110 protein-coding genes and 6 tRNA genes (2 of these 116 running past the window's edge) are annotated in these 110,502 nt (G+C 69.4%); 85 read left to right on the top strand and 31 right to left on the bottom strand.

Annotated elements, in window-relative coordinates:
* The 7 genes from ACFQPS_RS03500 to ACFQPS_RS03470 all read right to left on the bottom strand — a co-directional run.
* Positions 1 to 178, bottom strand: the 5' portion of a protein-coding gene (locus tag ACFQPS_RS03500) for a c-type cytochrome (protein ID WP_377356471.1). It extends 173 nt beyond the left edge of the window; only the first 178 of its 351 coding nucleotides appear in the window; the start codon lies at positions 176 to 178; the stop codon falls past the left edge of the window.
* A gap of 76 nt (positions 179 to 254) precedes the next feature.
* Complete coding sequence (locus ACFQPS_RS03495) at positions 255 to 1,382, bottom strand: TRAP transporter substrate-binding protein (protein WP_377356469.1); 1,128 nt, start codon at positions 1,380 to 1,382, stop codon at positions 255 to 257.
* Between the two features lie 48 nt (positions 1,383 to 1,430).
* Positions 1,431 to 2,210 (bottom strand): hypothetical protein, encoded by a 780-nt coding sequence (locus ACFQPS_RS03490; RefSeq protein WP_377356467.1) that lies wholly within the window; start codon positions 2,208 to 2,210, stop codon positions 1,431 to 1,433.
* Positions 2,211 to 2,262: 52 nt separating this feature from the next.
* On the bottom strand, positions 2,263 to 3,012 hold the full coding sequence (locus tag ACFQPS_RS03485; RefSeq protein WP_377356465.1) for an arginyltransferase: 750 nt from the start codon (positions 3,010 to 3,012) through the stop codon (positions 2,263 to 2,265).
* A 78-nt stretch (positions 3,013 to 3,090) separates the two neighbouring features.
* Positions 3,091 to 4,056, bottom strand: coding sequence for an alpha-E domain-containing protein (locus ACFQPS_RS03480; RefSeq protein WP_377356463.1), 966 nt, complete (start codon positions 4,054 to 4,056; stop codon positions 3,091 to 3,093).
* A complete protein-coding gene (locus ACFQPS_RS03475) occupies positions 4,053 to 5,606 on the bottom strand; it encodes a circularly permuted type 2 ATP-grasp protein (RefSeq protein ID WP_377356461.1) in 1,554 nt (517 codons plus the stop codon). The genes ACFQPS_RS03480 and ACFQPS_RS03475 overlap by 4 nt, the downstream gene beginning before the upstream one ends.
* 181 nt (positions 5,607 to 5,787) lie before the next feature.
* Complete coding sequence (locus tag ACFQPS_RS03470; protein ID WP_377356459.1) at positions 5,788 to 6,885, bottom strand: flagellar motor protein MotB; 1,098 nt, start codon at positions 6,883 to 6,885, stop codon at positions 5,788 to 5,790.
* A gap of 142 nt (positions 6,886 to 7,027) precedes the next feature.
* Here ACFQPS_RS03470 and ACFQPS_RS03465 point away from each other — a divergent pair, with 142 nt between their 5' ends.
* A complete protein-coding gene (locus tag ACFQPS_RS03465; protein ID WP_377356457.1) occupies positions 7,028 to 7,510 on the top strand; it encodes a flavin reductase family protein in 483 nt (160 codons plus the stop codon).
* On the opposite strand, the gene ACFQPS_RS03460 is transcribed toward ACFQPS_RS03465, so the two are convergent.
* Together ACFQPS_RS03460 and ACFQPS_RS03455 are read right to left on the bottom strand one after the other, a co-directional pair.
* Positions 7,507 to 9,837 carry a penicillin acylase family protein gene (locus ACFQPS_RS03460; RefSeq protein WP_377356456.1) on the bottom strand — a complete coding sequence of 777 codons (2,331 nt, stop codon included), beginning with the start codon at positions 9,835 to 9,837 and terminating at the stop codon, positions 7,507 to 7,509. The genes ACFQPS_RS03465 and ACFQPS_RS03460 overlap by 4 nt on opposite strands.
* Positions 9,838 to 9,868: 31 nt before the next feature.
* Positions 9,869 to 11,368: an aldehyde dehydrogenase family protein gene (locus tag ACFQPS_RS03455; protein WP_377356454.1), complete on the bottom strand. Its 1,500-nt coding sequence runs from the start codon at positions 11,366 to 11,368 to the stop codon at positions 9,869 to 9,871.
* Positions 11,369 to 11,719: 351 nt separating this feature from the next.
* Here ACFQPS_RS03455 and ACFQPS_RS03450 point away from each other — a divergent pair, with 351 nt between their 5' ends.
* The 3 genes from ACFQPS_RS03450 to ACFQPS_RS03440 all read left to right on the top strand — a co-directional run bounded on the left by ACFQPS_RS03450 (position 11,720) and on the right by ACFQPS_RS03440 (position 14,831).
* Positions 11,720 to 12,907: a type III PLP-dependent enzyme gene (locus ACFQPS_RS03450; protein WP_377356452.1), complete on the top strand. Its 1,188-nt coding sequence runs from the start codon at positions 11,720 to 11,722 to the stop codon at positions 12,905 to 12,907.
* A gap of 65 nt (positions 12,908 to 12,972) precedes the next feature.
* Positions 12,973 to 13,818 (top strand): alpha/beta fold hydrolase, encoded by an 846-nt coding sequence (locus ACFQPS_RS03445; RefSeq protein WP_377356451.1) that lies wholly within the window; start codon positions 12,973 to 12,975, stop codon positions 13,816 to 13,818.
* A 26-nt stretch (positions 13,819 to 13,844) separates the two neighbouring features.
* Positions 13,845 to 14,831, top strand: a complete 987-nt coding sequence (locus ACFQPS_RS03440) for a YheT family hydrolase (protein ID WP_377356449.1) — start codon at positions 13,845 to 13,847, stop codon at positions 14,829 to 14,831.
* Between the two features lie 7 nt (positions 14,832 to 14,838).
* On the opposite strand, the gene ACFQPS_RS03435 is transcribed toward ACFQPS_RS03440, so the two are convergent.
* The 4 genes from ACFQPS_RS03435 to ACFQPS_RS03420 all read right to left on the bottom strand — a co-directional run bounded on the left by ACFQPS_RS03435 (position 14,839) and on the right by ACFQPS_RS03420 (position 18,998).
* On the bottom strand, positions 14,839 to 15,333 hold the full coding sequence (locus tag ACFQPS_RS03435) for a DUF6647 family protein (RefSeq protein ID WP_377356447.1): 495 nt from the start codon (positions 15,331 to 15,333) through the stop codon (positions 14,839 to 14,841).
* Between the two features lie 708 nt (positions 15,334 to 16,041).
* Positions 16,042 to 17,100: a porphobilinogen synthase gene (hemB, locus tag ACFQPS_RS03430; protein WP_377356446.1), complete on the bottom strand. Its 1,059-nt coding sequence runs from the start codon at positions 17,098 to 17,100 to the stop codon at positions 16,042 to 16,044.
* A 95-nt stretch (positions 17,101 to 17,195) separates the two neighbouring features.
* Entirely contained in the window at positions 17,196 to 18,056 is an 861-nt protein-coding gene (locus ACFQPS_RS03425) for a metallophosphoesterase family protein (RefSeq protein WP_377356444.1), read from the bottom strand.
* A gap of 9 nt (positions 18,057 to 18,065) precedes the next feature.
* Positions 18,066 to 18,998 carry a diacylglycerol/lipid kinase family protein gene (locus ACFQPS_RS03420; RefSeq protein ID WP_377356443.1) on the bottom strand — a complete coding sequence of 311 codons (933 nt, stop codon included), beginning with the start codon at positions 18,996 to 18,998 and terminating at the stop codon, positions 18,066 to 18,068.
* A 352-nt stretch (positions 18,999 to 19,350) separates the two neighbouring features.
* Between ACFQPS_RS03420 and ACFQPS_RS03415 the strand changes: the two genes are divergently transcribed.
* The 5 genes from ACFQPS_RS03415 (at position 19,351) to ACFQPS_RS03395 (ending at position 23,422) form a co-directional block, all read left to right on the top strand.
* A complete protein-coding gene (locus ACFQPS_RS03415) occupies positions 19,351 to 20,493 on the top strand; it encodes an isobutyryl-CoA dehydrogenase (protein ID WP_377356441.1) in 1,143 nt (380 codons plus the stop codon).
* Between the two features lie 82 nt (positions 20,494 to 20,575).
* Complete coding sequence (locus ACFQPS_RS03410) at positions 20,576 to 21,670, top strand: enoyl-CoA hydratase/isomerase family protein (RefSeq protein ID WP_377356439.1); 1,095 nt, start codon at positions 20,576 to 20,578, stop codon at positions 21,668 to 21,670.
* Positions 21,671 to 21,746: 76 nt separating this feature from the next.
* Entirely contained in the window at positions 21,747 to 22,634 is an 888-nt protein-coding gene (gene mmsB / locus ACFQPS_RS03405) for a 3-hydroxyisobutyrate dehydrogenase (RefSeq protein ID WP_377356437.1), read from the top strand.
* A gap of 67 nt (positions 22,635 to 22,701) precedes the next feature.
* On the top strand, positions 22,702 to 23,187 hold the full coding sequence (locus tag ACFQPS_RS03400) for a MarR family winged helix-turn-helix transcriptional regulator (RefSeq protein ID WP_377356435.1): 486 nt from the start codon (positions 22,702 to 22,704) through the stop codon (positions 23,185 to 23,187).
* 19 nt (positions 23,188 to 23,206) lie between these two features.
* Positions 23,207 to 23,422 carry a DUF6898 family protein gene (locus tag ACFQPS_RS03395; RefSeq protein ID WP_377356434.1) on the top strand — a complete coding sequence of 72 codons (216 nt, stop codon included), beginning with the start codon at positions 23,207 to 23,209 and terminating at the stop codon, positions 23,420 to 23,422.
* Between the two features lie 217 nt (positions 23,423 to 23,639).
* Here the strand turns inward: ACFQPS_RS03395 and ACFQPS_RS03390 are convergent, their stop codons facing one another.
* Positions 23,640 to 24,083: a Ros/MucR family transcriptional regulator gene (locus tag ACFQPS_RS03390; protein WP_012566535.1), complete on the bottom strand. Its 444-nt coding sequence runs from the start codon at positions 24,081 to 24,083 to the stop codon at positions 23,640 to 23,642.
* Between the two features lie 431 nt (positions 24,084 to 24,514).
* Here ACFQPS_RS03390 and rpiB point away from each other — a divergent pair, with 431 nt between their 5' ends.
* From rpiB to ACFQPS_RS03335, 11 genes are all read left to right on the top strand, one after another.
* On the top strand, positions 24,515 to 24,949 hold the full coding sequence (gene rpiB / locus ACFQPS_RS03385; RefSeq protein WP_377356432.1) for a ribose 5-phosphate isomerase B: 435 nt from the start codon (positions 24,515 to 24,517) through the stop codon (positions 24,947 to 24,949).
* A 34-nt stretch (positions 24,950 to 24,983) separates the two neighbouring features.
* Positions 24,984 to 26,273, top strand: coding sequence for a serine hydroxymethyltransferase (glyA, locus tag ACFQPS_RS03380; RefSeq protein WP_377356431.1), 1,290 nt, complete (start codon positions 24,984 to 24,986; stop codon positions 26,271 to 26,273).
* Positions 26,274 to 26,301: 28 nt separating this feature from the next.
* On the top strand, positions 26,302 to 26,766 hold the full coding sequence (gene nrdR / locus ACFQPS_RS03375) for a transcriptional regulator NrdR (protein ID WP_377356430.1): 465 nt from the start codon (positions 26,302 to 26,304) through the stop codon (positions 26,764 to 26,766).
* A 10-nt stretch (positions 26,767 to 26,776) separates the two neighbouring features.
* On the top strand, positions 26,777 to 27,916 hold the full coding sequence (gene ribD, locus ACFQPS_RS03370; protein WP_377356428.1) for a bifunctional diaminohydroxyphosphoribosylaminopyrimidine deaminase/5-amino-6-(5-phosphoribosylamino)uracil reductase RibD: 1,140 nt from the start codon (positions 26,777 to 26,779) through the stop codon (positions 27,914 to 27,916).
* 81 nt (positions 27,917 to 27,997) lie between these two features.
* A complete protein-coding gene (locus tag ACFQPS_RS03365) occupies positions 27,998 to 28,588 on the top strand; it encodes a riboflavin synthase (protein ID WP_377356426.1) in 591 nt (196 codons plus the stop codon).
* Positions 28,585 to 29,733: a 3,4-dihydroxy-2-butanone-4-phosphate synthase gene (ribB, locus tag ACFQPS_RS03360; RefSeq protein ID WP_377356425.1), complete on the top strand. Its 1,149-nt coding sequence runs from the start codon at positions 28,585 to 28,587 to the stop codon at positions 29,731 to 29,733. The genes ACFQPS_RS03365 and ribB overlap by 4 nt, the downstream gene beginning before the upstream one ends.
* Before the next feature lie 29 nt (positions 29,734 to 29,762).
* On the top strand, positions 29,763 to 30,227 hold the full coding sequence (locus tag ACFQPS_RS03355) for a 6,7-dimethyl-8-ribityllumazine synthase (protein ID WP_377356424.1): 465 nt from the start codon (positions 29,763 to 29,765) through the stop codon (positions 30,225 to 30,227).
* 22 nt (positions 30,228 to 30,249) lie between these two features.
* A complete protein-coding gene (nusB, locus tag ACFQPS_RS03350) occupies positions 30,250 to 30,789 on the top strand; it encodes a transcription antitermination factor NusB (protein ID WP_377356422.1) in 540 nt (179 codons plus the stop codon).
* Positions 30,790 to 30,819: 30 nt separating this feature from the next.
* Positions 30,820 to 31,854: a thiamine-phosphate kinase gene (gene thiL / locus ACFQPS_RS03345; RefSeq protein ID WP_377356421.1), complete on the top strand. Its 1,035-nt coding sequence runs from the start codon at positions 30,820 to 30,822 to the stop codon at positions 31,852 to 31,854.
* Between the two features lie 181 nt (positions 31,855 to 32,035).
* Positions 32,036 to 32,488: a flagellar basal body-associated FliL family protein gene (locus ACFQPS_RS03340; protein ID WP_377356419.1), complete on the top strand. Its 453-nt coding sequence runs from the start codon at positions 32,036 to 32,038 to the stop codon at positions 32,486 to 32,488.
* A gap of 265 nt (positions 32,489 to 32,753) precedes the next feature.
* Positions 32,754 to 34,883: a sodium-translocating pyrophosphatase gene (locus ACFQPS_RS03335; protein ID WP_377356417.1), complete on the top strand. Its 2,130-nt coding sequence runs from the start codon at positions 32,754 to 32,756 to the stop codon at positions 34,881 to 34,883.
* 119 nt (positions 34,884 to 35,002) lie between these two features.
* Here the strand turns inward: ACFQPS_RS03335 and ACFQPS_RS03330 are convergent, their stop codons facing one another.
* Positions 35,003 to 35,473, bottom strand: a complete 471-nt coding sequence (locus ACFQPS_RS03330; protein WP_377356415.1) for an outer membrane protein assembly factor BamE — start codon at positions 35,471 to 35,473, stop codon at positions 35,003 to 35,005.
* Between the two features lie 187 nt (positions 35,474 to 35,660).
* Here ACFQPS_RS03330 and ACFQPS_RS03325 point away from each other — a divergent pair, with 187 nt between their 5' ends.
* From ACFQPS_RS03325 to ACFQPS_RS03295, 7 genes are all read left to right on the top strand, one after another.
* Positions 35,661 to 36,203, top strand: a complete 543-nt coding sequence (locus ACFQPS_RS03325; RefSeq protein WP_377356413.1) for a ubiquinol-cytochrome C chaperone family protein — start codon at positions 35,661 to 35,663, stop codon at positions 36,201 to 36,203.
* Between the two features lie 5 nt (positions 36,204 to 36,208).
* Positions 36,209 to 36,781 (top strand): YceD family protein, encoded by a 573-nt coding sequence (locus ACFQPS_RS03320; RefSeq protein WP_377356411.1) that lies wholly within the window; start codon positions 36,209 to 36,211, stop codon positions 36,779 to 36,781.
* A gap of 101 nt (positions 36,782 to 36,882) precedes the next feature.
* Positions 36,883 to 37,065, top strand: coding sequence for a 50S ribosomal protein L32 (gene rpmF / locus ACFQPS_RS03315; RefSeq protein ID WP_012566520.1), 183 nt, complete (start codon positions 36,883 to 36,885; stop codon positions 37,063 to 37,065).
* 61 nt (positions 37,066 to 37,126) lie between these two features.
* Positions 37,127 to 38,194: a phosphate acyltransferase PlsX gene (gene plsX, locus ACFQPS_RS03310; RefSeq protein ID WP_377356409.1), complete on the top strand. Its 1,068-nt coding sequence runs from the start codon at positions 37,127 to 37,129 to the stop codon at positions 38,192 to 38,194.
* A complete protein-coding gene (locus ACFQPS_RS03305) occupies positions 38,194 to 39,168 on the top strand; it encodes a beta-ketoacyl-ACP synthase III (RefSeq protein WP_377356407.1) in 975 nt (324 codons plus the stop codon). The genes plsX and ACFQPS_RS03305 overlap by 1 nt, the downstream gene beginning before the upstream one ends.
* A 145-nt stretch (positions 39,169 to 39,313) precedes the next feature.
* Positions 39,314 to 39,634, top strand: coding sequence for an integration host factor subunit alpha (locus ACFQPS_RS03300; RefSeq protein ID WP_012566517.1), 321 nt, complete (start codon positions 39,314 to 39,316; stop codon positions 39,632 to 39,634).
* Positions 39,609 to 40,220 (top strand): MerR family transcriptional regulator, encoded by a 612-nt coding sequence (locus ACFQPS_RS03295; protein WP_417715159.1) that lies wholly within the window; start codon positions 39,609 to 39,611, stop codon positions 40,218 to 40,220. Before ACFQPS_RS03300 ends, ACFQPS_RS03295 begins: the two co-directional genes overlap by 26 nt.
* A 127-nt stretch (positions 40,221 to 40,347) precedes the next feature.
* Here ACFQPS_RS03295 and ACFQPS_RS03290 read toward each other — a convergent pair.
* A tRNA-Pro gene (locus ACFQPS_RS03290) sits at positions 40,348 to 40,424 on the bottom strand.
* Positions 40,425 to 40,556: 132 nt separating this feature from the next.
* Positions 40,557 to 40,835, bottom strand: a complete 279-nt coding sequence (locus tag ACFQPS_RS03285; RefSeq protein ID WP_377356405.1) for a hypothetical protein — start codon at positions 40,833 to 40,835, stop codon at positions 40,557 to 40,559.
* 128 nt (positions 40,836 to 40,963) lie between these two features.
* Between ACFQPS_RS03285 and cutA the strand changes: the two genes are divergently transcribed.
* Together cutA and ACFQPS_RS03275 are read left to right on the top strand one after the other, a co-directional pair.
* Positions 40,964 to 41,314: a divalent-cation tolerance protein CutA gene (gene cutA / locus ACFQPS_RS03280; protein WP_377356404.1), complete on the top strand. Its 351-nt coding sequence runs from the start codon at positions 40,964 to 40,966 to the stop codon at positions 41,312 to 41,314.
* Positions 41,311 to 42,549 (top strand): MFS transporter, encoded by a 1,239-nt coding sequence (locus ACFQPS_RS03275; RefSeq protein WP_377356402.1) that lies wholly within the window; start codon positions 41,311 to 41,313, stop codon positions 42,547 to 42,549. The genes cutA and ACFQPS_RS03275 overlap by 4 nt, the downstream gene beginning before the upstream one ends.
* A 49-nt stretch (positions 42,550 to 42,598) precedes the next feature.
* Here the strand turns inward: ACFQPS_RS03275 and ACFQPS_RS03270 are convergent, their stop codons facing one another.
* From ACFQPS_RS03270 to ACFQPS_RS03260, 3 genes are read right to left on the bottom strand one after another with little or no spacing between them, the layout of a single operon-like run.
* Complete coding sequence (locus ACFQPS_RS03270; RefSeq protein ID WP_377356399.1) at positions 42,599 to 43,912, bottom strand: O-acetylhomoserine aminocarboxypropyltransferase; 1,314 nt, start codon at positions 43,910 to 43,912, stop codon at positions 42,599 to 42,601.
* Positions 43,909 to 44,406 (bottom strand): CoA-binding protein, encoded by a 498-nt coding sequence (locus ACFQPS_RS03265; RefSeq protein WP_377356397.1) that lies wholly within the window; start codon positions 44,404 to 44,406, stop codon positions 43,909 to 43,911. The genes ACFQPS_RS03270 and ACFQPS_RS03265 overlap by 4 nt, the downstream gene beginning before the upstream one ends.
* Before the next feature lie 10 nt (positions 44,407 to 44,416).
* Positions 44,417 to 45,226 (bottom strand): enoyl-CoA hydratase, encoded by an 810-nt coding sequence (locus ACFQPS_RS03260; protein WP_377356396.1) that lies wholly within the window; start codon positions 45,224 to 45,226, stop codon positions 44,417 to 44,419.
* 232 nt (positions 45,227 to 45,458) lie between these two features.
* Here ACFQPS_RS03260 and ACFQPS_RS03255 point away from each other — a divergent pair, with 232 nt between their 5' ends.
* The gene (locus ACFQPS_RS03255; RefSeq protein ID WP_377356394.1) at positions 45,459 to 45,923 is read left to right on the top strand and encodes a PaaI family thioesterase; all 465 of its coding nucleotides are present in this window, start codon (positions 45,459 to 45,461) and stop codon (positions 45,921 to 45,923) included.
* 19 nt (positions 45,924 to 45,942) lie between these two features.
* Here ACFQPS_RS03255 and ACFQPS_RS03250 read toward each other — a convergent pair whose 3' ends face one another.
* Positions 45,943 to 46,191, bottom strand: a complete 249-nt coding sequence (locus ACFQPS_RS03250) for a YMGG-like glycine zipper-containing protein (protein ID WP_377356391.1) — start codon at positions 46,189 to 46,191, stop codon at positions 45,943 to 45,945.
* 246 nt (positions 46,192 to 46,437) lie between these two features.
* Between ACFQPS_RS03250 and rplM the strand changes: the two genes are divergently transcribed.
* From rplM to ACFQPS_RS03220, 6 genes are all read left to right on the top strand, one after another.
* Positions 46,438 to 46,902, top strand: coding sequence for a 50S ribosomal protein L13 (gene rplM, locus ACFQPS_RS03245; protein WP_377356390.1), 465 nt, complete (start codon positions 46,438 to 46,440; stop codon positions 46,900 to 46,902).
* Positions 46,903 to 46,906: 4 nt separating this feature from the next.
* On the top strand, positions 46,907 to 47,392 hold the full coding sequence (gene rpsI, locus ACFQPS_RS03240; protein ID WP_377356388.1) for a 30S ribosomal protein S9: 486 nt from the start codon (positions 46,907 to 46,909) through the stop codon (positions 47,390 to 47,392).
* A gap of 104 nt (positions 47,393 to 47,496) precedes the next feature.
* The gene (locus ACFQPS_RS03235) at positions 47,497 to 47,991 is read left to right on the top strand and encodes a GNAT family N-acetyltransferase (RefSeq protein ID WP_377356387.1); all 495 of its coding nucleotides are present in this window, start codon (positions 47,497 to 47,499) and stop codon (positions 47,989 to 47,991) included.
* A 51-nt stretch (positions 47,992 to 48,042) separates the two neighbouring features.
* Positions 48,043 to 49,095, top strand: a complete 1,053-nt coding sequence (gene argC / locus ACFQPS_RS03230; RefSeq protein ID WP_377356385.1) for an N-acetyl-gamma-glutamyl-phosphate reductase — start codon at positions 48,043 to 48,045, stop codon at positions 49,093 to 49,095.
* A gap of 41 nt (positions 49,096 to 49,136) precedes the next feature.
* A complete protein-coding gene (locus tag ACFQPS_RS03225) occupies positions 49,137 to 49,619 on the top strand; it encodes a DUF29 domain-containing protein (protein WP_377356384.1) in 483 nt (160 codons plus the stop codon).
* On the top strand, positions 49,616 to 50,182 hold the full coding sequence (locus tag ACFQPS_RS03220) for a gamma carbonic anhydrase family protein (RefSeq protein WP_377356382.1): 567 nt from the start codon (positions 49,616 to 49,618) through the stop codon (positions 50,180 to 50,182). The genes ACFQPS_RS03225 and ACFQPS_RS03220 overlap by 4 nt, the downstream gene beginning before the upstream one ends.
* A 31-nt stretch (positions 50,183 to 50,213) precedes the next feature.
* On the opposite strand, the gene ACFQPS_RS03215 is transcribed toward ACFQPS_RS03220, so the two are convergent.
* Positions 50,214 to 52,007 carry a PHA/PHB synthase family protein gene (locus ACFQPS_RS03215; RefSeq protein WP_377356380.1) on the bottom strand — a complete coding sequence of 598 codons (1,794 nt, stop codon included), beginning with the start codon at positions 52,005 to 52,007 and terminating at the stop codon, positions 50,214 to 50,216.
* Positions 52,008 to 52,199: 192 nt separating this feature from the next.
* Here ACFQPS_RS03215 and ACFQPS_RS03210 point away from each other — a divergent pair, with 192 nt between their 5' ends.
* From ACFQPS_RS03210 to ACFQPS_RS03180, 7 genes are all read left to right on the top strand, one after another.
* Complete coding sequence (locus ACFQPS_RS03210; protein ID WP_377356378.1) at positions 52,200 to 52,646, top strand: hypothetical protein; 447 nt, start codon at positions 52,200 to 52,202, stop codon at positions 52,644 to 52,646.
* A 90-nt stretch (positions 52,647 to 52,736) separates the two neighbouring features.
* Positions 52,737 to 53,960 (top strand): LL-diaminopimelate aminotransferase, encoded by a 1,224-nt coding sequence (locus tag ACFQPS_RS03205; protein ID WP_377356377.1) that lies wholly within the window; start codon positions 52,737 to 52,739, stop codon positions 53,958 to 53,960.
* A gap of 11 nt (positions 53,961 to 53,971) precedes the next feature.
* Positions 53,972 to 55,264: a homoserine dehydrogenase gene (locus ACFQPS_RS03200; RefSeq protein ID WP_377356375.1), complete on the top strand. Its 1,293-nt coding sequence runs from the start codon at positions 53,972 to 53,974 to the stop codon at positions 55,262 to 55,264.
* Between the two features lie 118 nt (positions 55,265 to 55,382).
* On the top strand, positions 55,383 to 56,357 hold the full coding sequence (glpX, locus tag ACFQPS_RS03195; protein ID WP_377356630.1) for a class II fructose-bisphosphatase: 975 nt from the start codon (positions 55,383 to 55,385) through the stop codon (positions 56,355 to 56,357).
* A gap of 70 nt (positions 56,358 to 56,427) precedes the next feature.
* Entirely contained in the window at positions 56,428 to 58,233 is a 1,806-nt protein-coding gene (gene recJ, locus ACFQPS_RS03190) for a single-stranded-DNA-specific exonuclease RecJ (RefSeq protein WP_377356374.1), read from the top strand.
* A 96-nt stretch (positions 58,234 to 58,329) separates the two neighbouring features.
* A tRNA-Glu gene (locus ACFQPS_RS03185) sits at positions 58,330 to 58,405 on the top strand.
* 554 nt (positions 58,406 to 58,959) lie between these two features.
* Positions 58,960 to 59,772: a sulfite exporter TauE/SafE family protein gene (locus ACFQPS_RS03180; RefSeq protein WP_377356371.1), complete on the top strand. Its 813-nt coding sequence runs from the start codon at positions 58,960 to 58,962 to the stop codon at positions 59,770 to 59,772.
* A gap of 30 nt (positions 59,773 to 59,802) precedes the next feature.
* Here ACFQPS_RS03180 and ACFQPS_RS03175 read toward each other — a convergent pair whose 3' ends face one another.
* Positions 59,803 to 60,585, bottom strand: a complete 783-nt coding sequence (locus tag ACFQPS_RS03175) for a DUF2189 domain-containing protein (RefSeq protein ID WP_377356369.1) — start codon at positions 60,583 to 60,585, stop codon at positions 59,803 to 59,805.
* A gap of 236 nt (positions 60,586 to 60,821) precedes the next feature.
* Here ACFQPS_RS03175 and ccoN point away from each other — a divergent pair, with 236 nt between their 5' ends.
* The 10 genes from ccoN (at position 60,822) to fliN (ending at position 69,756) form a co-directional block, all read left to right on the top strand.
* Entirely contained in the window at positions 60,822 to 62,306 is a 1,485-nt protein-coding gene (ccoN, locus tag ACFQPS_RS03170; protein ID WP_377356367.1) for a cytochrome-c oxidase, cbb3-type subunit I, read from the top strand.
* Positions 62,307 to 62,319: 13 nt separating this feature from the next.
* Entirely contained in the window at positions 62,320 to 63,051 is a 732-nt protein-coding gene (gene ccoO / locus ACFQPS_RS03165) for a cytochrome-c oxidase, cbb3-type subunit II (RefSeq protein WP_377356366.1), read from the top strand.
* Between the two features lie 9 nt (positions 63,052 to 63,060).
* Positions 63,061 to 63,234 carry a CcoQ/FixQ family Cbb3-type cytochrome c oxidase assembly chaperone gene (locus ACFQPS_RS03160; protein WP_012566472.1) on the top strand — a complete coding sequence of 58 codons (174 nt, stop codon included), beginning with the start codon at positions 63,061 to 63,063 and terminating at the stop codon, positions 63,232 to 63,234.
* A 7-nt stretch (positions 63,235 to 63,241) separates the two neighbouring features.
* On the top strand, positions 63,242 to 64,111 hold the full coding sequence (ccoP, locus tag ACFQPS_RS03155; protein WP_377356364.1) for a cytochrome-c oxidase, cbb3-type subunit III: 870 nt from the start codon (positions 63,242 to 63,244) through the stop codon (positions 64,109 to 64,111).
* Positions 64,112 to 64,314: 203 nt separating this feature from the next.
* Positions 64,315 to 65,826: a cytochrome c oxidase accessory protein CcoG gene (gene ccoG, locus ACFQPS_RS03150; protein WP_377356362.1), complete on the top strand. Its 1,512-nt coding sequence runs from the start codon at positions 64,315 to 64,317 to the stop codon at positions 65,824 to 65,826.
* A 25-nt stretch (positions 65,827 to 65,851) separates the two neighbouring features.
* On the top strand, positions 65,852 to 66,352 hold the full coding sequence (locus ACFQPS_RS03145) for a FixH family protein (RefSeq protein WP_377356361.1): 501 nt from the start codon (positions 65,852 to 65,854) through the stop codon (positions 66,350 to 66,352).
* A complete protein-coding gene (locus ACFQPS_RS03140; RefSeq protein WP_377356360.1) occupies positions 66,349 to 68,808 on the top strand; it encodes a heavy metal translocating P-type ATPase in 2,460 nt (819 codons plus the stop codon). The genes ACFQPS_RS03145 and ACFQPS_RS03140 overlap by 4 nt, the downstream gene beginning before the upstream one ends.
* On the top strand, positions 68,805 to 68,993 hold the full coding sequence (gene ccoS / locus ACFQPS_RS03135; RefSeq protein ID WP_377356359.1) for a cbb3-type cytochrome oxidase assembly protein CcoS: 189 nt from the start codon (positions 68,805 to 68,807) through the stop codon (positions 68,991 to 68,993). The genes ACFQPS_RS03140 and ccoS overlap by 4 nt, the downstream gene beginning before the upstream one ends.
* Before the next feature lie 42 nt (positions 68,994 to 69,035).
* Positions 69,036 to 69,236 carry a hypothetical protein gene (locus ACFQPS_RS03130; RefSeq protein WP_377356357.1) on the top strand — a complete coding sequence of 67 codons (201 nt, stop codon included), beginning with the start codon at positions 69,036 to 69,038 and terminating at the stop codon, positions 69,234 to 69,236.
* A 208-nt stretch (positions 69,237 to 69,444) separates the two neighbouring features.
* Positions 69,445 to 69,756, top strand: a complete 312-nt coding sequence (gene fliN / locus ACFQPS_RS03125; RefSeq protein WP_377356356.1) for a flagellar motor switch protein FliN — start codon at positions 69,445 to 69,447, stop codon at positions 69,754 to 69,756.
* Positions 69,757 to 69,982: 226 nt separating this feature from the next.
* Here the strand turns inward: fliN and ACFQPS_RS03120 are convergent, their stop codons facing one another.
* From ACFQPS_RS03120 to ACFQPS_RS03110, 3 genes are all read right to left on the bottom strand, one after another.
* Positions 69,983 to 70,681 (bottom strand): Crp/Fnr family transcriptional regulator, encoded by a 699-nt coding sequence (locus ACFQPS_RS03120; protein WP_012566464.1) that lies wholly within the window; start codon positions 70,679 to 70,681, stop codon positions 69,983 to 69,985.
* 100 nt (positions 70,682 to 70,781) lie between these two features.
* Entirely contained in the window at positions 70,782 to 71,312 is a 531-nt protein-coding gene (locus ACFQPS_RS03115; RefSeq protein ID WP_377356355.1) for an isoprenylcysteine carboxyl methyltransferase family protein, read from the bottom strand.
* A 3-nt stretch (positions 71,313 to 71,315) separates the two neighbouring features.
* The gene (locus ACFQPS_RS03110) at positions 71,316 to 72,401 is read right to left on the bottom strand and encodes a type III polyketide synthase (protein ID WP_377356354.1); all 1,086 of its coding nucleotides are present in this window, start codon (positions 72,399 to 72,401) and stop codon (positions 71,316 to 71,318) included.
* A 212-nt stretch (positions 72,402 to 72,613) separates the two neighbouring features.
* On the opposite strand from ACFQPS_RS03110, the gene ACFQPS_RS03105 reads away from it, so the two are divergent.
* Complete coding sequence (locus ACFQPS_RS03105) at positions 72,614 to 73,369, top strand: DUF502 domain-containing protein (protein ID WP_377356352.1); 756 nt, start codon at positions 72,614 to 72,616, stop codon at positions 73,367 to 73,369.
* Between the two features lie 18 nt (positions 73,370 to 73,387).
* Here ACFQPS_RS03105 and recG read toward each other — a convergent pair whose 3' ends face one another.
* Complete coding sequence (gene recG / locus ACFQPS_RS03100; RefSeq protein ID WP_377356350.1) at positions 73,388 to 75,469, bottom strand: ATP-dependent DNA helicase RecG; 2,082 nt, start codon at positions 75,467 to 75,469, stop codon at positions 73,388 to 73,390.
* Positions 75,470 to 75,653: 184 nt separating this feature from the next.
* On the opposite strand from recG, the gene ACFQPS_RS03095 reads away from it, so the two are divergent.
* Both ACFQPS_RS03095 and mfd read left to right on the top strand, forming a co-directional pair.
* Positions 75,654 to 75,971 carry an FAD assembly factor SdhE gene (locus tag ACFQPS_RS03095; protein WP_377356349.1) on the top strand — a complete coding sequence of 106 codons (318 nt, stop codon included), beginning with the start codon at positions 75,654 to 75,656 and terminating at the stop codon, positions 75,969 to 75,971.
* Between the two features lie 40 nt (positions 75,972 to 76,011).
* Positions 76,012 to 79,638, top strand: coding sequence for a transcription-repair coupling factor (gene mfd, locus ACFQPS_RS03090; protein WP_377356347.1), 3,627 nt, complete (start codon positions 76,012 to 76,014; stop codon positions 79,636 to 79,638).
* Positions 79,639 to 79,642: 4 nt separating this feature from the next.
* Here mfd and ACFQPS_RS03085 read toward each other — a convergent pair whose 3' ends face one another.
* Entirely contained in the window at positions 79,643 to 80,386 is a 744-nt protein-coding gene (locus tag ACFQPS_RS03085; protein ID WP_377356346.1) for a DsbA family oxidoreductase, read from the bottom strand.
* Positions 80,387 to 80,602: 216 nt separating this feature from the next.
* On the opposite strand from ACFQPS_RS03085, the gene ACFQPS_RS03080 reads away from it, so the two are divergent.
* Positions 80,603 to 81,046, top strand: coding sequence for a hypothetical protein (locus tag ACFQPS_RS03080; RefSeq protein ID WP_377356344.1), 444 nt, complete (start codon positions 80,603 to 80,605; stop codon positions 81,044 to 81,046).
* Positions 81,047 to 81,112: 66 nt separating this feature from the next.
* Here the strand turns inward: ACFQPS_RS03080 and ACFQPS_RS03075 are convergent, their stop codons facing one another.
* The 3 genes from ACFQPS_RS03075 to ACFQPS_RS03065 form a co-directional block, all read right to left on the bottom strand.
* A complete protein-coding gene (locus ACFQPS_RS03075) occupies positions 81,113 to 81,373 on the bottom strand; it encodes a hypothetical protein (RefSeq protein ID WP_377356342.1) in 261 nt (86 codons plus the stop codon).
* A gap of 151 nt (positions 81,374 to 81,524) precedes the next feature.
* Complete coding sequence (glnA, locus tag ACFQPS_RS03070) at positions 81,525 to 82,934, bottom strand: type I glutamate--ammonia ligase (RefSeq protein ID WP_377356340.1); 1,410 nt, start codon at positions 82,932 to 82,934, stop codon at positions 81,525 to 81,527.
* 134 nt (positions 82,935 to 83,068) lie between these two features.
* A complete protein-coding gene (locus ACFQPS_RS03065; protein ID WP_012566453.1) occupies positions 83,069 to 83,407 on the bottom strand; it encodes a P-II family nitrogen regulator in 339 nt (112 codons plus the stop codon).
* A 285-nt stretch (positions 83,408 to 83,692) separates the two neighbouring features.
* Between ACFQPS_RS03065 and ACFQPS_RS03060 the strand changes: the two genes are divergently transcribed.
* The 28 genes from ACFQPS_RS03060 to ACFQPS_RS02925 all read left to right on the top strand — a co-directional run.
* Positions 83,693 to 83,768, top strand: a tRNA-His gene (locus tag ACFQPS_RS03060).
* An 87-nt stretch (positions 83,769 to 83,855) separates the two neighbouring features.
* Complete coding sequence (locus tag ACFQPS_RS03055; protein WP_377356339.1) at positions 83,856 to 84,869, top strand: sodium-dependent bicarbonate transport family permease; 1,014 nt, start codon at positions 83,856 to 83,858, stop codon at positions 84,867 to 84,869.
* Positions 84,870 to 84,879: 10 nt separating this feature from the next.
* Positions 84,880 to 85,188 (top strand): P-II family nitrogen regulator, encoded by a 309-nt coding sequence (locus ACFQPS_RS03050; protein WP_377356338.1) that lies wholly within the window; start codon positions 84,880 to 84,882, stop codon positions 85,186 to 85,188.
* 34 nt (positions 85,189 to 85,222) lie between these two features.
* Positions 85,223 to 86,704 (top strand): NAD(P)H-hydrate dehydratase, encoded by a 1,482-nt coding sequence (locus ACFQPS_RS03045; RefSeq protein WP_377356336.1) that lies wholly within the window; start codon positions 85,223 to 85,225, stop codon positions 86,702 to 86,704.
* A gap of 256 nt (positions 86,705 to 86,960) precedes the next feature.
* Positions 86,961 to 87,278: a hypothetical protein gene (locus ACFQPS_RS03040; protein ID WP_377356335.1), complete on the top strand. Its 318-nt coding sequence runs from the start codon at positions 86,961 to 86,963 to the stop codon at positions 87,276 to 87,278.
* A 164-nt stretch (positions 87,279 to 87,442) separates the two neighbouring features.
* Entirely contained in the window at positions 87,443 to 89,812 is a 2,370-nt protein-coding gene (locus ACFQPS_RS03035) for a 1-deoxy-D-xylulose-5-phosphate synthase N-terminal domain-containing protein (protein WP_417715158.1), read from the top strand.
* Positions 89,813 to 89,928: 116 nt separating this feature from the next.
* Positions 89,929 to 90,013: transfer RNA gene (locus ACFQPS_RS03030), tRNA-Leu, on the top strand.
* 98 nt (positions 90,014 to 90,111) lie between these two features.
* Positions 90,112 to 91,458 carry a trigger factor gene (tig, locus tag ACFQPS_RS03025; protein WP_377356333.1) on the top strand — a complete coding sequence of 449 codons (1,347 nt, stop codon included), beginning with the start codon at positions 90,112 to 90,114 and terminating at the stop codon, positions 91,456 to 91,458.
* A 73-nt stretch (positions 91,459 to 91,531) separates the two neighbouring features.
* Positions 91,532 to 92,161 carry an ATP-dependent Clp endopeptidase proteolytic subunit ClpP gene (gene clpP, locus ACFQPS_RS03020; protein WP_012566446.1) on the top strand — a complete coding sequence of 210 codons (630 nt, stop codon included), beginning with the start codon at positions 91,532 to 91,534 and terminating at the stop codon, positions 92,159 to 92,161.
* Positions 92,162 to 92,415: 254 nt separating this feature from the next.
* Positions 92,416 to 93,681, top strand: coding sequence for an ATP-dependent Clp protease ATP-binding subunit ClpX (clpX, locus tag ACFQPS_RS03015; protein ID WP_377356330.1), 1,266 nt, complete (start codon positions 92,416 to 92,418; stop codon positions 93,679 to 93,681).
* A 362-nt stretch (positions 93,682 to 94,043) separates the two neighbouring features.
* Positions 94,044 to 96,452: an endopeptidase La gene (gene lon, locus ACFQPS_RS03010; RefSeq protein ID WP_377356328.1), complete on the top strand. Its 2,409-nt coding sequence runs from the start codon at positions 94,044 to 94,046 to the stop codon at positions 96,450 to 96,452.
* Positions 96,453 to 96,594: 142 nt separating this feature from the next.
* Positions 96,595 to 96,867 (top strand): HU family DNA-binding protein, encoded by a 273-nt coding sequence (locus ACFQPS_RS03005; protein ID WP_377356326.1) that lies wholly within the window; start codon positions 96,595 to 96,597, stop codon positions 96,865 to 96,867.
* Between the two features lie 165 nt (positions 96,868 to 97,032).
* Positions 97,033 to 97,107 (top strand) — tRNA-Val (locus ACFQPS_RS03000).
* Between the two features lie 171 nt (positions 97,108 to 97,278).
* On the top strand, positions 97,279 to 97,500 hold the full coding sequence (locus ACFQPS_RS02995; protein ID WP_377356324.1) for a hypothetical protein: 222 nt from the start codon (positions 97,279 to 97,281) through the stop codon (positions 97,498 to 97,500).
* Positions 97,501 to 97,633: 133 nt separating this feature from the next.
* A tRNA-Asp gene (locus ACFQPS_RS02990) sits at positions 97,634 to 97,710 on the top strand.
* A gap of 500 nt (positions 97,711 to 98,210) precedes the next feature.
* Positions 98,211 to 98,579: an NADH-quinone oxidoreductase subunit A gene (locus ACFQPS_RS02985; protein ID WP_377356323.1), complete on the top strand. Its 369-nt coding sequence runs from the start codon at positions 98,211 to 98,213 to the stop codon at positions 98,577 to 98,579.
* A complete protein-coding gene (locus ACFQPS_RS02980) occupies positions 98,570 to 99,154 on the top strand; it encodes a NuoB/complex I 20 kDa subunit family protein (RefSeq protein ID WP_377356320.1) in 585 nt (194 codons plus the stop codon). The genes ACFQPS_RS02985 and ACFQPS_RS02980 overlap by 10 nt, the downstream gene beginning before the upstream one ends.
* 27 nt (positions 99,155 to 99,181) lie before the next feature.
* Positions 99,182 to 99,892: an NADH-quinone oxidoreductase subunit C gene (locus ACFQPS_RS02975; RefSeq protein ID WP_377356319.1), complete on the top strand. Its 711-nt coding sequence runs from the start codon at positions 99,182 to 99,184 to the stop codon at positions 99,890 to 99,892.
* 7 nt (positions 99,893 to 99,899) lie between these two features.
* Positions 99,900 to 101,096 carry an NADH-quinone oxidoreductase subunit D gene (locus ACFQPS_RS02970; RefSeq protein ID WP_377356317.1) on the top strand — a complete coding sequence of 399 codons (1,197 nt, stop codon included), beginning with the start codon at positions 99,900 to 99,902 and terminating at the stop codon, positions 101,094 to 101,096.
* Positions 101,093 to 101,725: an NADH-quinone oxidoreductase subunit NuoE gene (nuoE, locus tag ACFQPS_RS02965; protein WP_377356315.1), complete on the top strand. Its 633-nt coding sequence runs from the start codon at positions 101,093 to 101,095 to the stop codon at positions 101,723 to 101,725. The genes ACFQPS_RS02970 and nuoE overlap by 4 nt, the downstream gene beginning before the upstream one ends.
* A 13-nt stretch (positions 101,726 to 101,738) precedes the next feature.
* On the top strand, positions 101,739 to 103,040 hold the full coding sequence (gene nuoF, locus ACFQPS_RS02960; RefSeq protein WP_377356313.1) for an NADH-quinone oxidoreductase subunit NuoF: 1,302 nt from the start codon (positions 101,739 to 101,741) through the stop codon (positions 103,038 to 103,040).
* A gap of 95 nt (positions 103,041 to 103,135) precedes the next feature.
* On the top strand, positions 103,136 to 105,202 hold the full coding sequence (nuoG, locus tag ACFQPS_RS02955) for an NADH-quinone oxidoreductase subunit NuoG (RefSeq protein WP_377356312.1): 2,067 nt from the start codon (positions 103,136 to 103,138) through the stop codon (positions 105,200 to 105,202).
* 7 nt (positions 105,203 to 105,209) lie between these two features.
* On the top strand, positions 105,210 to 106,220 hold the full coding sequence (gene nuoH, locus ACFQPS_RS02950) for an NADH-quinone oxidoreductase subunit NuoH (RefSeq protein ID WP_377356311.1): 1,011 nt from the start codon (positions 105,210 to 105,212) through the stop codon (positions 106,218 to 106,220).
* An 86-nt stretch (positions 106,221 to 106,306) separates the two neighbouring features.
* The gene (gene nuoI / locus ACFQPS_RS02945) at positions 106,307 to 106,795 is read left to right on the top strand and encodes an NADH-quinone oxidoreductase subunit NuoI (RefSeq protein ID WP_377356309.1); all 489 of its coding nucleotides are present in this window, start codon (positions 106,307 to 106,309) and stop codon (positions 106,793 to 106,795) included.
* A gap of 121 nt (positions 106,796 to 106,916) precedes the next feature.
* The gene (locus ACFQPS_RS02940; RefSeq protein ID WP_377356307.1) at positions 106,917 to 107,531 is read left to right on the top strand and encodes an NADH-quinone oxidoreductase subunit J; all 615 of its coding nucleotides are present in this window, start codon (positions 106,917 to 106,919) and stop codon (positions 107,529 to 107,531) included.
* 1 nt (position 107,532) lies between these two features.
* Positions 107,533 to 107,841 carry an NADH-quinone oxidoreductase subunit NuoK gene (gene nuoK, locus ACFQPS_RS02935; RefSeq protein WP_377356305.1) on the top strand — a complete coding sequence of 103 codons (309 nt, stop codon included), beginning with the start codon at positions 107,533 to 107,535 and terminating at the stop codon, positions 107,839 to 107,841.
* A 4-nt stretch (positions 107,842 to 107,845) separates the two neighbouring features.
* Positions 107,846 to 109,786: an NADH-quinone oxidoreductase subunit L gene (nuoL, locus tag ACFQPS_RS02930; protein WP_377356303.1), complete on the top strand. Its 1,941-nt coding sequence runs from the start codon at positions 107,846 to 107,848 to the stop codon at positions 109,784 to 109,786.
* Between the two features lie 18 nt (positions 109,787 to 109,804).
* Positions 109,805 to 110,502 carry the 5' end (the start) of an NADH-quinone oxidoreductase subunit M gene (locus ACFQPS_RS02925; protein WP_377356301.1) on the top strand. It continues 853 nt past the right edge of the window, so only the first 698 of its 1,551 coding nucleotides appear in the window; its start codon is at positions 109,805 to 109,807; its stop codon lies beyond the right edge, outside the window.

The raw sequence follows: 110,502 nt of genomic DNA, 5'->3' as shown, positions 1-110,502 counted from the left end.
CACCGGTGGCTGCCACCACATGGCAGTCAGTACACCGGGCCTGGGCCAGTTCGCCCCCGATCCGGGCGTCGGCGGGACGGTCGGCGGCATCCGCCGACGGGGCCGGCAGCAGGAGGGCGGCCGGCAGCAGCACGGACAGGAACGGCACGGTCAGCGGGAACGGGCGTGCGCGCTTCATGACCTTCGCCTCCGGCATGGGCAAGGGTAAGTGCCTGCGGGCACCGAACGCCTGCGCGCGGCCCGGGTTCCCCCGGTCAGTCCCGCAGCGCGTGCGGGATGTCCAGCAACCGGGCCTGCTCCAACGTGAACTCTCCCACCCGGCTCCAGGGGACGACCTCGGCGCGGAACCGGACATAGCTTTCGATGATGCGACGGGTCAGCGGGTCGCCCGCCCCGTGGATCTCGTTCAGCACCTCGTTGGCGGCGCCCCCCAGGGCCGTCAGCACGTCCTCCGGTAGCCGCCGCAGCCTGACCCCGTGCTGCCGCACCAGGGTCGCCAGCGCGGCACCGTTGCGGGCCGTGTATTCCGCCAGCATGTCGTTGTTCTCGGCCTGTGCGGCCTGGGCGATGACGGTGCGCAGGTCGGCGGGCAGCGCCTCGTACTTCGCCTTGGACACGGTGAGCTGCAACCCGGCCCCGGGCTCCTGGACGCCGGGCGAATAGTAGTAGGGCGCCACCTGGTAGAAACCGAGCGCCAGATCGTTGAAGGGACCGACCCACTCCGCCGCGTCCAGCGCACCGGACTGGAGGTTGCCGTAGATTTCGCCACCCGGCACGTTGACGACGGTGGCGCCCAGTCGGGCCAGGATACGGCCGTTGTTGCCGGGCGTGCGGATCTTCAGGCCGCGCAGGTCCGCCACCGACCGGATCTCCTTGCGGAACCAGCCGAACATCTGGGTGCCGGTGTTGCCCGCCAGGAAGGGCTTCAGCCCGAACGGCGCGTACAGCGCGTCCCACAGTTCCTGCGCCCCCCCATGCTGAACCCAGGCGTCCAGCTCGTTCGCCGTCAACCCGAAGGGAAAGGCGGTGAAGAAGGCGCAGCCTTCGGACTTGGACAGGTGGTAGTAGGCGGCGTCGTGCGCCATCTCCGCCGTGCCGTTCGCCACCGCGTCGAAGCACTGGAGCGCCGGCACCAGCTCGCCCGCGGCGAAGACCTTCACCGTCAGCCGCCCGTCCGTCATCTCACCGATGCGCCGGGCCAGCCGCTCCGCGCCGGTGCCGACGCCGGGCAGCCCCTTGGGCCAGCTCGTCACCATGCGCCATTCCATCCGTCCGCTGGCGATGGCGGGCGCGGCCACGCCCCCGGCGGCGGCCAGGGGAGCAAGGACGGCCGGGGCTGCCGCCGCGGCGGCACTGCCGGTCAGGAAGGCGCGGCGCTTCACGGGGGGCCTCGGCGGCTGGTCGGACTCGATGTCGCCAGAGTAGGGGGCCTAGGAAGGTCGGGCAACCGGATGGTGCGCCGCCGCCGTCTCCCAGGGCCAGAGCGGGGACAGATCCTCCGCCGGCCGGGGCAGGGCCAGAAGCGCCGCCGCCAGCCGCCGGTGCAGCGGGTCGGAATGGTCCAGCAGTTCCGCACGCAGGGCACTCCAGGCGGCGCCGGCCGCCACCAGAACCTCGGCCGGCAGGGGCCGGGCGGCGGGGGCCCGCCCGGCCGTGACCGGAGGCGACCATCCGCTCGACACCAGGGTCGGGCCGGGACCCAGCGGGCGGACCTCCGCCACGATGCGGCAGCGCGGCCCGAAACCCCGCCACAGGCCGGCGGCCGGTCCGGGATCGACGATGTCCGCGGCCGTGTCCGGTCCGGCCGGTGCGGCCCCTAGACGCTGCCACAGGCTGCGCAACGGCCAGGGGGCGGCGACGCTCCGTCCGGCGAGGGCGGGCAGGTCGGGCGGCCCCGGCGGCAGGGCGGGACCGGGGGCGGGCTCCAGGACCACGGGCCGGGCCTCCAGCCCCGCCGCCGCGAAGGCGGCCTGCCACAGCGCCTGTCCTTCCACGGTCAGCAGCCAGTCCCGTACCGCCTCGGGCCCCGGTCCGAAGGGCAGACCGCCGAGCAGCCCGAGCGCGCCGCCGTCGGCTCCCGGCCCGCCGACGACGATGCGTCGGGAGCCGGCAGGCAATACTGGCGGGTGGACGAGCGCCCGCACGGGGCCGGCCAGCGCCGCGGCGGTGCCCACCAGCGCCGCCGATATCAGGAAGAACCGTCGATCCATCTGCATCCTCCCGTCCGGGGAAACGCTGCCGGGAGGGGGAGGGTCCCGCCGGTCAGGCCGGTTCGTCCGGCGCGGGCAGATCAACCGCGGCCCAGCCGTCGCGGCCCAGCGCCTCCAGCGGGCGGAAACGGGCCTTGTAGGCCATCTTGCGGCTGCTTCCGATCCAGTAGCCCAGATAGACGTAGGGCATGCGCTCGGCCCGCGCTTCCGCGACCAGTTGCAGGATCAGGAAGGTGCCCAGGCTGCGCCGCGGGTCGGCCGGATCGAAGAAGCTGTAGACGGCGGAATAGCCGTCCTCCAGCCGGTCGGCCAGGGCCACGCCGCGCAGCCGGCCGGTGCGGTCGCGCACCTCGAACAGGCAGGTGTCCACCCGGCCCTCGTCGATCATGGCCGAGAACTCGGGGAAGCGCATGCGGCTCATGTCGCTGTCGCCGTGCCGCGAGGTCTGGTAGAGCGCGAAGACCCGGTAATGCTCCAGCGTGGCGCGGGCGGGCACGGCCGTGACCGTCAGGTCGGTGTTGCGCCGCAGGGTCCGCCGCATGCTGCGATCCGGCTCGAACGCCGCCACGGGGATGCGCACCGGCACGCAGGCCGTGCAGCCGGGGCAGACGGGGCGGTAGACGATGTCGTGGCTGCGCCGGAACCCGGCGCGGGAGAGGGTGGAGTTGATGTCCGCCGCCTGAAGGCCGGACAGCCGGGTGAACAGCTTGCGCTCCACCCGACCGGGCAGGTAGGGGCAGGGCATGGGCCCCGACCGGTAGAACTGCTGCAACGGGCGGAAGGGTGGCTGGATGACGCTCATGGACCAGGCGCCACTCCGGGGGCGGGGGCCATGGACCCGTTATCCGCGGCCCGACGGTGATGGCAGAGGGAATGCTTGTCAGGCGGCTGCCGGCTGCTCCATCCCGAAAAAGGCCCGTCCGATCTCCAGGGAGACGTCGGAAAGGCGAAGTTGCAGCCAGTCCAGATATTCATGCAGCCCGTGCGCGATGACCCGTTCGATCGTGTGCGTCTCCAGGGCGGCCTGGATCTCGTCCACGCGTTCCATGGCGAGATTACCACGCCGGAGCCGGTATTTCGACGTCAGCCGTGACAACAACTGGTCAATCTGGTTGGTGCAGACAACCACAGACCGCGGAAATGCGTCGTTGAACAGCAGAAATCCGGCTACCGCAGCGGGTGTCATGCCACGGGGATAGACGCGGCGGAAGGCATGGTAGGCGGACGCGGAGCGCAGCAGCGCGCTCCACTGGCTGATGTCGATGGGGGAGCCGATGTCCGCCATCCGCGGCAGCAGGGTATGGTATTTCATGTCCAGCAGGCGGGTGGTCTGGTCGGCCCGTTCCAGGTACTTGCCCAACTGGTAGAAGTACCAGCCCTGGTCGCGGAAGAAGGTGCCCTCGGTGATGCCCGTGTGGGTCTGGCACGCCTCCTTCATCATCCGGCACAGCCGCGGCAGGTTCGGCCGGGTCAGCTCCGCGGGCGGAAGCTCCAGCAGGGTGTTGTAGAAGACGTTGAGCTGGGTCCACATCTCCGTGCTGATGAGCGGCCGGAGCTGCCGCGCATTTTCCCGCGCCATCCGCACCGCCGAGATGATGGAGGTGGGGTTCTGCTGGTCCAGCACATAGAAATGGATCACATTGTCCGCCCCGGCCGAGCCGTGCCGGGCGAAGAAGCGGTCCTGGTCGGCGTTCAACTGCACGATCGGCAGCCAGGACTTGGCGCCATGACTGTCGCGCGCGAAGGTCTCGTGCACGTCCAGGATGCGGGCAAGGTTCTCCGCCCGCTCCATGTAGCGGGCCATCCAGAAGATGCATTCCGCGTAGCGGGCCAGCAGGCTGGTCATGCGCCGGTCTCCCCCGTCATCTGGACCTGCGTCAGGACCCGTTCCTGCGTCTGGCTCTGGGACCGGACCGGCGCCGGGACCTCCACAGGGTCGTCGGCCATGGCGGCGACGGCCGGGCCGTCGCTCTCCAGCACCCAGGTGTCCTTGGAGCCGCCGCCCTGGCTGGAATTCACGATCAGCGTCCCCTTCTTCAGCGCCACGCGCGACAGGCCGCCCGGCAGCACCCAGGTGTCGCGGGCGGTGATGGCGAAGGGGCGCAGGTCCACATGCCGCGGCTCGATGCCGCCGTCCACCAGGGTCGGGCAGACGGACAGGGCCACCATCGGCTGGCTGATATAGTTGGCGGGATCGGCCAGCAGCTTGGCCCGGCAATCCTCAAGCTCCGCCGCGCTGGCCATGGGGCCGATGGTGATGCCGTAGCCGCCGGCCTCGCCGACCGGCTTCACCACCAGCCGGTCCAGGTTGTCGAGCGTGTATTTCAGCGCCTCGGGCTCGCGGCAGATGTGCGTCTCCACGTTGGGGATGATCGCTTCCTCCCCCAGGTAATAGCGGATCATCCGCGGCACATAGGCATAGACGGCCTTGTCGTCGGCCACGCCGGTGCCGATGGCGTTCGCCAGCGCCACGTTGCCCTTGCGATAGGCATCGAAGATGCCGGGCACGCCCAGGCAACTGTCGGGGTTGAAGGCAAGCGGGTCCAGAAAGTCGTCCCCGACCCGGCGGTAGAGCGCATCCACCCGCTCCAGCCCGTTGGTGGTCCGCATGTAGACCCGGTCGTTCTGCACTACCAGGTCGCGCCCCTCCACCAGCGGCACGCCCATCTCCCGCGCCAGGAAGATGTGCTCGAAATAGGCGGAGTTGTACGGGCCGGGGGAGAGCAGGGCCACATGCGGGTCGGTGGCGTCGGCCGGGGCGATCTCGCACATCGCCTCCAGCAGCTTGACGCCGTAATTGTCCACCGGCCGGATGCCGATGTCGGACATCAGGTCGGGGAAGGCCCGCATCATCATGTGCCGGTTCTCGACCACGTAGGACACGCCCGACGGCACCCGGCCGTTGTCCTCCAGCACCCGGAAGGTGCCCGCATCGTCGCGCACCAGATCCACGCCCATGATGTGGATGTAGGTGCCGAACGGCACGTCCAGCCCGATCATCTGCGGCCGGAAATTGTGGTTGCCCAGAACCAGATCGGCCGGGACGATCCCGTCCTTCAGGATCTTCTGGTCGTGGTAGATGTCGTGCAGGAACAGGTTCAGCGCCTTCACGCGCTGCTGCACCCCGGCTTCCAGCCGGGTCCATTCCGCAGCCGAAATGACCCGGGGAATGACGTCGAAGGGCAGGATGCGGTCGATCGCCTGGGCCTCGCTGTAGACCAGGAAGGTGATGCCCAGATTGTAAAGCTCGCGCTCCGCGTCGCGGGCGCGCCGCTTCAGGTCGGAGAAGTCCAGATCGCCCAGCCGGCTGCGGATCGGGTCGGTGTGGAGCGCCGGCGTCCCCGGTCCGCCGAACAACTCGTCATAGAAACCATTCGCGTCATAGGATGCGAGCATCCGCGCGACGCCATCCCCAGAACCGCTCACGTCCCACCCCGTGCTGAATTCCCTGTCCGTGGCCCGGGCTTGAGGTCGGTCCCGCCGGGTCCGTTAGCAGACGCAAAAACTCTATCAGATATGCCGGCGCTTGCCAGTGCCTTCCGATCGGGGAATCCGGGCGGTGCTTCGCCACCGCCGGTCAGCGGCCGGGCGGGCGCGCCGCGGGTTGTGCCGGCGCCGCACCGGCGGGGGCCGCGCCGCCGGCCAGTTCCTGTTCCCGTAGCAGAACGATGCTGACCCGGCGGTTGCGCGGGGAGCGCGGGTCCTCAGGGAACAGGTGATCGCGGTCGGCCCGGCCGGTAACCTGCTCGATGCGGTCCTCCGGCACGCCGGCGGCCAGCAGGGCGCGCACGCTGGCGTTGGCGCGTTCGGTGGAGAGGTCCCAGTTGCTCCGGCTGCTGCCGGCGGCGAAGGGGGTGCTGTCGGTATGGCCGCTGACCGAGAGGTGGTTGGGCAGCTTGCCCACCGCCTGCGCCACCAGGGCCATGAGCTGGGCCGTCTGCGGCAGCATGCTGGCGCTGCCCGACGGGAACATGGAATAGCCCTCCTGGTCCACGAGCTGGATGCGCAGCCCCTCGGGCGTGTTGTCGATCACCAGATTCTGCGACAGCTCGCGCAGTTCGGGGACCTGCTGGATCGCCTGGCGCAGCTCCTGCGCCGTGCGCTGGAACTGCTCCTGCTCCAGCTTCGCCAGCGCCTCCTTCAGCTCCTTCTCGTCGATCTTGCCGTCGCGGTTCTTGTCGGCCTGACGGATCTCGCCGGCCTTCTCCAGCGCGTCCAGCCGGCTGTCGCCGGGCCCGCCGCTGTCGCCCGCCTCGCCCTGGCCGACCTTGTCCTGGGTGCCGTCGGGGCGCCCCTTGGCGCTGGAGTCGAAATCCTCGACCTGGTCTTCCGAATTGGCCGAGGCCGGCATGCTCGGCACCGGCACGGTGAGCTGGGGAGGGGAACTCTGGTTGATCTTGGCGCCCGGCACGGTGATGGTCTGGCCGCCCAGGACGCCGCCGGCGCCGCTCTCCTGCTTGGACGGGCTGGCCGGGCTGAAATAGTCGGCGATGCCCTGCTTCTGCTCCGACGTGGTGACGTTCAGCAGCCAGAGCAGCAGGAAGAACGCCATCATCGCCGTCACGAAGTCGGCATAGGCCACCTTCCAGGCGCCGCCATGGTGCCCTTCGCCGCCCTTCTTGATCTTCTTGATGATGATCGGGGCCAGATTCTGCCCGCCGCCGCCGCCCGCCACCGAAGGCCCCGCTTTCTGCCTCGACCGGAAGTCTACAATCCGGCTTCTCGGTGCAAAAGAGGTTAATCCGTCCGCCGATGCCCTTGCGCATGCCCGGCCGGTCGGCTAGTTCCCCAGGGCAGCCCTTACCGGGAGTCCGTCGATGAGTTTCGATGCCCGTTCCTTCCGCGATGCCCTGGGCTGTTTCGCCACGGGGGTGTGCGTTGCCACCACGCGGGACATCGACGGCACGCTGATCGGCGTCACGGTCAATTCCTTCACCTCCGTCTCGCTCGACCCGCCGTTGGTCCTGTTCTGCCTCAACCGCAGTGCCGAGAGCCTGGGCGCTTTCGAACGGTCGGACAGCTTCGCCCTCACCATGCTCGCGGAGCACGAGAAGCACCTTTCCGACGGCTTCGCCCGCCTGCCGATGCCCGAGCGCTGGAGTGCCGCCGACTTCGAGACATGGCAGACCGGCAGCCCCGTCCTGACCGGCGGGCTGGCGGCCATGGAATGCGTCACCCACGCCCGCCACGACGGCGGCGACCATGTCATCATGGTGGGCCGCGTCGTGAAGCTGGCACACCGGACCGAGGGGCGGCCGCTGCTCTATTTCCGCGGCCGCTACGACCGGCTGGGCGGCTAGGGCCGGAACAGTTCGCGGCCCCGGGCGGTCGGTGCCAGGGCCGCGGCGTCGCCCGTGAGCATGACATGCCGGCCCGCTGCCCAGACGGGCGTCAGCGTGTCGAACAGGGGCGACAACGGGTCGCCGGAGGGGCCGCCCAGCACCACGAAGCGGGAGCGGTCGAGGTCGGCCAGATCGTAGATGCCGCGGAAGACAGCGCCATGGACATGCTGGAAGGGACGGCGCTCCCCCGTTCCGCTGCCGCCGGCCCGGTTGACGGTATAGAATCCGCCGTCCGTCGCGCGCGTCCGTGAGAACCACCAGGACAGCACCGGCACGCGGGCCAGCAGCGCGTGCCCCGTCTCCACCCGATGTTCCCAGCCCCAGTCCCAGGCCACCAGATGGGGCCCGTGCCGCTCCTTGAGCGTCTCCAGCGTCGTGCGCAGGGCGCGGCGGACGATGGCGGCGCAGTCCTCCCGCCGGGGTGTGCCGGTGTCGTCGCACCAGTCGGGCCGGCCGCGCAGCAGGTGCAGCACCAGCCGCGCATCCAGCCCGCCGGCATAGAGGTCCCCCAGCTCGTCGCGCAGCAGGGCGGCATGGACTTCCTTCAGCCACCATTCGAAGATCAGCGGCTCCGGCCGGTCGGCCCGCATCCGCCCGTTCCAGACGCGCAACTGGCCCAGCGCGTCCGCCTCCAGCGGCATCTCCGGCGGCAGCGCCGTCAGGTAGGGCAGCAGCGCCTGCGCCGGCTTCGACAGGATATCGGCCAGGATGGCTTCCTGTCCGGCGATGTCGTGCACCCGGCGCCCCTCCAGCAGTTCCAGGATGCGCGCGGCCCGCCAGGGCTCGGCCGCGTCGCCGCCCAGCGGGTCGGGCCGGCCGGCGGGCACGACGCGGTTGTTGGCGTTGACCAGAAGTGCGTCCGGCGGGTCAACCGCCTGCGGCAACGACTCGAACGGCACGAAGCCGGTCCAACGGCCCGCCTCCGCCGCGACGGGAAGGCGTCCGCCGAAACCCTCCCGCACGGGAATCAGCCCGGCGGAGACGAAGCCGATATGCCCGCCCGTATCGGCCAGGACGACGTTCTGGTGCGGCGCCGCATAGCCCTTCAGCGCCTCCCGCGCCTCCGCCACGCTGCGCGCCCGGTTCAGCGCCCAGGTGGCGGCGACGTTCGGATCGGCCGCCCGCAGGGCTGCGGAGGCCAGCGCCACCATCCGGTCCGGCCCCGCGGCTTCCGTCGCGGCATCGCTGACGTCGGACAGCACCGGGCCCTGCGCCGCCACGCGCACCCGGTGCTGGACCGTGCGGCCGAAGCGGACGCCGATCGTCTCCGTCCGCACGGCGATGCCCGGCGCGTCCGCCGGCAGCACGAACAGGTCCTCGGTGTCGCTGTAAGGTGTGGTGAAGCCCCAGGCGACATGCCCGTTATGGCCCATGATGAGGAACGGCACGCCCGGCGCGAAGGCGCCGGCCAGGGTCAGGTCGGGCGTGACGATGCGGGCCAGATACCACTGGCTGGGCACCTGGATGTTCAGGTGCGGATCGTTCACCAGGATCGGCCGGCCGCTGGCCGTGCGCGATCCGGCCAGCGCCCACCAGTTGCTCGCCGCCGCTTCCGCGGGCAGCAGGCCGGAAAGGGCCGCGGCGAGGCGGACCCAGTCCACGCCGTCGGCTGCCGCCAGCGTTGCCGGCGCGTCCGGCGGGTCGTCGGGGAACAGGTCGGCCAGCCGCTCCGGTCCCAGCTTTTCCAGCAGGGCCGCCCGGCGCAGGTCGTTGCGCCAGGACCCGCCCAGCAGCGACATCAGCTTGCCGTAGACCAGCGTGTCCGCCGGCCGCCAGGGCTCCGGCCGGTGCCAGAGCAGCCAGAATTCCACGGGCAGCGGCCCCGTCGGCCGCTCCAGCCAGGCGTTGACCCCCGCGGTATAGGCATCCACCGCAGCCCGCACCGGTGGCGGCAGCGTCTCATAGGCCCGCTCCGCCTGGGAATGCAGGCCCAGGGTCCGCATGAAGCGGTCGAGCGGCAGGGAAAGGGCGCCGACGATCTCCGCCGTCCGGCCGGCGCCGATGCGGCGCTGCGCCTCCATCTGCGCCAGCCGGTCGCGGGCGTGCAGCCAGCCCAGCACGCGGTAGGCGTCCGTCTCCGTCGCGGCGAACAGGTGCGGCACGCCATGCGCGTCATGGACCACCTCCACCGGCGCGGACAGGCCGGGCAGCGCGACCTCCCCGTCGCGGCCGGACTGCCAGAGGGAGAGGGCGCCGAACAGGAGAGCGAGCGCACCACCCGCGACGGACAGCACGATCAGCGGCAGGACCAGGAGGAGCCGGCCGGTGCGCCTCAGCAGTCCCATGCCGCCCCTCCGTCCGTCGCCGTCGTGTCCGTCAGGCCATGTTCAGGATGATCGTCTTCTTGTGGGTGAAGTGCTCCAGCATCGCCTCCAGGCTCGCCTCCTTGCCCAGGCCGGAGGTCTTCACCCCGCCGTAGGAGATGTTCGGCTGCACGACGAGGTTCTGGTTGACCTGGACCAGCCCGGCCTCCAGCCGCTGCGTGGCGTCCAGCGCCGTCTTCAGGTCGCGGGTCCAGATCGTGGCGGCGAGGCCGTATTCGGTGTCGTTGGCCTGCCGGATGACGTCCTCGTAGTCGCTGAAGCGGATCACGCAGGTGACCGGCCCGAAGATCTCCTCGCGCGCCAGCCGGCTGTCGTTGGTCAGGCCGGTGAAGATCACGGGTTCCACGAACAGGCCCTTGGCCAGCGCCGGATCCTCCGGCCGGCGGGAACAGGTGTGCGCCGTGGCGCCGGGTGTCTCCCTGCCGATGCGGATATAGTCCGTCACCTTCTCGAACTGCCCGGGGGAGACGATGGCGCCGATGTCGGTGCGTTCGTCCAGCGGGTCGCCCATCACCATGGCATCCACCTTCGCCTTCAGCTTTGCGACGAAGGCGTCGTGGATGCTGTCATGGACGAAGATGCGGCTGGCCGCGGTGCAGCTCTGGCCCTGGCGGGTGAAGCGCATGCCGATGACGGCGCCGTCCACCGCCTTGTCCAGGTCGGCGTCGGCCATGACGATCATGGGCGACTTGCCGCCCAGTTCCAGCGTCACCGGGATCAGCTTCTCCGCCGCCGTGCGGTAGACGATGCGGCCCGTCTCGACCGAGCCGGTGAAGGTCACCTTGCCGACCTTCGGATGCGCCACCAGCGGCGCGCCGCATTCGGGGCCGTAGCCGGAGAGCATGTTGAACAGGCCCGGCGGCAGCACCTGGTTCACGATCTGGCAGACCCGCAGCACCGTGAACGGCGCCTCCTCGGCGGACTTCACGACGACCGCGTTGCCCGCCACCAGCGCCGGGGCGATCTTCAGCGCCATCAGCAGCAGCGGCACGTTCCACGGGATGATGGCGCCGACCACGCCGATCGGCTCGCGCTGGGTGAGGGTCAGCATCTTGGGATTGAAGGGAACCGTCTCACCCTTCAGCTCCGGCGCCAGTCCACCGTAGAAGACGAAGCTGTCGGACAGCACGCCGGCCTCGACCCGGCTCTCCGTCCGCAGGGCCTTGCCGGTCTCCAGCGTGATCAGCCGCGCCAGTTCCTCCACATGCGCGGTCAGCAGCCGGCCGCACTCGGCGACCAGCCGGCCGCGCTCGCGCGCCGGGCGCTGCTTCCACTCGGCCTGCGCCGTCACGGCCGCGGCCACCGCCGCCTCCACGTCTGCCGCCTCGCCGAACGCGGCCTGACCCACGATCTCCCCCTTCGCCGGGTTCACCACGTCGAAGGTCCGGCCGGAGGCCGACGACACCAGCTCGCCCCCGATCAGGTGCCGGCCCGACAGCGAGCGGGCCAGCGCATGGGGATCGAGAACCGGCTGAAGCAGGGGATGCGACATGGGGCGTCCTTTCCTCGGTCGTTTTTCTGGTTCATTGCTCGCCCGTCGGTGCGTCACGGGCAGCCTCCGGGACCCGCGCCGTTGTAGCAGAGCCCCCCGGGGCGGCAAACCCCGCCGAAGGTGCCGAGTCGGCGCAGGGACGGGCGACGTTTTCGTCGCCGGTCAGAATTTTTCGCCGACGGAACGATTGACTTTCGATCCTGCGGGTAGCGGGGCGCCATGGCGCCGCCGCGTTTCTTTTTGCGACCCCCGCTTTCCGACCGCGCAGCGGCAGCGTCATCATCGTGGGCGTGCATCCTCCGGATGCCGCGACGAAGCCCGGGCAGGGCCCCCAAGACGCGGAGTTCCGCCATGCTGCCGAGATTCGCCGATGCCGACGCCATGGTCGCGGCCCTGGAACCGGAAGAGCCGGTCTACTGCTACCGCCCGGACGAGCTGACGGCCCGCGCCCGGCAGTTCGTCGGCGCCTTTCCGGGGCACGTCCTCTATGCCGTGAAATGCAATCCCGAGCCGCTGGTGCTGGACGCGCTCTGGGCCGGGGGCATCCGCCACTTCGACACGGCGTCCTTGCAGGAGATCGAGCTGGTGAAGGGCCACTTCGCCGCCGGTGGCTGCTACTTCATGCATCCGGTCAAGCAGCGCGGCGCCGTGCGCGACGCCTATGAGCGGATGGGGGTGCGGACCTTCGTCGTCGATCACCGGGACGAGCTGGAGAAGGTGACGGCGGAGACGGGCGGTGCGCGTGACGTGACCGTCGTCGTCCGCCTTGCCACGGCGCGCGGCGCCGCCGTCTACGATCTGGGCGGCAAGTTCGGCTGTACAGTGGAGCAGGGGGCGGACCTGCTGCGGGCCGCGACGGCGCGGGGCCTCCGGGCCGGTCTCTGCTTCCATGTCGGCTCGCAGTGCCTGAACCCGGGCAGCTATACGGCGGCGCTGCGGCTGGCCGCGGCCTGCCAGGACCTTGCCGGTGCCGAGCTGGCGGTGATCGACGTCGGCGGCGGCTTCCCCACCCCCTATGTCGGACATGAACCGCCGCCGCTGGCGGACTACATGGCCGCGATCCGCACCGGGCTGGAGACGCTGCGGCGGCCGGAGGACTGCGCCGTCTGGTGCGAGCCGGGCCGGGGGCTGGTGGCGACCGGCGCCTCGCTGGTGGTGCGGGTGGAGCTGCGCCGCGACCGCCACCTCTACCTCAATGACGGGCTCTACGGCAGCCTCTGCGACCTGAAGTTCCCGGGCATCCACATGCCGATGCGGGCCGTCCGGCCCGGTCACGCCTTCTCCGACGAGCTGGTGCCCTTCGGCCTGTTCGGTCCCACCTGCGACTGCTACGACCAGATGCCGGGCCCCTACATGCTGCCGGCGGACATCCGGGAGGGCGACTGGATCGAGATCGGCCAGTGCGGCGCCTACACGACCGCCACCCGCACCTGGTTCAACGGTTTCTTCCCCGGCCGCGCCGTCCGGGTGGATGACCCCGCCTTTCTGCCCACCGCGGCGATGCGGGTGCCCGATCATCATCAGCGCGCCGCTGCATGAGCGGTTCCGGTCCGGTGGCGCCCGTGGTAATCGACGCTGAGGCTCCGACAGCGGCGATCCCCCCGATGCAGCAGCGTTCCTTCCTCGGCCTGTCCGCCACCGGCTTCCACAGCGTGGCCTACACCGAATGGGGCGCGGGTCCCCGTGCCGTCGTCTGCGTCCACGGGCTGACGCGCAACGGCCGCGACTTCGACCCGCTGGCGCAGGACCTCGCCGCGGCGCTGCCGGCCCGGGTGGTCTGCCCGGACGTGGTCGGACGGGGCCGCAGCGACCGGCTCGGCAATCCCGACCTCTACGGCTATCCGCAGTACCTGTCCGACATGGCCGCCCTGATCGCGCGGCTGGACGTGGCGCAGGTGGACTGGGTCGGCACCTCCATGGGCGGGCTGATCGGCATGCTGTTGGCGGCCCAGCCGAACAGCCCGATCCGCCGGCTGGTGGTGAACGATGTCGGTCCCTTCGTGCCGAAGGCGGCGCTGGAGCGGATCGCCGCCTATGTCGGCAGCGCGCAGACCTTCCACGACCTCGCGGCGGTGGAGGCGTGGTTGCGCACGACCTATGCCGGCTTCGGCGCGCTTTCCGACGCCCAGTGGCGGCATCTGGCCGAACAGGGGGCGCAGACACTTCCAGACGGGCGGCTGACCCTGGCCTACGACACCGGCATCGCCCGCGCCTTCCAGGGGCAGCCGGTCGCGGATGTGGATCTCTGGCCCGTGTGGAAGGCGATCCGCTGCCCGGTGCTGGTGATCCGCGGGGCCGAATCCGACCTGCTGCTGCCGGAGACGGCACAGCGCATGCTGGTGGAGGGACCGCCGACCCGGCTGGCGGAGATACCGGACGCCGGCCATGCGCCGGCCCTGATGGACCCGGCGCAGATCCGCCTCGTGCGCGACTTCCTGGCGGCGGACTGACGGGCGGCGCGGTGATGTCGGAGACGATGCCGGAGTTGTCCGGGACGATCGACCTGCCGCCCTTCCGGGAGCGCTGGCCCTGGCGGGGCGCGCATCTCCAGACCGTGCGCAACACCCTGCGCCGCCCCCGGTTCCGGCTGGCGGCGGGGGAGCGGCTGCGTTTCCCCATGGCGGACGGCAGCGGCGACGTGCTGCTGGGGCTGCTGAACCGTCCCGGCCGGCCGGTGGCCGGGCGGCCCCTGGCCGTGCTGATCCACGGGCTGACAGGCTGCGAGACGGGCAGCTACATGCAGGCGACGGCCATGGCGCTGCTGGCCGCGGGCTGTCCGGTGCTGCGCCTGAACCTGCGTGGGGCCGGCCCCAGCCGGGACCTCTGCCGCCTGCGCTACCATGCCGGCCGGACACAGGACATCCGCGAGGTGCTGGCGCAGCTTCCGCCGGAGTTGAGCGCGAACGGCGTCGTGATGGCCGGTTATTCGCTGGGCGGCAACGCGCTGCTGAAGCTCCTGGGGGAAGGCGACCTCCCGGTGCCGGTGCGGGCCGCCGCCAGCATCTCTGCCCCCATCGACCTGCACCGCAGCAGCCTCGCCTTCCTGGAGCCGCGCAACCGCCTCTACCATCGCTGGCTGCTGGCCCGGATGAAGGAGGAGTCGCTGGCCCCCGGTCCGGGGCTGGAGCCGCGCTGGATCGATGCCATCCGGCGCAGCCGGTCCGTCTGGGACTTCGACGACCTGTTCGTCGCGCCCTGGAACGGCTGGAGCGGGGCGGAGGAGTATTACCGGGTCAACTCCGCCGCCGGTTTCCTGGAGGCGATCCGGGTGCCGACCCTGGTCATCCACGCCCTGGACGATCCCTGGATACCGGGGGACTGCTACCGCGCCGTCGCGTGGGAGCGGAACCCGTCCCTGCACCCGCTGCTGCCGGCCGGGGGCGGGCATGTCGGGTTCCACGCTCCCGGCGGGGTCTGGCACGACCGCTGCCTGACGGCGTTCTTCGCCCGGCACGCCGGCTGAGGCCGGGTCAGTCGCAGCGCGACTTCTCCGCGATCCAGTCGGCGGTGTAGAGCGGGGCGCGCCCCTGTTCCTTCAGCCACTCGTTCTGAAGATTGTAGGTGTCCCGCTCATAGGCCGCGGGGCAGGCCGGGACGTAGCCCTGGCGGGCCTGCACATGGTGGACCAGTTCGTGCAGAAGATAGCTGACCTCCACCACGTCGGCCTCGCTCCAGGTCTCGTTGTCCAGCACGATCAGGCCCGGGAAATAGAGCGCCTTGATCCGCTCCCCCTGGCGCGCGTGCTGCACGATCCTGTTCGTCTCCTCCAGCGCCGTCCGGCTGGCGACGATGATCGGAAGCTGCACGTCGTCCGCACCGAGACGCTGCTCGACCCAGCTCAGCAACCCTTCGGCCAGCGGCGTGGCGATCCGGCTGCCCTCCGGCACGCCGGCCTTGGCGGGGGGGGCGGCGATCAGGCAAAGCGCCGCCCCCAGGATGGCCGCGAGGCCACGTCCTGCACTCATCATCTCTCCTTCCGGCGGCACGGCTCCGTGCCCGGTCGTTCCGAGGAACGGCGGCCGCCTTCGATTCCGATTATGGGTCGCGTTCTGCGAGATTTCCCAATAATGGAAACTCGCTCTGTCGGAATTGAATGTAGAGATTTGCCCGAGAGATGAAATGTATACGGAGGTCGTGTGTCGGAGATCCTTGTTCGATTGATTTGAAAAATCCCTATTTGCTAACAGCTTGTTAAATGTGAGGTCGCGTCTGGCGTTTTTTGCTTGTGGTCGTTGTAATAATTTGTTTAATTATTGAATTCTGGCGGGACGGGCTGGTTCTTGTGTCGCGCGTTGGTATCGCCGGCCTGTGCCGCGCAGGTCATCGTCGCCGCTGTCCAGGTATCCGGCCGCGGGCAGTTGAAAACTGATGCTGAGCGGATCTGTGGGGAGACGCCCTGGGGCGGGCGACGATCTGCCGGCCCGAGGGCCGGAGGTCTTCCGACGGGGGCATCGTCTCTGTGTGCGAGCCGACCCGTCGCCGGTACGGCTGCGGCCCGAGGGGGAAGTCGGGGGCCGGACAGGCGGGTAATCCCCCGCTGGCAGCGGCGCGCTGCATACGGATGGGTGGGTGGTCGCCTGTCCGGAAGGTGGTGTCCGCGGGCGGCTTCCGCAAAAGAGAAGGGCCCTGCCGGTGCCGGCGGGGCCCTGGTCTCCGTCACCGGGTGTCCGGTGTCAGCCCTGCTGGCGCAGGAGCTTCGCGGCTTCGATGGCGGCGTAGGTCAGCACCGCATCGGCGCCGGACCGCTTGAAGGCCAGCAGCATCTCCAGCATCGCCTTGTCGTAGTTCAGCCAGCCGTTGGCGGCGGCGGCCTTCAGCATCGCGTACTCGCCGCTGACATTGTAGGCCAGCGTCGGAACCCGGAAGGTGTCCTTCACCCGCCGGATGATGTCGAGATAGGGCAGGCCCGGCTTCACCATGACCATGTCCGCCCCCTCCTGGAGGTCGAGCTGAACCTCCCGCAGGGCTTCGTCGGAATTGGCCGGGTCCATCTGATAGGTCTTCTTGTCCCCGGTCAGCAGCGCGCCGGTGTTCACGGCGTCGCGGAACGGACCGTAGAAGGCCGAGGCGTACTTGGCTGAATAGGCGCAGATCCGCACCCCCTGGTGGCCGTGCGCGTCCAGCGCCTCGCGGATGGCGCCGATACGGCCGTCCATCATGTCGCTGGGGCCGACGATGTCGCAGCCGGCATCGGCCTGGACCAGGGCCTGACGGACCAGGACCTCGACCGTCTCGTCGTTGACGATCCGGCCGTCGCGCAGGATGCCGTCATGGCCGTGGCTGGTGTAGGGGTCGAGCGCCACGTCGCCGAACAGGCCGATGTCCGGCACCTGCCGCTTCAGGGCGCGCATCGCCCGGCACATCAGGTTGTCGGGGTTGGCCGATTCCCGGCCCATCGGGTCCTTGACATCGGGCGGGTTGGCCGGGAACAGGGCGACGCAGGGGATGCCCAGCTCGGCCGCCTCGGCCACCGCGGGCACCAGCAGGTCGATGGACAGCCGCTCCACGCCGGGCATGGAAGGCACCGGCTCACGCCGGTTCTCGCCGGGCAGGATGAAGACCGGCCAGATCAGGTCGTCCACCGTCACCCGGTTCTCCGAGACCATGCGGCGGGTCCAGGCGTCGGCGCGGTTGCGGCGCAGCCGGATGCGCGGATAGGCGCCGACGGGGGGCGGCGCGGGCTCGTGCGGGTGAGAGTGGTGATCGTCGTGATGGGCGGGATCGTGAGGCATGGCTCGACGCCTGTAGGGGGAGAGAGAAACCGGCGCGATCCTATGCTCATCCGTTGCGCCGGCAAAGCCCGTAGGCGTCGCGCCGCGACAACCCGTCACCGTCGTGCGGCCAGACGGCGGTCCAGCTCGGCCAGCCCGGTATCCTCGCCGCGCTTCTCCCAGCGCGTCCCGTGCTTCTCCCAGGCGGTCACCAGCCCCGGCATGAAGCGTTCGCCCTCCCAGCTCCGCAGGCGCAGCACCAGCGACGGCGGCGCGATCTCGATCAGGTTCCAGGCGTTCGGTTCGTTGCGCAGACGGGTGGAGGTGGCGGTGGAGGCCTGCGCCACCAGGATGGAGCGCGCGACATGGGCATGGTGGCTCATCACGTCGCCGCTGTAGGCACGGTGCAGGTGCCCGGCCAGCAGCAGATCCACGCCCGCCGCCTCCAGCGCCCGCAGGGCGCGGGTCGCCCGCCCGACCAGCCGCCGGCCGGGATGGTCGGGCGGCGGCAGGAACGGGTGGTGGGTGAAGACGACCTTGAAAACCTCCGGCCCCAGCTCCCGCAGGCAGCCCAGGATGCGGTCCATCTGGCGCTGGTTCACCCGGCCCTCGGCGAAGTCCAGGATCAGCGACCGGCTGGTGTTCAGCCCCAGCACCGCGAGGTCGCCCAGGTCCAGGAACGGGTCCAGGTCCTCGGCGATGAAGCGGCGGTAGTTGCGCAGCGGATCGACCAGCCGGGCCAGCAGGTTGAAGGCGGGCAGGTCGTGGTTGCCCGGCACCACCATGTGCGGGGCGGGCAGATCGGCCAGGAAGGCGCGGGCCGCGCGGAACTGCGACGGCCGGGCCCGCTGGGTCAGGTCGCCGCTGACGACGATCAGGTCCGGCGCCTGCGCCGCCAGATCGTCCCGGAGCGCGGCCACCACCGCCGGATCGATGCGCCCGAAATGCAGGTCGGAGATGTGGGCGATCCGGCGCATGCCGGCGCCTCAGGCCGTCTGGCGGAGGCTGGCCGGCTCCTCCGACGCCGGACGCAGGACGGTCAGGGCCTCCGGCAGAATGCGGTAGCGCAGCGGGGTTTCAAGCTCCAGCACCTCGCCGTCGTTGGCGACCTTGATCCGTCGGCGCCGGCGGGTGTGGACGGTCAGGCTGTGGACCTCGTGCGTGTCGATCCCCGGCAGCTCCTGCCAGCGCCCGACGGCGAACCCCGTCGCCAGGGCCAGCAGGCCGAAGCGGCTGCGGTAGTGCGCGATGTAGACGCCCAGCTTGCCCGCCGTCAGCGTGGAGCGGCGCAGGATCGGGCCGAAGCCCCCGTCATAGACATTGTTGGCGACGGCCAGGATCGGCGTCTGGATGCGCTGCGGCCCGGTGCCGAGGTCCACCTCGACCGACAGGCGCCTGTTGTCCACCAGGGTCTTGGCGGCGGCGAGCGCCATCGCCGGCCATTTGCGGATATGATGGGCACCGCGCTGATGCTCGCGCTCGGCCACCATGCGGGGATACCAGCCGATCACGGAGTTGTTCAGGAAGGGATGGCCGTTCACCTCGGCCATGTCGATCCGCTCCGGCCGGCCGTGCGCCAGGGCCCGTACCGCGCCGGGAAGATCCAGCGGCAGGCCCAGGTCGCGCGCCAGCAGGTTCATGGTGCCCAGCGGCAGCACGCCCAGGGTGCAGCCGGTGCCATGCAACAGGTGCGCCGCCGTCACGATGGTGCCGTCGCCGCCGCCGACGACGATGGTGTCCACGCCGGGCCGGTCGAGGGCCCGCCGCAGGGCGTCAGGCACGTCGGCGCCGGCGGAGGCGACGCACACCACGTCGTGCCCGGCGTCGCGGAACCCATGCTCCACCTCGGCGATGGCGTCGGTGACGGGCATGCCGAGCAGCGAACCGGCATTGCTGTTGAGGATCACGCAGAGCTTCATGGCATCTGGCCCTGTCCGGGCGGAGGGGGAGCGAGGCAAGGTGTCCGCACGGGGGCGTCCGGACGCGGCGGACCGCCCCTCCGGCGGGCGGTCCGGTGAGAGAACGGGCCGGCACCGGTCCGGGTTCCGTCGGGCGGAGTCGGTCGCCCGGACGCGCGGCGCCCGGACGCGCGGCGACGGTGCCTCGCCCCCTGCTGCGGCCGCACGGGGCCCGGCCCGACGGGTTGGCCGGTCGACGGGTTGGCCGGTCGACGGGTTGGCCGGTCGACGGGTTGGCCGGGCGACGGGTTGGATTGACAGGGGGAGGGGGCAAACTATCATCGCGGTCCCGATCCCGCAGACCGGCAGGACCATGGACTTCCGCCTCTCGCCCGACCAGACGGCTTTCCAGGAGCTCGCCCGCGGCTTCGCCCGCGAGCATCTCGCCCCGCACGCCGCGGCGTGGGACGAGCAGGGCATCTTCCCCGTGGACGTGCTGCGCAAGGCGGCCGCCCTGGGCTTCGCCGGCCTCTACTGCCGGGAGGAGCATGGCGGCACCGGCCTGACCCGGCTGGATGCCGCCATCCTGTTCGAGGAACTGTCCGCCGCCTGTCCCTCCACCGCCGCCTATCTGACCATCCACAACATGGTGTCGTGGATGATCGACAGCTTCGGCTCCCCCGCGCAGCGGGCGCGCTGGCTGCCGTCCATGTTCGCCATGGACCGGCTGGGCAGTTACTGCCTGACGGAGCCGGGCAGCGGCTCCGACGCCGCCTCGCTGCGGACCCGGGCCGAGCGGGTGGGCGACCATTACGTGCTGAACGGCACCAAGGCCTTCATCTCCGGCGCCGGCGCGACCGACCTCTACATCGTCATGTGCCGCACCGGCGGGCCGGGGCCGAAGGGTATCTCCGCGCTGGTGGTGGAGAAGGGCACGCCCGGTCTCTCCTTCGGCAAGAAGGAGCGCAAGATGGGCTGGAACAGCCAGCCCACCGCGCAGGTGATCTTCGAGGACTGCCGCGTGCCGGTGGAGAACCGGCTGGGCGAGGAGGGAGAGGGCTTCCGCTTCGCCATGAAGGGGCTGGACGGCGGCCGCATCAACATCGCCGCCTGTTCGCTGGGGGGCGCCCGCACCTGTCTGGGGCTGGCGCGTGACCACATGACCAGCCGCCAGCAGTTCGGCAGGCCGATCGCCGAGTTCCAGGCGTTGCAGTTCATGCTGGCCGACATGGCGACCGAACTGGACGCGGCGCGCCTGATGGTGCATCGAGCCGCCGACGCGCTGGACCGCGGCGATCCGGAGGCTACGACCTGGTGCGCCATGGCGAAGCGCTTCGCCACGGACATCGGTTTCAAGGTCTGCAACGACGCGCTGCAACTCCACGGCGGCTACGGTTATATCAAGGAGTACCCCGTGGAGCGGTTCGTCCGCGACCTGCGTGTCCACCAGATCCTGGAAGGCACCAATCAGGTCATGCGGATGATCGTGGCCCGCCGGCTTCTGGCCGGGGCGTAAGCGCGGGGCGTTGGCGATTTCCCGAGGGGGTGGTCCGGCCGCGGGGCTCCGGTGTGGGGCAGCGGTGCGGGTGGAACAGGGGATGGGGACGGCATTGACCCAGGATGTGCTGTGTGAAACCAGGGGGCCGCTCGGCCTCGTCACGCTGAACCGGCCGAAGGCGCTGAACGCCCTGACGCTGGGGATGATCCGGGTCATCGACCCGCAGCTTCAGGCGTGGGCGCGGGACCCGGCGGTGACGGCGGTGCTGATCCGCGGTGCCGGCGACCGTGCCTTCTGCGCCGGCGGGGATGTCCGCGCCGTCCATGACGACGGTCTGGCCTGGAAGAAGGGGGAGAGCGACGGCGCGCTGACGCGCGATTTCTTCCGCGAGGAGTACATCCTCAACCACCGGATCAAGCGTTTTCCCAAGCCCTTCGTGGCGCTGCTCGACGGCATCACGATGGGCGGCGGTGTCGGTCTCTCGGTCCACGGCTCGCACCGGGTGGTGACGGAGAAGACCCTGTTCGCCATGCCGGAGACGGGCATCGGCCTGTTCCCGGATGTCGGCGGCACCTATTTCCTGCCCCGGCTGCCCGGCCGCATCGGCACCTATCTGGCCCTGACCGGTGCCCGGCTGAAGGCGGTGGACCTGCTGCACACCGGCATCGCCACCCACCATGTCCCCGGTGACCGCCTCGATACGCTGGTGGACGATCTCGCGGCCGGCCTCCAGCGCGGGGGGCCGGCGGCGGAGACGGTGTCGGCGGTGCTCGACCGGCATGCCGGCGCGCCGGCGGGGGAGGCGCTGATCGAGCCCTTCCGGCACGAGATCGACCACAGCTTCGCCTTCTCCACGGTCGAGGAGATCGTGGCCGCACTGGAGCAGTACGGCACCGGCTGGTCCCAGGAGACCGCCCGCACCATGGCCGGCCTGTCGCCGACCAGCCTGAAGGTCACGCTGAAGCAGATGCGAGTCGGCGAAGGGCTCGATTTCGACGCCTGCATGCAGCTCGAATACCGCATGACCCAGGCTTTCATGGCCGGGCACGATTTCTACGAAGGCATCCGTGCCGTGCTGGTGGACAAGGATCGCAGCCCGCGCTGGCAGCCGGCCACCCTGGCCGAGGTGACGGAGGAGATGGTGAACCGCCACTTCGCCCCGGTCGGAACGCGGGATCTGGTGTTCACCGACTGACGCGACGGAACGACCGTCCGCGGGTGGTTGCCCGGACCGGGGGCTGGCGCGGAACGGCGACAGAGGGAGGATGGCGATGGCGAGCGTGGCGTTCATCGGGCTCGGCAACATGGGCCTGCCGATGGCGGCGAACCTGGTGAAGGCCGGGCATGCCGTGACGGGTTTCGACGTGTCCGAGGCCAATCTGGCCGCGGCCGGGGCGGCGGGCATCGCCCGCGCGGCATCGGCGGCGGACGCCGTGGCGGCGGCCGAGGCGGTGGTGACGATGCTGCCGGCGGGGCCGCATGTCCGTGGGGTCTATCTGGGCGAGGCGGGAGTGATCGCCCGGACCCGTCCGGGAACCCTGCTGATCGACAGTTCCACCATCGACGTGGAGACGGCCCGCGCCGTCGCCGATGTCGCCGCGCAGGCCGGCCACGACATGGTGGACGCGCCCGTCTCCGGCGGGACGGGCGGAGCCGCGGCCGGCACCCTGACCTTCATGGTCGGCGGGCCGGGCACCGCCTTCGACCGGGCGCGGCCGATTCTGGAGGCGATGGGCAAGACCATCGTCCACGCCGGTGGCCCCGGCACGGGGCAGGCGGCCAAGATCTGCAACAACATGATCCTGGGCATCTCCATGATCGCCGTGGGCGAGGCGTTCGCGCTCGCGGACAAGCTCGGGCTGGAGCGCCAGAAACTCTTCGATATCAGTTCGAAATCTTCGGGTCAGTGCTGGTCGCTGACCAGCTACTGCCCGGTGCCCGGTCCGGTGCCGACCTCCCCCGCCAACCGAGACTATCAGGCGGGATTTACTGCCGACATGATGCTCAAGGACCTGAAACTCTCCCAGCAGGCCGCCGCGGCCGTTGGTGCCTCTACCCCGTTGGGGGCCCAGGCCGCGGCGCTTTACCAAATTTTTTCTGCATCGGGCCGTGGTGATCTGGATTTTTCTGGCATTATCAAGATGCTTAAAGGGCTTTGATCGGTTACTCTCTGTTGCACTTTCATGCGTGAGACCGTATCCGGTCCGACCAGCCCGAACGGGAAGGATGGAGATTGCCTTGCGGCAGCCCTACTACGACAGCATCCTCTTGATCGAACGTCTCCACCGGCACTTCCTGGAAGTCCTCAAGGTGGAGTTGGATCGGCTCGGTATCCAGGACATCAACAACGTCCAGGCTCTGATCCTCTACAACATCGGGGATGATGAGATGACCGTGGGCGAGCTGACCGCCCGGGGCTACTATCTCGGCTCGAACGTCTCCTACAACGTCAAGAAGATGTACGAGAACGGCTACATCGTGCAGGAACGGTCCCCGCATGACCGGCGCTCCGTGCGCGTCCGGTTGTCGGAGAAGGGGCTGGGGCTGCGGGACAAGGTCAGCGCGCTGTTCGAGCGCCAGATCGAATCCCTGGACAAGGGCGGCCTCTCCTCGGAGGAGCTGGCCAGGGCCAATGAGATCATGCGCAAGCTGGAGCGCTTCTGGTCCGCCTCGCTCGACTACAGCAATTTCACGATGACGTCGGCCGCGTGAGAAGCCGGGGCATTCCGCCATGGCCGCTCCCGGTGGCTATCTGATCGAGTTCCAGCGGGTCGGGTCGATCGTCCGTGTCTCGGCGATCGATCCGGCAACGAACACCGAAGTCGTGATCCAGGGTCCCGCCAGCGCGGGGCAGGAAACCCTCAGCCGGGCAGCGGTGAACAAGCTCCGCTTCGTCCTGGCCCGCGGTCAGCAGGGAGGCCCGGCCTCCCCTCCGCGCACCCGCTGACCTGTCTCCGCCCGCAGATCCCGCCCCCCTCTCCGGAGGCTGTTCCGCGCACTCCCTGTCCCTGGAACAACTGGCAGGAGTGCTGCCGCAACCTCCACGCCGCCGGGCACCCGATCGGCTGGAACCGGTACAAGAGAAAAAGGCCGCCCCGGGGGACGGCCTTTCCAGTCTGTGCGATGACTTCCCGCCGGATCAGGGCGATCCGGCCGGCACCGGATCAGGACGCGCGGCGGCGCGCCTGCCGGGTGGAAGAACGGCCAAGGCCGATCTTCTTCGCAAAATCGGAGCGCTGCGCCGCATAGTTGGGCGCGACCATCGGATAGTCGGGCGGCAGACCCCACTTCACGCGGTACTCGTCCGGCGTCATGTTGTAGGTAGAGCGGAGATGCCGCTTCAGCATCTTCAGCTTCTTGCCGTCTTCCAGGCAGACGATGTATTCGGGCGTGACCGACTTCTTGATCGGCACGGCCGGGCGCGGCGGCTCGGCCTGCGTCTCCCGGCCGGCACCCTGCAACCCGTTCAGGGAGCTGTAGACCGTATTGATGACTTCCGGGATCTGCTGGGTCGGCAGCGTATTCTTGCCCACGTAGGCGGAGACAATCTCCGCCGTCATGCGCAGGAGATCGCTAACGGGAATGTCATTCGCCTGCTGATCCGTCATTGCTAGTGTCCTGACCGTTCCTTGAATGTGGAATTACCGCTTGGCATAGGCTCCCTTGGGTGTCAATGAAAAAGGTGGCCCATCTGTTCCAGGTTATTTTGAGCGGTTTTGCACTACAAGTTACCGCTGTGATCTGGTTGCGTGAACGCTGGTGACATGAGGTCGGGAACTGAACGGACTAGACCTCTGTAGTAGTGTCTTACGGTTCGATATAGCGCGACGAAGTTCCGCGACTTAGGCCCTTACCACCCGCGAAGTGCGACAATATGGGACGGATTTCAGCAGACCTTGGGCGCGATTCGGTCCGCCAAGGTCCGCGCGTCCGGCAATACGGACCTGCGGAGGCATCCCCGGCTGGAACTGGTGTGGGCGTCTGTCATCTGCTAGGGTCCGTGCCGGTTATGACCCCCTAGGTTTGGGATTCTACGCCGATGACCGCCGAAACCATCGCCATCGCTTCCGATCACGCCGGCTACGACCTGAAGGCCTCGCTGAAGGAGATGCTGGAGGGGGAGGGGCGCACGGTCCTCGATCTCGGCGCAGACGGCCGGGAATCCGTGGATTATCCTGATTTCGCCGACGCCATCGCCGCCGCCCTGAAGGACGGGCGGGCGCAGCGGGGGGTCCTGATCTGCGGTACGGGCATCGGCATCAGCATCGCTGCCAATCGTCACCGGCATGTGCGCGCCGCACTCTGCCACGATATCACGACGGCCCGTCTGTCGAGACAGCACAACGACGCCAATGTCCTGGTCCTGGGGGCCCGGACGACCGGGATCGAGGTCGCGCGCGACTGCACCGCCACCTTCCTGGCGACCCCCTATGAGGGTGGCCGCCATGCCCGCCGCGTCGCCAAGCTCGGCTGACGGCCCGGATCGAGAGCACTGAGGATAGCCACACATGGACATGCAGACGGGTTCCCGCTTCTTCACCGACCGGCTCGCGGACAGCGATCCGGACCTGTTCCAGGCCATCCGCAGCGAACTGGCCCGGCAGCAGGACCAGATCGAGCTGATCGCCTCCGAGAACATCGTCTCCCGGGCGGTGCTGGAAGCGCAGGGCTCGGTGCTGACCAACAAGTACGCCGAGGGCTATCCCGGCCGGCGCTACTACGGCGGCTGCGAGTATGTGGACGTCGCCGAGACGCTGGCGATCGAGCGGGCCAAGGCGCTGTTCGGCTGTGCCTACGCCAACGTGCAGCCGCATTCCGGCGCGCAGGCGAACCAGGCCGTGTTCATGGCGCTGCTCCAGCCCGGCGACACCTTCATGGGCATGGATCTCTCGGCCGGCGGCCACCTCACCCATGGCGCTCCGGCCAACCAGTCGGGCAAGTGGTTCAAGGTCGTCAGCTACGGCGTGCGCCGCGACGACCACCTGATCGACTATGAGGAGGTCGAGGCCAAGGCCCGCGAGCACAAGCCGAAGCTGATCATCGCCGGCGGGTCCGCCTATCCGCGCCAGATCGACTTCGCCCGCTTCCGCCGCATCGCCGACGAGATCGGCGCCTACCTGATGGTGGATATGGCGCACTATGCCGGCCTCATCGCTGCCGGCGTCTATCCCAGCCCGCTGCCGCACGCGCATGTGGTGACCACCACCACGCACAAGACGCTGCGCGGCCCGCGCGGCGGCATGATCCTCTCGAACGATCCGGAGCTGGGCAAGAAGTTCAACTCCGCCGTCTTCCCGGGGCTTCAGGGCGGCCCGCTGATGCATGTGATCGCCGCCAAGGCGGTCGCCTTCGGCGAGGCGCTGCGGCCGGAATTCAAGGCCTATGCCCAGTCGGTGGTGGACAACGCCAAGGTTCTGGCCGAGCGGCTGGTGGCGGGCGGTCTGGACATCGTCTCCGGCGGCACCGACAGCCACATCGTGCTGGTGGACCTGCGTCCGAAGCGGCTGACCGGCAAGGCTGCCGAGGCGACGCTGGAGCATGCCGGCATGACCTGCAACAAGAACGGCGTGCCGTTCGATCCGGAGAAGCCCCTGGTCACCTCCGGCGTCCGCCTGGGCAGCCCGGCGGCCACGACCCGCGGCTTCGGCACGGCCGAGTTCGCGCAGGTCGGCGACCTGATCGTGGAGGTGCTGGACGGGCTCGCCCGCTCCAACGGCGACAATACCGCGACGGAGACGCGGGTGCGGGAGCAGGTGCGCGCGCTGTGCCACCGCTTCCCGATCTACCCGACGCTGTAAGAAGAGAACTGCGGGGGAGGGGGACTGCATGCGCTGCCCGTTCTGTGGGAACGACGATACCCAGGTGAAGGACTCGCGGCCGACAGAGGACAATTCCGCCATCCGGCGGCGGCGTTTCTGCCCGGCCTGCGGCGCCCGCTTCACCACCTTCGAACGGGTGCAGCTCCGCGAACTGACCGTGATCAAGAGCGGCGGTTCGCGGGAGCCCTTCGACCGCGAGAAGCTGCTGCGCTCCATGCGGATCGCCCTGCGCAAGCGCCCGGTCGATGCCGACCGCATCGACCGGGTCGTCAACTCCATCGTGCGCCAGCTCGAATCCTCCGGCGAGACGGAGATCCCGTCCAGCCAGATCGGCGAGATGGTGATGAACCACCTGGGCACCTTGGACAAGGTCGCCTATGTGCGGTACGCCTCGGTCTACAAGGACTTCCGGGAAGTCGCCGACTTCAACCAGTTCGTGGAGACGCTGCGCACCGACGCGCCGGCGGGGTGAGCGGTACTCCATGACCGTGTCACCCTCCATCGAGGCGGGCCGGTTCTCCGACCAGGACCGCGCCCACATGCGGGCCGCCCTGACGCTTGCCGCCCGGGGACTGGGCCGGGTCCGGCCGAATCCCTCGGTCGGCTGCGTCCTGGTCCGCGAGGGCCGCGTCGTCGGCCGCGGTGTCACCGGAGCCGGCGGCCGACCGCATGGCGAGACGGAGGCCCTGCGTCAGGCCGGGGAACTGGCCCGCGGTGCCACCGCCTATGTCAGCCTGGAACCCTGCAACCACCACGGCAGGACGCCGCCCTGCACCGAGGCGCTGATGGCGGCGGGCGTCGCCCGCGTCGTCGTCGCCTGCGAAGACCCGGACCCGCGCGTCTCCGGCGGCGGGCTGGCGCGGCTGCGGGCGGCCGGGCTGGATGTCGCGTCCGGCCTGCTGGAGGCCGAGGCGCAGGAACTGAACGCCGGGTTCTTCCTGCGCATCCGCGAGGGCCGGCCGCTGGTGACCCTCAAGCTCGCCACCTCGCTGGACGGGCGCATCGCCACCCGCACGGGGGAGAGCCGCTGGATCACCGGCTCGGTGGCGCGGGCCTGGGGGCATGGGCTGCGCGCCAGCCACGACGCCATCCTGGTCGGCATCGGCACCGCGCTGGCGGACGATCCGGAGCTGACCTGCCGGCTGCCGGGGATGGCGGACCGCTCGCCCGTCCGCATCGTGCTGGACAGCCGGCTGCGGCTGCCGCTCACCGGCAGGCTGGTGCGGACGGCCGACCGCACGCCGCTCTGGATCGTCACCCGGCCGGACGCGGCGGAGCCTGCGCGGATGGCGGCCTTCGCCGACTGCGGGGTGGAGCTGATTCCGGTGGAGCCCGGCCCGGAGGGGGAGATTTCCCTGCCGCAGACCCTGCGCGCCCTGGCCGCCCGCGGCATCACCCGTGTCCTGGCGGAAGGCGGGGCGCGGCTGGCGGCGTCGCTGCTGCGCGACGGTCTGGCCGACCGGCTGGAATGGTTCCGCGCCGGCCTGCTGCTGGGCGGCGACGCGCTGCCGGCCGCCGTCGGCTTCGGCGCTGACCGGCTGACCGACGCGCCCGGCTACGAGCGCATCGCCGTCCGGCCCGCCGGCGAGGACCTGCTGGAGAGCTACCGCCGCCGCGGCTGAGCGCGCCGGATCCGACCGCGCGGCGGTGGCCGCGCATCCAAAACGCTCGCCAGGGGGCGGGGGACATCCTAGGTTAGCTGCATGTTCACAGGCATCATCACAGACGTCGGTCATGTCGCCGCCATCGAGCGCCGGGGCGACACCCGTTTCACCATCGGAACCCGCTTCGACACCGGGAGCATCGACCTGGGCGCCAGCATCGCCTGCAACGGCTGCTGCCTGACCGTGGTCGAGCTGCTGCCCGGTGCCTTCCGCGTGGACGCCTCCGGGGAGACCCTGTCAAAGACCACCCTGGGCGACTGGCAGGTGGGCACCCCGGTCAACCTGGAACGGGCCCTGCGCCTGGGCGACGAGCTGGGCGGCCATATCGTCTCCGGCCATGTCGATGGCGTGGCGGAGGTGCTCTCGGTCGTGCCGGAGGGCGACAGCACGCGCTGGCGCTTCCGGGTGCCGGACGCCCTTGCCCGCTTCATCGCGCCGAAGGGATCGGTGGCGCTTGACGGCGTCTCGCTCACGGTGAATGAAGTGGACGGCCCCGTGTTCGGGGTGAACATCATTCCGCACACCCGTGCCCACACGACCTTCGGAACGCTCCGGCCCGGCGGACGTGTGAACATGGAGGTGGACATGCTGGCCCGGTACGTGGCGCGGCTGGCGGAGAGCCTGGGATGACCGCGATGGACGATGTCCGCCTGCCGCCCGAGGACCGGGCGGTGCTCTCCAGCACGGAAGAGCTGATCGAGGAGGCCCGCGCCGGCCGCATGTTCATCCTGGTCGATGACGAGGACCGGGAGAACGAGGGCGATCTGGTGATCCCGGCCCAGATGGCGACGCCGGATGTCATCAACTTCATGGCCAAGCACGGCCGCGGGCTGGTCTGCCTCGCCATGGACGGGGAGCAGATCAGCCGGCTGAACCTGCCGCTGATGGCGCAGCAGAACGGCACCCGCCATCAGACCGCCTTCACCGTCTCCATCGAGGCACGCACCGGCGTTACCACGGGCATCTCCGCGGCCGACCGGGCGCGCACCATCCAGGTCGCCATCGACCCGGCCAGCACGCCGTCGGACATCGTCACGCCGGGGCATGTCTTCCCGCTGCTGGCGCGTGACGGCGGCGTTCTCGTCCGGGCCGGCCATACCGAGGCCTCGGTGGATTTCGCCCGCATGGCCGGGCTGCTGCCGTCGGGCGTGATCTGCGAGATCATGAACGACGACGGCACCATGGCGCGGCTGCCCGATCTGGTCGGCTTCGCCCAGCGCCACGGGCTGAAGATCGGCACCATCGCCGACCTGATCGCCTACCGCCGCCGCACCGAGACGCTGATCGAGCGCGTCTACCGCACCTCGATCACCAGCCATCACGGCGGCCATTTCGAGATGATCGTCTACCGCAACCGCATCAGCGGGGCGGAGCACATCGCCCTGGTCAAGGGCAGCATCGCCGGTGGCGGTCCCGTGCTGGTCCGCATGCATGCGCTGGACGTGATCCACGACCTGCTGGGCGATGCCCGCCGCGGTCCCGGCGGGGAGCTGCCGGCGGCGATGGAGGCGATCGCCGCGGAGGGCCGCGGCGTCATCGTCGTGCTGCGTGAGGCGCAGCCCTTCAGCCTGCCCGAGCGGCTGCGCGCCATGGACGCCGATGGTCAGCACCCGGCCGCAGAGCTGCGCGACTACGGTGTCGGCGCCCAGATCCTGAACGATCTGGGGGTGCGTGAGATGGAACTGCTGACCAACACGAAGAAGACGGTGGTGGGGCTGGAGGGCTACGGCTTGACCATCGTCGGCCAGCGCGGCATACCCACCCGCCCGGCCTGACGGCCGGCCCATCCGAGGAGACGACCGCCATGGCCGACGCGCCGCACATCATGATCGTCGAGGCCCGGTTCTACGAGGACCTCGCCGACGAAATGGTCCGGGGCGCCATCGCCGAGCTGGAGAAGGCCGGCGCGACCTATGAGCGGTTCAGCGTTCCGGGAGCCTTCGAGATTCCGGCGGCGATCCAGTTCGCTGTCCGCTCGATGGATTTCTATTCCGGCCGCCGCCGCTTCGACGGCTATGTCGCGCTGGGCTGCGTCATCCGCGGCGAGACCACGCATTACGACTACGTCTGCGTGGAGAGCGCGCGGGGTCTGCAGGACCTGGCCTTGCGTCACACGCTGGCGATCGGGTACGGCATCCTCACCGTGGAGAACGAGGAGCAGGCCTGGGCCCGCGCCTCCGTTGCCCACAAGAACAAGGGCGGGGGCGCTGCGCGTGCCTGCCTTGATATGATCGAGCTGAAGCGCCAGTTCCGGCTCTACGCCCGCTGACCCGCCGCAAGGCCGGACCGAGATGCCCCCGAAGAAGACAGTTTCCCCGCCGCCCCCGGCCGCCGAGCCGGTCCCGCCCAAGCCGACAGGGTCGGCCAAGGCACGGCGTAGCGCTGCCCGGCTCGCCGCCGTGCAGGCGCTCTACCAGATCGAGCTGGGCGGCACGCCGAGCGAGACGGCGATCGGCGAGTTCGTGCGCCACCGTCTCGGTCAGGAGATCGACGGCGACCACTACGTCTCCGCCGACCCGCAGCTCTTCGCCGACATCGTGCGCGGGGTCACGGCCCGGCAGGCCGATGCGGACCAGCTCATCTCCGGGGTGCTGGACCGGCAGTGGGGCCTGGACCGGATGGAGCCGATCCTGCGCGCCATCCTGCGCGCCGGGGCCTGGGAACTGCTGGGCAACACCGGTGTGGCGCCGCACATCGTCATCAACGACTACATCGATGTCGGCCACGCCTTCTTCGCCGGCCGCGAGCCGGGGATGGTCAACGGCGTGCTCGACCGCATCGCCCGCCAGCTCCGCCCGGAGGAGATGGCGGCGCGCGAGACGCGCCGGTGAGCGGGGGCCGCCCGTGAGCGGGGGCATCCGGTGACCGGGCAGGGCGCGACCCCGGCCGCGCCCGGTTCCGCTGCGCCCGCGGCCGCGGGCGAATTCGGCCGCATCGACCGCTATCTGAAGCCGCTCGCCCAGGGCTATCCCGGGGCCTTCGGGCTGACCGACGATGCCGGCACCGTCGCCGTGCCGGCGGGCATGGAGCTGGTCGTCACGACGGACGCCATGGTCGCCGGCGTCCATTTCCTGCCCGACGATCCGCCGGAGGACATCGCGGCCAAGCTGCTGCGGGTCAACCTCTCCGACCTTGCCGCCAAGGGGGCGGTGCCGCTGGCCTACAGCCTGGTCACGGCGCTGCCGCGGGACTGCGCGGAAGACTGGCTGGCCCGCTTCTGCGCCGGGCTGGGCGAGGATCAGCGGCGCTACGGCATCCATCTGCTGGGCGGTGATTCCGTCTCGACCTCCGGGCCCGTCACCCTGACCGTCAGCGCCCTGGGACTGGTCCCGGCCGGGCGGATGGTGCGGCGGGCGGGGGCGCGTCCCGGCGATCTCGTCTTCCTGACCGGAACGGTGGGCGATGCCGCCCTGGCCCTGCTGCGCGTGCTGGGACGGGAGCCGGCGGCGCTGCCGCTGGCGGCGGACTGGGCGCCGCTGGTCGCCCGGCTGCGGCGACCTGAGCCGCGTCTGGCCTTCGCCCCGGCCCTGCGCGAGCTTGCCAGCGCCGGACTGGACGTGTCCGACGGGCTGGTCGCGGACCTCGGCCATATCGCCGCCGTCTCCGGCGTGGCGATCGAGATCCGGGCGGACAGGCTGCCGCTGTCCGCGGCGGCGCGGACCCTGCTTGCGGCGGCGCCGGATCTGCTGGCGACGGTACTGACCGGCGGCGACGACTATGAGCTGGCCTTCACCGCCCCGGCGGCGCGGGAGGCGGCGGTGCTCGCCGCCGGCCGGGCCTGTGGCGTGTCCGTGACCGGCATCGGCCGTGTTCTCGCCGGGGGGCCGGCCGTCACGGTACTGGACGCCGCAGGCGCGCCCCTGCCGCTCGACCGCCCCGGCTGGCAGCATTTCTGACGGCCGCCCCGCCGGATCGGCGGGTCCTCCTGGGGGCGACGGTGCTTGAGGAAATCGAAAGGACTGCTGTGGCCTTATCCGGGGGGATTGCCGCAGCGTCTGCGGCGGGCGGCCCATCGCCTTGCCCGTCCGCCGGGGCTATACTCCTTACGGATGCGCCATCCCGGCGCCGGGACCGCCCATGAAGAAGATCGTCCTGTTCGCGCTCGCGCTTCTGATGCTGATCGGTGGCGGTGTCGGCGGCTACATCATGTTCGGTCAGCACAAGGACGGCGCCCACGCCGCGGAGGAGAAGCCGAAGCCCGTGGGGCCGCCGGCCTTCGTCACCATCGGACCGCTGATCCTGCCCGTGATCGGGGACAAGCGGGTGGAGCAGACGGTGATGCTGACGGTCGCCATCGAGGTGCCGGACGAGGCGACGAAGGAGCAGGTCAAGCTGATCTCCCCGCGCCTGAATGCCGCCTTCCTCACGGCCCTCTACGGCAACATCGGCAAGGCACAGGTCCTCGACGGCCAGATCATCGACGTGGCCGGGGTGCGCTCGAAGCTGATGGAGGCAGCGGTCAAGGAACTGGGGGCGGACGTGGTCAAGGATGTGCTGATCCAGACGGTCAGCCAGCGTCCGGCCTACTGACGGAGCGGCTCGGACCCTCCGTGGCAATCGCCCGGCCGGTGCTGCGACGGCGGAATGACGCACGCCTTCCGGATAGGCTCCGGACAGGCCAAAACCCCAGCAATCCTGCGGCCTTTCGGCCAATCTGACGCCCTGCCATGTGATTGCCAAGAAAATGCCACCGTGGCATTTTCCCGGCACTCTTCTGGCGCCGGCCGAGCCAAGCCCGACCGGGTCCTCGAACGAGGCCGACCCGCCGGTGCCGCCAACGGGCTAAGGGAACGTCATGACAACAACCGTGCTACTCTTCGTGCTGGCCTGCGGCCTGCTCGCCATCGCCTACGGCGTGATCACGTCGCGGTCGGTGCTGGCGGCGAGCCCGGGTAACGCGCGCATGCAGGAGATCGCCCAGGCGATCCAGATCGGCGCCAGCGCCTACCTGAACCGCCAGTATTCGACCATCGCCATCGTCGGCGGCGTCATTTTCGTGGTCGTGTGGCTGCTTCTCGGCCTGCATGTCGGCATCGGCTTCCTGATCGGCGCGATCCTGTCGGCCGCGGCCGGCTATATCGGCATGAACGTCTCGGTCCGGGCCAACGTGCGGACGGCGGAGGCTTCCCGCCACGGGCTGGCGAGCGGCCTGTCCATCGCCTTCCGCGCGGGTGCGGTCACCGGCATGCTGGTGGCCGGTCTCGCGCTGCTGGCGGTCGCGGGATACTACTTCGCCCTGATTTCGATGGAGTACGACGGTCGCGGCCTGATCGACGCGCTGGTCGCGCTCGGCTTCGGCGCCTCGCTGATCTCCATCTTCGCGCGCCTGGGCGGTGGCATCTTCACCAAGGGCGCCGACGTGGGCGCCGATCTGGTGGGCAAGGTCGAAGCGGGCATCCCCGAGGACGATCCCCGCAACCCGGCCGTGATCGCCGATAATGTCGGCGACAACGTGGGTGACTGCGCCGGCATGGCGGCTGACCTGTTCGAGACCTATGCGGTGACGGTCGTGGCGACCATGGTCCTGGCCTCGATCTTCTTCGCCGGTCAGGCGTTCCTGCCGGAGATGATGGTCTATCCGCTGGCGATCGGCGGCGTCTGCATCATCACCTCCATCATCGGCACCTACTTCGTGAAGCTGGGCAGCAGCAACAGCATCATGGGTGCCCTCTACAAGGGCTTCATCGCCTGCGGCGTGCTCTCGCTCGGCGCCATCGCCGCGGTGACGACCTGGGTGCTGCCGGAAGGCTTCGACACGGCCCTGACCGTCGGCGGCAAGACCTTCACCGGCACGAGCCTCTATCTCTGCGCCGTCATCGGTCTGGCCGTGACGGGGCTGATCGTCTGGATCACCGAGTACTACACCGGCACCGACTACCGCCCGGTGAAGTCCGTCGCGCAGTCCTCCACCACCGGGCACGGCACCAACGTGATCCAGGGTCTGGCGGTGTCCATGGAGGCGACGGCCCTGCCGGCGCTGGTGATCTGCGCCGCCATCATCGCCACCTACCTGCTGGCGGGCCTGTTCGGCATCGCCATCGCGGTGACCAGCATGCTGGCGGTGGCCGGCATGGTCGTGGCGCTGGACGCCTACGGCCCGGTGACGGACAACGGCGGCGGTATCGCCGAGATGGCGGACCTGCCGAAGGATGTCCGTGTCACCACCGACGCGCTGGACGCGGTGGGCAACACCACGAAGGCCGTGACCAAGGGCTATGCCATCGGCTCGGCCGGTCTGGGTGCCCTGGTGCTGTTCGCTGCCTACAACGAGGACCTCAAGTACTTCATCGCCAACCCGGAGAAGTACCCGTACTTCGCCGGGCTTGAGGGCCAGCTCAACTTCGGCCTCGACAATCCCTTCGTCGTCGTCGGCCTGATCATCGGCGGCCTGCTGCCGTACCTGTTCGGCGCCATGGGCATGACCGCCGTCGGCCGCGCCGCCGGCTCCGTGGTGGAGGAGGTGCGTCGTCAGTTCCGCGAGAACAGCGGCATCATGGCCGGCACCAGCAAGCCCGATTACGGTCGCGCCGTGGACATGCTGACCCGCTCGGCGATCAAGGAGATGATCATCCCCTCGCTGTTGCCGGTGCTGGCGCCCGTGGTGCTGTTCTTCGTGGTCTTCGTGATCGCCGGCAAGGGCGCCGCCTTCTCGGCCGTCGGCGCCATGCTGCTGGGCGTGATCGTCACCGGCCTGTTCGTCGCCATCTCGATGACCTCGGGCGGCGGCGCCTGGGACAACGCCAAGAAGTACATCGAGGAAGGCCACCACGGTGGCAAGGGCTCCGACGCCCACAAGGCGGCGGTGACCGGCGACACCGTCGGCGACCCCTACAAGGACACGGCGGGCCCCGCCGTGAACCCGATGATCAAGATCACCAACATCGTTGCCCTGCTGCTGCTGGCGATTCTCGCCCACGGCGGCTGACGGTTCCGACCGTCGGAACGAAGAAGCCCCGGAACCGCAAGGTTCCGGGGCTTTCCTTTTCAGAGGGCCTGACCACCGTTCCGCGGCGGCCCTGCAATCGGGGGGGGGGCGGGACGGGCCTAACGCCTGCCGCCCTTCTTCTTCTTGTCGTCGTCCTTCTTCTTGCGCGTCGGACGGTTCAGGTTGCCGACGAGCTGTTCCAGGAAGCTCATGTCGCGCCCGACCGTCGGCGTCGCCGCCTCGGACGGATCGATGGCGCGGGCGGCGTTGCCGTCGATCTCGTCCAGCGCTGCGACGGTGCCGTTGCCGTCGAAGCGGATGCGGACGATCCGCTGCTCCACCACATCGGGCTGGAAGAAGGCCGTCTGCTCCGTGCGGCGGCCGATATAGTACCAGACGTTCGGATCGACCGTTCCGGTCGCCGTCGGATAGCCGAGCAGGTACTGCACCTGGTCGCGCGAGGTCGCCCCGGGCTGGATCTCCGACAGACGTTGCGTGTCGGTCAGGTTCCCGCGGGTGGCGACGATCGGCGAGCAGCCGGCCAGCGCGAGGCCGGCGGTCAGAAGCAGGAGGGTGGATCGCTTGTGCATCGTCTGAGGCGTCGCTGTTTCCGGAGGGCCGCACGCGGCGTCGCATCGGGGGCGGGGGCTCCAAGGTCTGCTTGACTGCCCCGGCTCCTTGCCCCATTTGGCGGGTGACATTCGCATCCGCCGCCGCGGCCTGTCAACGACGCCCCCGTCGTCGGCCGGCCCTGTGCCCCTTCTGGACACGCTTCCCGTGCTGACACGCCTGTTCCGCCCGAACACCAAGCGCACCGTGGCGCTGCTTTATGGCCGTATCGTGACCCAGGCGCGCCTGCCCGGCTTCTACCGGGACTGCGGCGTGCCCGACACCTTCGAGGGGCGCTTCGAGATGGTGTCGCTGCACGCCTGGCTGGTCATGCGCCGGCTGGCGAAGGAGGGGGAGCGTGCAGCCGCGTTCAATCAGGCCCTGTTCGACTTCATGTTCGCGGAGATGGATTCGGGGCTGCGGGAGATCGGGGTCTACGATCTGAGTGTCGGGCGCAAGGTGAAGGAGCTGGCGTCCCACTATTACGGGCGCGTCGCCGCCTACGACTCGGGGCTCGCGGCGGATGCCGCGCCCGAGGCGCTGGAGAATGCGCTGGACCGCAATCTGTTCGGCTCCACCCTGCCGGAGCGGGCGGCCGTCCGCCGGGTCGCCGACTATGTGAGGCGTGAGGCCGCCGCCCTGGACAGCTTCCCGGCGGACCGCCTGCTGGCGGGCGAGGTCGAGTTCGGGCCGGCGCCGCAAGCGGAGTGATCGACATGACCGAAACTGCAAGGACGGCGCCGGAATTCTCCCGGCCCGTGATCGCCGATACCGTGTCGCCCGGCGGCATGGTCGAGAAGATCGAGGCGACGGCGGCGGAGCGCGCAGCCCTGGCCCGCCGCTTCGACCTCCAGGACATCGCCTTCCTGAAGGCGACCGTGCGGCTGCGCCGGGTGCGGGGCGAGATGGTCCGCGTCACGGGCGAGCTGGAGGCGGACGTGACGCAGACCTGCGTCGTCACGCTGGAGCCTGTGGCCGCCCATGTCGCGGACAGCTTTTCAGCCCTTTTCGCGCCGGACCACCTGCTCCCCAAGGAGACGGAGGAAGAGGAGATCGAGGTCTCCTTCGCCGCGCTGGAGGAGGCCGACGTGCCCGAGGCCATGCCCCGTGGTATCATCGACATCGGGGAACTGGCTGCCCAGCACCTGTCGCTGGCGCTCGATCCCTATCCCCGCAAGGAGGGGGCCAGTTTCGAGGACATCGTGGAGCCGGAGGAGGAGGGGGCGGTCGTCGAGGCGGCCCGGCCCAATCCCTTCGCTGAGCTTGCAAGGCTGAAGCGCCCCACCTAAAGTCAGGATTCTCGCTTGCCCCCTGGGAGCAATTCCAGTATCCAAGCGCTCCGACCCAGGCGGCCCCCCGTGGCCGCCTTATAAATTGCGAGTTGACGATCATGGCTGTTCCTAAGAAGAAGACCTCCAAGTCGCGGCGTGACATGCGGCGGTCGCACCACGCGCTGAAGGGCTCGGCCTACGGCGAGTGCCCGAACTGCGGTGAGCTGAAGCGCCCCCACCATGTCTGCGGTTCCTGCGGCCACTACGACGGCCGCGAGGTTGTGCAGAACGCTTCGGCCTGACCTCGACGGGGGAGACCCCTTGACCGGTTTGTCAGCCAGCGGCGAAGGACCCGCCTGATCCGTGAGCGAGCGCTTCTGTATCGCCCTCGACGCCATGGGCGGGGACCATGCCCCTGACATGGTCGTCGCCGGAGCGGACATCGCCCGGGAGCGGTGCCCGAACGTCGACTACCTGTTCGTGGGGGACGAGGAGCGGATCCGTCCGTTGCTCGCCCGATACCCCGCGCTGGCGGCGGTCTCCACTGTCCGGCACACGCCCGATGCCATCGCCGGGGACGCCAAGCCCTCGGTGGCGCTTCGTGCCGGCCGCACCTCGTCCATGCGGCTCGCCATCGATGCCGTGGCGTCGGGTGAGGCTGCCTGCGTCGTCTCCGCCGGGAACACCGGCGCCCTGATGGCGATGGCGAAGTTCGTGCTGAAGACGCTGCCGGGCATCGACCGGCCGGCGATCGCCTCGTTCTTCCCCACGCTGCGGGGGGAGAGCGTGATGCTCGACCTCGGCGCCAACCTCGAATGCGATGCGGACAACCTCGTCCAGTTCGCGGTCATGGGCACGGTGTTCTCGCGCACCGTCCTGGGCCTGCTGGAGCCGACGGTCGGTCTGCTGAACGTCGGGTCGGAGGAGCAGAAGGGTCACGAGTCGATCCGGCAGGCCGCCAGCGCGCTGCGCGCTTCGGCCCTGGCGAAGAACTTCCGTGGCTTCGTCGAGGGCAACGACATCGCCGCCGGCAGCGTGGACGTGATCGTGACCGACGGGTTCAGCGGCAATATCGCCCTGAAGACGGCGGAAGGCACGGCCAAGCTCTATGCCGAGTTCCTGAAGCGGACCTTCAAGTCGTCGCTGCTGGCGAAGCTGGGCTATCTGCTGGCCCATGGCGCCTTCCAGAAGCTGCGGCTGCGGACCGATCCGCGCCGCTACAACGGCGCCATGTTCCTGGGGCTGCGCGGCGTCTGCGTGAAGAGCCATGGCGGCACCGATGCCCTTGGTTTCGCCAATGCCATCGGCGTCGCCGGCGATCTGGTCGTCCACGGCTTCAACGAGAAGATCCGGGACGAGCTGGCCCGCTTGCAGGCGGCTCTGGAAGCCGCTGCTCCTTCCCCCGAAGCCACCGAGGCGGCTGCCGTCTGATGCCCTTGCGATCCGTTATCCTGGGATGCGGCGCCTACCTGCCGGCGCGCGTCCTCACCAACGAGGATCTGACGCGGATCGTCGAGACGTCCGACGAGTGGATCGTCGAACGGACCGGCATCAGGTCGCGCCACATCGCGGCGGAGGGGGAGACCACCTCCGATCTGGCCGAGGCCGCGGCGCGGGCCGCCCTGGCCCATGCCGGCGTGGCTGCGGACGAGGTGGACCTGATCGTGCTGGCGACCGCCACGCCCGACCAGACCTTTCCGGCCACGGCCACGAAGGTGCAGGCCCGGCTGGGCATCACGCGCGGCGCCGCGTTCGATGTGCAGGCGGTGTGCTCGGGCTTCGTCTATGCCCTCGCCATCGCGGACAATTTCATCAAGGCCGGTCAGGCGCGCACGGCGCTGGTGATCGGGGCGGAAACCTTCTCCCGCATCCTGGACTGGACCGACCGCACGACCTGCGTGCTGTTCGGCGACGGTGCCGGCGCCGTCGTGCTGCGCGCGGAGGAGGGCGAGGGGACGGCTGCCGACCGCGGCATCCTCTCCACCCACCTGCATTCCGACGGGCGCCATCATGACCTGCTCTATGTCGATGGCGGTCCGTCCACGACGCAGACGGTCGGCCACCTGCGCATGAAGGGGCAGGAGGTCTTCAAGCACGCCGTCGTCAACCTCGCCCATGTGGTGGAGGAGGCGCTGGCCGCCAACGGCCTGTCGCCGGCCGACATCTCCTGGCTGGTGCCGCACCAGGCCAACCTGCGCATCATCGAGAGCACGGCGCGCAAGCTGAAGCTCGACGGGTCGCGGGTGGTGCTGACCGTGGATCACCACGGCAACACCTCGGCCGCTTCCATCCCGCTGGCGCTGTGCGAGGCGGTGCACGACGGCCGCGTTCAGCGCGGCGACATCGTGCTGCTGGAAGCCATGGGCGGCGGCTTCACCTGGGGGGCGGCGCTGGTCCGCTGGTGAGGGCGGCATGCCCGTCCCGCCGTACCCCTGACTGCTGCGCGGTCACGCGAACATCTCAACATTCCGCGCCAACTCTTTGGAATTGACGGATTTATGCCGCCAAAGTACGGTTTTTGCCACAGGGGCGTCTGGGGGGATATGCGCCATGGCCAATACCGTAACGCGCGCGCAGTTGAGCGAAGCGGTCTATCAGGAGGTGGGCCTGTCGCGGAATGAATCCGCCGATCTGGTCGAAAGCGTCCTGGATGAGATTTCCGATGCCTTGGCCCGGGGCGACATGGTTAAGATCTCTTCCTTCGGCAGTTTCTCGGTGCGGGCCAAGGGCCAGCGCATCGGCCGCAATCCCAAGACCGGGGAGGAAGTGCCGATCCTGCCCCGCCGTGTCCTGGTCTTCCGCGCCAGCCATGTGCTGAAGAACAGGATCAATGAGGGCCTCGTGAATGGCTCGGACGGTGCTGGAGCCTGAACGTCCCATGGCGGACGGGGCCGCAGCCGAGACCCGTTCCCGGGCGCCGGCCAAGTCCGCCAGCGCGTTCCGTACCATCAGCGAGGTTTCGGCCGACCTCGACGTTCCGCAGCATGTGCTGCGCTTCTGGGAGACGAAGTTTCCCCAGATCAAGCCGCTGAAACGCGGCGGCGGCCGGCGTTACTACCGGCCCGACGATGTGGAGCTGCTGCGCCGCATCCAGTCTCTGCTCTACAAGGAAGGCTATACGATCAAGGGCGTGCAGCGGCTGCTCAAGGAGAGCCGCGGTGCCGTGCCCCCGCCCGGCAAGGTGCCCGATCCGGCGGACGCCGGCGGCCCCACCTGCCTGTTCGAGGAGGCGCTGGAGACGGGCGAACCCGATCCGACCGAGGAGGAGGGGGCTGATGCGCTCCCTGATGCGCCCCTCGACATCTCCGCCGAATCCGCCTGTGCCGGTCCCGCCTCTGCCGATCCTGACGACCCGCTGTCGCCTGCCGCGCCCGGCCTGTCCGCGGACAAACGCCGTGCGCTTGAAGCCATTCTCACCGAGCTGATCGAGCTGCGCCGGATGCTGGATCGGCGGTAGCGGGGGATGCCCTGCACGCAGCTGAGAACGCCCGGAATGCCGTGCGCAGGCAGCCGGACGATTCATCGAGATTTTTGGCTTGTCGCTGAGGCTGTGGCGGTCAGGGGAAAACCACCGTTGGAGAGAATGGTCGGAGCGACTGGATTCGAACCAGCGACCCCCAGACCCCCAGTCTGATGCGCTACCAGGCTGCGCTACGCTCCGACCTCTCCAGCGGGCTGCGAGGGGTGCCCCTCAAGCCCGGGCGCGGACTATAGCCACCTCGTCCGGGCGATGCAACGCCTGCGATGGCACTTTCTGCACGGAATGATCATCGGCCCGGAAAACCTGGGGATTTCAAGGCGTCCGGTCGCTTTCCGGAGACGCCAGGACAAGCGCGCGGCCGGCATCGGTCAGTCTACAGACCAGCCAGTCGGGCTTGATCGGGTTGGCGAACCAGGGTTCCGCCCAGCCCGCTTCGATACAGGCCCGCACGGTGGCGGCACCGATCCGCCGGCCGTCCGCATCGAAGAGGGAGAGCTTGCCGCCCGGCTGGGAAACCCCGCCGCAGAGCCAGCGGAACTGCTGCGGGGTCGGCCTGTCCACCTTCTGTCCGGTTGCCCGTTGCCCGTCCATCTCCCGGCCGCCTCCGCCGCTCCCCGGCCCTCGGCGCGGGTCCGCCCTGCCGCAAGCCCGAATGACGCGAAAGTGATGCTACGCTAGTCTCCCCGGCCTGGAAATCACCGGAATCGGAGCGCAAACGCATGGAGTCGAACGACGGCGCCGTGGTCTTCGTCTACATGACCGCCGGCTCGCCGGAGGAGGCGGACCGACTCGGCCGCACCCTGGTGGAGGAGCGGCTGGCCGCCTGCGTCAACATCCTGCCCGAGATGCGCTCGGTCTACCGCTGGCAGGGCGCCGTCGAGACGGCGGCGGAGGTGGTGCTGATCGCCAAGACCCGTGCCGATCGCTTCGAGGCGCTCGCCGCCCGTGTCCGCACCCTGCACAGCTACGCGACCCCGTGCATCGTGGAACTCCCGCTCGGACGCGGCGACGCCCCCTATCTCGACTGGCTGGTGCGCGAGAGCGCGCCCGAGGGGGAGGCGACGCCGTGACCGCCCTGTCTGTCGCGGAGGCGCGCTCCGCCCGTCTCTCGATCACCTTCTCCTGCATCGGCCACATGGCCATGCACATCCTGGCTGCCCTCTACCTGACCGTCGTGCTGGAGCTGGAGCATGCCTGGGGCACGGGCTATGACGAGCTGATCCGGCTCTGGACCCTGGGATCGCTGATGATCGGGCTGGGGGCGCCGCTCGCCGGCTGGCTGGGCGACCGCTGGTCGGACGCGCGGATGATGGTGGTCATGTTCATCCTGACCGGCGCCGGTTCGGTCCTGGCCGGGCTGGCACAGACCCCGGTGCAGCTCATGGCGGCGCTGGCCGTGCTCGGCACCGGCGCCTCCATCTACCATCCGGTCGGCATGTCCTGGGTGGTGAAGAATGCCACCAACCGCGGCCGCGCCATGGGCGTCATGGGCATCTTCGGCAGCCTGGGCATCGCCAGCGCGGCCCTGATCGCCGGCGGGCTGGCGCAGATCCGGGACTGGCATACGGCCTTCCTCGTGCCAGGGGCAGTCTCCATCCTGCTGGGGCTCGTGCTGGCGGGGATGATCGCGGCGGGCCTCGTCTTCGACCGCCGCGGCGATGTCCGGCCGCAGCCGCGGGCATCGCGCGGCGACGTGGTGCGGGCCTTCATCGTGCTGTCGGTGACGATGCTGTGCGCCGGGCTGATCTTCAACGGCACGCAGACGGCCCTGCCGAAATGGTTCGAGGCGGGGATGGGCGATCTGGTCGGCGGCTCCACGCTGGGCATCGGCGGGCTGGTGACCCTGGTCTACCTGCTGACCAGCAGCGCCCAGTTCATCGGCGGCTGGCTGGCCGACCGTTTCCCGGTGAAGCGGGTCTATGTCCTCTGCCTGCTGGTGCAGGTGCCGTTCCTGGCCCTGGCCGGGGGCGTGGGCGGTCCCCTCGTGCTGCTTCTGGCCACCGCGATGGTCTTCACCAGCGGCTTGCAGATCCCGGCGGAGAATCTGCTGCTGGCCCGCTACACGCCGGAGCGGCACCGCGGCCTCGCCTACGGGGCGAAGTTCGTGCTCAGCCTGGGGGCTGCGCCGCTGGCCGTGCAGATGGTGGCGTACACCTACGGTCGGACGCAGGACTTCTCGCTGCTGTACGCCACGCTGGCCGCCCTCGCCCTGGCCGCGTGGCTGGCCGCCCTGCTGCTGCCGCGGGCGGGAGAGGAGGAGGGGCCGGCGGTCGCCGCCGCCCCGGCCGCGAGCGGGGCGGACTGACGCCGGGCGCCGCGGGAGGGGAGCGTCCCCGCCCGCGGCCCGGTTCGCGCTATTCCACCGCCCGTGCCGTGCCGGTGGCCGTCGCCAGGGCCTGGTCCAGATCGGCGATGATGTCCTCTACGCTCTCGATGCCGACGGACAGGCGCACCACGTCCGGCCCGGCGCCGGCCGCGGCCAGCCCTTCCGGCGAGAGCTGGCTGTGCGTGGTCGAGGCCGGATGGATGATCAGCGAGCGGGTGTCGCCGATGTTCGCCAGATGGCTGAACAGCTTCACGCTCTCCACCAGCTTCACGCCGGCCTCGTAGCCGCCCTTGAGCCCGAAGGTGAAGACCGAGCCGGCGCCGCGGGGCAGGTACTTCCGTGCGAGCGCGTGGTAGCGGCTGTCCGGCAGACCGGCATAGTTCACCCAGGCCACGGCCGGGTGCTGCGTCAGATGCTGCGCGACCGCCAGCGCGTTGGCGCTGTGGCGTTCCATGCGCAGGGCCAGCGTCTCGATCCCGGTCAGGGTGAGGAAGGCGTTCAGCGGCGCCTGCGACGGTCCCAGATCACGCAGCCCGATGGCATGGCCGTGGATGGTGAAGGCCAGGGCGCCGAAGGTCGCGTGGAAGCGCATCCCGTGATAGCCCGGCTCCGGCTCCGACAGGGCGGGAAACCGGCCGTCCTTCGACCAGTCGAAGCGGCCGCTGTCGATCACCACGCCGCCGACGGAATTGCCGTGCCCGCCCAGGAACTTGGTCGTGGAATGCACGACCAGGGTGGCGCCATGGTCCAGCGGTCGGCACAGGTAGGGGGTGGCCAGGGTGTTGTCCACGATCAGGGGGATGCCCGCCCCGTTGGCGATCCTGGCGATCGCCTCGATGTCCAGCACCACACCACCGGGGTTGGCCAGGCTCTCGATGAAGATGGCCTTGGTCTTCGGGGTCAGGGCGCGGCGGAAGTTCTCCGGATCGTCGCTGTCCACGAAGACGGTCTTCCAGCCGAAGGCGCGCGGGAAGCTGTTGGCGAACTGGTTCAGCGTGCCACCGTAGAGCTGGCGGGACGCGACGATCTCGTCGCCGGGGGTGAGCAGCGGGAACAGCGCCAGGAGCTGGGCCGCATGGCCGGAACTGGTGCAGGTGGCGCCTGCACCGCCCTCCAGGTCCGCCAGCCGCGCCTCCAGCACCGACACGGTCGGGTTCGTCAGGCGGGAATAGATGAAGCCGACCTTCTCCAGATTGAACAGGGCGGCGGCATCCTCCACGTCATCGAAGACGTAGCTGGTGGTCTGGTAGATCGGCGTGGCGCGCGCGCCCGTCGCCGGGTCCGGTGCGGCCCCGGCATGGATGGCTCTCGTCTCGAAGCCGGAACTGCGGTTGTCACTCATGGCTGCTCTCCCTTGCTCTGTCCTGCCTGCGGCCGGCCTTCGTGCGGCTGGCCCGCGTGCCCGTGTCCGGCGGCCCCGAACAGCCGCTCGTATTCGATCTTCGGGCAGCGGTTCATGATCACCGTGGTCCCCAGCGCCTCGGCCCGCGCGGCCGCCGCGTCGTTGCGGACGCCGAGCTGCATCCAGACCACGGGGATGCCGCGCTCCGCCGCCGCCACCGCGAGGGGACCGGCGGCCTCGGAGTTGCGGAAGATGTCCACCATGTCCACCCGCTCCCCGATCTCGTCGAGGCCGGCCCGGACCGTCTCGCCCAGAAGCTGCTGGCCGGCGAGACCCGGATTGACCGGGATCACGCGGTAGCCCTTGCCCGCCAGATAGGCCATGACCCCATGGCTGGGGCGGGACGGGTCGGCGCTGGCGCCGATCAGGGCGATGGTGCGGACCCGCTCCAGGATGGCGCGGAGTTGGCTGTCCGGATAGCGGTCGTGATCCATGGTGGCTCCCTCAGCGTCCCTGCCAGCTCGGCGGGCGCTTGCCCAGGAAGGCGTCGATACCTTCGCCGGCGTCGTGCAGGCCCATGTTCAGCGCCATCACCTCGGCCGTGTAGGCGTAGGCGTCCTCCAGGTCCATCTCCCGCTGCCGGTAGAAGGTCTCCTTGCCCAGGGTCAGGATGCGCGGCGACTTCGCGGCGATCCGGGCGGCGAGCCCGGCCACGGTCGCGTCCAGTTCCGCCGCCGGCACGACGCGGTTCACCAGACCCGCCGCCGCCGCGGTCGCGGCGTCGATGGCATCGCCGGTCAGCAGCATCTCCATCGCCAGCTTCGCCGGCACGGCCCGGCTCACGGCAACGGCGGGGGTGGAGCAGAACAGGCCGATGTTCACGCCCGGGGTGGCGAAGCTCGCCGTCTCCGCCGCCACGGCCAGATCACAGCTCGCCACGAGCTGGCAGCCGGCCGCCGTCGCCATGGCATGGACCTTGGCGATCACCGGCTGGCGCAGCTTGACGATCGTCGTCATCAGCCGGGCGCACTGGCGGAAGGTGGCGAGGTGGTGGTCGTGCCCCTTGCCGGCGCGCAGCTCCTTCAGGTCGTGACCGGCGCAGAAGACGGGGCCGGCCGCGGCCAGCACGACGACCTTCACCTCCGGGTCGGCGGCGACGGCGTCCAGCCGGGTCTGAAGCGCCAGCATCATCTCCCGCGACAGGGCGTTGCGCGCCTGCGGCCGGTTCAGCGTCAGGGTGGCGACACCCGCGCCGATGTCGAGCAGGACCAGCGTGTCGGGGGAGGGAGAGACGGCGGTGCCGGGGGCGGACATGACAGGCTCCTGGGATGCGCGGCCGCGGTCGGCCGGAGCCGGCATCCTATCAGCCACCGCAGCAAAGACCAGGGAGGGGCCGCTGGCAAGCGGAATTTGCGGATACGGACTGTGTAATCACGAAAAACACAAAACGGACAAGTGGAAATCGGCCGGTTCAGCCAACCCGTCCGCCTCGTCTATAAGGAACAGACCGGCGCCGGCCGCGCCGCAACGAAGAACGGGAGGATACATGCCGGACGAGGTGAGGACGCTGCCCGCCCTGACGAAGGAGGGGTTCGAGGCGATGCTGGCCGAGAGCATGCCGCAGGTGACGAAATCGGGCATGCGGATCGACGCCATGGACCATGGGAGTTGCCGGGTCCGGGTCTCGCCGGATCTGCACATGGCGCGGCCGGGCGGCACGCTGTCGGGGCCGACCATGTTCGCCATGGCCGATCTGGCGCTCTACGGCGCCGTGCTCAGCATGATCGGCCCGGTGCCGCTGGCGGTGACCAGCCACATGACCATCAACTTCCTGCGCAAGCCGGCCCTGAAGGACCTGATCGCGGAGGCGCGGGTGCTGCGCCTGGGCAAGAAGCTGGCCTATGGCGAGATTCTCCTGCACTCCGACGGGGAGGCCGATCCCGTCGCCCACGCGACGGGGGCCTACGCCATCCCCGGCCATCGTCCAGCCCCTGGTGGCGCGGGCGGTTGACGCGCGCCATCGGGCGCGCTCAGCGGGAGGGTGCCGGGGGCGTTTGCCCGTCGGCCGGCTCTTCCTTGGCCTGCTCCTGGCGCTTCTCCACGGCCGTGCCGGCCCCGCCGCCGGCAGCGGCCCCGACGACCGCACCCACCGGGCCGCCCACCACAGCACCCGCGGCAGCCCCGCCCATGGCACCGCTGGCCGCGGACTCCTCCGTCGTGCTGCCGCAGCCGGCCAGCAGCAGAACCGCGGCCGCCGCCATCGCTCCTTTGCCCCACATCCGATCGCTCCGTCGTTGTCATTGCCACGATGGAGCGGCAACGGTGCGCCGGTGCGTTGGTTCCGGACCTGAAAAACGCTTTCATATCAATGGGTTTGTGGAAATGGTATCGGAATACCTTCGGCTAGATATCTGTCAGGTTGCCGCTTTTCCGGCTTGACGGCGCAACGGTATCATCATACACAGCCCTCCGCTCCGGTGCCGGTCCAGGTGCCGGGCCTGGACCTTTGTCTTGCGAGTGCTCCGATGAAGACTCTCTCCCTCAAGCCGTCCGAGATCGATAAGAAGTGGATTCTGATCGATGCCGACGGCCTCGTGCTCGGGCGGCTCGCCAGCCAGATCGCCATGCGTCTGCGCGGCAAGCACAAGCCGACCTTCACGCCGCACATGGACTGCGGCGACAACGTGATCGTCATCAACGCCGAGAAGGTCAAGCTGACCGGCAACAAGCGGCAGGATGACATCTTCTACTGGCACACCGGCTATCCCGGCGGCATCAAGGGTCGGTCCAAGGGCCAGATCCTGGACGGCCGCTTCCCGGAGCGGGTCATCATCAAGGCCGTCGAGCGGATGATCCCGCGCGGTCCGCTGGGCCGTCGCCAGATGGGCAATCTGCGCGTCTATGCGGGCGGTGCCCATCCCCACGAGGCCCAGCAGCCCGAGGTGCTGGACGTCGCCGCCATGAACCCGAAGAATAAGCGGAGCGCGTAATCCCATGGCCCAGACCATCACCAGCCTCGCCGATCTGAAGCAGGGCCCCGGTGCCGCGCCGGCGGGCCTGTCGGCCGAGCCGCAGGAGCCCAAGCTGGACAAGGAAGGCCGCGCCTACGCCACCGGCAAGCGCAAGGACGCCGTCGCCCGCGTGTGGATCAAGCCCGGCAGCGGCAAGATCATCGTCAACGGCCGTGAGCTGGACGTCTACTTCGCGCGGCCCGTGCTGCGCATGATGATCAACCAGCCCTTCTCGATCGTCGCCCGCGTCGATCAGTACGACGTGATGTGCACCGTGTCGGGTGGCGGCCTTTCGGGCCAGGCCGGCGCGCTGCGCCACGGCATCTCGAAGGCGCTGACCTACTACGAGCCGGCCCTGCGCCCCGCGCTGAAGGCGGCCGGCCTGCTGACCCGCGACCCGCGCGTCGTGGAGCGCAAGAAGTACGGCCGCGCCAAGGCGCGCCGCAGCTTCCAGTTCTCCAAGCGCTGAGCACGGGACGCTCCGGAGCTTTTCCGGTATGCGACCAGGGGCGGCCCCGTGCGGGCCGCCCCTTTTTCTTTGCCGCCTCCGGGCGGTCCAGGCGGGAGGCAGTCATGTCGGAGACGACGGAGGTCCCCGGCACCGGGGCATCGGTGTGCGAGGAGGTGCTGGTGCGGATCGCCCGCCGGGCGGACGTCCCGGCCATCGTGGCGCTTCTGGCCGACGATGTGCTGGGCCGCACCCGCGAGGACCCGTCCGACCTCGATACCTATGTCGAGGCGTTCGACGAGATGGCGCTGGACCCGAACAGCGACCTGCTCGTCCTCGATCTCGACGGGGAGGTGGTGGGCACCGCCCATCTCGTCTACGGCCGCTCGCTCGCCCGCAAGGGGCAGCGCCGCTGCACCGTGGAGTCCGTCCAGGTCGCGGCGCGGCTGCGCGGCCGGGGGCTGGGGGCGCTGCTGATCGGCGCCGTGATCGACCTCGCCCGCGCCCATGGCTGCGGCCTGGTCCAGCTCACCAGCCACAAGAGCCGCACCGACGCCCACCGCTTCTACCGCCGCCTCGGCTTCGAGGCATCGCACGAGGGCATGAAACTCATTCTCTGACGCGCCGTTGGCGGAAGGGCCGCCCGTGCGTCCGTTTCCAGAGGTTGCCGCATGACACCCGACATCACCCCGATCCGCGTCGCCGTCCTGGGCGCGTCCGGCTATACCGGCGCCGAGCTGATGCGCCTGCTGGTCCGCCATCCGAACGCCGCGATCCGCGTGCTGACGGGCGAGCGGCAGGCCGGCAAGCCGGTGGCGGAGGTGTTCCCGCACCTGATGCACGAGGACCTGCCGCGCCTCTGCCGGATCGACGAGGTGGACTGGTCCGGCATCGACCTCGTCTTCTGCGCCCTGCCGCACGGCACGACGCAGGAGGTGATCGCCGGCCTGCCCTCGACGCTGAAGGTGGTGGACCTCTCCGCCGACTTCCGGCTCGCGGACGTGGAGACCTACGCGCAGTGGTACGGCCATGCCCACAGGGCGCCGGAGCTTCAGCGTGAGGCCGTCTACGGCCTGTGCGAGATCAACCGCCGGGGCGTGCAGGGCGCCCGGCTGGTCGCCAATCCCGGCTGCTACCCGACGGCGGCGCAGCTTCCCCTGATCCCGCTGCTGCTGCGCGGGCTGGTGGAGACGGACGACATCATCATCGACGCCAAGTCCGGCGTCTCCGGCGCCGGGCGCGATGCCAAGCAGGCGAACCTGTTCGGCGAGGTGGCGGAGGGCATCCACGCCTACGGCATCGCCTCCCACCGCCACGCGCCGGAGATCGAGCAGGGGCTGAGCCTCGCTGCCGGCCGCGAGATGATGGTGAACTTCACGCCCCACCTGATGCCGATGACCCGCGGCATCCTCACCAGCATCTATGTCCGGATGAAGCCCGGCGTCAGCGCCACCGACCTGCGCGCGGCCCTGGCGGAGCAGTATGCCGGCGAGCCCTTCGCCAAGGTGCTGCCGGAGGGCGTGGCGCCGCAGACCCGCCATGTCCGCGGCAGCAATCTGTGCCTGATGAACGCCTTCGCCGACCGGCTGCCGGGCCGCGCCATCGTGCTCTCGGCCATCGACAATCTGGTGAAGGGCGCCTCGGGTCAGGCGATCCAGAATATGAACCTGCTCTACGGCCTGGACGAGCGGACGGGCCTGGAGGTGGTGCCCCTGTTCCCGTGACGGGGGACGTCTGGTAGGCTTCTCCCGGCCAGGAGGCTGCCATGGACAGATATCTGTCGCTCTACGGGACGGACTTCTACGCCTGGACCCAGGATCAGGCCGCCCGTCTGCGCGCCGCGGGCGCGGGGCGGCCCGCCCCCGGCATCGACTTCGAGCACCTTGCCGAGGAGATCGAGGACATGGGACGGGGCCGCCTCCGCGCGCTGGAGAGCGCCCTGGCCCGGATCATCGAGCATCTTCTGAAGCTGGACTATTCGCCCGCCAGCGACCCCCGCCGCCTCTGGCGGGCCAGCGTGCGGGTGCATCGCGGCCACGCCCGCGACGAGCTTGAGGACAGCCCGAGCCTGATCCACCGTGTCCGCCTCGACCGGGCGTGGCGGCAGGCGGTCCTGCTGGCAGAGGAGGGGCTGGCCGCCCATGGCGAGGCGACGGTCGCGCTGCCGGCCGATTGCCCCTATACGCTCGACGAGATCCTCGACGACGGCTTCCTTCCCGTGTACCGACAGGGACAGACCGACGCATGACCCCGACGATCCTGCCCTTCAAGGGAATCCTGCCCCGCATCCATCCGTCCGCCTTCCTGGCGAACGCGACGATCATCGGCGATGTGGAGATCGCGGAGGACGCCAACATCTGGTTCGGTGTCACCATCCGCGGCGACGTCAACCCGATCCGCATCGGCCGGCGCACGAACATCCAGGACGGCACGGTGATCCACTGCACCGGCGGGCTGACCAGCACCATCATCGGCGACGACGTGACGGTGGGGCATCTGGCGCTGCTGCACGGCTGCACCATCGAGAGCTGGGCCTTCATCGGCATGAAGGCCTGCGTCATGGATCAGGTGACGGTGGAAGGGGGCGCCATGGTGGCCGCCGGCGCCCTGGTCACCCCCGGCAGGACGGTGAGGGCGGGCGAGGTCTGGGGCGGCAGCCCGGCGAAGTTCCTGCGCCCGATCGCGGAGAAGGACCTGATGGTCCACCGCCACACCATCCCGCACTATCTCGCGCTCGCCCGGCAGTACAGGGAGGAGGTCGGCGGGACCCTGGACGGGACGACGGCGCCGGGGCAGGCGGCGGCCGACTGACGCGACCGCCCTCCCGCCGGCCCGGCCGGCGCTACTCCAGGCTCTTGACCCGGACATAGCTGCCCGGCGCGTCCTCCAGCGCCGGCAGCCTGCCGTCGCCGGGCACCCGTGCCGGCACCTTGCCGCCACCGTACCGGGCGACCCACTTGCCGTATTCCGGCCACCAGCTTCCCGGCACCTGCTTCGCCCCCTCGAACCACGCATCGGGGGAGGCGGGCAGCTTCGTGTTCAGGTAGTGGCTGTACTTCTCCGCCGAGGGCGGGTTGACGACGCCGGCGATGTGGCCTGAGGCGGCCAGCACGAACTTCACCGGTCCGCCATAGAGCTGCGTCGCGGCATAGGTGCTCTTCCAGGGGGCGATGTGGTCCTCGCGGGTGGAGAGCATGAAGGTCGGAACCGTGATCCGCCGCAGGTCGATGGGCACGCCCTTCAGGGTGATGCCGCCCGGCTGCACCAGCAGGTTCCGCTGGTACATGTTGCGCAGATAGAAGCTGTGCATCGCCGCGGGCATCCGCGTGCTGTCGCTGTTCCAGTACAGCAGGTCGAAGGGGAAGGGGTCCTTGCCCAGCAGGTAGTTGTTCACGACGAACGACCAGATCAGGTCGTTCGCGCGCAGCATGTTGAAGGTCGTCGCCATGGCGGAGCCGTCCAGGAAGCCCTGGCTGCGCATCCGCTCCTCCAGGGCGGCGAGCTGCTCCTCGTCGATGAAGACGGACAGTTCCCCCGGCTCGGAGAAGTCCGTCAGGGTGACGAGGTACATGGCGCTCTTGATCCGGTCGTCGCCCTGGTCCGTCATGTAGGACAGCGTGCTCGCCAGCAGCGTGCCGCCCAGGCAGTAGCCGATGACGTTGGCCTCCCGCTCCCCGGTCGCGGCCTCCATGGCGTCCAGCGCCGCGAGCGGCCCCTCGACCATGTAGTCCTCGAAGGTCTTGTCGGAGAGGTGTTCGCCCGGATTGACCCAGGACACGATGAAGACGGTATGCCCCTGGTCCGTCAGCCACTTCACGAAGCTGTTCTGCGGCCGCAGGTCCAGGATGTAGAACTTGTTGATCCAGGGTGGGCTGATCAGCAGCGGCCGTCGGAACACCTGCTCCGTCGTCGGCGTGTACTGGATGAGCTGCATCAGGTCGTTCTGGAAGACGACCTTGCCCGGCGTGACGGCGATGTTCCGGCCGACCTCGAACTTCGAATAGTCGGTCATGGAGATGGCGAGCTGGCCCTTGCCCCGCTCCAGGTCGGACAGCAGGTTTTCCAGCCCCTTGACCAGGTTCTCGCCCCCCGTCTCCAGGGTGGTGCGCAGCACCTCCGGGTTCGTCATGACGAAGTTGCTGGGCGCCATCGCGTCCACGTACTGGCGCGTGTAGAAGTCCAGCTTCCGGGCGGTCCTCTCGTCCAGCCCCTCGACGCCGTGGACGGTCGTCTGCATGAAGCGGGCGGTCAGCAGATAGGACTGCTTGATGAAGTCGAACAGCGTGTTCTCGTTCCAGGCGCTGTCCTTGAAGCGGCGGTCCTCCTTGGCCGGCTGGATCACCGGCTCGGCCTCGCCACCCAGGAAACGCTGGGTCGTGCGCTGCCAGAGCGTCATGTAGTCCTGCCAGAGCGAGACCTGGGCCTGCATCAGCCGGGCCGGATCGGCCATCATGCGGCTGGTCATCTCCAGGAAGGCGCCGCCCAGGTTCAGCGGGTCGGCGGAGCCGGAGATCTCGGCGTGGCGGGAAAGGAACTCGCTGACGATCCGCTGGCTGTGCTCGGCGATCCGCGCCATGGCGCGGGACATCTCGACCGGGTCGGGAATTTTCAACTCCGGGCCTTGGCTTTCGGCCATGTCTCGATCCCTCGGCTGACGGTTGCCCCTCGGAAAACGAACGCGCGCGCCAATTGTCCCCGCTCCGGAGTTCCCGCCTGCGGGATTTCCGCCTGCGGGGCCGGCCGCGGCTGCGGAATACCTGCCCGGCGGTTGCGGACGGGCTGAACCGGGCGCCTTGCGGCCCCGGGGGATTTAATACACGATCCGGCCATGCGTTACACCGGCCCCTTCATGCTCATACGTTCCAGGGCACTCACGGCCCTTCCCCTGCTGGTGCTGCTCGGCGGCTGCGCCGACGTGCGCCTGCCCAGCATCGTCTTCGCCGACGGGCCCGCACCCGCGAGGGATGCCGCCGCCGCAGGCAGCGATCCGCAGGCCGTGCTGACGGGCCAGCGCCCGGTCCGCCGCGCCGATCCGACCGTGGCGGGCTACCCCAACCTCGCCAGCGTGCCGGCCCGCCCGACCGAGTTCTCCACCCCCGGCGACCGCCAGGCGCTGCTCGACCGGCTCCAGGCGGACCGCGACTCCGGGGATGCCACGGCGGCGGACCTGCGGGCGCGCCCGGTGGGGAACACGGCTGCGCCCGCCCCGGGGGCTGCCGCGGTGCCGTCCGTTCCCGCGGCACCGCCGCCGGTGCCGCAGCCCGTTGGCCGCTAGGTCATATCCGCCCGCGCCCAGAATCCTGTCGCTTCGGCAGGGGCGCAGGCGTACATATGCGTCCTTCCCACCCGCGACAGCCTCGATCCCATGAGCGACGCCGAGTTCCACCGCATCAAGCGATTGCCGCCCTACGTGTTCGCCGAAGTGAACGCCATGAAGGCGCGGGCCCGGGCCGCCGGCGAGGACATCATCGATCTGGGGATGGGCAACCCCGACCAGCCGACGCCGCCGCACATCGTGGCGAAGCTGGTGGAGGCGGTGCAGAACCCCAAGACCCACCGCTACAGCCAGAGCCGCGGCATCCCCGGCCTGCGCAAGGCGATCAGCGCCTACTACAAGCGCCGCTTCGATGTGGACATCGACCCGGAGACGGAAGCGATCGTCACCATCGGCTCGAAGGAGGGGCTGGCCAACCTCGCCCAGGCCATCACCAGCCCGGGCGACGTCATCCTGGTGCCGAACCCCAGCTATCCGATCCATCCCTTCGGCTTCATGCTGGCCGGTGCCGCCCTGCGCCACATCCCGGTGGGCGACGGGCTGGACAACTTCGTTCCGAACCTGGAACGGGCGATCAAGCACAGCGTACCGAAGCCGACGGCCCTGATCGTCAGCTTTCCGGCCAACCCCACGGGCCAGACCGTCACGCTGGACTTCTACCGGCCGATCGTGGAGCTGTGCCTGAAGCACGGCATCTACATCCTGTCCGACATCGCCTATGCGGAGATCTATTTCGACGGCAATCCGCCGCCGTCGGTGCTCCAGATCCCGGAGGCGCGGCCGATCACGGTCGAGTTCAACAGCCTGTCCAAGACCTACAACATGCCGGGCTGGCGCGTCGGCTTCGGCGTGGGGTCGAAGAAGCTGATCGGGGCTCTGGCCAAGTTCAAATCCTATGTGGACTACGGCGCCTTCACCCCGATCCAGGTCGCGGCCACCGCGGCGCTGAACGGGCCGCAGGACTGTGTGGTCGAAATCCGCGAAATGTACCGCCAGCGCCGCGACGTGCTGATCGAGGGGCTGGCCCAGGCCGGCTGGAAGGTCCCGTCGCCGAACGCCAGCATGTTCGTCTGGGCCGAGATTCCCGAGCCGTTCCGTGAGCTGGGCTCGCTGGAATTCGCCAAGCTGCTGCTCCAGGAGGCGGAGGTCGCCGTCTCGCCGGGCATCGGCTTCGGCGAGTACGGCGACGGCCATGTGCGCTTCGGGCTGGTCGAGAACACCCAGCGCATCCGCCAGGCCTGCCGCAACATCCGCCTGTTCCTGGAGCGGGCGCGCCGGCAGAACGGCCCGGTCGTGGCGGACAGGACCTCGTGAGGACGGATGGCATGGCGAAACCCTTGAAGATCGGTATTGCGGGCCTGGGTACGGTCGGCGGCGGCGTCCTTCAGATCCTCCGGCGCAACGCCGACCTGCTGGAGGCGCGTTGCGGCCGTCCGGTGGTCGTCACTGCCGTCAGCGCCCGCTCGCGCGGCAAGGACCGCGGCGCCGATCTGTCGGGTCTGCGTTGGTACGACGATGCCGCGGCGCTGGCCGACGATCCCGAGGTCGATGTCGTCTGCGAGCTGATCGGCGGCTCAGACGGGGTCGCCAAGACTCTGGTGGAGACGGCGCTCGCCAACGGCCGGCATGTCGTCACGGCGAACAAGGCGCTGCTGGCCCGGCACGGCACGGCGCTCGCGCTCGCCGCCGAATCCCGCGGCCTGACGCTTGCCTACGAGGCGGCGGTGGCCGGCGGCATCCCGGTCATCAAGGGTCTGCGGGAAGGGCTGGCGGCCAACCGGGTGCGCGAGGTCCACGGCATCCTGAACGGCACCTGCAACTACATCCTGACGGAGATGCGCACCACCGGCCGCGACTTCGCGGCCGTGCTGGCGGATGCGCAGCGGCTGGGCTATGCCGAGGCCGACCCGGGCTTCGACATCGACGGCGTGGACGCCGCGCACAAGCTCGCCATCCTGACCGCCGTCGCCTTCGGCTGCCAGGTGGATTTCGACTCCGTACACGTCGAAGGCATCCGGCACATCTCCTCGCTCGACATCCAGTATGCGGACGAGCTGGGCTACCGCATCCGCCTGCTCGCCATCGGCCGGCGGACGGAGCGCGGGATCGAACAGCGGGTGCATCCCTGCATGGTGCCCGTCGGTTCGCCCATCGGTGCCACGGACGGCGTGTTCAACGCCGTGGTGGCGGACGGCGACTTCGTGGACAAGGTCGTGCTGGTCGGCCGCGGGGCCGGCGCCGGCCCCACCGCCTCGGCCGTGGTGGCGGACATCCTGGACATCGCCCAGGGCCGCCGCACCCCGACCTTCGGCGTTCCGGCGGAACGGCTGACGCCGCTGCCGGTGTCCCCGATCGACAGCCGGCGCGGCCGCTACTATCTGCGGCTGATGGTGGTGGACAGGCCCGGTGTCATCGCCGACGTGGCGGCGCTGCTGCGCGACCACAACGTCTCCATGGAGGCGTTCCTGCAACGCGGCCGCGCGCCCGGCGAGGCGGTGCCCGTGGTGCTGACGACGCATGAGACGGACGAGGCCGCCATGCAGCGGGCGCTGGCCCAGATCGGCGCGCTGGACACGGTGCTGGAGCCGCCGCGGATGATCCGCATCGAGGATTTCTGACCACGCCGACCCTGGCGTGACCGATGAATACCTGACTCCCAAGGGGGACATTATGGACACGAGAAAGAGCGGCGTTGACGCCGTCCCGGTGAGCGTTCGCGGCGACATCTCGCTGGTCATGGACCGCAACCTCGCGCTTGAGGTCGTGCGCGTGACCGAGGCGGCGGCGCTGTCCGCCTCGCTGCTGATGGGGCGCGGCGACGAGAAGGCGGCCGACCAGGCCGCCGTCGACGCCATGCGCCAGGCCCTGAACAGCCTCTCCATCGACGGCCGCGTCGTGATCGGCGAGGGGGAGCGCGACGAGGCGCCGATGCTCTACATCGGCGAGAAGGTCGGCACCGGCACGGGTCCGAAGATCGACATCGCGCTGGACCCGCTGGAAGGCACGACCATCTGCGCCAAGGGCGGCCCGAACGCGCTGGCCGTCATCGCCATGGCGGAGGCCGGCGGCTTCCTCAACGCGCCTGACGTCTACATGGACAAGATCGCCGTCGGCGGCGGCCTGCCCGAGGGCGTGGTGGACCTGGACGAGAAGGTCGAGACCAACCTGCGCAATCTGGCCAAGGCCAAGGGTGCGGACGTGTCCGAACTGGTCGTCTGCATCCTGGACCGGCCGCGCCATGCCGAGCTGATCGCCCGGGCGCGCGAGGCCGGGGCGCGCATCATGCTGATCGGCGACGGTGACGTCTCCGGCGTCATCGCCACCAGCCAGCCGCAGTCCGGCATCGACGTCTACATGGGCTCCGGCGGTGCGCCGGAAGGCGTGCTGGCGGCGGCGGCCCTGCGCTGCATCGGCGGCCAGTTCCAGGGCCGCCTGCTGTTCCGCAACGACGACGAGCGCGAGCGCGCCCGCCGCTGGGGCATCACCGACCTCAGCCGCAAGTATGCCCTGCACGACCTCGCTTCGGGCGACGTGATGTTCGCCGCCACCGGCGTCACCACCGGCGCCATGCTGCGCGGTGTGCGCCGCTTCCCGGGCGGGGCGGTCACGCATTCCGTGGTCATGCGGTCGAAGAGCGGGACCGTGCGCTATGTCGAGGCGCACCACAATTTCCGCACCAAGACGAGCATGATCCCCGAACCGAAGTCCTGAGCCTTCCGTTCCCGTCCGCGTCTGAAGAAAGCCGCCGTCCCGGTCCGACCGGGGCGGCGGGGGCCGGTCCATGCCGACAGCCAGCGTTCCCGAGTCCGCCTTCCTGGGCGTCCACAGCTCCGTCACCGGTCGGCGCTGGCGCGCCCGGCCGGTGGATGAGCGGCTGGCCCTGACCTTCGCCCAGAGCCGCGGCCTGCCGGAGATCGTCGGCCGCCTGCTCGCCGCCCGCGGCGTCACCCTGGACGCCGTGGACGATTTCCTCGCCCCGTCGCTGCGCACGCAGCTTCCCGATCCCAGCGTCCTGCGCGACATGGACGCCGCCGCCGGCCGCATCGCCCATGCCATCCGCACGGGGGAGGGCATCGCCGTGTTCGGCGACTATGACGTGGACGGCGCCACCTCCTCGGCGCTGCTGGCGCGCTTCCTCCGCGCCCTGGGGGTGGAGCCGCGCATCCACATCCCCGACCGCATCGCCGAGGGCTACGGCCCCAACCTGCCGGCCCTGCTGCGCCTGCGCGACCAGGGCGTGCGGCTGGTCGTCACCGTGGACTGTGGCACCACTGCCTTCGACGTGCTGGACGGCGCCGCCGACGCCGGGCTCGATGTCGTCGTGGTGGACCACCACAAGGCCGAGCCGCGGCTGCCGCGGACGGTGGCCCTGGTCAACCCGAACCGGCTGGACGAGCCGCCGGGCGGTCCGCTCGGCACGCTGGCGGCCGTCGGCGTCACCTTCCTGCTGGTCGTGGCGGTGAACCGCGCTTTGCGCCGCGACGGCTTCTACACCGGCCGGGCGGAGCCGGCGCTGCTCGACTGGCTGGACCTCGTGGCGCTGGGCACCGTCTGCGACGTGGTTCCCCTGACCGGGCTGAACCGCGTGTTCGTGGCCCAGGGGCTGAAGGTCGCCGGCCGCCGTAGCAATCCCGGCATCCGCGCCCTGGCCGACGTGGCGGGCGTCAACGACCGGTTCGACACCTACCATGCCGGCTTCATCGTCGGGCCGCGGGTGAATGCCGGCGGCCGGGTGGGGCGGTCGGACCTGGGCAGCCGCATCCTCTCCACCGACGATCCGGCGGAGGCGCTGGAACTGGCCCGCCAGCTCCACGACCTGAACGCCGAGCGGCGCGAGCTGGAGGCGGTGGTGCTGGAGGAGGCGCTGGCGCTGGTCGAGGGGGCCACCGATGATTCGCCCGAACTGGTGCTGGCGGCGGGGGAGGGCTGGCATCCCGGCGTCATCGGCATCGTCGCCTCCCGCCTCAAGGAACGCTTCAACCGCCCGGCCTGCGTCGTGGCGCTGGAGGGGGGGATCGGCAAGGCGTCGGGCCGGTCGGTGCGCGGCGTGGACCTCGGCGCGGCGGTGATCGCGGCGCGGCAGGCGGGGCTGCTGCTGGCCGGCGGCGGCCACGCCATGGCGGCCGGCTTCACGGTGGAGGCGGCCCGGCTGGACGAGCTTCGGTCCTTCCTGCGCGCGCGTATCGGCGCCCAGCTTGCGGAGGCCGGGCCACTGGTGCCGACGCTCAGCCTGGACGGCGCCATCGCCGTGCGCGGCGCCGGCACCGACCTGTTGCAGCATCTGGAGCGGCTGGCCCCCTACGGCACCGGCAACCCGGAACCGCGCTTCGCCGTCACCGATGCCCGCATCGTCCGCGCCGACGTGGTCGGGGCGAATCATGTGCGCTGCATCCTCACCGGTCCGGACGGGGCGAAGCTGAAGGGAATCGCCTTCCGCGCCCTCGACGGGGAGCTGGGGGAGGCGCTGCTGCGCTCGGGCGGGATGCCCCTGCATCTGGCCGGAACCCTGCGGGCGGACCGCTGGAACGGGCAGGAGGGCGTGCAGCTCTTCATCGACGACGCGGCCCCCGCGGGCGGTTCCGCCTGACCCGCGCCGGGGCGAAATACGGCCCTGCGCCGGGGTACGACGAATAGGCTTGATTTATCCCCGGCCGGCCGCTAACAGTCTGCCCCGCCTCACAACGTCCCCATCGTCTAGAGGCCTAGGACACCAGCCTTTCACGTTGGTAACACGGGTTCGAATCCCGTTGGGGACGCCACCCTTCCCAGGGTTCCGGCCAGCGGCCGCGAGGTTCTTCCAGCCCTGATCCTGTCACCGTCCGCTTCGGCCACCGTCCGCTTTGGCAACCGTCCGCTCCTGTGCCTGACGGTGTGCACCGGCTGGACGATCCACCATCCCCGGTACTGGTCCGTCACCTGCCGCGGCGGGTTTCCCCGCTGCTGCCTGTGGCTGTCGCCTGCATGTCGGCGTGGGGGGGCGCTCTCGGTAATCGCGTTACATCGCGCCGGCGCCCGGAAGCGTCCGGACGGCTGCCTGGACACCCCTCCGCTTCCTGTCCAGGCGGGCCGGTGGGCGGCGGACGGGACCCGGTACGGGCGTTCCCCGTTCGCATGAACGCTGTTCCGGAGTCTCTGCCGCCTGCCCTGAGTCCCGATGGAACCGCTGGCGGATCAGCGTCTTGGCGTCCACCCTGCGGCGATTCCAGAGGCCCGGCGGCGGTCTGCCCGGGTCAGGGGCGGCCGGTGACTATCCCGAGGTATAGATCGTTACACTTGATCCGGATCATGGCTTGGCAGACGGGGGGGCACCGATATGATGCCCGAAATTTCCTTAGTCGCCGCCTGGATCACCATGCACGACCACGCCCACACCATCGTCGCCACGGGCAACAGCCTGTACCCCGTGATGGCGGCCATGTTCCTGACCGGCCTCGCCGGCGGGTTCGGCCACTGCACGACGATGTGCGGGCCCTTCGTCATGGCCCAGGTCGCCGGCGGGATCGCGGGGCGCGGGCCGGTCGAGGCCGCGCCGCCGCCGATGCTGTCGCGGCTGCGGGGCGGGCTGCTGCTGCCCTACCATGCCGGCCGTCTGACCACCTATGCCGCCCTGGGCGGCGCGGTCGGCGGGCTGTCCGGGCTGGTGGTACGGGCGACGGAGTACCGTTGGCTGCTGGCGGCTTTCATGCTGCTGGCCGCCCTCCTGTTCCTCGGGCAGGGCCTGAAGGGCCTGTCCGCCTGGATGCCGGCGCTGCTGCGGCTGACAGGCCGGGCCGGTGGGGGCTGGGCGCAGGCGCTGGGCCTCCGGCTGTCGCGTCCGCTGCGCCCGCTGTTCGCCCGCCCGGGCGGCATCAACGGCTATCTCCTGGGGCTGGTGCTGGGCTTCCTGCCCTGCGGCTTCCTCTATGCGGCGCTCGCCTCGGCCGTCGGGGTCGGCAGCGCCGCCGGTGGTTTCCTGGTCATGGCGGCCTTCGCGGCCGGTACGGTCCCCGCCCTGGTGGCGGTGGGCGTGCTCGGCTCGGCCGCCGGGTTCCGATGGGGAGGGGTGATGCGGGCCGTGGCCCCGGCGCTGATGCTGTTCAACGCCGGGGTTCTGGGCCTGATGGCGTGGCACGCGGTGTCGGCATGAGCCGCGCCGCCACGCCGGCCGGTCGGCCGCTCAGTCGGCGACCAGATCCCGGTAGGCGTGCCAGGTGGCATGCCCGATCAGGGGGAGGGCGACGATAAGGCCCAGGAACAGGGTCATCATGCCGACGGCGGCGGAGAAGGCGATCAGGAACGCCCACAACGCCATCGGCTTCAGGTTGGCCTGAACGGCCGTGACGCTGGTCGAGATGGCGGTGGTCACGGACACGTCCCGGTCCATCAGCATCGGGATCGAGATGGCGGAGATGGCGAACACGACGCTCGCCAGCACCCCACCCAGAACGGTCCCGGTGATCAGGAAGGGCAGGCTGACAGACGAGTTGAATACGATGCCGACAAGATTATCGAAGTTCGGATTCAGGTCGCTGAAGAACAGTGCATAGAGAAGAGTGGCGATCCTGATCCAGAACAGCATGAACAGCAGGAGCACCACTCCCATATAGGCAAGGGGGATGGCTTTGGCACGCATCGCGTGTGCGATCGCTCCCAACGAGACCGGTTCGCCCCGACTCAGGCGCCGACTCGACTCGTAGAGTCCGACGGCGGCCAGGGGAGCGACGAGCATGAAGCCGGCGCACATCGGCAAGAGAAGGTGGAACAGACCGGTGCCGGTCAGGCCCAGCGCGAGCAGCCAGCTCACGCCGGTGACGACGGCGCCATAGCCCAGGCTGACGCTCCAGGCCGCGGACATGTCGCGGAATCCGAGCTCCAGCCAGAGCCAGGGCCGGTCCGGCGCGATCCGCCTGACGGCGGGGGAGGATGAGGTGGACAGAAGGGTGGCGTTGAGGTCGGTCATCGGGCGTCTCCCTGTTTCCGACGCACCCGGTCGCCTTGTTCCCGGCGCATTGACATTCGTCAAAACCGGCCGCGTCGATCCCTGAACTGCGACACTGTAGCACAGCGAAAGGTGCTCCGTTGATTCAAATCAATGCGTCAAAACTGCCCGACGTAGAATTTGACTAAGTTCCGTTTGGCAGACCACACGGCCAGGATCGACTGGCTTCGACTGTCCTGAGAAGACCGGGGGTACTTATGGGCATTGCGCTCACCGGCGAGGCGTCCCGCGCGACGGCTGGACCCGTCGTGCAGGAGGCGTACAACGAAGACGTCATCCGCGCCTTCGTCATCGCAACCATGTTCTGGGGCATCGCCGCCTTCGCGGCCGGTGTCTTCATCGCCTTCCAGCTCGCGTTCCCGAGCCTCAATCTGGGCCTGGAATGGACCACGTTCGGCCGTGTGCGACCGCTGCACACCTCGGCCGCGGTCTTCGCCTTCGGCGGTAACGCGCTGATCGGCTCGTCTCTCTACATCGTGCAGAGGACCTGCCGCGCCCCCCTGTTCGGCGGCTCCCAGCTCGGCTGGTTCGTCTTCATCGGCTACCAGATCTTCATCGTGATGGCCGCGACCGGCTATCTGATGGGGATCACCCAGGGCAAGGAATATGCCGAGCCCGAGTGGTACACCGATCTCTGGCTGACCGTCGTCTGGGTCGTCTATCTGGTGATCTTCGTCGGCACCATCGCGAAGCGCCGGGAACCGCACATCTACGTCGCCAACTGGTTCCTGCTGGCCTTCATCATCACGATCGCCATGCTGCACATCGTCAACAACATGGCGATGCCGGTCAGCCTCGTGGGCGTGAAGAGCTACTCCGCCTATGCGGGCGTGCAGGACGCCATGATCCAGTGGTGGTACGGCCACAACGCGGTGGGCTTCTTCCTGACCGCCGGCTTCCTGGGCATGATGTACTACTTCGTGCCCAAGCGCGCCGGGCGGCCAGTCTACTCCTACCGCCTGTCGATCGTCCACTTCTGGGCCCTGATCTTCCTCTACATCTGGGCCGGTCCGCACCACCTGCACTATACCGCGCTGCCCGACTGGACGCAGACGCTGGGCATGGTGTTCTCGGTGATGCTGTGGATGCCGTCCTGGGGCGGCATGATCAACGGCATCATGACCCTGTCGGGTGCCTGGGACAAGCTGCGCACCGATCCGGGGCTGCGCTTCTCCGTGACCTCCGTCGCCTTCTACGGCATGAGCACCTTCGAGGGGCCCGTGATGTCGGTGAAGGCGGTCAACGCGCTCAGCCACTACACCGACTGGACCGTCGGCCATGTGCATTCCGGTGCGCTGGGCTGGGTCGCCTTCATCGTCTTCGGTGCGCTCTACTATCTGGTGCCGGCGCTCTGGAAGAAGAAGGACGTCTGGTCGCTGCGCCTGGTCGAGTGGCACTACTGGATCGCCACCATCGGCATCGTCCTCTACATCACCGCCATGTGGGTGTCCGGCATCATGCAGGGCCTGATGTGGCGCGCCTACGACGAGTACGGCTTCCTGCAGTATTCCTTCGTGGAGACGGTGCAGGCCATGCACCCCTACTACGTGATCCGCGGCATCGGCGGCCTCTGCTTCCTGACCGGCGCGCTGATCATGGTCTACAACCTGTACCGCACCATGAAGAGCGGCGAACCCGTCGGCCAGACGCGGCTCGCTCCGCACGCCGCCCCGGCCGAGTGAGGAGGGCGCCATCATGAAACTCAGTCACGAACCGATTGAAACGAACGTCATCCTGCTCGCCGTGCTGACACTGATCACGGTGTCCATCGGCGGTCTGGTGCAGATCGTTCCCCTCTTCACCGTGGAGTCCACCATCGAGCGGGTGGAGGGCATGCGCCCCTACACCCCGCTGGAGCTGGCCGGCCGCAACATCTATGTCCGCGAAGGGTGCTACACCTGCCACAGCCAGCAGATCCGCACCTTCCGGGACGAGGTGGAGCGCTACGGCCACTACAGCCTCGCCGCGGAGAGCATGTACGACCACCCCTTCCAGTGGGGCTCCAAGCGCACCGGGCCGGACCTTGCCCGCGTCGGCGGCAAGTACTCCAACGACTGGCATGTGGCGCACCTGACCGACCCGCGGTCGGTCGTGCCGGAATCGATCATGCCTCCCTACGCCTTCCTCAACACCAAGCCGCTGCGCTACGAGGACATGGCGGATCACCTGAAGGCCAACCGGGCGGTCGGCGTGCCCTACACGGACGAGCAGATCCAGACTGCGGTGCAGGATGTGCGCTTGCAGGCGGGGGTCGATCCGAATGCGGACACGGCCGAGCTGCTGAACCGCTATCCGAAGGCGGTCCTCGGGGATTTCGACGGCAATCCCGAAGTCATCAGCGAGATGGACGCGCTTGTCGCCTATCTTCAGATGCTCGGTACTCTGGTCGATTTCTCGAAGGTTTCGCCTGACGACCTGCGGCAGTAGGAGGCGGGGATGGAAGATTTCCTGGTTCTCCTGAAACAGCTCTGGATCGTCTGGTTCTTCGTCCTCTTCGTCGGTGTCGTCGTGTGGGTCTACTGGCCGACCCGCCGCGAAGGGCTGGAGCAACAGGCCACCATTCCGCTGCGCGACGACGACCCGCCGCCGGCGGCCCGTAGCAAGGGGTGAAGGTGTCATGCCCACAAAGATCGAGAAAGACAGTGCAACCGGCCGGATGACCACCGGCCACGAGTGGGACGGCATCAAGGAGCTGAACACCCCGCTGCCGAAGTGGTGGCTGTACACCTTCTATGTCTGCATCCTCTTCGCGGTGGTCTATTCGGTCCTGTTCCCCTCCTGGCCGTCCCTGTCCAGCCACACCAAGGGCGTGCTGGGCTGGACCCAGCGTGAGGAGCTGGCCGACCGGCTGGCGGCCGAGAAGTCCCGTCTGCAACCGGTCATGGCGAAGATCGAGGCGACCCCGATCGATGAGATCCGGAACAGCCCCGAGCTTATGAACTATGTGCAGGCGGCCGGCCGTGTCGCCTTCGCGGACAACTGCGCCGCCTGCCACGGGGCGGGCGGGGCCGGCACGGTCGGCTTCCCGACCCTGGCCGACGATGACTGGATCTGGGGCGGCAAGCCGGACCAGATTCTCCAGACGGTGATGTTCGGGATCCGCAACACCAACCCGGAGAGCCGCGTCTCCGACATGCCGCGCTTCGGCGTTGACCAGATGCTCGACGCGCAGCAGATCGACGATGTCGCCGAGTACGCTCTCTCGCTCAGCGGTGCTGCGACCGACCCGGCGGCGGTGGAGCGCGGCACGCAGCTCTATGCCGACAACTGTGCCGTCTGCCACGGTGAGAAGGGCGAGGGGAACCCCGACATGGGGGCGCCCCGCCTGAACGACGGCATCTGGCTCTACGGCGGCGACAAGGCCACGGTGGTGGAGACGATCACCTACGCCCGCCGCGGCAGCATGCCGGCCTGGAGCGAGCGTCTGGACCCGGCGACGGTCAAGATTCTCGCCGCCTATGTCCACGCCCTGGGGGGCGGCCAGTAAGCCTCCCCCGGACCATCGCCGGGTAAGCCGAGCGCCTGTCCGGGTTCCCCCCCGGACGGGCGCTTGGTTTTTCCGGCGTCCCCGCAGGCCTGCGACATTCTTGATCTAGCGCATGGCGGGACAAAGCGTCACGGGCCAATTTTCCCTCTGGGCAAGCCGATGGCCTGCGGGCCCTCCGCAACGCCCGATTCGAAGGTGCCACGATGGATGGCAAAACAGATCTGATGGAGAAGCCGGCCGTTGCGGTCCGGTCGCGCCGGCAGAAGCCGTCGGCCGACGCTGTGGCCGCCGAGCAGAGCCTTTATGCCAGCCGGGTCAAGGTCTATCCCAAGGCCGTGACCGGAGCGTACCGCCGTGCCAAGACGGCGGTTCTGGTCTTCTGCCTCAGCCTCTATTACCTCGTGCCCTGGATCCGCTGGGACCGCGGGCCGGGGGCGCCGGATCAGGCCGTGCTGATCGACCTGTCGGCGGGGCGGGCCTATTTCCTCTGGATCGAGATCTGGCCGCAGGAGGTCTATTACATCACCGGCCTGCTGGTGCTCGGCGCCTTCGGTCTCTTCCTTGTCACGGCGCTCTATGGCCGCATCTGGTGCGGCTACACCTGCCCGCAGACGGTCTGGACCGACCTTTTCATGTGGGTCGAGCGCGTGATCGAGGGCGACCGGGGAGCCCGCATGCGGTTGGACCAGTCGCCCATGTCGCTGAAGAAGGCGGGGCTGAAGACGGCCACCCACACCGCCTGGCTGCTGATCTCGCTCGCCACGGGCGGCGCCTGGGTGCTCTATTTCAACGATGCGCCGACCTTCATCGTGGATTTCTTCACCGGCGCGGCCACGGTGAACCAGTACTTCTTCGTCGGTCTGTTCACGGCGACCACCTATCTGCTGGCCGGCTGGGCGCGCGAACAGGTCTGCACCTACATGTGCCCCTGGCCGCGTTTCCAGGCGGCCATGCTCGACCGTGACAGCATGGTCGTGACCTATGAGAAGTGGCGGGGCGAGCCGCGCGGCGGGTCCAAGGCCGGTCTGGCGCCGGAGGGACTGGGCGACTGCATCGACTGCGGCCAGTGCATCGCCGCCTGCCCGACGGGCATCGACATCCGCGACGGGCTCCAGCTCGAATGCATCGGCTGCGGCCTCTGCATCGACGCCTGCAACGACATCATGACGAAGGTCGGCCGGCCGCTGAACCTCGTCACCTTCGACACGGAGAACAACCAGGAGGCCCGCTCCAAGGGGCTGCCCACGAAGCTGCGCCCGGTGCGGCCACGCACGCTGATCTATGCCGGGCTGCTGCTGCTGGTCAGCGCCATCATGGTCGCGGCGCTTGCCACCCGCACGACGATGGAGGTGAACGTGCTGCGCGACCGCGCGCCCCTGTTCGTCACCCTGTCGGACGGCGACATCCGCAACGGCTACACGCTGAAGATCCTGAATAAGCAGCGGGCCGACGTGGATTACGAACTGAGTGTCGTGGGTATCGACGGCGCGCGTCTGGTGGTGCAGGATGTCGGTGAAAGCGATCGCGGCGGTCCTGTCGTGCTGCGGGCGCAACCGGACACGGTGGTTCCCTTCCGCGTCTTCGTCACCGCGCCGCGCGGTGCCCTGACCTCCGATTCGACCTCCATCCAGTTCATCCTGCGCAATCCGGTGGACGGCACCGGCGACCGTTACGATGCCGTGTTCGTCGGGCCGCGGCCCGCCGCACTGCACTGACCGCTGCCAGGGAAGGATATCGACCGTGACGACCGTTCCGACCGAGACTCCCCGCAAGAGCGCCTGGATTCCCTGGGTGTTCGTCGGCGGCATGCTGATCGTGGTCGTGGTCAACACGATCCTGATCGTGGTCGCGTTGAAATCATGGACCGGGCTCGTGGTGCCCAAGCCTTACGAGCGCGGCATCCACTACAATGACGTGCTGGAGGCCCAGTCCCGGCAGGACGCCCTGGGCTGGACGGTGAAGGCCACATTCGAGCCGGCGGGCGGCCCGCTCGACGGCCGCATCGTGCTGACGGTGAGGGGGCGCGACGGCGCCCCGCTCTCCGCCCTGCGCATCGCGGAGCCCCGGCTGGTGCGCCCGGTGGAGCTGATCCCCGACGTCGCCCTGGCCTTCGACTATGTGGGCGACGGCCGCTTCGTCGCGCGTACCGTGCTGCCCCGGCCGGGGCAGTGGGACCTGAAGGCGACGTTGCACGACGGCAGCGACACCTACGTCCTGTCGGACCGGATGGTCGTCCGATGAGCGTTGCCCTGTTCGACCTCGACCGCGGTCCGGACGACGGGCTGTCCGCCCGTCGCTCCGGCGGGGGCGGACAGGCGCCGGGCGCGGGGGGCTGCCTGCATTGCGGGCTGCCGGTGCCGCGTCCGGGCGATCGTTTCTGCTGCGCCGGGTGCGAGGGTGCCCATGCCCTGATCCACGAACTGGGGCTCGACGCCTACTACCGGCGGCGGGAAGCGGCGCCGGCGGAACCGCTCCAGACGGCCGAGGAGGTCAAGCTCGACCTGCTGTCGCAGGTGGAGGACCGGCCGGACGGCTCGCACTGCCTGCGGATGCGGGTGGACGGGCTGACCTGCGGGGCCTGCGTCTGGCTGATCGAAACGGCGCTGGCGAAGCAGCCGCAGGTGGAGGAGGCGCGGGTCAACCTGACCACGCGCCGCCTGACCCTGCGCTGGTCCGGCCCGCGGGAGCGGGCGGACGGGCTGGTGGCGACGGTGCGCCGGCTCGGCTACCGCCTCGCCCCGTTCGACACCGCCGCGGAGAACGACCCCCAGGCCCAGCACGAGCGCGAGCTGCTGCGTTGCATGGTGGTTGCCGGCTTCGCCGCCATGAACATCATGCTGCTGTCCGTCTCCGTCTGGTCGGGGCACGCCGGCAGCATGGGCGATGCCACGCGCACCCTGATGCACTGGCTGTCGGCGCTGATCGCGCTGCCGACGGTGCTCTATGCCGGGCGGCCCTTCTTCCGCTCGGCCATCGCCGCGCTGCGGGCCGGGCGCAGCAACATGGACGTGCCGATCTCCCTGGGCGTGACGCTGGCCAGCGGCATCAGCCTGTGGGAGACGATGAACCAGGGGCAGCACGCCTATTTCGACGGCGCCGTGATGCTGCTCTTCTTCCTGCTGATCGGGCGCTACCTGGACAGCCGGGCCCGCGGCCGTGCCCGCTCGGCGGCGGAACATCTGCTGGCCCTGGCCCGTGTGCCGGTCACCGTGCTCCAGCCGGACGGCAGCACCGCCCTGTCGGCTCCCTCCGCCGTGCCCGCCGGCGCCACCGTGCTGGTGGCGGCGGGGGAGCGGGTGGGGGTGGACGGCGCCGTGGCGGAGGGGCGTTCCGAGGTGGACACCAGCGTCGTGACCGGGGAGACCCGGCCGCTGCCGGTCGAACCCGGGGCGCGCCTGTTCGCGGGCATGCTGAACCTCTCCGCCCCCCTCCGGGTCACGGTGACGGCCAGCGGCGAGGGGACGCTGCTGGCGGAGATCGTGCGCCTGATGGAGGCGGCGGAGCAGGGCCGCGCCCGCTTCGTCGCCCTGGCCGACCGGGTGGCGCGCCACTACACGCCCGTCGTCCATACCCTGGCGCTCGGCACCTTCCTTGCCTGGACCCTGGGGGTGGGGCTGGACTGGCAGCCGGCCCTGCTGATCGCCGTGGCTGTCCTCATCATCACCTGTCCCTGCGCGCTCGCCCTGGCGGTTCCGGCCGTGCAGGTGGTGGCGAGCGACCGGCTGCTGCGCCAGGGCACGCTGCTGAAGTCCGCCACCGCGCTGGAGCGGCTGGCGACGGTCGATACGGTGGTGTTCGACAAGACCGGCACCCTGACGCTCGGCCGGCCGGAGCTGCTGCCCGATGCCGGCCGCGACGCGGCGGCCCTGGATCGGGCCGCCACGCTGGCCCGGAACAGCCGGCACCCGCTGTCCCGCGCCCTGGCCCGGGCCGCCGGGTCCGGACCCGTCGCCAGCGACGTGCGGGAGCTGCCGGGACGCGGCCTGGAACTGGACACCGCCGAGGGCACCGTGCGCCTGGGCAGCCGCGCCTTCGTCGGGGCGCCCGTCGCGGCAGCGGCGGGACCGTCGGGCGCGGTTGCGGATGCCGAGCTGTGGCTGGCGGAGCCGGGCCGGGCGCCCGTCCGCTTCGCCTTCGCCGACCAGGCCCGCAGCGATGCGGCAACGGTGGTGAGCGATCTGCGCCGCGCCGGCTACCGGGTCGAGCTGCTCTCCGGCGACCGGCCGGAGGCGGTGGCCACGCTGGCGGCCGAGCTTGGACTGGACGACTGGCGCGGCGGGGTGGACCCGGCGGGCAAGTGCGCCCGGCTGGCCGAACTGCGCGCGGCGGGCCGCCGGGTGCTGATGGTGGGGGACGGGCTGAACGACGCGGCGGCGCTCGCTGCGGCCGATGTTTCCGTTTCCCCTGCTTCGGCTGTGGACATTGCGCAGACCGCGGCGGATGCTGTCTTCCAGGGTGACCGGCTGGCCCCGGTGGCCGATCTGCTGGCCGTTGCCCGCAAGGCGGACCGGCTGGTGCGGCAAAATCTTGGTTTCACACTGATCTATAACATGTGTGCCGTCCCTATCGCGATGCTAGGACATGCCACGCCCCTGGTGGCGGCGGTGGCGATGTCTTCGTCCTCGCTGATCGTCATCGGTAATGCGATGCGTCTGTCCGGCCGTCGGACGGGGGCTCGTGCAGGAGGTGGATCATGAACAGCCTGTTGCTGCTGATCCCGGTGGCCCTGTTCCTGGGGTTGCTGGGCCTTGCGGCGTTCTTCTGGTCGGTGCGGTCCGGCCAGTTCGACGACCTCGACGGGGCGGCGACGCGGATACTCTTCGACGATGACAAGCCGTTGCCGCGGAAATCCGACAGCACCGTCGGGTCCCGCGGGGTCTGACGGACCCCTCCTGACACCTTGTTCCTGATTTCGGAGTTTTAAATGCGTTCTCCCATGCTCGGCCTCACGGGGGCCCTGGTCGCTCTCTTCGGTCTCTTCCTCTCCGCCGGGGCCGCCGACAACGAACTGTTCCTCGCCGGTGTGGTCTGCTTCGGGATCGGCGTTCTGCTGAACCTGTGGCTGATCCTCCGTTACGAGCGGTCGGGCTCCGAACCGGAGACGGAGGCCGCCCCGGCCGAGTGAGCCGGCGGGCGGTCCTCTCTGCGCCCCTGGGCGACAGGAACCGACCGGAAGCGCCGGCCGCAGCGCTCCCGGTCCGCCCGGCCCGTCCCATCATTTCCCCCTCCGATCCCCGACCGCGCATGGTAGGATGCGCCGAATCCCCGGCGGGCCGGGACCGCGACAGGTCCTGGCCGCGACGGTCCGGAACAGCAGAGGGACTCCACGGATCATGGCGGACCAGGACGACATCGATGCCATGTTCGGAGGTCAGGCGGAGCCGAAGAAGGCGACCTCCGACCTGCCGGAGATTTCCGCCATCTATGACACGGAGGTGGAGGTCAGCGTCGTCCTCGGCACCTCGACCATCCGTGTGCGCGACCTGCTGAAGCTGGGCCGCGGCGCCATCGTGGAGCTTGACCGCAAGATCGACGACCTGTCGGACATCATCGTCTCCGGCCGCATGGTCGGACGTGGCGAGGTGACGATCGTCGAGGACAAGATCGCCGTCACCTTCCGCGAGTTCGCGCGTGTAAGCGGATAGGACGGGCGGACGCTTCCAGGGAAAAGGGCCCCTTCAAAAAAGATCGCCGGCTGCGGACAGCCGGCGAAGATGAAGGGAGCCTCATAAGGAGGTTGAAGGCTTGACCGTGTCGAAACTGTCACGGTCAAGCTGTCCTCTATATAAACCTCCCGGCCCGGGTTTGAAAGGTCAAAGATGTGTCCGGGGCATCACACCGCCGCCGGGGTTAGACCGACAGGTATGCGGCCTAATCCCCCCGCACGCCCTCGACCATGTTCTCAAGCTTCCGGAAGTCGAGGATGACCAGATGGTTGCCCCGGCGCTCCAGGATGCCGTCGCGGGCCAGATCGCTGAAGACGCGGGCCACCGTTTCCCGGGTCGTGCTGACCCGGCTGGCAATGTCGTTGTGGATCGGCACGGGGGTGATCTCCGCCGTGTTGTCCGGCCGCAGGTCCGGCTTTGCCAGCCGCAGCAGTTCCGCATGCACCCGGTTATTGGCGCCCAGGGTGCTCAGATCCATGATCCGGCCGGTGGCCGAACGGACGATCCGGGCCAGCCGCCGCATCACCAGCAGCGCCACTGCCGGGTGCTGCGTCGCCGTTTCCAGGAACAGCCGCGGCGACATGAAGGCGACCTGCGTCTCCGTCAGCGCCACGATGCTGGCCGAGCGCGGCTCCCCGTCGATGGCGGACAGCTCTCCCAGATAGCCGCCGGCCTCGATGTCGTCGAAGGTGATCTCGCGGCCGGAGAGGGAGTAGTTCACCACCCGCACCCGGCCCTCCACGATGAAGCAGACGTCCCGGCTCTCCGACGAGCGGTCGACGATCTGCTCCTGGGCGTGGAAATGCCGCCAACTGCACTGGCGGGACAGGGCGACGCGCTCCTCCGGCGTCAGGGATTTCAGCAGCTCGATCCGGTCCAGACCGGCGGGTTGGAAGTCGGTCACGGGTGGGTGCCATCGGGTGGTGGGGCGGCCAAGGTACAATGCCGCGCGCGGGCGGGCAAATTTCCCGGATCGGACCCGCGCGGCTGCGGCCGCCGGACTCTCAGGCCGTCCGGCCGCTTCCGGTTCCGACCGTGCGCCGCGGCGCCAGCGCCCGTTCTTCCACCCGGATGCGGTGGTAGAGCAGGGCGGCGTTGAGTCCGGAGAAGACGAGCGCGATCTCCCAGGCGCCGAAGGCCAGCGGCAGCACCGCGATCTCTCCCGTCACCACCAGGTAGTTGGGATGGCGGACGAAGCGGAACGGTCCGCGCCGGACCAGCGGCGCGCCGGGCAGGGTGATGATCCGCGTCGTCCAGTACGGCCCCAGGCTCGCCACCACCCAGAGGCGCCCGGCCTGGAGAAGCAGGAACAGCACCAGGAGCGGCCAGGATACCGGCGCCTCCGCCGGCACCGTCAGGAACAGGGCCACCAGCCAGCCGCCGTGCAGCAGCACGAACAGGGGATAATGTCCGGCCCCGGTCTCCACGGCGCCCCGCGCCAGCAGGCGGCGCGTGTTGCGCCGGGCGAGGAGAAGTTCCAGCAGCCGCTGCACGGCCACCAGCAGAAAGACCAGATGCGGCAGGCCGACCGTCATGCCCTAAAGCTCCACAAGGGCCAGCGCCGCCGTGAACCCCGGCCCCAGGGCCGTCATCAGGTGCGGCCCGCGCGCCCCGCCGGCGATCCGCCGCTCCAGCACGAACAGGACGGTGGCGGCCGACATGTTGCCGTAATCGCGCAGCACGCTGCGGGCATCGTCCAGGCCGGCGGTGGCCGGCGCCAGCACCTCTTCCAGCGCCTCCAGCACCTTGGCGCCGCCGGGATGGCAGATGCTGCCGGACAGCCGGCGCCGCGACAGGCCCTGCCGGTCCAGGAAGGAATCGACCACCGTGCCGACTCTTTCCCGCACCAGCCGGGGGATGCTCTGTGAGAAGATGACGCCCAGGCCATCGTCCTCGACCCGCCAGCCCATGATGTCCAGCGTGTCCGGCCAGGTATGCTCCGCCCAGCCCACGACGCGGCCCAGGTCGCCGGAACTGCGGCCCGCAGCGGGGCGCCCGCCGGCGTCCGGCGGGTCGGTGCGCAGCAGCACGGCGGCCGCGCCGTCGCCGAACAGGGCCGTCGCCACGACATTGGCCTTGCTCAGGTCGCCATGCCGGAAGGACAGGCCGCACAGTTCGACCACCAGGAACAGCACGGTGCGGCCGGGCATGCTGGCGGCCCAGTTGGCCGCACGCGCCAGACCCAGCACGCCGCCGGCGCAGCCCAGCCCGAACACGGGCAGCCGCTGCACGTCCGGGCGCAGGCCCAGGCGCTGCATCAGCAGCGCGTCCAGGCTGGGCGTGGCGATCCCGGTGGAGGAGACGGCGACGATGGCATCCACCGCCCCGGTGTCCAGCCCGGCGCGCTCCAGCGCCGTCCGCGCCGCCGTCTCCAGGACGGCCACGGCGCTTTCCAGATACACGTCGTTGCGTTCCGTCCAGCCCCGCGGCTTTTTGTACCAGTCGATCGGGACACAGGAATGGCGGGCCTCGATTCCCGCGTTCGTGAAGACAGGCGACAGCCGGTCGAAATCCCGCAGCCGGCCGGCGAACACCTCCCGCGCGGCATCGCGGGTCAGTTCCTGCGGGAAGCGGTGGGGCGGGGTGGCGGTGGCGACCGCCAGGATCTTCGCGTGTGGCTGCATGGCGTCCGGTCGCGTGCGGGGTGTCACCGGGACAACCCGGACCGGGCGCGGCCGGTGCCGCGGTCGCTGCGGGGTAATCCGTCGGTGCGCCTGCGGACGGGAGCCCCGCCGTGATGGTGGTCATGCGCTTTGTGCGGAAATAGCCCTACATTGTTAAGGGCCTGGGCCTGGGCCCGGGCCTGGGACAGGCCCGCTGGAGGAAAGGAGCATCCGTGGACGACCCTGTGGCAGCCTCGCCGACGCCTGAGACCCCGCCGGAAGCGCCGCAGCGCGGCCGTTTCGGCATGAGCCTCGCCGCGCGCCTGCGCGCCTATCTGTTCGCCGGCATCCTGGTGACGGCGCCCATCTCCATCACCTTCTATCTCGCCTGGCTGTTCATCGACGCCATCGACGGGATGGTCACCGGGGTGATCCCCGCCCGCTACAACCCGGAAACCTACATGCCCTTCAGCGTGCCCGGGATCGGGCTGCTGGTGGTGGTGCTGTTCCTGGTGCTGGTGGGCATGTTCGCGGCGGGCTTCATCGGGCGGATGGTGGTGCGCCTGGGCGAATCGATCGTTGCCCGCATGCCGGTGATCCGCGGCGTCTATTCGGCCGTGAAGCAGATCTTCGAGACGGTGCTGGCGAACCAGTCCAACGCCTTCCGGGAGGTCGTGCTGGTCGAGTATCCCCGCCGCGGCATCTGGGCCATCGGCTTCATCACCGGCACGACGGAGGGGGAGATCCAGAACCTCACGGCGGACGAGGTGGTGAACGTCTTCCTGCCGACGACGCCCAACCCCACCTCGGGATTCCTGCTGTTCGTACCGCGGGGCGATCTGGTGCGGCTGAACATGGGAGTGGAGGACGGGATCAAGATGGTCGTCTCCGGCGGCATCGTCACCCCGCCCGACCCGCGCCCGACCGAACAGCAGCGGCGCAAGCTGATCCCGCCCGCGGCGCCCGCCGGCGATCAGGCGGCCGAATAGGCCGCCTCCGCCGTCCTCCTATCCCGAGCGCAGATACTTCACCGCCGCGTCGCGCTCGAACAGATAGAGCAGGGTGCGCAGCGCCTCCCCGCGCGGCGACTGGAGGTCCGGGTCGCGCTCCAGGATCAGGTGGGCGTCGTCGCGGGCGGCGGCCAGCAGATCCCCGTGCGCGGCCAGATCGGCCAGCCGGAACTCCGGCAGGCCGGACTGGCGGGTGCCCAGCACCTCGCCCGCGCCGCGGAGCTGAAGGTCCTTCTCCGCGATCAGGAAGCCGTCCTCGCTCTCCTTCATGACGGAGAGACGCTCCCGCGCCGTCTCCCCCAGCGGCGGATAGTAGAGCAGCAGGCAGGAGCTGGCGGCGGCGCCACGCCCGACCCGGCCGCGGAGCTGGTGGAGCTGGGCAAGGCCGAAGCGCTCCGCATGCTCGATGACCATGATGGTGGCTTCGGGCACGTTGACCCCGACCTCGATCACCGTGGTGGCGACCAGCACGTCCAGCCGCCCGTCCGCGAAGGCCGCCATGGCGGCGTCCTTCTCCGGTCCCTTCATCTTCCCGTGGACCAGCCCGACCCGCTCCCCGAACCGCTCGCGCAGGTCGGCGTGGCGCTGCGTGGCGGCGGCCAGATCGACCTGTTCGGACTCGTCGACCAGGGGGCAGACCCAGTAGATGCGCTGGCCGCCGGCGATGGCGCGGGGCAGGGAGGCGATCACCTCCTCCAGCCGCTCGGCGGGCAGCACCACCGTCTTCACCGGCCTGCGGCCGGGCGGCTTCTCCGTCAGGCGGGAAACGTCCATGTCGCCATAGGCCGTCAGCGTCAGGGTGCGCGGGATCGGCGTCGCGGTCATCACCAGCGTGTCCACCCCGCGGCCCTTGGCCGCCAGTTGCAGGCGCTGGTGGACGCCGAACTTGTGCTGTTCGTCGATCACGGCCAGCGCCAGATCGTGGAACGCCACCTCCTCCTGGAACACGGCATGGGTGCCCACCAGGATATGGATGCGCCCGTCGGCCAGCCGGTCCAGCACGGCCTGCCGCGCCTTGCCCTTGTCACGGCCGGTCAGCACGGCCAGGTCCACGCCCGCCGTGGCGCAGAGCGGGGTCAGGCTCTCCGCGTGCTGCCGGGCCAGGATCTCCGTCGGTGCCATCAGCGCCGCCTGGCAGCCGGCCTCCACGGCGTTCAGCATCGCCAGCAGCGCCACGATGGTCTTGCCGCTGCCGACATCGCCCTGGAGCAGCCGCAGCATCCGCCGGTCCGCCGCCATGTCGGCCTGGATCTCCTCCAGCGACCGTTGCTGCGCCCCGGTCAGCGCATAGGGAAGGGCGGCCAGCACCTTCTCCCGCAGGTGCCCGTCGCCCGCCACCGGCCGCCCGGCCAGCCGGCGCTGGTGCAGCCGGACCAGGGCCAGCGCAAGCTGGTTGGCCAGCAGCTCGTCATAGGCCAGCCGGGCGCGCGCCGGACCGTCGGGGGCGATGTCGCGCTCCCCCTCCGGGTGGTGCAGCGTGCGCAGGGCGGACAGCCAGTCCGGCCAGCCCTGTCGCGTCAGCCAGGCCGCGTCCTGCCATTCCGGCAGGGCGGGGGCGCGGTGCAGGGCGGCCTGGATGGCGGTGCGCAGGGGCTTGGGGTTCAGCCCGCCGGTCAGGGGATAGACGGGCTCCACCGCGGTCGGCGCGGGGGCCTCCTCCGCCGGCCCGAAATAGTCGGGGTGGACGATCTGGAGCTGGCCGTTGAACCGCTCCGCCTTGCCGGAGACGACGACCTTCTGCCCGACCGGCAGGCGCTTCGCCAGCCAGTCCCCCTTGATGTGGAAGAAGACCAGCTCCATCAGCCCGGTATGGTCGGTGCAGCGGACCCGGTAGGGGCGGTTGGCCGCCAGCGGCGGGGCGTGCCCGTCCACCCGCACGGTCAAGGTGACATGCCGCCCCTCGGGCGCCGCCTCGATGCTCTCCACCGCCATGCGGTCGAGGATGCCGGCCGGCTTGTGCCAGAGCAGGTCCACGACATGCGGTCCCGCCAGACGCTCCGCCAGCTTGCCCAGCCGCGGCCCCAGGCCGGGCAGGCTCGTGATCGGGGCGAACAGCGGATAGAGGACGGCGGGGCGCACGTGGGTCCAGCGGGCAGGGGATGGGGGCGGCCGTCGGGCGGACCAGGGCCGTATGTGCCACATCGGCCGCCGCTCGGGAAGCCGCGCGGCCGGGCCGGGCGCCACCGTCCGGGGTCGCGGTGCTGGCATGAGCGGCGGCAGAGGCTATATTCCCGGCCGACCCCGAAGCGACGGACCCGGACCCATGACCCGCGCCGACACGCCCCCCAGTTCCCTGGACGGCCTGCCCCTGGATGGCCCGACCCAGGAGGCCCGCGTCAAGCGGCTGAAGTTCCGCAGCGGCCACCGCGGCACGAAGGAGCTGGACATCCTGTTCGGCGCCTTCGCCGCGCGCCATCTGGACGGCCTGTCCGGCGCGGAGCTGGATGCCTTCGAGCGCCTGCTGGACCTCCCCGACCCGGAGGTCTACGACTGGATCGCCGGTGCCGCAGAGCCGCCGGCCGGCCCCGTCGGGTCCCTGGTCGCCCGCATCCGCGCCTTCCGCTTCCGGCCGGAAGTCTGATAGGTTCCCCTTCCGTTCCCCTTATGGGTTCCGTGCCGCGATGACTGTCCTCCTGCCCGACCTGAAGCCCGGAACGCCCCGCCGCGTCCTCATCGCCGGAGCACCGGAGGGGCACGACGCCCGCCTTCTGGCCGGTCTGGCGCGAACCGCCGGCGCAGCGGGCCTGCTGCATGTGGCGACGGACGACGCCCGCGCCGCGCGGCTGGCGGAGGCGGTGTCCTTCTTCGATCCGGGCATCGAGGTGATCCTCTTCCCGGCCTGGGACTGCCTGCCCTATGACCGGGTGTCGCCGAACGGCGACATCGTGGCCCGCCGCATCGACGCCCTGACCCGGCTGCTGGAGCCGGCGGCGAAGGACCGGGCGCTGCTGGTCGTCACCACGGTGAACGCGGCGCTGCACAAGGTTCCGCCGCGGCTGGCCTTCCGCAACGCCAGCTTCCGGGCGAAGGTGGGCGACCGCATCAGCCTGCCCGAACTCCAGCGCTTCCTTGCCAACAACGGCTACACGAAGGCGCAGACGGTGCGCGAGCCGGGCGAGTTCGCCGTGCGCGGCGGCATCGTCGATCTGTTCCCGCCGGGCACGGCGGAGCCGCTGCGGCTGGACCTGTTCGGCGACGATCTGGACGGCGTCCGCAGCTTCGACCCCATGACCCAGCTCACCACCGAAAAGCGCGACGGCTTCGTGCTGAAGCCGATGTCGGAGGTGTTCCTGGACGAAATGTCGATCTCCCGCTTCCGCACCGGCTACCGCGAGCTGTTCGGGGCGGTGACGGGCGACGACCCGCTGTACGAGGCGGTCAGCGCCGGGCGCAAGTACGCCGGCATGGAGCACTGGCTGCCGCTGTTCCACAGCGGTCTGGAGACGCTGTTCGACTACATGCCGGACGCGCCCGTCACCCTCGACCCCCATGTGGAGGAGGCACGCGACCAGCGGCTGGAGCAGGTGCGCGACTTCCACGAGGCGCGCCGCACCTTGCAGGAGGCGGAGAAGAAGTCCGGCAACCCGGTCTACCGACCGGTGCCGCCGGGCATGATGGTGCTCGACGCGGAAGGCTGGGACCTGCACCTTGCCGTGCGGCCGGTGGCGCAGCTCACCCCCTTCGCCGCGGCGGAGGCCGGGAGCAACCCCGACCTGACGGACGCCGGCGGCCGCAAGGGCCGCGACTTCGCCGACGCCCGCGTGCAGTCCGGCGTCAATGTCTACGACGTGCTGCGCGAGCATATCGGGGCGCTGCTGGCGGACGGGCGGCGCGTCGTCGTCGCCGGCTACTCCACCGGCGCCCGCGACCGCCTGCGCTCCGTGCTGAAGGAGCACGGGATCGAGCGCGTGAAGGCGGTCGAGACCTGGGCGGAGGTGGAGGGGCTGCCCCGCACCACCACGGCGCTGGTGGTGCTGGCGCTGGACCACGGCTTCACCGCCCCCGGCCTTGCCGTCATCACCGAACAGGACATCCTGGGCGACCGGCTGGTCCGCGCCGGCGGGCGGAAGAAGCGCCGCGCCGCGAACTTCATCGCTGAGGCGTCCGGCCTCAATCCCGGCGACCTCGTCGTCCATATCGACCACGGCATCGGGCGCTATGACGGGCTGGAGACGCTGGACGTGGGCGGTGCGCCGCACGACTGCCTGCGCCTGATCTATGAGGGCGGGGACAAGCTCTATGTCCCGGTGGAGAACATCGAGGTCCTGTCCCGCTATGGCTCCGAGGACTCGGCCGGCCAGCTCGACCGGCTGGGCGGGGCCGGCTGGCAGTCGCGCAAGGCGCGGGTCAAGAAACGGCTGAAGGACATGGCCGCGGCCCTCCTGCGCATCGCGGCCGAGCGGGCGCTGCGCACGGCCCCGCCGGTCGCCGTGCCGGACGGCGCCTGGGACGAGTTCTGCGCCCGCTTCCCTTACGCCGAGACGGACGACCAGCTCCACGCCATCGAGGATGTGCTGGGCGATCTCTCGTCCGGCCGCCCGATGGACCGGCTGGTCTGCGGCGATGTCGGTTTCGGCAAGACGGAGGTGGCCCTGCGCGCCGCCTTCCTGGCCGTGATGAACGGCATGCAGGTGGCCGTGGTGGTTCCGACCACCCTGCTGGCACGCCAGCATTACCGCACCTTCGAGCAGCGCTTCGCCGGGCTGCCGGTGCGGCTGGGCCAGCTCTCCCGCCTCGCCACCGCGAAGGAGACGGCGCAGACCAAGGCCGGTCTGGCCGACGGCACGGTGGACATCGTCGTCGGCACCCATGCGCTCTTGTCGAAGAGCGTGGACTTCAAGCGCCTGGGCATGGTCATCGTGGACGAGGAGCAGCATTTCGGCGTGAAGCAGAAGGAGCGGCTGAAGGAGCTGCGGGCGGACATCCATGTCCTGACCCTGACGGCGACGCCGATCCCGCGCACGCTCCAGCTTGCCCTCTCCGGCGTGCGCGAGCTGTCGCTGATCGCCACGCCGCCGGTGGACCGGCTGGCGGTGCGGACCTTCGTGCTGCCCTATGACCCGGTTGTGATCCGCGAGGCGATCCTGCGCGAGCATTACCGCGGCGGGCAGAGCTTCTATGTCTGTCCCCGCATCGAGGATCTGGAGCGGGTCCGCCTCCAGCTTGAGGAGCTGGTGCCGGAGGTCAAGGTGGTGATGGCCCACGGCCAGATGCCGGCCAGCCAGCTTGAGGAGGTGATGACCGCCTTCGACGAGCACAAGTACGACGTGCTGCTGGCCACCAACATCATCGAGAGCGGCCTCGACATTCCCTCGGCCAACACGCTGGTGGTCCACCGCGCCGACCTGTTCGGCCTCGCCCAGCTCTACCAGGTGCGCGGGCGCGTCGGCCGCGCCAAGCTGCGCGGCTATGCCTATCTGACCTACCAGCCGCGGGCGGTGCTCTCGGCCACGGCGCAGCAGCGCCTGCATGTGATCGAAACGCTGGACAGCCTCGGCGCCGGCTTCCAGCTCGCCAGCCACGACATGGACATCCGCGGCGCCGGCAACCTCCTGGGTGAGGAACAGTCCGGCCATATCCGCGAGGTCGGCGTGGAACTCTACCAGCAGATGCTGGAGGAGGCGGTGGCCGACGCGCGCAGCGGCCGCGGGGCCGAACAGGCGGCGGAGGATTCCTGGTCGCCGCAGATCAATCTGGGGATGCCGGTGCTGATCCCGGAGAGCTACGTGCCGGACCTGAACATCCGGCTGACGCTCTACCGCCGCCTCTCCGACCTGACCGACCGGCAGGAGATCGACGCCTTCGCGGCCGAACTGATCGACCGCTTCGGCAGCCTGCCGGAGGAGGTGGACAACCTGCTGCGGCTGGTGGAGATCAAGCGTCTCTGCAAGGAGGCGGGCGTGGCGAACCTCGACGCCGGGCCCAAGGGCGCCGTCGTCGGGTTCCGCAACAACAGCTTCCGCAATCCTGCGCGGCTGGTGGACTTCATGCAGAAGCAGGCCGGCACGGCGAAGCTGCGGCCCGACCACAAGCTGGTCCTGCTGCGTCCCTGGGACAGCCCGGAAAGCCGCATGGCCGGCGTCCGCCAGCTCATGGTCAACCTCGCCCAGATGGCGGCAGGGGAGGCCCTGACGGAGCCGCTGGCCCCGCCGCCGCCTCCACCGCCGCCGCCCGCGCCGAAGGCGCCGGCGCGCAAGGCCATCGTGATGGGCAGGAACACGGCCCCCTGGCGGCCGCGGGGGCGCTGACGGCTCAGCCCGTCAGCCCCAGGGCGCGGTCCGTCCGTCGTCCTTCCGTCTCCGACTCCCCTGCCTCCTGGATGTCTGTCTCCAGGCCGCCGGTCGCCGCCGGGCTGGAGGCGGCCGGGTCGGCATCCACGCCGGCAAGGTCCAGCAGCGGCAGCAGGGCCGCCGGCTCCTGGGCGCCGGCCAGACCGTACTGGCGGTTGAAGATGAAGCAGGGGACCGCCTGGATGCCCAGCGACCGGGCCCGGGCGTCGCTGGCGCGCACGGTCGCCGCGTCCTCGCCCGTTTCCAGGTGGCGGGCCACGGCCGTGCGATCCAGACCGCAGGCCCCGGCGACGGCGATCAGGACGCCGCGGTTGCCGATGTCCATGCCGTCCACGAAGTAGGCGCGGAACAGGGCCTTCGCCACCTGCACCGCCCGGCCGTAGCGTTCGGCCAGCAGCACCAGGGCATGCGCCTCCAGGGTGGAGGGGGTGCGCCGGATGCGGCCGAGATGCAGCGGCAGCCCGTCCTGCGCCGCCGCCTGCTCCACCGCCGCGAAGAGCTGCCGCGCCCGCTCCAGGCTGCCGAAGCGGTGCGCCAGATAGAAGAAGCGGTCCATGCCGCCGGCCGGCATGTCGGGGTTGAGCTGGAAGGGCAGCCAGCGCGTCTCGGCCCGCAGGCCCGGCCGCTGGGCCAGGGCCAGATCCAGGCGGTGCCAGCCGAGATAGCACCAGGGGCAGATCAGGTCGGAGAAGATTTCGATCAGCATGGCCACTCCCGCAGACCAGCCTATCCGATGTGGGAGCGCCTGACGAGATGTCCGGCCGCGACGCCCCGACAGGAGGACGCGGGCGGGCCGGGTGTCAGGTCGCACGGGAGCCGGGCCGGGCGGGACCGGCGTCCCTTTTCCGTTCCGCGGGTCCCGTCTTTCCGCTACCCTCGGCGGCAGACGCAGAGGATGGCGGCAGGGCCGGAGGGCGCGACGATGTCCGAAACCTATGTGACGCTGAAGATCCGCGAGGCGCTGACGGCGGCGCAGGGCAGCCGCCCCCAGGCCCAGCGCGTGCTGATGGCCTGGGCGCTGGAGGACGACCAGTTGCTCCGGGGCCTCTGCCGGCCCTTCCTCAAGGCCATCGCCGGCAGCGCCATCGAGCGGGTGGCCCGCGGCGCCGCCGTTCCGGCCCCGCGCCCCTCGGCCACCGGCAGCCGTGCCCCGGCCCCGGGCAAGGGCGGCCGGGCGCTGACCCCGCAGATGCTGGACGCCATCATCTCGCGCATGGGCGGCGCTCAGCCGGCCCCGGCACCGCAGACCATGCGGGACGTGCTGCGCCGTCCGGCCGCCGCGCCGGACACCCCCGGTCAGGACGACGATCCCCGGCAGGCCGAATCCTTGAAGGCGCTGGCGGCCGCCTTCCGCGACCGGCGCTGACACCCCGCCGGGCTCCGCCCCTTCTCCGGCCGGGTCTGCCGCCCCCCGCCACAGGGGACGTCCCCCTCAGCGCATGACGGTGCAGGAGCGGCCGCGGCACTGCACCAGGACGAAGCGGTCCTTCATGCCGGTGCAGGCGATCTTGTAGACCGTCTCGTCGGCGCGGCCGGTGACCTGCCGCAACGTCTCGACCTTGCCCGGCGGACAGTTGGCGTTGCGCGCCGCGTCCTTCGCCTCGGCCTGCTGCGCCTGGGCGGGAAAGGCGACCGCAACCACGGTCAGCGCGGCGGCGACGGCCACGGCGGGGGGAGGCTTGATCGGTTTCATGTCCCGATTGTCCGGCCGCTCCCGTGCCGATGCAAGCGACAGCGGCGGGAGATGTCCGCAGCGCGCGGCCCTTCGGCCGGCGCATGAAAAAGGGCCGCCCGTCGCCGGGCGGCCCTCCACAGGCCGGGGAAAGAGGCTCCCCGGCTTGGCATCACACCGAGTAGTACATCTTGTACTCGATCGGGTGCGGCGAGGTCTCGAACGCCAGGGTCTCCTCCATCTTCAGGTCGATGTAACCGCTGATGAAGTCGTCCGTGAAGACGTCGCCCTTCTTCAGGAACTCGCGGTCGGCGTCCAGGCTGTCCAGCGCCTCGCGCAGGCCGCGGCAGACGGTCGGAACCTCCTTCAGCTCCTCCGGCGGGAGGTCGTAGAGGTTCTTGTCCATCGCGTCGCCCGGATGGATCTTGTTCTGGATGCCGTCCAGACCGGCCATCAGCATGGCGGCGAAGGCCAGGTACGGGTTGGCCGCCGGATCCGGGAAGCGGACCTCCACGCGCTTGCCCTTCGGGCTGGTCACGTAGGGGATGCGGCAGGAAGCCGAGCGGTTGCGCGAGGAGTAGGCCAGCAGCACCGGCGCCTCGTAGCCCGGGACCAGACGCTTGTAGCTGTTGGTCGTCGGGTTGGTGAAGGCGTTCAGGGCGCGGGCGTGCTTGATGATGCCGCCGATGTAGTAGAGCGCGGTGTCGGACAGGTCGGCATAGCCCGACCCGGCGAACATCGGCTTGCCGTCCTTCCAGATCGACTGGTGGCAGTGCATGCCCGAGCCGTTGTCGCCGAAGACCGGCTTCGGCATGAAGGTCGCCGTCTTGCCGTAGGCGTGCGCCACGTTGTGGACGACGTACTTGTAGAGCTGCATGCCGTCGGCCATCTTCACGAGCGTGCCGAACTTGACGCCCAGCTCGTGCTGCGAGGCCGCCACCTCATGGTGGTGCTTCTCGACTTCGACGCCCATGTCGGCGAGCACGCTCAGCATCTCGGCGCGCAGGTCCTGGCCGGCGTCCACCGGCGGCACCGGGAAGTAGCCGCCCTTCACCGCCGGGCGGTGGGCGAGGTTGCCGCCCTCATAGGGCTTGCCCGAGGTATAGGGGCCTTCCTCGCTGTCGAACTCGTACATCACCCTGTTCATCGAGACGTCGAACTTGACGTCGTCGAACACGAAGAACTCGGCCTCCGGGCCGAAATAGGCCGTGTCGCCGATGCCGGTCGAGGCCATGTAGCGCTCGGCGGCCTTGGCGATGGAGCGCGGGTCGCGCTTGTAGGGCAGGCCGGTCGAGGGCTCGTAGACGTCGCAGAAGACCGTCAGCAGCGGCTGGGCCGAGAACGGGTCCATGACGGCCGTGGAGGCGTCCGGCATCAGGGTCATGTCCGACTCGTTGATCGCCTTCCACCCGGCGATCGAGGAGCCGTCGAACATCACACCGTCGGCGAACATGTCCTCGTCGACCGTGCTCACATGCTGGGCGGTGTGTTGCAGCTTGCCGCGCGGATCGGTGAAGCGGAAGTCGACGTACTTGACGTCGTGCTCCTTGATCAGGTCGAAGACTTTGCTGAGATCGGACATAGCCTCAATTCCGTTCGTTTGCGGTTGGTTGGCCGGTGGCTTGCTTTCCCCCGGCGGGGTCCGGCGTCACTGCGACGCGGCCGGCCGTCGGAGCGTGGCGCGGGCGGCCCAGGCCTCCGCCGCGCCGAATCGGTTCAGATGGCGTCAGAGCCGCGTTCGCCGGTGCGGATGCGGATGACCTCCTCGACGGGGGTGACGAAGATCTTGCCGTCCCCGATGCGCCCGGTGTGCGCCGCCTGCTGGATCGCCTCGATGGCGCGGTCCACCAGCACGTCGTCCATCACGATCTCGATCTTCACCTTGGGCAGGAAATCGACGACGTATTCGGCGCCGCGATAAAGCTCCGTATGGCCCTTCTGGCGGCCGAATCCCTTCGCCTCGGTCACGGTGATGCCCTTGATCCCGACCTCGTGCAGGGCTTCCTTAACCTCATCGAGCTTGAAGGGCTTTATGATGGCTTCGATCTTCTTCATCGGGTCCTGAAGCTCCGTTTGCGGCCGGCACCCCGCGGATGCGGCGCGTCCGATCTGTTAGCATGCATCATGCCACCCGGACTTGTCAGGCCCAACGGCATATCCGCATCGGGAACCTTCCACGGCTGCCGCGAAATGAAGCAGATGCCTGCCCGATAAATAGGCAAATGGGCGTCGTGACGGCAGAGACCCCCGGCATCCTACCCCCGTCGCGGCATCTGCGATTTTTCGCAACCGGGGCCTTGACGCCGGGGGGGCGACTGGGGCATAGAGCGGCCTCCGACGGCGATGGTAGCTCAGTTGGTAGAGCCCTCGGTTGTGGTCCGAGTGGTCGTGGGTTCGAGTCCCATCCATCGCCCCATCCCCCTTCTTCCCCTCAACCTCCAACGACCGCGGTTTCCCCGGACGGGCCCGTGCGCCGGAGGGGAAGGCTGCGCCGGGGACTGGCATGTCGGATCTCCTACAGCTTGGACTGATGAACCTTGTCTCGCCGATGGTGCTCAGCTTTGCGCTGGGTTTCGCCGCGGCGGTGGCGCGCTCTGACCTCGACATTCCCGAGGCCGTGGGGCGTGCCCTGGCGATCTATCTGATGTTCGCCATCGGCTTCAAAGGCGGTGCTGCCCTGGCCGCCAACGGGGCGGGCGGGGGCGTTGTCGCCGCCATGCTCGCGGCCCTGCTGCTCAGCGCGGCGCTGCCCTTCCTGGCCTACGCGCTGCTGCGCGCCCTGACCCGCATCGGCCCGGTGGATGCCGGCGCCGTGGCGGCGCATTACGGGTCCATCAGCATCGTCACCTTCGTCACCGGCAGCCAGTTTGTCACCGGACAGGGACTCGGCTACGAAGGTTACCTCGTCGCCATGATGGCACTGATGGAGACGCCGGCCATCGTCAGCGGCCTGTTCCTCGCCCGCCGCGCCCTGGCGCGCCAGGACGGGACGGCTGCCGGACCGGCCCGGAAGAAGGGCGCCTTCCTGTCGCCGGAGCTGCTGCGGGAGATCCTGCTGAATGCCAGCGTCGTCGTGCTGGTCGGCGGCTTCCTGATCGGCTGGGCCACCGGCGAGCGCGGCATGCTGATGGTGAAGCCCTTCGTGGCGGACATCTTCAACGGCGTGCTCTGCCTGTTCCTGCTGGACATGGGGCTGGTGGCGGCGCGGCAGCTCCGCAGCGTCAAGGCCCTGTCGGCGCCGCTGCTGGCCTTCGGTCTCTACATGCCGCTCCTGGGGGCGGCGGCGGGGCTGGGGACGGCCTGGCTGCTGGGCCTGTCGCTGGGCGGGGCGACGCTGCTGGCGGTGCTGGCGGCCAGCGCCTCCTACATCGCGGTGCCGGCGGCCATGCGGCTGGCCCTGCCGCAGGCGAATCCGGCCGTCTATGTCACGCTGTCGCTCGTGATAACCTTCCCCTTCAACGTGGTCGTGGGCATTCCGCTGTACTTCGCGGCGGCCCGCGCCCTGGGCTTCGTCTGAGGAGGCCGGCATGGAGACGTATCGGCGCAAGCGGGTGGAGATCGTCGTCGAGCGGGCGCGGGCGCCCGCCATCCTAGGCCGCATCCGCGAGCTGGGGGCGACCGGCTACACCCTGATCCCCGACGTGTCGGGCCAGGGCCGCCGGGGCATGATGGGTGGCGGGGAGGTGTTCGACACCTATCGCACCGTCATGATCCTGGTGATCGCGCAGGAGGACCTCGCCCGTACCCTGCTGGCGGAGGTACACGCTCTGCTGGAGAACTACACCGGCATCGTCTATCTTTCGGATGTCGAAGTGGTCCGCGCCGACCACTTCTGAACGGTCCGGTCCGGGACAGGTCAGGAGCGCTGCCATGGCGGACGAACTGCTGACCGTGGCGGAGATGGGCCGGGCCGACCGGGCGGCGATGGCCGCCGGTGTGCCCGGGACCGTCCTCATGGAGCGGGCCGGGGCGGCGGTGGCCGCGGCCGCGCTGGCCCGCTGGTCGCCGCGCCCGGTCGCCGTCCTCTGCGGCCCCGGCAACAACGGCGGCGACGGATTCGTGGCGGCCCGCCTCCTGGCGGAGCGGGGCTGGCCCGTCCGGCTGGCCCTGCTGGGGGAGGTCGGGGCGCTCCGGGGCGATGCGGCGTGGGCCGCGTCGGGCTGGACCGCTGCGCCGGAGCGACCGGTGGAACGGTTGGAGACCGGCGTGCTCGACGGGGCGGGGCTGGTGATCGACGCCCTGTTCGGCGCCGGCCTCTCGCGCCCGCTGACCGGCCCCGCCGCCGATCTGGTGATGGAGGTCGGGCGCCGCGGCCTGCCGGTGCTGGCGGTGGACGTGCCCAGCGGCGTCCGCGGCGACGACGGCGCCGTGCTGGGCTGCGCGCCGCGGGCGGACCTGACGGTCACCTTCCACCGCCGCAAGCCGGCGCATGTGCTGCTGCCCGGCCGGCTCCTCTGCGGCGAGGTGGTGCTGGCGGACATCGGCATTCCCGACGGCGTGGTGGAGGCGATCGCCCCCCGCACCTGGGAGAACGGGCCCCGCCTCTGGGGAGCGCGCTATCCCTGGCCGCGGCCGGAGGGGCACAAGTACAGCCGCGGCCATGCCCTGGTGTCTGGCGGCGCCGTCATGACCGGGGCCGCCCGGCTGGCGGCGCGGGCGGCGCTGCGGGCCGGGGCGGGACTGGTCACCATCGCCGTCCCGCCGGAGACGGTGACCCTCTACGCCCTCTCCCTGCCGTCGGCCATCGTGCTGCCCGCCCCGGACGGCGCGGCGTTCGAGGCGCTGCTGGACGATCCGCGGCGCAACGCCGTCCTGCTCGGTCCCGGGGCCGGCGCGGGGGAGGCGCTGGCGACCCGGGTGCTGGCGGCGCTGGCCCGCGACCGGAGCGGCGTGCTGGATGCCGACGTCTTCACCAGTTTCGCCGGCGGACTGGAGCCCTTGGCCCTGCGGCTGCACGACCGCTGGGTGCTGACCCCGCACGACGGCGAGTTCGACCGCCTGTTCGGGCCCCTGCCGGGCAGCCGGCTGGACCGTGCCCGTGCGGCGGCGCGCGCCTGTGGCGCCGTGGTGCTGCTGAAGGGGGCGGACACGGTGGTCGCCCATCCGGACGGCCGCGCCACCGTCACCACCAACGCGCCTCCCGATCTGGCGACGGCCGGCAGCGGCGACGTGCTGGCCGGGCTGATCGTGGGGCTGCTGGCCCAGGGCATGGACGGATTCGACGCCGCCTGCGCCGGCGCCTGGCTGCACGGGGAGGCCGGGAGCACGGTCGGCCCCGGCCTGATCGCCGAGGATCTGCCGGAGGCGCTGCCCGCGGTGCTGCGCCGGCTGAAGGCGGGGGCCGACGCCTGACCGGCCCTGCGGCATGTGGCCCCCGCCACGCCCGGCCTTGCGCAACGACGGGCGGGAGTCCGTTGCGCAGTGTTGCGTATCCTGTGGATAACGTCCGGGCGGCCGGTCCGTCCGGGGCCGGCGCACCCCGTTGCCCGAATCCATACTCTGGACTAGGGTTTGATCATGACATGGTTAACCCGGTTGACATGGGGGTGACCATGCCGGGGCCGCTGAGCGGTCCGCGCCGGGTCCGCCGGCGTGGGAGGATCGCGGCATGGACCACCCGCCGACGGGGCGGGAAGGGGGCGACATGCTGGCCGGTATCGACCTGCCGGATGAAGATGAGGACGCGGACAGGGTGTCGGACACCGCCGGGGGCGATCCGACGACTCTGACGGGCCGGCTGTTCCGGCGGGTGCTGGGCGGCGGGGTTTCCGAGGTGGCGCAGGTCGTCGCGGTGACCGACGACCGGATGGGCCGGCCGCATGTGCGGGTGGTCGTCTGGACCCTGGGCCGCGGCGACGCCTGCGCGCACGAGATCCGCACCATGGCCCTCCCCAGCTTTCTCTCCCAGTTCGACGCCAGCCCCTGAGTCCGGCCGTTCCGGAGTGTTTCCGCCCCTGCCGCCCTGTGGAGGAGGCGGACACCCCCTCACCGCTGTTCCGCAGGACGGGCCGGCGCTCTATATAGGCGGAACCCGTGCGGTGGTCGCCCGCCGGCGCGGGGTCCGGAGACGCCTGGCCCGAAAGACGCCTCATGCCTGACACGACGATGTTCACCCCCGCCGGCAGCGTGGCCGGTGCCGACCGCCGCCTGCGGATGCTGCGCGCGCTGGAGAAGAAGGTGCTGTGGCTCAGCACCTGGATGATCCACAACGCGAACCATCTCCGCCCCAGCCGCGACGGGCTGAAGGTCGGCGGGCATCAGGCGTCCTCGGCGTCGGTCGCCACCATCCTGACCGCGCTCTATTTCGACGTGCTGCGGCCGCAGGACCGGGTCGCGGTGAAGCCGCACGCCAGCCCCGTCTTCCATGCCATCCAGTACCTGCTGGGTCGGCAGAAGCGGGAGAAGCTGGAAGCCTTCCGCGCGCTCGGCGGGGCGCAGAGCTATCCCTCGCGCACCAAGGACACGGCGGACGTGGACTTCTCCACCGGTTCCGTCGGCCTGGGCGTCGCCGGCACCGCCTTCGCCTCCATGGTGCAGGACTATGTCCGCCTCAAGGGCCTCAGCCGCCAGCCGGAAGGCCGCATGATCGCCATCGTCGGCGACGCCGAACTGGACGAGGGCAACGTCTTCGAGGCGATGCTGGAGGGCTGGAAGCACGACCTCCGGAACACCTGGTGGATCATCGACTACAACCGTCAGAGCCTGGACAGCATCGTCTCCGACAAGCTCTGGGTCCCGATCGAGGGCATGTTCCGCTCGCTCGGCTGGAACGTCGTGATCCTCAAGTACGGCAAAAAGCTCCAGGCCGCGTTCGAGCGGCCGGGCGGCGACGCCCTGCGCGACTGGATCGACAACTGCCCGAACCAGCTCTATTCGGCCCTGACCTTCAAGGGCGGGGCCGCCTGGCGTGAGGTGCTGAAGCGTGACCTGGGGGAGATCGCGGGCATCCGCGCGCTGCTGGACGCGCATGACGATGACGCCCTGGCCGATCTCATGACCAATCTGGCGGGCCACGACCTGCCGACCCTGCTGGAGGCATTCCACGGGGTGGAGGGGGAGCGGCCGGCCTGCTTCATCGCCTACACGGTGAAGGGCCGTGGCCTGCCCTTCGCAGGGCACAAGGACAACCATTCCGGCCTGATGAACCCGGACCAGGTCGCCGCCTTCAAGGCGCGCTGCGCCGTGCCGGACGGGCAGGAGTGGGACCGCTTCGCCGGGCTGGACGTGCCGGCGGACGAGTTGGAGGCATTCCTGCGCGAGGTGCCCTTCGTGGCCGGCGGGGAACGCCGCCTGTCGGCGCCGGCCGTGCCGGTGCCCGACGGTTTCGCCGTGCCCCAGGGGCCGCGGCAGTCCACGCAGGAGGGCTTCGGCCGCATCCTGGGGGAGATCGCCAAGGAATCGAGCGATCTGGCGGCGCGCATCGTCACCACCTCGCCCGATGTCACCGTCTCCACCAATCTCGGCGCCTGGGTCAACCGGCGCGGCCTGTTCGACCGCACCCTGCGGGAGGACATCTTCAAGGAACAGAAGGTCGTCTCCGCCCAGCGCTGGCAGGGCAGCCCGGAGGGGCAGCACATCGAGCTGGGCATCGCCGAGCACAACCTGTTCCTCATGCTCGGCGCTCTCGGCCTCAGCCATGACCTGTTCGGGGCACGGCTGCTGCCCGTCGGCACGCTCTACGATCCGTTCGTGAAGCGCGGGCTGGATGCCTTCAACTACGCCCTCTATCAGGATGCCCGCTTCATGGTGGTGGCGACGCCCAGCGGCATCTCCCTGGCACCGGAGGGCGGGGCCCACCAGTCCATCGCCACGCCCCTGATCGGCATGGGTCTGCCGAAGCTCGCCAGCTTCGAGCCGGCCTATGTGGACGAGCTGGCCGCCATCATGGCCTGGGGCTTCCGCTGGATGCAGCAGCCCGACGGCGGTTCGGTCTATCTCCGCCTCTCCACCCGCCAGCTCGACCAGCCGGTGCGGCCCCTGGATGCCTCCCTGCGCGACGCGGTGATCGAGGGCGGCTACTGGCTGCACGAGCCGGCGCCCGATGCCGAGCTGGCCATCGTCTGTGCCGGCGTCGTCATGCCGGAGGCGCTGGCGGCGTTCGAGCAGATCCGGGAGGACGTGCCCGGCGCCGGCCTGCTGGCCGTCACCTCGGCCGACCGGCTGCACCAGGGCTGGACCGCCGCCCGCGCCGCCCGGCAGGCGGGAGAGGCGGGCGCGGACAGCCCGGCCGACCGGCTGCTCTCCCGGCTGCCGCGGCGGGCGGGGCTGGTCACCGTGCTGGACGGCCACCCGGCGGCGCTGTCCTGGCTGGGGGCCGTCCGCGGCCACCGGGTGGCGGCGCTGGGGGTGGAGGGATTCGGCCAGTCGGCCGACATTCCGGACCTCTACCGGGTACACGGGCTGGATGCGGACGCCATCCTGGATGCCGCGGCCCAGGTGCTGCTGGACCGGAAGGATTAGTCGCCGCGGGCCGCGGCCTGAGCCGAGAAATTCCTGTTTACGGGCCGGATCGGGTGCTATAGACCCATCCGGCCCGAAAGGGGACGGGCGTTTCCGCGCGCCCCTTCCGTATCGGCGCGGGCGTGGCGGAACTGGTAGACGCGCTGGATTTAGGTTCCAGTGTCGAAAGACGTGTGGGTTCAAGTCCCTCCGCCCGCACCAGAGATGAGACCGCAACCCACCGCGCCCCGACGCGCGGGGAGCCACCGGCCGCGCTCGGCGGCTGAGGCGAGCCAGAAAGAAGACAGGCATTCCGTCCCATGCAGATCACCGAGACCAGCGCCGACGGCCTCCGCCGTGAATTCAAGGTCACCGTTCCCGCGGACGAGATCGAAACCCGCGTGGCGAACCGGCTGTCGGAAATCGGCAAGACCATCAAGATCCCCGGCTTCCGTCCGGGCAAGGTGCCGATGGCCCTGCTGAAGCAGCGCTACGGCCAGTCTGTGATGGGCGAGGTGCTGGAGCAGGCGGTCAACGACGGCTCGGCCAAGGCGGTCGAGGAGCACAAGCTCCGCCCGGCGCTCCAGCCGAAGGTCGAGGTGACGAAGTTCGAGGCCGGCTCCGACCTGGAGTTCAGCATGGCCGTCGAGCTGCTCCCGGACTTCGAGCCGACCGACATGGCCACCATCGCCGTGGAGAAGCCGGTCGTCGAGGTCGCCGACGCCATGGTGGACGACGGCCTGAAGCGCATCGCCGCCAACCGCAAGACCAGCGCCCCGCTGGACGCGGAGCGTCCGGCGCAGACGGGCGACATCGTCGTGATCGACTTCGACGGCTCCGTGGACGGTGAGAAGCGGCCCGGCATGAAGGGCGAGGACCACGAGCTGGAGCTGGGCTCCGGCTCCTTCATCCCGGGCTTCGAGGATCAGCTCGTCGGCGCCGCCAAGGGCGAGCACCGCACGGTCACCGTGACCTTCCCGGAGAACTACCACGCCGCCGAGCTGTCCGGTAAGGAAGCCGTGTTCGAGGTGGACGTGAAGGACATCCGCGTGCCGAAGGCGCCGGAGATCGACGAGGACTTCGCCAAGTCCTTCGGCTTCGACGACCTCGCCGGCATGCGCGATGCCATCCGCGAGCGCATGCAGGCCGACTACGCCTCCATGTCGCGGATGCGCGCGAAGCGCCAGCTCCTCGACCGGCTGGCCGAGACGCATGATTTCCCCGTGCCGGCCGGCATGGTGGACATCGAGTTCGACCAGATCTGGCGTCGCCTGCAACAGGAGCTGAAGGACGGCGAGGCCGACCCCGAGGACAAGGAGAAGGACGAGGAGGGGCTGAAGGCGGAGTACCGCGCCATCGCCGAGCGCCGCGTCCGTCTGGGTCTGCTCCTTTCCGAAGTCGGTCGGCGGAACAATATCACTGTCACGCGGGACGAGCTGGGCCAGGCGGTGGTCGCCGAGGCGCAGCGTTACCCCGGGCAGGAGCGGCAGGTGTTCGAGTTCTTCCGGAACAACCCGCAGGCCGTCGAGGGGCTCCGCGCCCCGATCTTCGAGGACAAGGTCGTCGACTTCATCCTCGGACAGGTTAAGCTGACGGAGCGGACCGTGTCGGTCGATGACCTGATGCGGGATCCGGAGGAGGACGAGGGGCCGACCGCGGCAGCGTAAGCTGCCGCCGGTCCGGCAGACGCGGCCCCCGGTCGGGGGCCGCCCGCCGCGGACGAGGAGCAGAGCGAGGGTCATGATCGAGCCGCAGATGAACGCCCTGGTGCCGATGGTGGTCGAACAGACCAACCGTGGCGAGCGGGCCTATGACATCTATTCGCGCCTCCTGAAGGAGCGCATCATCTTCCTGGTGGGCGGCGTCAACGACGCGGTGGCCAGCTTGGTCTGCGCCCAGTTCCTGTTCCTGGAGGCGGAGAATCCGAACAAGGAGATCTCCTTCTACATCAATTCCCCGGGCGGCTACGTCACCTCCGGCCTGGCGATCTACGACACCATGCAGTACATCCGCTGCCCGGTGGCGACGATCTGCGTCGGGCAGGCAGCCAGCATGGGCGCGCTCCTGCTGGCGGGCGGTGGCGCCGGCCGGCGCTACTCGCTGCCGAACAGCCGGATCATGATCCACCAGCCCTCGGGCGGTGCCCAGGGGCAGGCGGCGGACATCGAGATCCAGGCGCAGGAGATCCTGCGCATGCGCCAGCGGCTGAACGAGATCTTCCAGCGGCACACCGGCCAGAATCTGGACGTGATCGAGAAGGCGGTGGAGCGCGACAAGTTCATGAGCCCCGAGGAGGCGAAGGCCTTCGGGCTGATCGACGAGGTCTTCTCCAACCGTCCGAACAGCGCTCCGAACAGTCAGGCGGCGTGACATGGGGCGTCGTCGGTAGGCAGAACGCCAACAAGTTATTGATTGCCGCGCTTTGCGTGTTGTTCAATAGCGGGGCAGGGCGGCGCGTCCGGTCTGCCTCGCCGGTTTCCCGGGGCCGGGAACCTCGTGCGCGGCACGCGGTTCCGGGGTAGAAGGGCCCCTAGACATGGACACCGGGGTGTCCGGGCGCGCGGGCCGACGGCCAAGCCGGGCCGGCGCTGCCTCTTCGCCTTCCGGTGCTGTACGGAGCTGATATGACCAAGTCGACCGGCGGCGACTCCAAGAATACCCTCTACTGCTCCTTCTGCGGAAAGAGCCAGCATGAGGTACGCAAGCTCATTGCCGGCCCCACCGTGTTCATCTGCGATGAATGCGTCGAGCTGTGCATGGACATCATCCGCGAGGAGAACAAGACCACGCTGGTGAAGTCCCGCGACGGGGTCCCGTCGCCGCGGGACATCTGCGCGGTCCTGGACGACTACGTGATCGGCCAGGAGCATGCCAAGCGGGTCCTCTCCGTCGCTGTCCACAACCACTACAAACGCCTCGCCCACGGCGCCAAACACAACGACGTAGAGCTGGCGAAATCCAACATCCTGCTGATCGGCCCGACCGGTTCGGGCAAGACGCTCCTGGCCCAGACGCTGGCGCGGATCATCGACGTCCCCTTCACCATGGCGGACGCGACGACGCTGACCGAGGCGGGCTATGTCGGCGAGGATGTGGAGAACATCATCCTCAAGCTGCTCCAGGCCGCCGACTACAATGTCGAACGGGCGCAGCGCGGCATCGTCTACATCGACGAGGTCGACAAGATCAGCCGCAAGTCGGACAACCCGTCCATAACCCGCGACGTCTCCGGCGAGGGTGTGCAGCAGGCCCTGCTGAAGATCATGGAGGGCACCGTCGCCTCGGTGCCGCCGCAGGGGGGGCGCAAGCACCCGCAGCAGGAATTCCTCCAGGTCGATACCACCAACATCCTGTTCATCTGCGGTGGCGCCTTCGCCGGGCTGGAGCGGATCATCGCCGCCCGCGGCAAGGGCACCTCGATCGGCTTCGGTGCCGATGTCCGCGCCCCGGACGAGCGGCGCACGGGGGACATCCTGCGCGAGGTGGAGCCCGAGGATCTGCTGAAGTTCGGCCTGATCCCCGAGTTCGTCGGCCGTCTGCCGGTGGTCGCCACGCTGCATGACCTGGACGAGAACGCGCTGATCGAGATCCTGACCAAGCCGAAGAACGCGCTCGTCAAGCAGTACCAGCGCCTCTTCGAGATGGAGGATGTGAGGCTCGGCATCCATGAGGAGGCCCTGCGCTCCATCGCGGTCAAGGCGATCCAGCGCAAGACCGGCGCCCGCGGCCTGCGCTCCATCATGGAATCGATCCTGCTGGAGCCGATGTTCGATCTTCCGGGCCTTCAGGGCGTGGAGGAGATCGTCATCAACAAGGAGGTGGTGGAGGGCCGCGCCAAGCCGCTCTACATCTACTCCGACCGCCGTAGCGAAGCCGCTCCTGGCGCCTGATGCCCGGCCTGCCGCCCGCCACTCCCGGCGGGTCCGCTGTCCGACGATGAACCGGCAACGGCCGGCTCCCTCCGGGGGGCCGGCCGTTCCCGTTCCGGCCTCCCCCGTCCGGGCGGGGTGGGAGAGTCCGCCTGGCCCCGGACGGGGAAGCCGGGTGGGGCCAGCCCGTTCCAGGCGGGCGCTCGACGGTGACAAGCCCTGCGCAACCCTACACCTTCGGGTTCAAGCCCTTGAAGGGGGGTGGGGCGTGTGCCACGTTACCAGCAAAGCCGTCGCCGCAAGGGGCGTGCCTGGATTGGGCGCCCCGGCGGACCGGGCCCAACGGGGGCTGACGGCGAAGACTGATGGGAAGGCTCTGCATTATGCTGGATATCCCCCGTGGTGCTCTCTACCCGGTGCTTCCGCTGAGAGACATCGTCGTCTTTCCGCACATGATCGTTCCCCTGTTCGTGGGCCGCGAGAAGTCGGTCCGCGCCCTTGAGGACGTCATGAAGGACGACAAGCAGATCCTCCTCGTGACGCAGAAGAACGCTTCGCAGGACGATCCGACCCCGGCCGACATCTTCAGCGTCGGCACGGTCGGCACCGTTCTGCAACTCCTGAAGCTGCCCGACGGCACCGTGAAGGTGCTGGTCGAAGGCGGTCGCCGCGCCAGCGTCGTGAAGTTCGAGGAGAACGAGGAGTTCTTCCAGGCCTATGCCGAGGTGATCGACGAGAACCAGGGCGAGCCGCAGGAGCTTGAGGCGCTGTCCCGCGCCGTCGTCTCCCAGTTCGAGCAGTACATCAAGCTCAACAAGAAGATCCCGCCCGAGGTGCTGGTCTCGATCAACCAGATCGACGAGGCCGGCAAGCTCGCGGACACCATCGCCTCGCACCTCCAGCTCAAGATTCCGGAGAAGCAGCAGCTCCTGGAGACGGCCACCGTCTCGGAGCGGCTGGAGCGGGTCTATGCCTTCATGGAAGGCGAGATCGGCGTGCTCCAGGTGGAGAAGCGCATCCGCAACCGCGTCAAGCGGCAGATGGAGAAGACGCAGCGCGAGTACTACCTGAACGAACAGCTCAAGGCCATCCAGAAGGAGCTTGGCGAGTCCGAGGACGGCAAGGACGAGGTCGCGGAGATCGAGGAGAAGATCAACAAGACCCGCCTGTCCAAGGAGGCGCGGGAGAAGGCGCTGGCCGAGGTCAAGAAGCTCCGCACCATGAGCCCGATGTCGGCCGAGGCCACGGTGGTGCGCAACTATCTCGACTGGATCCTGTCGCTGCCGTGGAAGAAGCGCACCAAGATCAAGAAAGACATCCGGCTGGCCGAGAAGATCCTCGACACCGACCATTTCGGTCTTGAGAAGGTCAAGGAGCGCATCCTCGAATACCTTGCCGTGCAGCAGCGCATGGACAAGGTGCGCGGCCCCATCCTCTGCCTCGTCGGACCGCCCGGCGTCGGCAAGACCTCGCTCGGCAAGTCCATCGCCAAGGCGACCGGCCGCAACTTTGTCCGCATGTCGCTCGGCGGCGTCCGTGACGAGGCCGAGGTGCGGGGCCACCGCCGCACCTACATCGGTTCCATGCCCGGCAAGGTCGTCCAGGGCATGAAGAAGGCGAAGTCGTCAAATCCGCTGTTCCTGCTGGACGAGATCGACAAACTCGGCGCCGACTGGCGCGGCGATCCGTCGTCGGCGCTGCTGGAAGTGCTGGACCCGGAGCAGAACAGCACCTTCAACGATCATTACCTGGAGGTGGACTACGACCTCTCCGACGTGATGTTCGTCTGCACGGCCAACACGCTGCGCATGCCGCAGCCGCTGCTGGACCGCATGGAGATCATCCGCATCGCCGGCTACACGGAGGATGAGAAGGTCGAGATCTGCAAGCGGCACCTGATGGACAAGCAGGTGTCCACGCACGGGCTGAAGCCCGGCGAGTTCAGCATCTCCGACGACGCGCTGCGCGACCTGATCCGCTACTACACCCGCGAGGCCGGCGTCCGGAACCTGGAGCGGGAGATCGCCAACCTGGCCCGCAAGGCGATCAAGGAAATCCTGATGAAGGGGACCGCCAAGGTCCAGGTCACCCGGAAGAACCTTGAGAAGTACGCGGGCGTCCGCCGCTACCGCTTCGGCGAGGCGGAGCTGGAGGATCTGGTCGGCGTCGTCACCGGTCTCGCCTGGACGGAGGTGGGCGGCGAGCTGCTCTCCATCGAATCCGTCACGCTGCGCGGCAAGGGCAAGGTCACGACCACCGGCAAGCTCGGCGACGTGATGAAGGAGTCCGTCCAGGCGGCGGAGAGCTTCGTGAAGTCCCGCGCCGTCCAGTACGGCATCAAGCCGACCCTGTTCGAGCGTAAGGACATCCATGTCCATGTGCCCGAGGGGGCGACGCCCAAGGACGGCCCGTCCGCCGGCGTCGCCATGATCACCTCGATCGTCTCGGTGCTCTCCGGCATTCCCGTCCGCAAGGACGTGGCGATGACGGGTGAGATCACCCTGCGCGGCCGGGTGCTCCCCATCGGCGGGCTGAAGGAGAAGCTGCTCGCCGCGCTGCGCGGCGGAATCAAGACCGTGCTGATCCCGAAGGAGAACGAGAAGGACCTCGCGGACATTCCGGACAACGTCAAGAAGGGCATGACCATCATACCCGTCTCCACGGTGGACGAGGTTCTTGCCAATGCCCTGACGCAAGCGCCGGTTGCGATCGAATGGTCGGAGCCGGACGATGTCGCCGCAGCCCCCGCCAAACCGGCCGAGGACGGCCGGGAAGAGGTGATTCGGCATTGAAGTGAGGCGCGAAATCGTGTGAATTGTGGTCCCGCCGCACCCCTTCGGATTGCGGGGCGGCGGGACTTGGTTCAGACGCGCGCCGGCATTGTGAGGGCGCACTTCTGTCGTTTTATCTCTTGCTGACGAAGGGGGGCCTTCTGTGAACAAGAACGATCTCGTTGCCGCGGTCGCCGAAGCGGCGGGCCTGTCCAAGGCCGACGCCAACAAGGCCGTCGACGCGGTATTCGATGGGATCACCAGCGCTCTGAAGAAGGGCGACGAGGTGCGGCTGGTGGGGTTCGGTACGTTCGGCGTGGCCGAGCGCGCGGCGTCGGAGGGGCGCAATCCCCGCACCGGCGAGAAGATCTCCATTCCGGCGAGCAAGCAGCCGAAGTTCAAGGCCGGCAAGGGCCTCAAGGACGTCCTGAACTGAGCGTCCGGAACCGCTGCGGGACCCGGCCGGCCGACGGTCGGGTCCTGGTTCCGGGTCCGTCCCCCTGAAGAGTGAGAGCGGTCAGAAGGGACTTGCAGGCGGGGCGCCAGACGGCGTACCCGTCTTTTGTTTTTCGGAGCCGGGCGGTCACGCCCCTCCGCAGGCGGGCGGTTAGCTCAGGGGTAGAGCATCGGTTTTACACACCGCAGGCCGGGGGTTCAAATCCCTCACCGCCCACCACCTCTCCGGCAGAGATCCAGTCCTCTTCCATCCTCTTCGATCCACCCTCCGCGCTCCCGCGCGCACAGGACCCTGCGGCGAAAGGCGGCTGTGACCACGGCCGGCGGGCTCTATGATGGGCGCGCTGCCGGGCCGACAGGGTCCGGTGTGCCATCCGACGGAGAGGCAACCATGGATCACGACCGCCGCCTGGGTGACCGGATACTCCATGCCCTGGATCTGGCTCTGGACCAGAACGAGTACGAGATCGCCGACCTGCTGGCGCATGCGCTGGAACTGTCGCTGACCCGTTTCGGCGGTCCCGACGCGGTGGAGAAGCGCGGCCTTCCGCCCGGGCTGGACGTGGCGCTGGACCGGCTGGAGGCGCTGCGGCACCGCGCCCACGCTGCCTGACCGGCGGCCGCCGTGGCCGGAGGTGCCTGTGGGGGCAGGGGGTGGGGCCGGTCCTGTCTGTTTTTCCCGTTTGACAGGATCGGGGCGCTCGGTTACACACCGCGGACCTCGCGGCACGGCCGCGAAGGATTGCGCGGGTGTAGCTCAGTTGGTTAGAGCGCCGGCCTGTCACGCCGGAGGCCGCGGGTTCAAGTCCCGTCACTCGCGCCATTCCCCTCCCAGACCGACAGTCTCCGATCGTCATGTCCGCCGCATGGACGGGCGACGTCATGTCGCGTCTGCGGCCTCCGTCCGCGCCCCGTCCATTGGGTCATATTGATCCGCTAGGTAGGCTTGGCATCCTGCGGTCGGGGCGGGGGAAAAGCCCGGCAGACGCCGGAAATTGCTCATATTCTCTGGTTCGGAGTAGGGTTTTCGCTGTTCGGAAGGATGGGCGTAATTTCCTTTGCCTGCGACAGGGTGATGCCTATATTCGGGCGGGCTCCGTCAGGGGCCTTCCGAGCGTCGGCCGCCAAGCCGGGTCGGCTGCCCCTCCGGGGCGCCACGGCCGCTTGGTCGAAGGCCGCGGCCGGCGACCGTATCAGGCGACATCATGCAGGCGTCACAGCCACGCAGGCGTCACCTGTCCGGCTGCCTCCGCGGGCGACCCGCTCCAGCGGGCGCCGGACTCGTCCAGGCGTTACACGTGCAGGCGTTACAACGGGGCTAGCATGTTGAATCCGCTGATCGTCGAGTACCTGCCGATCCTCATCTTCATCTGTATCGCCGCCGGCGTCGCGGTTGCGATGATGGCGGCGGCCTATCTGGTCGGCCGGCAGAATCCCGACAGTGAAAAGCTGTCCCCGTATGAGTGCGGGTTCGAGCCGTTCGCGGATGCGCGCAGCAAGTTCGACATCCGCTTCTATCTCGTTGCGATCCTGTTCATCATCTTCGATCTGGAGGTCGCCTTCTTCTTTCCCTGGGCGGTCGCCCTGGGCGACATCGGCATGTTCGGTTTCTGGTCGATGGTGGTCTTCTTCGGAATTCTCCTGATCGGCTTCGTCTACGAATGGAAGAAAGGAGCCCTGGAATGGGAGTGACCGCAACCCCGCCGGCATCGGTGCAGGGGCCCTCCAGCCAGGTCCCCTCCAACGCGCTGATCCCGCCGGGCCCCGTGCAGGACGCCTATCTCCAGGCCGTCCAGCAGGAGATGCAGGACAAGGGGTTCCTGGTCGCCCGCTTCGACGCCCTGATGGACTGGGCCCGCACCGGATCGCTCTGGCCGATGACCTTCGGTCTGGCCTGCTGCGCGGTGGAGATGATCCACGCCTACATGGCCCGCTACGATCTGGACCGCTTCGGCGTGATCCCGCGGCCCAGCCCGCGCCAGTCCGACGTGATGATCGTCGCCGGCACGGTCTGCAACAAGATGGCCCCGGCCCTGCGCAAGGTCTACGACCAGATGGCGGAGCCGCGCTGGGTCATCTCCATGGGTTCGTGCGCCAATGGCGGCGGATACTACCATTACAGCTACTCGGTGGTGCGCGGGGTGGACCGGATCGTTCCGGTGGACATCTACGTGCCCGGCTGCCCGCCGACGGCGGAGGCGCTTGTCTACGGCGTCCTGCAACTCCAGAAGAAGATCAAGAACGGCAACAGGCTGATCCGGACCTGATGCTTCCCCGTGGAGGAAAGTCCCGTCATGAGCGATCAAGCCCTCCAGGAGCTTGGTGATTACATCACCTCGGCCCTCGGCAAGGACGCCCTGTCCGCCGAGGTGAACCGGGTCGGAGAACTGGTGGTCCGGGTCGAACGCCGGTCCATCGTCCGCGTGCTCCAGTTCCTGCGCGATGATTCGACCTGCATGTTCCAGCAGTTGATGGAGCTGTGCGGGGTCGATTATCCGCAGCGGCCGGAGCGGTTCGAGGTCGTCTACTGCCTGCTCAGCCTGAAGCACAACCAGCGCGTCCGCGTTGTCGTCAGCACGGACGAGGACACGCCGGTGCCCTCCGTCACGGGGGTCTTCCCGGTGGCGAACTGGTTCGAGCGGGAGGCCTGGGACCTTTACGGCATCTTCTTCGCCGACCATCCGGACCTGCGCCGCATCCTCACCGACTACGGGTTCGAGGGGCACCCGCTGCGCAAGGACTTCCCGCTCACGGGCTATGTCGAGCTGCGCTACGATCCGGACCAGCGCCGCGTCATCTACGAGCCGGTGAAGCTGACGCAGGACTTCCGCAGCTTCGACTTCCTGTCGCCCTGGGAGGGCATGACGGACGTCCAGCTTCCGGGCGACGAGAAGGCGGCGATCCCCCTGGGGGCCGTCAACCCGACGCAGCGTCCGATCGCCGGCACCCCGTCCGCGCGGGATGTCGCCACGAACAACCCGGCCGCCGGGTCGGTGAAGAGCTGAGGCGGACATGGGCAACAACGTCGCCGAAACCCAGATCAAGCCGTTCACGATGAATTTCGGGCCGCAGCATCCGGCGGCCCACGGGGTGTTGCGGCTGGTTCTTGAGATGGACGGTGAGGTGGTGGAACGGGCCGACCCGCATGTCGGCCTGCTCCATCGCGGCACCGAGAAGCTGATCGAGTACAAGACCTACATCCAGGCGCTGCCCTATTTCGACCGCCTGGACTACGTCTCGCCGATGAGCCAGGAGCACGCCTTCGCGCTGGCGACGGAGAAGCTGCTGGGCATCACGGTGCCGGTCCGCGGCCAGTACATCCGCGTGCTCTTCTCCGAGATCACCCGCATCCTCAACCATCTTCTGAACATCACGACCTTCGGCCTTGATGTCGGCGCCATCACGCCGTCGCTCTGGGGCTTCGAGGAGCGTGAGAAGCTGATGGAGTTCTACGAGCGGGTCTCCGGCGCCCGGCTGCACGCCAACTATTTCCGCCCCGGCGGTGTCAATCTCGACATGCCGGCCGGGCTCGCCGACGACATCTGGGAATACACCGAGCGGTTCCCGAAGTTCGTAGCCGACCTGAACAACCTGCTGACCGAGAACCGCATCTTCAAGCAGCGGACGGTCGATATCGGTGTCGTCAACCGGGCGGACGCGCTGGCCTGGGGGTTCAGCGGCCCGATGCTCCGCGGCTCCGGCGTACCCTGGGACCTGCGCAAGGCGCAGCCCTACGACCGGTACGAGGAGTTCGACTTCGACATTCCGGTGGGCAGCACCGGCGACTGCTACGCCCGCTATCTCGTCCGCATGGAGGAGATGCGGCAGTCCAACCGCATCATCCGGCAGGCGCTGGAGAAGCTGGCGAAGACGCCCGGCCCGGTGAAGGTCAACGACCGCAAGATAGCACCGCCGCCGCGGGGCGAGATGAAGCGGTCCATGGAATCGCTGATCCACCACTTCAAGCTCTACACCGAGGGCTATCACGTCCCGGCGGGGGAGACCTATACGGTGGTGGAATCGCCCAAGGGCGAGTTCGGGGTGTATCTCGTGTCCGACGGCACGAACCGGCCCTACCGCTGCAAGATCAGGCCGACGGGGTTCTCCCACTTGCAGGCGATGGATTTCATGTCCAAGGGCCACATGCTCGCCGATACGGTGGCGATCATCGGTTCCATGGACATCGTGTTCGGAGAGATCGACCGATGAGTGCGACGGACGGGGGCCAGGAGGCCGGCAGCTTCTCCTTCACCCAGGAGAACCTTGAACTAGCCAGGCGCATCATCGCCAAGTACCCGCCCGGCCGGCAGCAGAGCGCGGTGATGCCGCTGCTCGATCTGGCGCAGCGCCAGAACGGCAACTGGCTGTCGCGTCCGGCCATCGAGTACGTGGCGGACATGCTGGAGATGCCGCGCATCCGCGCCATGGAGGTCGCCAGCTTCTACACGATGTACAACCTGAAGCCGGTCGGGAAGCACTTCGTGCAGGTCTGCACGACGACGCCCTGCTGGCTGCGCGGGTCGGACGACATCCTGCACACCTGCGAGAAGAAGCTGGGCATCAAGGCCGGGGAGACGACGGCGGACGGCCAGTTCACCGTGGTCGAGGCCGAGTGCCTGGGCGCCTGCGTGAACGCGCCGATGGTTCAGATCGGTGACAGCTACTACGAGGACCTGACGCCGGAGGCGATGGAAGCGATCCTGGACGCGCTGGCCCGCGGTGAGACGCCGAAGCCGGGCCCACAGAACGGCCGCGTCGCCTCCTGCCCGTCGGGCGGGCCGACCACCCTGACCGAGATGGCGCGGCGCAACGGCGTCAAGCCGGCCGGGCAGGACTGAGGGAGACCGGGCCATGCTGCGCGACGAAGACCGCATCTTCACCAATCTCTACGGCTTCGAGGATTTCCGCCTGGAGGCGGCCCGCCGCCGGGGCGACTGGGACAACACCCAGGACATCCTCGCCCTCGGTCGTGACAGGATCATCGAGCTGGTCAAGGAGTCCGGCCTGCGCGGCCGCGGCGGTGCCGGCTTCTCCACCGGCATGAAGTGGTCCTTCATGCCGAAGAAGAGCGACGGCGGCCCGGTCTATCTGGTCGTCAACGCCGACGAGGGCGAGCCCGGCACCTGCAAGGACCGGGACATCCTGCGCCATGATCCGCACAAGCTGGTCGAAGGCTGCCTGATCGCCGGTTTCGCCATCGGCGCCACGGCCTGCTACATCTACATCCGCGGCGAGTTCTACGACGAGGGCAGCCACGTCCAGCAGGCGATCGACGAGGCCTATGCCGCCGGCCTGATCGGCCGGAACGCCTGCGGCAGCGGCTACGACTTCGACATCTATCTCCACCGCGGGGCCGGGGCCTACATCTGCGGCGAGGAGACGGCGCTGATCGAATCCCTGGAGGGGAAGAAGGGTCAGCCGCGCAACAAGCCGCCGTTCCCCGCCATGGCCGGCCTCTACGCCCGGCCGACGACGGTGAACAATGTCGAGACCATCGCCGTGGTCCCGACCATCCTGCGCCGCGGCGCCACCTGGTTCGCCGGACTGGGCCGGCCGAAGAACAGCGGCACCAAGGTCTTCTGCATCTCCGGCCACGTCAACCGGCCCTGCAACGTGGAAGAGGAGATGGGCATTCCCCTGCGGGAGCTGGTGGAGAAGCACGCCGGCGGCGTGCGCGGCGGCTGGGACAACCTGCTCGCCATCATCCCCGGCGGCTCCTCGGTGCCGATGCTCCCGCGGGAGACCTGCGACACGATCCTGATGGATTTCGACAGCCTGCGGGAGGTCCGCTCGGGCCTCGGCACCGCGGCCGTCATCGTCATGGACAAATCCACCGACGTGGTGAAGGCGATCGCCCGGCTCAGCAAGTTCTACATGCATGAGAGCTGCGGCCAGTGCACGCCCTGCCGCGAGGGTACGGGCTGGATGTGGCGGGTGATGGAACGGATGGTGAAGGGCCAGGCCCGGATCGAGGAGATCGACATGCTGCTCGACGTCTCCAAGGAGATCGAGGGCCATACGATCTGTGCCCTGGGCGACGCGGCGGCCTGGCCGATCCAGGGCCTGATCCGGAATTTCCGGCCGGAGATGGAGCGCCGCATCCTGGAGTACCGCACGCGGGCCGAACGCGGCACCCGCGCCGCGGCGGAGTAGGACGAAGGGCGCAGGGGCGGCCGGGCCGCCGCTCCGGGCGCGCAACGAGACTGGTTTGCCGTCCCGGCAGCGGACGGGGGGAAGGAAGTGTCGCCATGCCGAAACTGACCATCGACGGCATCGAAGTCGAAGTGGCGCCGGGCACCTCTGTGCTCCAGGCGTGCGAGCAGATCGGGAAAGAGGTCCCGCGCTTCTGCTACCATGAGCGGCTGTCCGTCCCCGCCAACTGCCGCATGTGCCTCGTGGAGATCGAGCGCTCGCCGAAGCCGGTGGCGAGCTGCGCCATGCCGTGCTCCGACGGCATGGTGGTGAAGACGGACAGCGAGCTGGTCCACAAGGCCCGCAAGGGCGTGATGGAATTCCTGCTGATCAACCACCCGCTGGACTGCCCGATCTGCGACCAGGGCGGCGAGTGCGATCTCCAGGACCAGGCCGTGGCCTACGGCTTCGACCGCGGCCGCTATGCCGAGGCCAAGCGCGCCGTGAAGGACAAGAATCTCGGGCCGCTGATCAAGACCTTCATGACCCGGTGCATCCACTGCACCCGCTGCATCCGCTTCATGGACGAGATCGCGGGCGTCTCCGCGCTGGGCGCCGTGAACCGGGGCGAGCACACGGAGATCACGGGCTATCTGGAGCAGGGCATCGCATCGGAGATGTCCGGCAACCTGGTCGATGTCTGCCCGGTCGGGGCCCTGACCTCGAAGCCCTACGCCTTCACGGCGCGCCCGTGGGAACTGCGCCGGACCGAGACGATCGACGTGATGGACGCCGTCGGCTCCAACATCCGCGTCGATACCCGCGGGCCGGAGGTGATGCGGGTGCTGCCGCGCCTGAACGAGGATGTGAACGAGGAGTGGATCGCCGACAAGACCCGCTACGCCCATGACGGGCTGAAGCGGCAGCGGCTGGACCGCCCCTATGTCCGCGACGGGGAGGGCAAGCTGCGCCCCGCCTCCTGGCTGGAGGCGTTCGCCGCCATCCGGACGCGGCTGGAAGGGGTGGCGGGCGACCGCATCGCCGCCATCGCCGGCGACCTCGCGGACGTGGAATCGGTGTTGGCGCTGAAGGACCTGACGGACCGGCTGGGCTCGCCGCACCGCGACTGCCGCCAGGACGGCGCCCGCTTCGACGCCAGCCGACGCGCGGGCTACATCTTCAACAGCGGCATCGCCGGGATCGAGCAGGCGGATGTCATCCTGCTGGTCGGCACCAATCCCCGCTGGGAAGCGCCGATCGTCAACGCGCGCATCCGCAAGCGCTATCTCCAGGGCGGGCTGAAGAAGGTCGCCGCCATCGGCCCGCAGGTGGACCTGACCTACCCGGTCGAGCATCTCGGCGCAGGCGGCGATACGCTGGCCGCGCTGGCGGAGGGCCGGCATCCCTTCGCCGAGCTGCTGCGCACGGCGGAACGGCCCATGGTCATCGTCGGCATGGGCGCCTTCGCCCGCGCCGACGGTCCGGCCGTGCAGGCGGCGCTGCACCGGCTCGCCGGGGCCTGCGGCCTCGTGCGGGAGGGCTGGAACGGCTTCAACGTGCTGCACACGGCCGCGGGCCGGGTCGGGGCGCTGGATGCCGGCTTCCTGCCGGGCGCGGGCGGGCGCGACCTCGCCGGCATCCTGGAGGGCTGTGCCTCCGGGGCGATCGAGGTGGTCTATCTGCTGGGGGCGGACGAGATCCCGGCCGAGCGGCTGGGCAAGGCCTTCGTCATCTACCAGGGCCACCATGGCGACCGCGGCGCCCACCGGGCCGACGTGATCCTGCCGGGGGCCGCCTATACCGAGAAGAACGCGACCTACGTGAACACCGAGGGCAGGGTGCAGCAGACCCGGCTGGCCATGTTCCCGCTGGGAGAGGCACGGGAGGACTGGAAGATCCTGCGCGCGCTCTCCGCCGAGCTGGGCCATGTGCTGCCCTATGACAGCCTGTCCCAGCTCCGCCAACGCATGGTGCAGGCGAACCCGATGTTCGCGGAGATCGACCGGCTGGTGCCGGCGGAGTGGGGGGCCTTCGGCAGCGCCGGTGCCATCTCCCGCGATGCCTTCGTCTCGCCGGTGACGGACTACTACCTGACCGACCCGATCAGCCGGGCCTCGGCCACCATGGCCAGGTGCAGCGAGACCTTCATCAAGCCGGCGGCCGTGCCCGCCGCGGCGGAGTGACCGTACCATGGCGGATATCTGGACCGACTACGGCATGCCTGGCGCCATCATCGTGGCGCAGATCCTGGCGCTGATGGTGCCGATCCTCGTCTCCGTGGCCTTCCTGGTCTATGCCGAGCGCAAGGTGCTGGGCCTGATGCAGTTGCGCCAGGGACCGAACATGGTCGGCCCCTGGGGCATCCTGCAAAGCTTCGCCGACGCGCTGAAGATGATCGGCAAGGAAACGATCATCCCGGCCGGGGCCAACCGCATCATCTTCCTGGCAGCACCGATGCTGACCATGATGCTGGCGCTGGCGGCCTGGGCGGTGATCCCGTTCGGCGAGGGGCTGGTGATCGCCGACATCAATGTCGGCGTCCTCTATCTCTTCGCCATCAGCTCCCAGGGCGTCTACGGCATCATCATGGCCGGCTGGGCGTCCAACTCGAAATACGCCTTCCTGGGCGGGCTGCGCTCGGCGGCGCAGATGGTCAGTTACGAGGTCTCGATCGGCCTCGTCATCGTCAGCGTGCTGCTCTGCGTCGGCTCGCTGAACCTGTCGGACGTGGTCGAGGCGCAGAAGACGGTGTGGTTCGCCATCCCGCTGCTGCCGATGTTCGTGATCTTCTTCATCTCTGCCCTGGCGGAGACGAACCGGGCCCCGTTCGACCTGCCGGAAGGCGAGTCAGAGCTGGTGGGCGGCTTCCACACCGAATATTCGGGTATGGCGTTCGGCCTCTTCTTCCTGGGCGAATACGCCAACATGATCCTGATGAGCGCCATGACCACCGTCCTGTTCCTGGGCGGCTGGCTGCCGCCGCTGGACGTGGCGCCGCTCAACTGGGTGCCGGGGCCGGTCTGGTTCATCCTGAAGATCTGTTTCTGCCTGTTCCTGTTCTTCTGGGTGCGTGCCACCGTGCCGCGCTACCGCTATGACCAGCTCATGCGTCTGGGCTGGAAGGTGTTTCTGCCGTTTTCCCTGGTCTGGGTCATCCTCACCGCCGGCGTGCTGGTCACCTTCGACTGGCTGCCGAAGTGAGCCCCCCGACCGAATGAACGAGACCGGCGGCCGGCCGCCGCGAGACGATGCGAGGCGGCCGGCACGCGGCTGAAGGAGGAGAGGAGATGGTCAAGCTTGACCGTGCGGCACGCGGCCTGTTCCTGACGGAACTGGTGCGTGGCCTGTCCCTGACATTCAGTTACATGTTCAGGCCGCGGGCGACCATCAATTACCCCTACGAGCGCTCGCCCATGAGCCCGCGCTTCCGCGGGGAGCATGCGCTGCGCCGCTATCCCAACGGGGAGGAGCGCTGCATCGCCTGCAAGCTCTGCGAGGCGGTCTGCCCGGCGCTCGCCATCACCATCGAGGCGGAACCCCGCGAGGACGGCTCGCGGCGCACCACCCGCTACGACATCGACATGACGAAGTGCATCTACTGCGGCCTCTGCCAGGAGGCCTGCCCGGTGGACGCCATCGTCGAGGGGCCGAACCTGGAGTTCGCCGCGGAAACGCGCGAGGAGCTTTTCTACAACAAGGAGAAGCTGCTGGCGAACGGCGACCGCTGGGAGGCCCTGATCGCCGCCAACATTGCGGCGGATGCCCCGTATCGTTAGAAAAGTCCCGCCGATGCACCCCTGGCGCCTCGGGTCATACCGGGCGCCGGACCCTTCCCGATCCGGAGTACCCTCCGTGACCCTGCTCCTGCCTGATCCCGCACCGGAGGCGGCCTGACCCATGGTCCTCTCAGCAGCCGCATTCTATGTCTTCGCCGCGATCCTGCTCGCCGCCGGCGTGATGGTGGTTTCCGCGCGGAACCCGGTCCACTCGGTGCTGTACCTGATCGTCGCCTTCTTCAACGCCGCGGTGCTGTTCCTGCTGATCGGCGCCGAGTTCATCGCGATGATCCTGATCATCGTCTATGTCGGCGCCGTGGCGGTGCTGTTCCTGTTCGTCGTGATGATGCTGGACATCAGTTTCCAGGAGATCCGGCGGACCTACCGGCAGTACGTGCCGCTGGGGGCGCTGATCGGCACGATCCTGATGGTCGAGCTGGCGCTCGTCACCGTCGGCTGGGCGGTGGCGCCGGATGCGGCCGCCTCGCTCGCTGCGCCGACGCCGGCCGACACGGTGGTGAACAATACCGAGGCGCTGGGGCAGGTCATCTACACCCACTACGTCTTAGCCTTCCAGGTGTCCGGCCTGATCCTGCTGGTCGCCATGATCGGCGCCATCGTGCTGACCCTGCGGTCGCGCGAGGGGCTGCGCCGGCAGGTGATCGCGCAGCAGATCCAGCGCCGGCCCGACGAGGTGCTGTCCGTCCGCAAGGTTCCGACGCGAGGGGGCGTCTGACATGGAGATCGGTCTTACCCACTACCTGACCGTGGGCGCGATCCTGTTCGGCCTGGGGGCCTTCGGGATCCTGATGAACCGGCGCAACGTCATCGTCCTGCTGATGTCGATCGAGCTGATGCTCCTCGCCGTCAACATCAACCTCGTGGCCTTCTCCGTGTTCCTGAACGATCTGGCGGGCCAGGTCTTCACCCTGTTCATCCTGACCGTGGCCGCCGCGGAGGCGGCCATCGGCCTCGCCATCCTGGTGGTCTACTTCCGAAACCGCGGCACCATCGCGGTGGAGGACATCAACATGATGAAGGGCTGAGGGCATGGAGATCGCAGCCGTATTCCTGCCGCTGCTCGGCGCCTTCGTCGCCGGGTTCTTCGGCCGCTTCATCGGGGACCGGGGGGCGCAGATCGTCACCTGCACCCTGATGCTGATTGCCGCCGTCCTGTCCTGCATCCTGTTCGTCGAGGTGGGGTTCAGCGGGCCCGAGGCCACGCGCACCGTCACGCTCTTCACCTGGATCGACAGCGGCAGTTTCGAGGTGGACTGGGCCCTGCGCATCGACGCGCTGACCGCCGTCATGTTGGTGGTGGTCAACGTCGTGTCGGCGATGGTCCATGTCTACTCGGTGGGGTACATGAGCCACGACCCGTCCAAGGCGCGGTTCATGTCCTACCTCAGCCTGTTCACCTTCATGATGCTCATGCTGGTGACGGCGGACAATCTGGTGCAGATGTTCTTCGGCTGGGAGGGCGTGGGCCTTGCCTCCTACCTGCTGATCAACTTCTGGTACGAGAAGAAGAGCGCCAACGACGCCTCCATGAAGGCGTTCCTGGTCAACCGTGTGGGCGATTTCGGCTTCGCCCTGGGCATCATGGCGGTGTTCTTCCTCTTCGGCACCGTGGAGTTTGACGCGGTCTTCACCGCGGCGCCGCAGCAGGCGGACGCGACCTTCAATTTCCTGGGCTTCGAGGTCCACGCGCTGACCACGGTCTGCGTGCTGCTGTTCATCGGCGCCATGGGCAAGTCGGCCCAGCTCGGCCTGCACACCTGGCTGCCGGATGCGATGGAGGGGCCGACGCCCGTCTCCGCGCTGATCCACGCCGCCACCATGGTGACCGCCGGCGTCTTCATGCTGGCGCGGATGAGCCCGCTGTTCGAGTACGCGCCCGACGCGCTGGCCTTCGTCACCGTCATGGGCGCTCTGACCGCCTTCATCGCGGCGACCATCGGCCTGACCCAGTTCGACATCAAGCGGGTCATCGCCTATTCGACCATGAGCCAGCTCGGCTACATGTTCTTCGCCATCGGCGTCGGTGCCTATCCAGCGGCGATCTTCCACCTGATGACGCACGCCTTCTTCAAGGCGCTGCTGTTCCTGGGCGCCGGCTCGGTGATCCATGCCATGTCGGGTGAGCAGGACATGCGGAACATGGGCGGCATCTGGCGCCTGATCCCGGTCACCTACGGCCTGATGTGGATCGGCAATCTGGCTCTGGCGGGCATCATCCCGTTCGCCGGCTACTACTCCAAGGACATGATCCTGGAGGTCGCCTACGCCGACCATAGCTGGTACGGCACGCTGGCCTTCTGGCTGGGGCTGGCGGCCGCGCTGATGACGGCCTTCTACTCCTGGCGCCTGCTGTTCCTGACCTTCCACGGTCAGCCGCGGGCGAACGAGAAGGTGATGGCCCACGTCCACGAGAGCCCGCAGGTCATGCTGGTGCCGCTCTACGTGCTGGCGGTCGGCGCCGTCGCTGCCGGTTTCGTAGCCTATCCCTGGTTCGTCGGGCACGACCTGGCCCACTTCTGGGGGGGCAGCATCCTGATGCTGCCGGACGCCCATGGCGGGACGATCATCGACGCGGCCCACCATGTGCCGGGCTGGGTGCCGTTGGCGCCGCTGGGCATGGGGGTGCTGGGCATCGCGCTGGCCTACCTGTTCTACATCGTCAGGCCGGATCTGCCGGCGAAGACGGTGGCGGCCGTTCGGCTGCTGCACGGGATCGTCTTCCGCAAGTACTACTTCGACGAGCTGTACGACGCCGTCTTCGTGAAGCCGGCGCAGGCCCTGGGCCGCGGCCTCTGGAAGGGCGGCGACGAGGCGGTGATCGACGGCCTGGGCCCGGACGGGCTGGCTGCCGTGACCCGGCAGCTCGCGGCCGGCGCCAGCCGGCTCCAGACGGGCTACGTGTTCCACTATGCGTTCGTGATGGTGATCGGCCTTGTCCTGCTGGTCGGTTGGTTCTTCCTGGTGCGCTGAGGCGAGGGGGCGTTCTCAATGGCTGACTGGCCGATCCTGACGATCACGACGTTCCTTCCGCTCGTCGGTGCATTGTCCATCCTGATGATCCGCGGCGAGCAGGAGCTGGTGGACCGGAACGCGAAGGCGGTGGCGCTCTGGACGTCGCTGATCACCTTCGTGATCTCGCTCTTCATCCTCGCCAACTTCGACCCGTCCAACCCGGGCTTCCAGATGATGGAGGAGTACCGGTGGATACCGTCCTTCAACATCGCCTACATCAAGGGCGTGGACGGCATCTCCATCTGGTTCGTGCTCGCCTCCACCTTCCTGACGCCGATCTGCGTGCTCGCCTCCTGGACCACCATCGACAAGCGGGTCAAGGAGTTCATGATCGCGCTGCTGGTGCTTGAGACCATGATGGTCGGCATGTTCACGGCGCTGGATTTCGTCCTCTTCTACCTGTTCTTCGAGGGCGTGCTGCTGCCGATGTTCCTGATCATCGGCGTCTGGGGCGGGCCGGGGCGGATCTACGCCGCCTACAAGTTCTTCCTCTACACCTTCATCGGCTCGGTGCTGATGCTGCTGGCCATCCTGGCCATGTATCTGGTCGCCGGGACGATGGACATGCGGGTGATGGTGGACCATCCGTTCGCCGCCACCTTGCAGCTCTGGCTCTGGGTCGGATTCTTCATCGCCTTCGCGGTGAAGACGCCGATCTGGCCGCTGCACACCTG

The sequence above is a fragment of the Rhodocista pekingensis genome (genome assembly GCF_042665545.1).
Lineage (GTDB): Bacteria > Pseudomonadota > Alphaproteobacteria > Azospirillales > Azospirillaceae > Rhodocista > Rhodocista pekingensis.
Note: the sequence above shows the minus strand (reverse complement) of the source record. Positions and strands in the feature narration are given on the sequence as shown.

Coding starts and splice junctions, on each gene's coding strand:
- ACFQPS_RS03490 (WP_377356467.1), bottom strand. CDS start 2,210: ATGGATCGACGGTTCTTCCTGATATCGGCGGCGCTGGTGGGCACCGCC.
- ACFQPS_RS03485 (WP_377356465.1), bottom strand. CDS start 3,012: ATGAGCGTCATCCAGCCACCCTTCCGCCCGTTGCAGCAGTTCTACCGG.
- ACFQPS_RS03480 (WP_377356463.1), bottom strand. CDS start 4,056: ATGACCAGCCTGCTGGCCCGCTACGCGGAATGCATCTTCTGGATGGCC.
- ACFQPS_RS03475 (WP_377356461.1), bottom strand. CDS start 5,606: ATGCTCGCATCCTATGACGCGAATGGTTTCTATGACGAGTTGTTCGGC.
- ACFQPS_RS03465 (WP_377356457.1), top strand. CDS start 7,028: ATGAGTTTCGATGCCCGTTCCTTCCGCGATGCCCTGGGCTGTTTCGCC.
- ACFQPS_RS03460 (WP_377356456.1), bottom strand. CDS start 9,837: ATGGGACTGCTGAGGCGCACCGGCCGGCTCCTCCTGGTCCTGCCGCTG.
- ACFQPS_RS03455 (WP_377356454.1), bottom strand. CDS start 11,368: ATGTCGCATCCCCTGCTTCAGCCGGTTCTCGATCCCCATGCGCTGGCC.
- ACFQPS_RS03450 (WP_377356452.1), top strand. CDS start 11,720: ATGCTGCCGAGATTCGCCGATGCCGACGCCATGGTCGCGGCCCTGGAA.
- ACFQPS_RS03445 (WP_377356451.1), top strand. CDS start 12,973: ATGCAGCAGCGTTCCTTCCTCGGCCTGTCCGCCACCGGCTTCCACAGC.
- ACFQPS_RS03440 (WP_377356449.1), top strand. CDS start 13,845: ATGCCGGAGTTGTCCGGGACGATCGACCTGCCGCCCTTCCGGGAGCGC.
- ACFQPS_RS03435 (WP_377356447.1), bottom strand. CDS start 15,333: ATGAGTGCAGGACGTGGCCTCGCGGCCATCCTGGGGGCGGCGCTTTGC.
- hemB (WP_377356446.1), bottom strand. CDS start 17,100: ATGCCTCACGATCCCGCCCATCACGACGATCACCACTCTCACCCGCAC.
- ACFQPS_RS03425 (WP_377356444.1), bottom strand. CDS start 18,056: ATGCGCCGGATCGCCCACATCTCCGACCTGCATTTCGGGCGCATCGAT.
- ACFQPS_RS03420 (WP_377356443.1), bottom strand. CDS start 18,998: ATGAAGCTCTGCGTGATCCTCAACAGCAATGCCGGTTCGCTGCTCGGC.
- ACFQPS_RS03415 (WP_377356441.1), top strand. CDS start 19,351: ATGGACTTCCGCCTCTCGCCCGACCAGACGGCTTTCCAGGAGCTCGCC.
- ACFQPS_RS03410 (WP_377356439.1), top strand. CDS start 20,576: ATGGGGACGGCATTGACCCAGGATGTGCTGTGTGAAACCAGGGGGCCG.
- mmsB (WP_377356437.1), top strand. CDS start 21,747: ATGGCGAGCGTGGCGTTCATCGGGCTCGGCAACATGGGCCTGCCGATG.
- ACFQPS_RS03400 (WP_377356435.1), top strand. CDS start 22,702: ATGGAGATTGCCTTGCGGCAGCCCTACTACGACAGCATCCTCTTGATC.
- ACFQPS_RS03395 (WP_377356434.1), top strand. CDS start 23,207: ATGGCCGCTCCCGGTGGCTATCTGATCGAGTTCCAGCGGGTCGGGTCG.
- ACFQPS_RS03390 (WP_012566535.1), bottom strand. CDS start 24,083: ATGACGGATCAGCAGGCGAATGACATTCCCGTTAGCGATCTCCTGCGC.
- rpiB (WP_377356432.1), top strand. CDS start 24,515: ATGACCGCCGAAACCATCGCCATCGCTTCCGATCACGCCGGCTACGAC.
- glyA (WP_377356431.1), top strand. CDS start 24,984: ATGGACATGCAGACGGGTTCCCGCTTCTTCACCGACCGGCTCGCGGAC.
- nrdR (WP_377356430.1), top strand. CDS start 26,302: ATGCGCTGCCCGTTCTGTGGGAACGACGATACCCAGGTGAAGGACTCG.
- ribD (WP_377356428.1), top strand. CDS start 26,777: ATGACCGTGTCACCCTCCATCGAGGCGGGCCGGTTCTCCGACCAGGAC.
- ACFQPS_RS03365 (WP_377356426.1), top strand. CDS start 27,998: ATGTTCACAGGCATCATCACAGACGTCGGTCATGTCGCCGCCATCGAG.
- ribB (WP_377356425.1), top strand. CDS start 28,585: ATGACCGCGATGGACGATGTCCGCCTGCCGCCCGAGGACCGGGCGGTG.
- ACFQPS_RS03355 (WP_377356424.1), top strand. CDS start 29,763: ATGGCCGACGCGCCGCACATCATGATCGTCGAGGCCCGGTTCTACGAG.
- nusB (WP_377356422.1), top strand. CDS start 30,250: ATGCCCCCGAAGAAGACAGTTTCCCCGCCGCCCCCGGCCGCCGAGCCG.
- ACFQPS_RS03340 (WP_377356419.1), top strand. CDS start 32,036: ATGAAGAAGATCGTCCTGTTCGCGCTCGCGCTTCTGATGCTGATCGGT.
- ACFQPS_RS03335 (WP_377356417.1), top strand. CDS start 32,754: ATGACAACAACCGTGCTACTCTTCGTGCTGGCCTGCGGCCTGCTCGCC.
- ACFQPS_RS03330 (WP_377356415.1), bottom strand. CDS start 35,473: ATGCACAAGCGATCCACCCTCCTGCTTCTGACCGCCGGCCTCGCGCTG.
- ACFQPS_RS03320 (WP_377356411.1), top strand. CDS start 36,209: ATGACCGAAACTGCAAGGACGGCGCCGGAATTCTCCCGGCCCGTGATC.
- rpmF (WP_012566520.1), top strand. CDS start 36,883: ATGGCTGTTCCTAAGAAGAAGACCTCCAAGTCGCGGCGTGACATGCGG.
- ACFQPS_RS03305 (WP_377356407.1), top strand. CDS start 38,194: ATGCCCTTGCGATCCGTTATCCTGGGATGCGGCGCCTACCTGCCGGCG.
- ACFQPS_RS03300 (WP_012566517.1), top strand. CDS start 39,314: ATGGCCAATACCGTAACGCGCGCGCAGTTGAGCGAAGCGGTCTATCAG.
- ACFQPS_RS03295 (WP_417715159.1), top strand. CDS start 39,609: ATGGCTCGGACGGTGCTGGAGCCTGAACGTCCCATGGCGGACGGGGCC.
- ACFQPS_RS03285 (WP_377356405.1), bottom strand. CDS start 40,835: ATGGACGGGCAACGGGCAACCGGACAGAAGGTGGACAGGCCGACCCCG.
- cutA (WP_377356404.1), top strand. CDS start 40,964: ATGGAGTCGAACGACGGCGCCGTGGTCTTCGTCTACATGACCGCCGGC.
- ACFQPS_RS03270 (WP_377356399.1), bottom strand. CDS start 43,912: ATGAGTGACAACCGCAGTTCCGGCTTCGAGACGAGAGCCATCCATGCC.
- ACFQPS_RS03265 (WP_377356397.1), bottom strand. CDS start 44,406: ATGGATCACGACCGCTATCCGGACAGCCAACTCCGCGCCATCCTGGAG.
- ACFQPS_RS03260 (WP_377356396.1), bottom strand. CDS start 45,226: ATGTCCGCCCCCGGCACCGCCGTCTCTCCCTCCCCCGACACGCTGGTC.
- ACFQPS_RS03255 (WP_377356394.1), top strand. CDS start 45,459: ATGCCGGACGAGGTGAGGACGCTGCCCGCCCTGACGAAGGAGGGGTTC.
- ACFQPS_RS03250 (WP_377356391.1), bottom strand. CDS start 46,191: ATGTGGGGCAAAGGAGCGATGGCGGCGGCCGCGGTTCTGCTGCTGGCC.
- rplM (WP_377356390.1), top strand. CDS start 46,438: ATGAAGACTCTCTCCCTCAAGCCGTCCGAGATCGATAAGAAGTGGATT.
- rpsI (WP_377356388.1), top strand. CDS start 46,907: ATGGCCCAGACCATCACCAGCCTCGCCGATCTGAAGCAGGGCCCCGGT.
- ACFQPS_RS03235 (WP_377356387.1), top strand. CDS start 47,497: ATGTCGGAGACGACGGAGGTCCCCGGCACCGGGGCATCGGTGTGCGAG.
- argC (WP_377356385.1), top strand. CDS start 48,043: ATGACACCCGACATCACCCCGATCCGCGTCGCCGTCCTGGGCGCGTCC.
- ACFQPS_RS03225 (WP_377356384.1), top strand. CDS start 49,137: ATGGACAGATATCTGTCGCTCTACGGGACGGACTTCTACGCCTGGACC.
- ACFQPS_RS03220 (WP_377356382.1), top strand. CDS start 49,616: ATGACCCCGACGATCCTGCCCTTCAAGGGAATCCTGCCCCGCATCCAT.
- ACFQPS_RS03215 (WP_377356380.1), bottom strand. CDS start 52,007: ATGGCCGAAAGCCAAGGCCCGGAGTTGAAAATTCCCGACCCGGTCGAG.
- ACFQPS_RS03210 (WP_377356378.1), top strand. CDS start 52,200: ATGCGTTACACCGGCCCCTTCATGCTCATACGTTCCAGGGCACTCACG.
- ACFQPS_RS03205 (WP_377356377.1), top strand. CDS start 52,737: ATGAGCGACGCCGAGTTCCACCGCATCAAGCGATTGCCGCCCTACGTG.
- ACFQPS_RS03200 (WP_377356375.1), top strand. CDS start 53,972: ATGGCGAAACCCTTGAAGATCGGTATTGCGGGCCTGGGTACGGTCGGC.
- glpX (WP_377356630.1), top strand. CDS start 55,383: ATGGACCGCAACCTCGCGCTTGAGGTCGTGCGCGTGACCGAGGCGGCG.
- recJ (WP_377356374.1), top strand. CDS start 56,428: ATGCCGACAGCCAGCGTTCCCGAGTCCGCCTTCCTGGGCGTCCACAGC.
- ACFQPS_RS03180 (WP_377356371.1), top strand. CDS start 58,960: ATGATGCCCGAAATTTCCTTAGTCGCCGCCTGGATCACCATGCACGAC.
- ACFQPS_RS03175 (WP_377356369.1), bottom strand. CDS start 60,585: ATGACCGACCTCAACGCCACCCTTCTGTCCACCTCATCCTCCCCCGCC.
- ccoN (WP_377356367.1), top strand. CDS start 60,822: ATGGGCATTGCGCTCACCGGCGAGGCGTCCCGCGCGACGGCTGGACCC.
- ccoO (WP_377356366.1), top strand. CDS start 62,320: ATGAAACTCAGTCACGAACCGATTGAAACGAACGTCATCCTGCTCGCC.
- ACFQPS_RS03160 (WP_012566472.1), top strand. CDS start 63,061: ATGGAAGATTTCCTGGTTCTCCTGAAACAGCTCTGGATCGTCTGGTTC.
- ccoP (WP_377356364.1), top strand. CDS start 63,242: ATGCCCACAAAGATCGAGAAAGACAGTGCAACCGGCCGGATGACCACC.
- ccoG (WP_377356362.1), top strand. CDS start 64,315: ATGGATGGCAAAACAGATCTGATGGAGAAGCCGGCCGTTGCGGTCCGG.
- ACFQPS_RS03140 (WP_377356360.1), top strand. CDS start 66,349: ATGAGCGTTGCCCTGTTCGACCTCGACCGCGGTCCGGACGACGGGCTG.
- ccoS (WP_377356359.1), top strand. CDS start 68,805: ATGAACAGCCTGTTGCTGCTGATCCCGGTGGCCCTGTTCCTGGGGTTG.
- ACFQPS_RS03130 (WP_377356357.1), top strand. CDS start 69,036: ATGCGTTCTCCCATGCTCGGCCTCACGGGGGCCCTGGTCGCTCTCTTC.
- fliN (WP_377356356.1), top strand. CDS start 69,445: ATGGCGGACCAGGACGACATCGATGCCATGTTCGGAGGTCAGGCGGAG.
- ACFQPS_RS03115 (WP_377356355.1), bottom strand. CDS start 71,312: ATGACGGTCGGCCTGCCGCATCTGGTCTTTCTGCTGGTGGCCGTGCAG.
- ACFQPS_RS03110 (WP_377356354.1), bottom strand. CDS start 72,401: ATGCAGCCACACGCGAAGATCCTGGCGGTCGCCACCGCCACCCCGCCC.
- ACFQPS_RS03095 (WP_377356349.1), top strand. CDS start 75,654: ATGACCCGCGCCGACACGCCCCCCAGTTCCCTGGACGGCCTGCCCCTG.
- mfd (WP_377356347.1), top strand. CDS start 76,012: ATGACTGTCCTCCTGCCCGACCTGAAGCCCGGAACGCCCCGCCGCGTC.
- ACFQPS_RS03085 (WP_377356346.1), bottom strand. CDS start 80,386: ATGCTGATCGAAATCTTCTCCGACCTGATCTGCCCCTGGTGCTATCTC.
- ACFQPS_RS03080 (WP_377356344.1), top strand. CDS start 80,603: ATGTCCGAAACCTATGTGACGCTGAAGATCCGCGAGGCGCTGACGGCG.
- ACFQPS_RS03075 (WP_377356342.1), bottom strand. CDS start 81,373: ATGAAACCGATCAAGCCTCCCCCCGCCGTGGCCGTCGCCGCCGCGCTG.
- glnA (WP_377356340.1), bottom strand. CDS start 82,934: ATGTCCGATCTCAGCAAAGTCTTCGACCTGATCAAGGAGCACGACGTC.
- ACFQPS_RS03065 (WP_012566453.1), bottom strand. CDS start 83,407: ATGAAGAAGATCGAAGCCATCATAAAGCCCTTCAAGCTCGATGAGGTT.
- ACFQPS_RS03055 (WP_377356339.1), top strand. CDS start 83,856: ATGTCGGATCTCCTACAGCTTGGACTGATGAACCTTGTCTCGCCGATG.
- ACFQPS_RS03050 (WP_377356338.1), top strand. CDS start 84,880: ATGGAGACGTATCGGCGCAAGCGGGTGGAGATCGTCGTCGAGCGGGCG.
- ACFQPS_RS03045 (WP_377356336.1), top strand. CDS start 85,223: ATGGCGGACGAACTGCTGACCGTGGCGGAGATGGGCCGGGCCGACCGG.
- ACFQPS_RS03040 (WP_377356335.1), top strand. CDS start 86,961: ATGGACCACCCGCCGACGGGGCGGGAAGGGGGCGACATGCTGGCCGGT.
- ACFQPS_RS03035 (WP_417715158.1), top strand. CDS start 87,443: ATGCCTGACACGACGATGTTCACCCCCGCCGGCAGCGTGGCCGGTGCC.
- tig (WP_377356333.1), top strand. CDS start 90,112: ATGCAGATCACCGAGACCAGCGCCGACGGCCTCCGCCGTGAATTCAAG.
- clpP (WP_012566446.1), top strand. CDS start 91,532: ATGATCGAGCCGCAGATGAACGCCCTGGTGCCGATGGTGGTCGAACAG.
- clpX (WP_377356330.1), top strand. CDS start 92,416: ATGACCAAGTCGACCGGCGGCGACTCCAAGAATACCCTCTACTGCTCC.
- lon (WP_377356328.1), top strand. CDS start 94,044: ATGCTGGATATCCCCCGTGGTGCTCTCTACCCGGTGCTTCCGCTGAGA.
- ACFQPS_RS02995 (WP_377356324.1), top strand. CDS start 97,279: ATGGATCACGACCGCCGCCTGGGTGACCGGATACTCCATGCCCTGGAT.
- ACFQPS_RS02985 (WP_377356323.1), top strand. CDS start 98,211: ATGTTGAATCCGCTGATCGTCGAGTACCTGCCGATCCTCATCTTCATC.
- ACFQPS_RS02980 (WP_377356320.1), top strand. CDS start 98,570: ATGGGAGTGACCGCAACCCCGCCGGCATCGGTGCAGGGGCCCTCCAGC.
- ACFQPS_RS02975 (WP_377356319.1), top strand. CDS start 99,182: ATGAGCGATCAAGCCCTCCAGGAGCTTGGTGATTACATCACCTCGGCC.
- ACFQPS_RS02970 (WP_377356317.1), top strand. CDS start 99,900: ATGGGCAACAACGTCGCCGAAACCCAGATCAAGCCGTTCACGATGAAT.
- nuoE (WP_377356315.1), top strand. CDS start 101,093: ATGAGTGCGACGGACGGGGGCCAGGAGGCCGGCAGCTTCTCCTTCACC.
- nuoF (WP_377356313.1), top strand. CDS start 101,739: ATGCTGCGCGACGAAGACCGCATCTTCACCAATCTCTACGGCTTCGAG.
- nuoG (WP_377356312.1), top strand. CDS start 103,136: ATGCCGAAACTGACCATCGACGGCATCGAAGTCGAAGTGGCGCCGGGC.
- nuoH (WP_377356311.1), top strand. CDS start 105,210: ATGGCGGATATCTGGACCGACTACGGCATGCCTGGCGCCATCATCGTG.
- nuoI (WP_377356309.1), top strand. CDS start 106,307: ATGGTCAAGCTTGACCGTGCGGCACGCGGCCTGTTCCTGACGGAACTG.
- ACFQPS_RS02940 (WP_377356307.1), top strand. CDS start 106,917: ATGGTCCTCTCAGCAGCCGCATTCTATGTCTTCGCCGCGATCCTGCTC.
- nuoK (WP_377356305.1), top strand. CDS start 107,533: ATGGAGATCGGTCTTACCCACTACCTGACCGTGGGCGCGATCCTGTTC.
- nuoL (WP_377356303.1), top strand. CDS start 107,846: ATGGAGATCGCAGCCGTATTCCTGCCGCTGCTCGGCGCCTTCGTCGCC.